Source organism: Nonomuraea sp. NPDC049684 (assembly GCF_044465345.1).
Taxonomy (GTDB): Bacteria; Actinomycetota; Actinomycetes; order Streptosporangiales; family Streptosporangiaceae; genus Nonomuraea.
Genome location: NZ_JBITLO010000022.1, coordinates 1 through 112,457, shown reverse-complemented (window position 1 = coordinate 112,457; position 112,457 = coordinate 1). Strand labels below are relative to the sequence as shown.

107 protein-coding genes and 1 riboswitch (1 of these 108 running past the window's edge) are annotated in these 112,457 nt (G+C 71.3%); of the genes, 55 read left to right on the top strand and 52 right to left on the bottom strand.

Annotation, left to right across the window (positions count from 1 at the left end):
* On the top strand, positions 1–56 hold the end of the coding sequence (locus ACIBST_RS44435; protein WP_397179504.1) for a fatty acid desaturase family protein. The gene continues 961 nt to the left of window position 1, outside the view; the window shows 56 of its 1,017 coding nt (coding positions 962–1,017); the start codon falls outside the window, past its left edge; it ends in the stop codon at positions 54–56.
* Between the two features lie 3 nt (positions 57–59).
* Here ACIBST_RS44435 and ACIBST_RS44430 read toward each other — a convergent pair whose 3' ends face one another.
* On the bottom strand, positions 60–275 hold the full coding sequence (locus ACIBST_RS44430) for a hypothetical protein (RefSeq protein WP_397179503.1): 216 nt from the start codon (positions 273–275) through the stop codon (positions 60–62).
* Between the two features lie 47 nt (positions 276–322).
* On the opposite strand from ACIBST_RS44430, the gene ACIBST_RS44425 reads away from it, so the two are divergent.
* The 4 genes from ACIBST_RS44425 (at position 323) to ACIBST_RS44410 (ending at position 4,209) form a co-directional block, all read left to right on the top strand.
* Positions 323–1,444 carry a sensor histidine kinase gene (locus ACIBST_RS44425; protein ID WP_397179502.1) on the top strand — a complete coding sequence of 374 codons (1,122 nt, stop codon included), beginning with the start codon at positions 323–325 and terminating at the stop codon, positions 1,442–1,444.
* Positions 1,441–2,109, top strand: coding sequence for a response regulator (locus ACIBST_RS44420; protein ID WP_397179501.1), 669 nt, complete (start codon positions 1,441–1,443; stop codon positions 2,107–2,109). Before ACIBST_RS44425 ends, ACIBST_RS44420 begins: the two co-directional genes overlap by 4 nt.
* A 97-nt stretch (positions 2,110–2,206) precedes the next feature.
* Positions 2,207–3,457, top strand: a complete 1,251-nt coding sequence (locus ACIBST_RS44415; RefSeq protein WP_397179500.1) for a cytochrome ubiquinol oxidase subunit I — start codon at positions 2,207–2,209, stop codon at positions 3,455–3,457.
* Between the two features lie 11 nt (positions 3,458–3,468).
* Positions 3,469–4,209 carry a cytochrome d ubiquinol oxidase subunit II gene (locus ACIBST_RS44410; RefSeq protein ID WP_397179499.1) on the top strand — a complete coding sequence of 247 codons (741 nt, stop codon included), beginning with the start codon at positions 3,469–3,471 and terminating at the stop codon, positions 4,207–4,209.
* Between the two features lie 116 nt (positions 4,210–4,325).
* Here ACIBST_RS44410 and ACIBST_RS44405 read toward each other — a convergent pair whose 3' ends face one another.
* From ACIBST_RS44405 to ACIBST_RS44395, 3 genes are read right to left on the bottom strand one after another with little or no spacing between them, the layout of a single operon-like run.
* On the bottom strand, positions 4,326–6,077 hold the full coding sequence (locus tag ACIBST_RS44405; RefSeq protein WP_397179498.1) for a bifunctional metallophosphatase/5'-nucleotidase: 1,752 nt from the start codon (positions 6,075–6,077) through the stop codon (positions 4,326–4,328).
* Positions 6,078–6,102: 25 nt separating this feature from the next.
* Complete coding sequence (locus tag ACIBST_RS44400) at positions 6,103–6,876, bottom strand: alpha/beta fold hydrolase (RefSeq protein WP_397179497.1); 774 nt, start codon at positions 6,874–6,876, stop codon at positions 6,103–6,105.
* A gap of 9 nt (positions 6,877–6,885) precedes the next feature.
* Positions 6,886–7,608 carry an SDR family NAD(P)-dependent oxidoreductase gene (locus ACIBST_RS44395; protein ID WP_397179496.1) on the bottom strand — a complete coding sequence of 241 codons (723 nt, stop codon included), beginning with the start codon at positions 7,606–7,608 and terminating at the stop codon, positions 6,886–6,888.
* A gap of 67 nt (positions 7,609–7,675) precedes the next feature.
* Here ACIBST_RS44395 and ACIBST_RS44390 point away from each other — a divergent pair, with 67 nt between their 5' ends.
* Positions 7,676–8,269 carry a TetR/AcrR family transcriptional regulator gene (locus tag ACIBST_RS44390; RefSeq protein WP_397179495.1) on the top strand — a complete coding sequence of 198 codons (594 nt, stop codon included), beginning with the start codon at positions 7,676–7,678 and terminating at the stop codon, positions 8,267–8,269.
* A gap of 8 nt (positions 8,270–8,277) precedes the next feature.
* On the opposite strand, the gene ACIBST_RS44385 is transcribed toward ACIBST_RS44390, so the two are convergent.
* A complete protein-coding gene (locus ACIBST_RS44385; protein WP_397179494.1) occupies positions 8,278–9,942 on the bottom strand; it encodes an alpha-amylase family protein in 1,665 nt (554 codons plus the stop codon).
* A gap of 159 nt (positions 9,943–10,101) precedes the next feature.
* Between ACIBST_RS44385 and ACIBST_RS44380 the strand changes: the two genes are divergently transcribed.
* A complete protein-coding gene (locus tag ACIBST_RS44380) occupies positions 10,102–10,563 on the top strand; it encodes a MarR family winged helix-turn-helix transcriptional regulator (RefSeq protein ID WP_397179493.1) in 462 nt (153 codons plus the stop codon).
* A 13-nt stretch (positions 10,564–10,576) separates the two neighbouring features.
* Here ACIBST_RS44380 and ACIBST_RS44375 read toward each other — a convergent pair whose 3' ends face one another.
* Positions 10,577–10,774, bottom strand: coding sequence for a hypothetical protein (locus ACIBST_RS44375; protein WP_397179492.1), 198 nt, complete (start codon positions 10,772–10,774; stop codon positions 10,577–10,579).
* A 423-nt stretch (positions 10,775–11,197) separates the two neighbouring features.
* Here ACIBST_RS44375 and ACIBST_RS44370 point away from each other — a divergent pair, with 423 nt between their 5' ends.
* From ACIBST_RS44370 to ACIBST_RS44360, 3 genes are all read left to right on the top strand, one after another.
* Positions 11,198–11,605: an SgcJ/EcaC family oxidoreductase gene (locus ACIBST_RS44370; protein ID WP_397179491.1), complete on the top strand. Its 408-nt coding sequence runs from the start codon at positions 11,198–11,200 to the stop codon at positions 11,603–11,605.
* 32 nt (positions 11,606–11,637) lie between these two features.
* Positions 11,638–12,615: a sigma-70 family RNA polymerase sigma factor gene (locus ACIBST_RS44365; protein WP_397179490.1), complete on the top strand. Its 978-nt coding sequence runs from the start codon at positions 11,638–11,640 to the stop codon at positions 12,613–12,615.
* Between the two features lie 61 nt (positions 12,616–12,676).
* Positions 12,677–14,098, top strand: a complete 1,422-nt coding sequence (locus tag ACIBST_RS44360) for an MFS transporter (RefSeq protein WP_397179489.1) — start codon at positions 12,677–12,679, stop codon at positions 14,096–14,098.
* Here the strand turns inward: ACIBST_RS44360 and ACIBST_RS44355 are convergent.
* Positions 14,064–15,047, bottom strand: a complete 984-nt coding sequence (locus tag ACIBST_RS44355) for an aldo/keto reductase (protein ID WP_397179488.1) — start codon at positions 15,045–15,047, stop codon at positions 14,064–14,066. The two genes, ACIBST_RS44360 and ACIBST_RS44355, sit on opposite strands and share 35 nt — an antisense overlap.
* 62 nt (positions 15,048–15,109) lie before the next feature.
* Between ACIBST_RS44355 and ACIBST_RS44350 the strand changes: the two genes are divergently transcribed.
* Together ACIBST_RS44350 and ACIBST_RS44345 are read left to right on the top strand one after the other, a co-directional pair.
* Positions 15,110–15,988: a LysR family transcriptional regulator gene (locus ACIBST_RS44350; protein ID WP_397179487.1), complete on the top strand. Its 879-nt coding sequence runs from the start codon at positions 15,110–15,112 to the stop codon at positions 15,986–15,988.
* 112 nt (positions 15,989–16,100) lie between these two features.
* Positions 16,101–16,301: an EF-hand domain-containing protein gene (locus ACIBST_RS44345; protein WP_397179486.1), complete on the top strand. Its 201-nt coding sequence runs from the start codon at positions 16,101–16,103 to the stop codon at positions 16,299–16,301.
* Between the two features lie 256 nt (positions 16,302–16,557).
* On the opposite strand, the gene ACIBST_RS44340 is transcribed toward ACIBST_RS44345, so the two are convergent.
* Positions 16,558–17,844 (bottom strand): hypothetical protein, encoded by a 1,287-nt coding sequence (locus tag ACIBST_RS44340; RefSeq protein WP_397179485.1) that lies wholly within the window; start codon positions 17,842–17,844, stop codon positions 16,558–16,560.
* Positions 17,845–18,111: 267 nt separating this feature from the next.
* On the opposite strand from ACIBST_RS44340, the gene ACIBST_RS44335 reads away from it, so the two are divergent.
* Positions 18,112–19,362 carry an MFS transporter gene (locus ACIBST_RS44335; RefSeq protein ID WP_397179484.1) on the top strand — a complete coding sequence of 417 codons (1,251 nt, stop codon included), beginning with the start codon at positions 18,112–18,114 and terminating at the stop codon, positions 19,360–19,362.
* Here ACIBST_RS44335 and ACIBST_RS44330 read toward each other — a convergent pair.
* From ACIBST_RS44330 to ACIBST_RS44320, 3 genes are read right to left on the bottom strand one after another with little or no spacing between them, the layout of a single operon-like run.
* A complete protein-coding gene (locus ACIBST_RS44330) occupies positions 19,354–19,833 on the bottom strand; it encodes a hypothetical protein (RefSeq protein WP_397179483.1) in 480 nt (159 codons plus the stop codon). The two genes, ACIBST_RS44335 and ACIBST_RS44330, sit on opposite strands and share 9 nt — an antisense overlap.
* A gap of 58 nt (positions 19,834–19,891) precedes the next feature.
* Positions 19,892–21,046: an NAD(P)/FAD-dependent oxidoreductase gene (locus ACIBST_RS44325; RefSeq protein WP_397179482.1), complete on the bottom strand. Its 1,155-nt coding sequence runs from the start codon at positions 21,044–21,046 to the stop codon at positions 19,892–19,894.
* Positions 21,047–21,085: 39 nt separating this feature from the next.
* A complete protein-coding gene (locus ACIBST_RS44320) occupies positions 21,086–21,724 on the bottom strand; it encodes a hypothetical protein (protein WP_397179481.1) in 639 nt (212 codons plus the stop codon).
* An 84-nt stretch (positions 21,725–21,808) separates the two neighbouring features.
* Between ACIBST_RS44320 and ACIBST_RS44315 the strand changes: the two genes are divergently transcribed.
* The 7 genes from ACIBST_RS44315 (at position 21,809) to ACIBST_RS44285 (ending at position 28,382) form a co-directional block, all read left to right on the top strand.
* Positions 21,809–22,438 (top strand): helix-turn-helix domain-containing protein, encoded by a 630-nt coding sequence (locus tag ACIBST_RS44315; protein WP_352361631.1) that lies wholly within the window; start codon positions 21,809–21,811, stop codon positions 22,436–22,438.
* A 77-nt stretch (positions 22,439–22,515) separates the two neighbouring features.
* Entirely contained in the window at positions 22,516–23,685 is a 1,170-nt protein-coding gene (locus tag ACIBST_RS44310) for a homogentisate 1,2-dioxygenase (RefSeq protein ID WP_397179480.1), read from the top strand.
* Positions 23,667–24,440, top strand: a complete 774-nt coding sequence (locus ACIBST_RS44305; RefSeq protein ID WP_397179479.1) for a hypothetical protein — start codon at positions 23,667–23,669, stop codon at positions 24,438–24,440. Before ACIBST_RS44310 ends, ACIBST_RS44305 begins: the two co-directional genes overlap by 19 nt.
* The gene (gene fahA, locus ACIBST_RS44300) at positions 24,437–25,540 is read left to right on the top strand and encodes a fumarylacetoacetase (protein ID WP_397179478.1); all 1,104 of its coding nucleotides are present in this window, start codon (positions 24,437–24,439) and stop codon (positions 25,538–25,540) included. Before ACIBST_RS44305 ends, fahA begins: the two co-directional genes overlap by 4 nt.
* 78 nt (positions 25,541–25,618) lie before the next feature.
* Complete coding sequence (locus ACIBST_RS44295; protein ID WP_397179477.1) at positions 25,619–26,770, top strand: Ig-like domain-containing protein; 1,152 nt, start codon at positions 25,619–25,621, stop codon at positions 26,768–26,770.
* A gap of 90 nt (positions 26,771–26,860) precedes the next feature.
* On the top strand, positions 26,861–27,292 hold the full coding sequence (locus ACIBST_RS44290; RefSeq protein ID WP_352324976.1) for an NfeD family protein: 432 nt from the start codon (positions 26,861–26,863) through the stop codon (positions 27,290–27,292).
* 4 nt (positions 27,293–27,296) lie between these two features.
* On the top strand, positions 27,297–28,382 hold the full coding sequence (locus ACIBST_RS44285; protein WP_397179476.1) for an SPFH domain-containing protein: 1,086 nt from the start codon (positions 27,297–27,299) through the stop codon (positions 28,380–28,382).
* Positions 28,383–28,428: 46 nt separating this feature from the next.
* On the opposite strand, the gene ACIBST_RS44280 is transcribed toward ACIBST_RS44285, so the two are convergent.
* From ACIBST_RS44280 to ACIBST_RS44260, 5 genes are all read right to left on the bottom strand, one after another.
* Positions 28,429–29,598, bottom strand: coding sequence for a Gfo/Idh/MocA family protein (locus ACIBST_RS44280; protein ID WP_397179475.1), 1,170 nt, complete (start codon positions 29,596–29,598; stop codon positions 28,429–28,431).
* A gap of 26 nt (positions 29,599–29,624) precedes the next feature.
* Positions 29,625–31,235 (bottom strand): hypothetical protein, encoded by a 1,611-nt coding sequence (locus tag ACIBST_RS44275; protein ID WP_397179474.1) that lies wholly within the window; start codon positions 31,233–31,235, stop codon positions 29,625–29,627.
* A gap of 28 nt (positions 31,236–31,263) precedes the next feature.
* Positions 31,264–32,145, bottom strand: coding sequence for a carbohydrate ABC transporter permease (locus ACIBST_RS44270; protein ID WP_397179473.1), 882 nt, complete (start codon positions 32,143–32,145; stop codon positions 31,264–31,266).
* Entirely contained in the window at positions 32,142–33,053 is a 912-nt protein-coding gene (locus tag ACIBST_RS44265; RefSeq protein WP_357976243.1) for an ABC transporter permease subunit, read from the bottom strand. Before ACIBST_RS44265 ends, ACIBST_RS44270 begins: the two co-directional genes overlap by 4 nt.
* A gap of 153 nt (positions 33,054–33,206) precedes the next feature.
* Positions 33,207–34,340 (bottom strand): ROK family protein, encoded by a 1,134-nt coding sequence (locus ACIBST_RS44260; protein WP_397179472.1) that lies wholly within the window; start codon positions 34,338–34,340, stop codon positions 33,207–33,209.
* 170 nt (positions 34,341–34,510) lie between these two features.
* Here ACIBST_RS44260 and tdh point away from each other — a divergent pair, with 170 nt between their 5' ends.
* The 3 genes from tdh to ACIBST_RS44245 are packed head-to-tail and all read left to right on the top strand — an operon-like array spanning position 34,511 to position 37,627.
* A complete protein-coding gene (gene tdh / locus ACIBST_RS44255; protein ID WP_397179471.1) occupies positions 34,511–35,539 on the top strand; it encodes an L-threonine 3-dehydrogenase in 1,029 nt (342 codons plus the stop codon).
* Positions 35,539–36,711, top strand: a complete 1,173-nt coding sequence (locus tag ACIBST_RS44250; RefSeq protein ID WP_397179470.1) for a glycine C-acetyltransferase — start codon at positions 35,539–35,541, stop codon at positions 36,709–36,711. Before tdh ends, ACIBST_RS44250 begins: the two co-directional genes overlap by 1 nt.
* 13 nt (positions 36,712–36,724) lie before the next feature.
* The gene (locus ACIBST_RS44245) at positions 36,725–37,627 is read left to right on the top strand and encodes a LysR family transcriptional regulator (RefSeq protein WP_397179469.1); all 903 of its coding nucleotides are present in this window, start codon (positions 36,725–36,727) and stop codon (positions 37,625–37,627) included.
* Positions 37,628–37,662: 35 nt separating this feature from the next.
* On the opposite strand, the gene ACIBST_RS44240 is transcribed toward ACIBST_RS44245, so the two are convergent.
* The 6 genes from ACIBST_RS44240 to lhgO all read right to left on the bottom strand — a co-directional run bounded on the left by ACIBST_RS44240 (position 37,663) and on the right by lhgO (position 45,273).
* Complete coding sequence (locus tag ACIBST_RS44240; protein WP_397179468.1) at positions 37,663–39,270, bottom strand: GTPase family protein; 1,608 nt, start codon at positions 39,268–39,270, stop codon at positions 37,663–37,665.
* On the bottom strand, positions 39,267–41,051 hold the full coding sequence (locus ACIBST_RS44235; RefSeq protein WP_397179467.1) for an ABC transporter: 1,785 nt from the start codon (positions 41,049–41,051) through the stop codon (positions 39,267–39,269). Before ACIBST_RS44235 ends, ACIBST_RS44240 begins: the two co-directional genes overlap by 4 nt.
* Before the next feature lie 109 nt (positions 41,052–41,160).
* On the bottom strand, positions 41,161–41,820 hold the full coding sequence (locus ACIBST_RS44230) for a response regulator transcription factor (RefSeq protein ID WP_352361783.1): 660 nt from the start codon (positions 41,818–41,820) through the stop codon (positions 41,161–41,163).
* Positions 41,821–41,903: 83 nt separating this feature from the next.
* Positions 41,904–43,316, bottom strand: a complete 1,413-nt coding sequence (locus ACIBST_RS44225) for a HAMP domain-containing sensor histidine kinase (RefSeq protein WP_358298788.1) — start codon at positions 43,314–43,316, stop codon at positions 41,904–41,906.
* Positions 43,316–44,008 (bottom strand): response regulator transcription factor, encoded by a 693-nt coding sequence (locus ACIBST_RS44220; RefSeq protein ID WP_397179466.1) that lies wholly within the window; start codon positions 44,006–44,008, stop codon positions 43,316–43,318. The genes ACIBST_RS44225 and ACIBST_RS44220 overlap by 1 nt, the downstream gene beginning before the upstream one ends.
* 17 nt (positions 44,009–44,025) lie before the next feature.
* Entirely contained in the window at positions 44,026–45,273 is a 1,248-nt protein-coding gene (gene lhgO, locus ACIBST_RS44215) for an L-2-hydroxyglutarate oxidase (RefSeq protein ID WP_397179465.1), read from the bottom strand.
* Positions 45,274–45,289: 16 nt separating this feature from the next.
* Here lhgO and ACIBST_RS44210 point away from each other — a divergent pair, with 16 nt between their 5' ends.
* Positions 45,290–45,661, top strand: coding sequence for a hypothetical protein (locus ACIBST_RS44210; RefSeq protein ID WP_397179464.1), 372 nt, complete (start codon positions 45,290–45,292; stop codon positions 45,659–45,661).
* Positions 45,662–45,665: 4 nt separating this feature from the next.
* Here the strand turns inward: ACIBST_RS44210 and ACIBST_RS44205 are convergent, their stop codons facing one another.
* Positions 45,666–46,664: a hypothetical protein gene (locus ACIBST_RS44205; protein ID WP_397179463.1), complete on the bottom strand. Its 999-nt coding sequence runs from the start codon at positions 46,662–46,664 to the stop codon at positions 45,666–45,668.
* Positions 46,665–46,699: 35 nt separating this feature from the next.
* Entirely contained in the window at positions 46,700–47,971 is a 1,272-nt protein-coding gene (locus ACIBST_RS44200) for an MATE family efflux transporter (RefSeq protein ID WP_397179462.1), read from the bottom strand.
* Between the two features lie 70 nt (positions 47,972–48,041).
* On the opposite strand from ACIBST_RS44200, the gene ACIBST_RS44195 reads away from it, so the two are divergent.
* Positions 48,042–49,010, top strand: coding sequence for an aldo/keto reductase (locus ACIBST_RS44195; RefSeq protein ID WP_397179461.1), 969 nt, complete (start codon positions 48,042–48,044; stop codon positions 49,008–49,010).
* A gap of 147 nt (positions 49,011–49,157) precedes the next feature.
* Here ACIBST_RS44195 and thpR read toward each other — a convergent pair whose 3' ends face one another.
* From thpR to ACIBST_RS44175, 4 genes are all read right to left on the bottom strand, one after another.
* Positions 49,158–49,715, bottom strand: a complete 558-nt coding sequence (thpR, locus tag ACIBST_RS44190) for an RNA 2',3'-cyclic phosphodiesterase (protein WP_397179460.1) — start codon at positions 49,713–49,715, stop codon at positions 49,158–49,160.
* Positions 49,716–49,745: 30 nt separating this feature from the next.
* The gene (locus ACIBST_RS44185) at positions 49,746–50,987 is read right to left on the bottom strand and encodes an MFS transporter (protein ID WP_397179459.1); all 1,242 of its coding nucleotides are present in this window, start codon (positions 50,985–50,987) and stop codon (positions 49,746–49,748) included.
* Positions 50,988–51,010: 23 nt separating this feature from the next.
* The gene (locus ACIBST_RS44180) at positions 51,011–51,457 is read right to left on the bottom strand and encodes a MarR family transcriptional regulator (RefSeq protein ID WP_352320922.1); all 447 of its coding nucleotides are present in this window, start codon (positions 51,455–51,457) and stop codon (positions 51,011–51,013) included.
* A 123-nt stretch (positions 51,458–51,580) separates the two neighbouring features.
* Positions 51,581–53,017, bottom strand: coding sequence for an NCS2 family permease (locus ACIBST_RS44175; protein ID WP_397179559.1), 1,437 nt, complete (start codon positions 53,015–53,017; stop codon positions 51,581–51,583).
* Between the two features lie 91 nt (positions 53,018–53,108).
* Between ACIBST_RS44175 and ACIBST_RS44170 the strand changes: the two genes are divergently transcribed.
* The gene (locus ACIBST_RS44170; RefSeq protein WP_357976197.1) at positions 53,109–53,321 is read left to right on the top strand and encodes a DUF2530 domain-containing protein; all 213 of its coding nucleotides are present in this window, start codon (positions 53,109–53,111) and stop codon (positions 53,319–53,321) included.
* 104 nt (positions 53,322–53,425) lie between these two features.
* Positions 53,426–54,874 (top strand): alpha/beta hydrolase, encoded by a 1,449-nt coding sequence (locus tag ACIBST_RS44165; protein WP_397179458.1) that lies wholly within the window; start codon positions 53,426–53,428, stop codon positions 54,872–54,874.
* Positions 54,875–54,959: 85 nt separating this feature from the next.
* Here the strand turns inward: ACIBST_RS44165 and ACIBST_RS44160 are convergent, their stop codons facing one another.
* Entirely contained in the window at positions 54,960–57,992 is a 3,033-nt protein-coding gene (locus tag ACIBST_RS44160; RefSeq protein ID WP_397179457.1) for a sacsin N-terminal ATP-binding-like domain-containing protein, read from the bottom strand.
* Between the two features lie 114 nt (positions 57,993–58,106).
* Positions 58,107–58,907: a DUF3027 domain-containing protein gene (locus ACIBST_RS44155; protein ID WP_397179456.1), complete on the bottom strand. Its 801-nt coding sequence runs from the start codon at positions 58,905–58,907 to the stop codon at positions 58,107–58,109.
* Between the two features lie 125 nt (positions 58,908–59,032).
* Here ACIBST_RS44155 and ACIBST_RS44150 point away from each other — a divergent pair, with 125 nt between their 5' ends.
* Complete coding sequence (locus ACIBST_RS44150) at positions 59,033–60,544, top strand: MFS transporter (RefSeq protein ID WP_397179455.1); 1,512 nt, start codon at positions 59,033–59,035, stop codon at positions 60,542–60,544.
* Here the strand turns inward: ACIBST_RS44150 and ACIBST_RS44145 are convergent.
* The gene (locus tag ACIBST_RS44145; protein WP_352320910.1) at positions 60,541–60,936 is read right to left on the bottom strand and encodes a cold-shock protein; all 396 of its coding nucleotides are present in this window, start codon (positions 60,934–60,936) and stop codon (positions 60,541–60,543) included. The two genes, ACIBST_RS44150 and ACIBST_RS44145, sit on opposite strands and share 4 nt — an antisense overlap.
* A gap of 90 nt (positions 60,937–61,026) precedes the next feature.
* Positions 61,027–61,635 carry an HAD family hydrolase gene (locus tag ACIBST_RS44140; RefSeq protein WP_397161672.1) on the bottom strand — a complete coding sequence of 203 codons (609 nt, stop codon included), beginning with the start codon at positions 61,633–61,635 and terminating at the stop codon, positions 61,027–61,029.
* A 112-nt stretch (positions 61,636–61,747) separates the two neighbouring features.
* Between ACIBST_RS44140 and ACIBST_RS44135 the strand changes: the two genes are divergently transcribed.
* The gene (locus ACIBST_RS44135) at positions 61,748–62,140 is read left to right on the top strand and encodes a hypothetical protein (protein WP_397179454.1); all 393 of its coding nucleotides are present in this window, start codon (positions 61,748–61,750) and stop codon (positions 62,138–62,140) included.
* Between the two features lie 34 nt (positions 62,141–62,174).
* A complete protein-coding gene (locus ACIBST_RS44130) occupies positions 62,175–62,792 on the top strand; it encodes a TetR/AcrR family transcriptional regulator (protein WP_397179453.1) in 618 nt (205 codons plus the stop codon).
* Here the strand turns inward: ACIBST_RS44130 and ACIBST_RS44125 are convergent.
* Positions 62,785–63,516 (bottom strand): hypothetical protein, encoded by a 732-nt coding sequence (locus ACIBST_RS44125; RefSeq protein ID WP_397179452.1) that lies wholly within the window; start codon positions 63,514–63,516, stop codon positions 62,785–62,787. The genes ACIBST_RS44130 and ACIBST_RS44125 overlap by 8 nt on opposite strands.
* A gap of 66 nt (positions 63,517–63,582) precedes the next feature.
* On the opposite strand from ACIBST_RS44125, the gene ACIBST_RS44120 reads away from it, so the two are divergent.
* Positions 63,583–65,913, top strand: coding sequence for a helicase-associated domain-containing protein (locus tag ACIBST_RS44120; RefSeq protein ID WP_397179451.1), 2,331 nt, complete (start codon positions 63,583–63,585; stop codon positions 65,911–65,913).
* Positions 65,914–65,930: 17 nt separating this feature from the next.
* Here the strand turns inward: ACIBST_RS44120 and ACIBST_RS44115 are convergent, their stop codons facing one another.
* A complete protein-coding gene (locus ACIBST_RS44115) occupies positions 65,931–67,283 on the bottom strand; it encodes a hypothetical protein (protein ID WP_397179450.1) in 1,353 nt (450 codons plus the stop codon).
* A gap of 422 nt (positions 67,284–67,705) precedes the next feature.
* Between ACIBST_RS44115 and ACIBST_RS44110 the strand changes: the two genes are divergently transcribed.
* The 3 genes from ACIBST_RS44110 (at position 67,706) to ACIBST_RS44100 (ending at position 71,323) form a co-directional block, all read left to right on the top strand.
* On the top strand, positions 67,706–69,181 hold the full coding sequence (locus ACIBST_RS44110) for an AMP-binding protein (RefSeq protein WP_397179449.1): 1,476 nt from the start codon (positions 67,706–67,708) through the stop codon (positions 69,179–69,181).
* A 68-nt stretch (positions 69,182–69,249) separates the two neighbouring features.
* Positions 69,250–69,603, top strand: a complete 354-nt coding sequence (locus tag ACIBST_RS44105; RefSeq protein ID WP_397179448.1) for a hypothetical protein — start codon at positions 69,250–69,252, stop codon at positions 69,601–69,603.
* Between the two features lie 67 nt (positions 69,604–69,670).
* Positions 69,671–71,323, top strand: a complete 1,653-nt coding sequence (locus ACIBST_RS44100; protein ID WP_397179447.1) for a DNA repair helicase XPB — start codon at positions 69,671–69,673, stop codon at positions 71,321–71,323.
* A gap of 243 nt (positions 71,324–71,566) precedes the next feature.
* Here ACIBST_RS44100 and ACIBST_RS44095 read toward each other — a convergent pair whose 3' ends face one another.
* On the bottom strand, positions 71,567–71,902 hold the full coding sequence (locus ACIBST_RS44095; RefSeq protein WP_397179446.1) for a hypothetical protein: 336 nt from the start codon (positions 71,900–71,902) through the stop codon (positions 71,567–71,569).
* Between the two features lie 121 nt (positions 71,903–72,023).
* Here ACIBST_RS44095 and ACIBST_RS44090 point away from each other — a divergent pair, with 121 nt between their 5' ends.
* Both ACIBST_RS44090 and ACIBST_RS44085 read left to right on the top strand, forming a co-directional pair.
* A complete protein-coding gene (locus tag ACIBST_RS44090) occupies positions 72,024–74,024 on the top strand; it encodes a HelD family protein (protein WP_397179445.1) in 2,001 nt (666 codons plus the stop codon).
* A gap of 62 nt (positions 74,025–74,086) precedes the next feature.
* On the top strand, positions 74,087–74,617 hold the full coding sequence (locus ACIBST_RS44085) for a YbhB/YbcL family Raf kinase inhibitor-like protein (protein WP_397179444.1): 531 nt from the start codon (positions 74,087–74,089) through the stop codon (positions 74,615–74,617).
* Positions 74,618–74,719: 102 nt separating this feature from the next.
* Here ACIBST_RS44085 and ACIBST_RS44080 read toward each other — a convergent pair whose 3' ends face one another.
* The 6 genes from ACIBST_RS44080 to ACIBST_RS44055 form a co-directional block, all read right to left on the bottom strand.
* Entirely contained in the window at positions 74,720–75,277 is a 558-nt protein-coding gene (locus tag ACIBST_RS44080; RefSeq protein WP_397179443.1) for a hypothetical protein, read from the bottom strand.
* Positions 75,278–75,431: 154 nt separating this feature from the next.
* Complete coding sequence (groL, locus tag ACIBST_RS44075) at positions 75,432–77,060, bottom strand: chaperonin GroEL (RefSeq protein ID WP_352320884.1); 1,629 nt, start codon at positions 77,058–77,060, stop codon at positions 75,432–75,434.
* A 344-nt stretch (positions 77,061–77,404) separates the two neighbouring features.
* Complete coding sequence (locus ACIBST_RS44070; RefSeq protein ID WP_106250594.1) at positions 77,405–77,605, bottom strand: cold-shock protein; 201 nt, start codon at positions 77,603–77,605, stop codon at positions 77,405–77,407.
* Positions 77,606–77,848: 243 nt separating this feature from the next.
* Positions 77,849–78,124, bottom strand: coding sequence for a MoaD/ThiS family protein (locus ACIBST_RS44065; protein ID WP_352361720.1), 276 nt, complete (start codon positions 78,122–78,124; stop codon positions 77,849–77,851).
* 25 nt (positions 78,125–78,149) lie between these two features.
* Positions 78,150–79,382 carry a threonine synthase gene (thrC, locus tag ACIBST_RS44060; protein WP_397179442.1) on the bottom strand — a complete coding sequence of 411 codons (1,233 nt, stop codon included), beginning with the start codon at positions 79,380–79,382 and terminating at the stop codon, positions 78,150–78,152.
* Positions 79,383–79,395: 13 nt separating this feature from the next.
* Positions 79,396–79,536: riboswitch (SAM riboswitch) on the bottom strand.
* 80 nt (positions 79,537–79,616) lie between these two features.
* Positions 79,617–80,171, bottom strand: coding sequence for an RNA polymerase sigma factor (locus ACIBST_RS44055; protein WP_189654051.1), 555 nt, complete (start codon positions 80,169–80,171; stop codon positions 79,617–79,619).
* A 31-nt stretch (positions 80,172–80,202) separates the two neighbouring features.
* On the opposite strand from ACIBST_RS44055, the gene ACIBST_RS44050 reads away from it, so the two are divergent.
* Both ACIBST_RS44050 and ACIBST_RS44045 read left to right on the top strand, forming a co-directional pair.
* On the top strand, positions 80,203–81,627 hold the full coding sequence (locus ACIBST_RS44050; RefSeq protein WP_397179441.1) for a trehalose-6-phosphate synthase: 1,425 nt from the start codon (positions 80,203–80,205) through the stop codon (positions 81,625–81,627).
* Between the two features lie 41 nt (positions 81,628–81,668).
* Positions 81,669–82,853: an MFS transporter gene (locus ACIBST_RS44045; protein WP_397179440.1), complete on the top strand. Its 1,185-nt coding sequence runs from the start codon at positions 81,669–81,671 to the stop codon at positions 82,851–82,853.
* Here ACIBST_RS44045 and ACIBST_RS44040 read toward each other — a convergent pair.
* From ACIBST_RS44040 to ACIBST_RS44030, 3 genes are all read right to left on the bottom strand, one after another.
* A complete protein-coding gene (locus ACIBST_RS44040; protein WP_397179439.1) occupies positions 82,831–83,421 on the bottom strand; it encodes a hypothetical protein in 591 nt (196 codons plus the stop codon). The genes ACIBST_RS44045 and ACIBST_RS44040 overlap by 23 nt on opposite strands.
* A 186-nt stretch (positions 83,422–83,607) precedes the next feature.
* Complete coding sequence (gene otsB, locus ACIBST_RS44035; RefSeq protein WP_397179438.1) at positions 83,608–84,378, bottom strand: trehalose-phosphatase; 771 nt, start codon at positions 84,376–84,378, stop codon at positions 83,608–83,610.
* Positions 84,379–84,417: 39 nt separating this feature from the next.
* Complete coding sequence (locus ACIBST_RS44030; RefSeq protein ID WP_364339926.1) at positions 84,418–84,717, bottom strand: DUF3263 domain-containing protein; 300 nt, start codon at positions 84,715–84,717, stop codon at positions 84,418–84,420.
* Between the two features lie 120 nt (positions 84,718–84,837).
* On the opposite strand from ACIBST_RS44030, the gene ACIBST_RS44025 reads away from it, so the two are divergent.
* From ACIBST_RS44025 to ACIBST_RS44005, 5 genes are all read left to right on the top strand, one after another.
* Positions 84,838–85,644, top strand: coding sequence for an S-adenosyl-l-methionine hydroxide adenosyltransferase family protein (locus tag ACIBST_RS44025; protein ID WP_397179437.1), 807 nt, complete (start codon positions 84,838–84,840; stop codon positions 85,642–85,644).
* A 129-nt stretch (positions 85,645–85,773) separates the two neighbouring features.
* Positions 85,774–86,337: a hypothetical protein gene (locus ACIBST_RS44020; protein WP_397179436.1), complete on the top strand. Its 564-nt coding sequence runs from the start codon at positions 85,774–85,776 to the stop codon at positions 86,335–86,337.
* Complete coding sequence (locus ACIBST_RS44015) at positions 86,334–87,518, top strand: S8 family serine peptidase (RefSeq protein WP_397179435.1); 1,185 nt, start codon at positions 86,334–86,336, stop codon at positions 87,516–87,518. Before ACIBST_RS44020 ends, ACIBST_RS44015 begins: the two co-directional genes overlap by 4 nt.
* A gap of 26 nt (positions 87,519–87,544) precedes the next feature.
* Complete coding sequence (locus ACIBST_RS44010; RefSeq protein ID WP_397179434.1) at positions 87,545–87,964, top strand: Zn-ribbon domain-containing OB-fold protein; 420 nt, start codon at positions 87,545–87,547, stop codon at positions 87,962–87,964.
* Between the two features lie 26 nt (positions 87,965–87,990).
* Positions 87,991–89,148, top strand: a complete 1,158-nt coding sequence (locus ACIBST_RS44005) for a lipid-transfer protein (protein ID WP_397179558.1) — start codon at positions 87,991–87,993, stop codon at positions 89,146–89,148.
* A 91-nt stretch (positions 89,149–89,239) separates the two neighbouring features.
* Here ACIBST_RS44005 and ACIBST_RS44000 read toward each other — a convergent pair whose 3' ends face one another.
* The 5 genes from ACIBST_RS44000 to ACIBST_RS43980 all read right to left on the bottom strand — a co-directional run bounded on the left by ACIBST_RS44000 (position 89,240) and on the right by ACIBST_RS43980 (position 94,847).
* Entirely contained in the window at positions 89,240–90,256 is a 1,017-nt protein-coding gene (locus ACIBST_RS44000) for an ABC transporter ATP-binding protein (RefSeq protein WP_397179433.1), read from the bottom strand.
* Positions 90,240–91,277 (bottom strand): ABC transporter ATP-binding protein, encoded by a 1,038-nt coding sequence (locus ACIBST_RS43995; protein ID WP_352361745.1) that lies wholly within the window; start codon positions 91,275–91,277, stop codon positions 90,240–90,242. Before ACIBST_RS43995 ends, ACIBST_RS44000 begins: the two co-directional genes overlap by 17 nt.
* Positions 91,278–91,290: 13 nt before the next feature.
* Positions 91,291–92,271, bottom strand: a complete 981-nt coding sequence (locus ACIBST_RS43990) for an ABC transporter permease (protein ID WP_397179432.1) — start codon at positions 92,269–92,271, stop codon at positions 91,291–91,293.
* Complete coding sequence (locus ACIBST_RS43985; protein ID WP_397179431.1) at positions 92,264–93,208, bottom strand: ABC transporter permease; 945 nt, start codon at positions 93,206–93,208, stop codon at positions 92,264–92,266. The genes ACIBST_RS43990 and ACIBST_RS43985 overlap by 8 nt, the downstream gene beginning before the upstream one ends.
* A gap of 130 nt (positions 93,209–93,338) precedes the next feature.
* The gene (locus ACIBST_RS43980) at positions 93,339–94,847 is read right to left on the bottom strand and encodes an ABC transporter substrate-binding protein (protein ID WP_397179430.1); all 1,509 of its coding nucleotides are present in this window, start codon (positions 94,845–94,847) and stop codon (positions 93,339–93,341) included.
* A 596-nt stretch (positions 94,848–95,443) separates the two neighbouring features.
* On the opposite strand from ACIBST_RS43980, the gene ACIBST_RS43975 reads away from it, so the two are divergent.
* The 3 genes from ACIBST_RS43975 to ACIBST_RS43965 all read left to right on the top strand — a co-directional run bounded on the left by ACIBST_RS43975 (position 95,444) and on the right by ACIBST_RS43965 (position 97,528).
* Entirely contained in the window at positions 95,444–96,379 is a 936-nt protein-coding gene (locus ACIBST_RS43975) for an ABC transporter permease (protein ID WP_352320850.1), read from the top strand.
* Complete coding sequence (locus tag ACIBST_RS43970) at positions 96,372–97,238, top strand: ABC transporter ATP-binding protein (RefSeq protein WP_397179429.1); 867 nt, start codon at positions 96,372–96,374, stop codon at positions 97,236–97,238. The genes ACIBST_RS43975 and ACIBST_RS43970 overlap by 8 nt, the downstream gene beginning before the upstream one ends.
* A 134-nt stretch (positions 97,239–97,372) precedes the next feature.
* Positions 97,373–97,528 carry a hypothetical protein gene (locus ACIBST_RS43965; RefSeq protein WP_185845322.1) on the top strand — a complete coding sequence of 52 codons (156 nt, stop codon included), beginning with the start codon at positions 97,373–97,375 and terminating at the stop codon, positions 97,526–97,528.
* Between the two features lie 510 nt (positions 97,529–98,038).
* On the opposite strand, the gene ACIBST_RS43960 is transcribed toward ACIBST_RS43965, so the two are convergent.
* Positions 98,039–98,953, bottom strand: coding sequence for a hypothetical protein (locus tag ACIBST_RS43960; protein WP_397179428.1), 915 nt, complete (start codon positions 98,951–98,953; stop codon positions 98,039–98,041).
* A gap of 465 nt (positions 98,954–99,418) precedes the next feature.
* Positions 99,419–100,735 carry a KamA family radical SAM protein gene (locus tag ACIBST_RS43955; RefSeq protein WP_397179427.1) on the bottom strand — a complete coding sequence of 439 codons (1,317 nt, stop codon included), beginning with the start codon at positions 100,733–100,735 and terminating at the stop codon, positions 99,419–99,421.
* A 175-nt stretch (positions 100,736–100,910) separates the two neighbouring features.
* On the opposite strand from ACIBST_RS43955, the gene ACIBST_RS43950 reads away from it, so the two are divergent.
* From ACIBST_RS43950 to ACIBST_RS43930, 5 genes are all read left to right on the top strand, one after another.
* Positions 100,911–101,471, top strand: a complete 561-nt coding sequence (locus tag ACIBST_RS43950) for a DUF1707 domain-containing protein (RefSeq protein ID WP_397179426.1) — start codon at positions 100,911–100,913, stop codon at positions 101,469–101,471.
* 155 nt (positions 101,472–101,626) lie between these two features.
* Entirely contained in the window at positions 101,627–102,646 is a 1,020-nt protein-coding gene (gene plsX / locus ACIBST_RS43945) for a phosphate acyltransferase PlsX (RefSeq protein WP_397179425.1), read from the top strand.
* A 41-nt stretch (positions 102,647–102,687) separates the two neighbouring features.
* Complete coding sequence (locus ACIBST_RS43940) at positions 102,688–104,979, top strand: HAD-IC family P-type ATPase (protein WP_397179424.1); 2,292 nt, start codon at positions 102,688–102,690, stop codon at positions 104,977–104,979.
* Complete coding sequence (gene argS / locus ACIBST_RS43935) at positions 104,976–106,703, top strand: arginine--tRNA ligase (RefSeq protein ID WP_358298708.1); 1,728 nt, start codon at positions 104,976–104,978, stop codon at positions 106,701–106,703. The genes ACIBST_RS43940 and argS overlap by 4 nt, the downstream gene beginning before the upstream one ends.
* A gap of 162 nt (positions 106,704–106,865) precedes the next feature.
* A complete protein-coding gene (locus tag ACIBST_RS43930; RefSeq protein WP_397179423.1) occupies positions 106,866–108,158 on the top strand; it encodes a hypothetical protein in 1,293 nt (430 codons plus the stop codon).
* Positions 108,159–108,164: 6 nt separating this feature from the next.
* On the opposite strand, the gene ACIBST_RS43925 is transcribed toward ACIBST_RS43930, so the two are convergent.
* On the bottom strand, positions 108,165–108,548 hold the full coding sequence (locus ACIBST_RS43925; RefSeq protein ID WP_352320833.1) for a cell division protein SepF: 384 nt from the start codon (positions 108,546–108,548) through the stop codon (positions 108,165–108,167).
* Between the two features lie 170 nt (positions 108,549–108,718).
* Here ACIBST_RS43925 and ACIBST_RS43920 point away from each other — a divergent pair, with 170 nt between their 5' ends.
* The 4 genes from ACIBST_RS43920 to ACIBST_RS43905 all read left to right on the top strand — a co-directional run bounded on the left by ACIBST_RS43920 (position 108,719) and on the right by ACIBST_RS43905 (position 111,319).
* Positions 108,719–109,489: a PhzF family phenazine biosynthesis protein gene (locus ACIBST_RS43920; RefSeq protein WP_397179422.1), complete on the top strand. Its 771-nt coding sequence runs from the start codon at positions 108,719–108,721 to the stop codon at positions 109,487–109,489.
* A 98-nt stretch (positions 109,490–109,587) separates the two neighbouring features.
* The gene (locus tag ACIBST_RS43915) at positions 109,588–110,022 is read left to right on the top strand and encodes an Hsp20/alpha crystallin family protein (protein ID WP_397179421.1); all 435 of its coding nucleotides are present in this window, start codon (positions 109,588–109,590) and stop codon (positions 110,020–110,022) included.
* 56 nt (positions 110,023–110,078) lie between these two features.
* Positions 110,079–110,390: a MerR family transcriptional regulator gene (locus tag ACIBST_RS43910; protein ID WP_397179420.1), complete on the top strand. Its 312-nt coding sequence runs from the start codon at positions 110,079–110,081 to the stop codon at positions 110,388–110,390.
* 473 nt (positions 110,391–110,863) lie between these two features.
* Positions 110,864–111,319: a hypothetical protein gene (locus ACIBST_RS43905; protein WP_397179419.1), complete on the top strand. Its 456-nt coding sequence runs from the start codon at positions 110,864–110,866 to the stop codon at positions 111,317–111,319.
* Positions 111,320–112,457: the final 1,138 nt, after the last annotated feature.

Below are 112,457 nucleotides of genomic sequence, written 5' to 3'. Positions count from 1 at the left end.
CCTACGGCCAGGCCCTGCGCCACCTGCACGAGGTGGGCGCTCCGCTGCGCCGCTGAGCCTCAGCCCTCCTCCTGCGCCCGCCTCTCCAGGTCGGCACGGCGTCGTTCGAGGTCGGCGATCAGCTCGGACTGCTCGTCGGCCTGGGCGATCATGGCCGAGGTCTCGATCTGGTCGGTCGCGCCCATGGTGCCCACCTGGTCGCGCAGGTCCTGGTTCTCCGCCTTCAGCCGGGCCAGGTCCTCTTCGACCTGCCGGAGCTCATCCTTGGTACTCATCTCGGTCAACTACCCCGGCACTCGCAAGACCATACAAAATGGAGCACATGCGTAGATTGTCGGCGAGCACCGCGGTGTCCCTCGCGGTGGTCGCCGTCACGCTCGCCGGCACTCTGGTCGCCGGGCTCAGGAGCGAGCAGTCCGCCGGCGTGCTGGACGTGGTGCTGCCGATCGTGTCGTGCGGCGCGCTGCTGCTGCGGCGGCGCCTTCCCGTCACGTCGCTGATCGTGATCGTCGTGGCGGTGTCCGCCTACTATCCGCTCGCCCGGTTCGACGGGCCGCTGGTCGTGCTGCTGTTCGTGGCCCTCTACACCGCCGCCGACCAGGGACGGCTGGCCGCCGCGATCGCCACCGGGGCCGCCGTGCTGCTGGCGATGGGGTTCGGCGAGGCCCACGGGTCCAGGCACGTGGACAACGGCACGTTCGGCGCGATCACCGGCTGGGTGGTGGCCGCGATCGCGTTCGGCGGGGTCACCAGGAACCGCCGGGCGTACCTTCAGGAGGCGCAGCGGCGCGCGCTGGACGCCGAGCACTCCAAGGAGGAGGAGGCCAGGCGGCGCGCGAGCGAGGAACGCCTGCGCATCGCCAGGGAGCTGCACGACGTGCTCGGGCACAACATCTCCATGATCAACGTGCAGGCGTCGGCCGCGCTGCACGGGCTGGCCAGGCGTCCCGAGAAGGCCGAGGCCGCGCTGCGGACCATCAAGGAGACCAGCAAGGACACGCTGCGCCAGCTGCGCACCACGCTGGGGGTGCTGCGCCAGGTGGACGAGGACGCGCCGACCAGGCCCGCCGACAGCCTGGCGCGGCTGCCGGACCTGGTCGCGGCGTCGGGGCTGGAGGTGGCCGTCGAGCCGTCCGGGCCGCTGGACGCCGTGCCGACCGAGGTCGACCTGGCCGCCGCCCGCATCATCAAGGAGTCGCTGACCAACGTCGCCCGCCATTCCGGCACGACGAAGGCCACCCTCTCCGTCAGCAACGCGTCCGGGAACCTCCTGATCCGGGTCGAGGACGACGGCCCGGGCGCCACGTACACCGAAGGCAGCGGCTTCGGCCTGCAGGGCATGCGCGAGCGCGCCGCCGCGCTCGGCGGCGACCTGGAGGCCGGCCCGCGCCCCGAGGGCGGCTTCCGCGTCGTCGCCCGCCTGCCACTGAACGGAGTCCGATGATCCGCGTACTGCTCGCCGACGACCAGACCCTGGTCCGCGCCGGGTTCCGGTCGATTCTCTCCGACGAGGACGACATCGAGGTCGTCGGCGAGGCCGGCACCGGCGCGGCGGCCGTGGCGGGCGCCCACGAGCACCGGCCCGACGTCGTGCTCATGGACATCCGCATGCCCGAGCTCGACGGCCTGGAGGCCACCCGGCGCATCGCGGGCGACCCGCGGCTCGACGGCGTCAAGGTCATCATCCTGACCACCTTCGACCTGGACGACTACGTCTACGGCGCGCTGCGCGCGGGGGCGGGCGGGTTCCTGGTCAAGGACACCGAGCCGGCCGAGCTGATCCACGCGGTCCGGGTCGTGGCCAGGGGCGACGCGCTGATCTCGCCGTCGGTGACGCGGCGGCTGATCGCCGAGTTCGCCGGCCGGGTCAAGCGGCCGGAGCCGGGCCCCGCGCTCAACGCGCTCACCGAGCGCGAGCGCGAGGTGATGGGGCTGGTGGCGGCCGGGCTGTCCAACGACGAGATCGCCGCCCGGCTGGTGCTCAGCCCTGCCACGGCGAAGACGCACGTCAGCCGCATCATGACCAAGCTCGGCGTGCGCGACAGGGCCCAGCTCGTGGTGGTCGCCTACGAGGCCGGGATGATCACGCCGGGCTGGCTTACAACCTGAGTCGTACGTCTGCGGTGATCTTCGGCCCGTGGTTGTACGCCCGATTGCAGACCCGGGCATGACGCGGTGGATCATGCCGTGCCGCCAGGCTCTCGGCATGGACACCGTCGACCTCGCCCGGCTGCAGTTCGCGTTCACCGCGGGCGCGCACTTCCTCTTCGTCGCGCTGACGCTCGGCCTGGCGACGCTGGTGGCCGTCGTCCAGACCCGGGCCACGTTCAGCGGCGACCCCGTCCACCTGCGGATGACGAGGTTCTGGGGGCAGCTCTACATCATCAACTACGCCATGGGCATCGTCACCGGGCTGGTCATGGAGTTCCAGCTCGGCCTGTCGTGGAGCGGGCTGACCGACTACGCGGGCAACGTCTTCGGCGCCTCGCTGGCGATCGAGACGCTGGTGGCCTTCTTCGTCGAGGCCACGTTCCTGGGCCTGTGGATCTTCGGCTGGCACCGGCTGAACCGCTGGGCGCACCTGGCGCTGATCTGGGTCGTCACGCTCACCGCGTACGCGTCGGCGTTCTGGATCATGATCTCCAACGGCTTCCTGCAGAACCCGGTGGGCCACGCCGTCGAGGGCGGCCGGCTGCGGCTCACCGACTTCGGGGCGATGATCGCCAATCCGGCCGCGCAGATCGCGTTCGGGCACGTCATGGGCGGCGCGATGATCGTCGGCGGGTTCTTCATGGCCGGGGTGAGCGCCTACCACCTGCGCAGACGCACCGCCGAGCACGACCTGTTCAGGAAGTCGCTGCGGATCGGCGTCGGCGTCGCGCTGCCGGCCTCGTTCTTCACGGTGACGTTCGGCGGGCTCGGGTTCCAGACCCTCCAGCCGTCCAAGGCGGCGGCCTGGACGGGGAAGGCCGAGCGGCTGGCGGCCGTGCAGGCGGACATGGCGGCCAGGTTCGGGCCGGGCGACTACCTGCCTGCGACCGGCTGGGTGCAGGGGGCCGGCATCACGATGATGATCCTCTGGGTGGTGATGACCGTCGTGGCGGGGCTGAGCCTGCCGCTGACGTTCTTCCGGCCGGTCGTGCGCGGCTTCCGGGCCTGGCACCTGCTGCTGACGCTGATGATCCCCGTGCCGTTCGTCACCATGCTCGCCGGGTGGACCTTCCGCGAGATGGGCCGCCAGCCGTGGGTGGTCTACGGGCTGCTGCGGACGTCCGAGGCCATGTCGCCGGTGACGGCGGGCCAGATGCGGCTGTCGCTGACGGCGTTCGTGTCGGTGTTCACGGTGCTGATCGCGGTCAACTACTGGCTGCTGGCCCGGACGGCCCGGCGCGGGCCCGGCGCGGTCGCGCTCGGCGCCCTTCCGGCCGAGACCCCCGTCCCCGTCCCGGCGTTCTGAGGGAGCCGATCATGGAGATCTTCGTCCTGGCCTTCTTCGCCCTCGGCTACCTCGTGCTGGGCGGGGCCGACATCGGGGTCGGCATGGCGCTGCCGTACCTCGGGCGGTCGGCGGGCGAGCGGCGCGAGGTGATCGCCGCGATCGCGCCGTTCTTCCTCGGCAACGAGGTGTGGCTGGTGGCCTCGGCCGGGGTGCTCGCGGGGCTCTTCCCCGACCTGGAGGGCCACCTGCTGAGCGACAACTACGCGGTGGTCGTCGCGCTGCTCGTCGCGTGGGTGGTCAGGGACATGGGCCTGTGGCTGCGGGGGCGGGTGCCCGGGGCGCGCTGGCAGGCGTTCTGGGACGGCGGGATCGTGGCCGGGAGCTGGGGGCTGGCGCTGAGCTGGGGGCTGCTGCTCGCCGAGGTGCTGCTCGGCATCCAGGGGCCGCTCGTGCTGCTGGCCGCGCTGGTGGTGGCGGCGCTGTTCGCGGTGCACGGGCTGGCGTTCGCGGCGCTGCGGCTGCGCGGATCGCTGCGGGAGCGGGCCGGGGTGTTGTCCGGCGAGGCGGGCGAGGGCCGCACGTACGCGCTGACGGCCGGGGCGCTGCTGGTGGTCGGGGTGCTGGCCGGGCTGCGGCTGCCGCTGGTGGCGGGGTCGTCGGGGGCGCTGCTGACGCCGGTGATCCTCGCCCTGATCCCGCTGCTGGTCGCCTCGCAGGGATGGGTGTGGTGGACGTTCCGGCACCGGGTGAGCGGGCCCTCGTACCTGTGAGCAGCGCGGGTCCGTCCGGCCTGAGCCAGACGGGCCCTCGTACCTGTGAGCAGCGCGGGCCCGTCCGGTCTGGGGCCAGGCGGGTGGCCGGGGTGGGCACCCGCCTGGCGTCGGGGTCAGAACAGCGGGGCGCCGTCGCGGGTCAGCCGCCAGTTGGCGGAGGCGAAGTCGGCGGGGTTGATCGTGCCCTTGGCGGTGGCGTACTCGATCAGCGCCTGGCGGATCTCCACCTGCGCGTTGTACAGCACGGGAGCGGTGGTGACGTGCGGGAAGCCGCCGCCGCCCGACTGGCGGTAGTTGTTGATCGCGACCACGAACTCCTTGCCGGCCGGGATCGGCGCGCCCTCGAAGGTGAGGTTGGCGATGCGCTGCCCGGCGGGCTTGGCCACGTCGATGTCGTAGGAGACGCCCGAGAGCTGGTCGTAGTTGTAGTCCGGGGTGTTGCCGGCGTTGGTCAGCTTGGCGACGTCCACCGGGTCGCCCGGGTTGAGCTGGTTGAAGTACCGGGCCGAGTACTCCAGGTAGTCCTTGATCTGGGCGCCGGTCAGCTTGATCGCCAGCAGCGTGTTGTCGTAGACGTAGAGCCCGGCCACGTCCCTGACCCGCACGTCACCGGCGGGGAAGACGGCGGTGCGGCTGAACGGCGCGGCGATCGACAGCACCGGCAGCGTGTTGCCCGGCAGGGCGGCCTTCACGGTCTCGGTCTGCACCTGCTGGATGTAGTCCAGGATCGGCGTGTCCTTGTACGGCGACTCGGCCGCCGACAGCTCCTCGGCCGACTTGGCGACGACCTTGTTGACGTAGCCGACCGTGGTGTCGTGCTGCGGCTTGAGCAGCGAGACGATCTTCGGGTCCTCCGTCACCGTGTTGGTGTTGAGCGTGGCCGAGCTCTTGCCGGTCACGACCCACTTCCCGCGCTGCTTGGTGAGGGTGAAGTCGAGCCGCGACAGGCGCTGGCCCCACTTGCCCGGCTCGGTGAGCAGCACCTGCTGCCCGGTGGTCCTGTTGGTCACGAAGCGCTGGGCGACCTCGTTGTGGGCGTGCCCGAACAGCACCGCGTCGATGCCCGGCACCTGCTCGGCGACCATCGCCGAGGCGTTCTCCACGGGCAGGTCGGTGCCGTAGGAGGACATGCCGCTGTCGCCGGCGTGCGCGGTCACCACGACCACGTCCGCGCCGAGGCCGCGGATGACCGGCACCCACTTCCTGGCCGACTCGACCAGGTCGGTGAAGCGCAGCTTGCCCTCGACGTTCGCCTTGTCCCAGATGGCCACCCCGGGGTTGGTCAGGCCGAGCACGCCGACCTTGATCGGCTTGTCGCCCTTGACCTTCATGGTCTTGATCACGAACGGCCGGTACGCCGGCAGCCCGCTCCCGGCGTGCACGGCGTTGGCGCCCAGCACCGGCGCCCGCATCTGCCTGATCCAGGTGGCCAGCAGCGGCAGACCGTAGTTGAACTCGTGGTTCCCGAGGGTGACGGCGTCATAGCCGATGGCGTTCATGGCCTTGGCCATCGGGTGGGTCTGCCCGGTCTCGGTGATCGGCTCGACCTTGGCGTAGTAGTAGGCCAGGGGCGTGCCCTGGATCGTGTCACCCGAGTCGAACAGCAGCGTGTGGTCCGCCCCGCGCTCGGCCCTGACCTTGTTGACCAGCGACGACACCTGGGCCAGGCCGATGGTGTTGCCCTGCTTGTCGGCGTAGGCGGCGTCCTTGAAGTAGTCCCAGTTGAGGGCGTTGCTGTGGATGTCCGACGTCCCCATCACGGTGACGGTGACGCTCTTGTCCCCGCTCGCGTGGGCGGGGAGCGCCACCAGGGCCAGCGCGGTCAGCGCGGCGGCCCCTGTGGCGGCGAGCTTCTTGGTCTGCATGTGCCTGGAGGGTAACCAGGACAAATTACTCGTTGGTTACGAAATCGCGGATCAAGGCTGTCACCTCTTCGGGACGTTCGTGTAGCACCACATGCCCGCTGTCCAGCTCGGCGTAACGGCTGCCGGGCAGCGCGGCGTGCAGGGCGCGGGCGTGCCCGACCGGGACGAGGTGGTCCTGCGTGCAGCCGACGACCAGCGTGGGCGCGGTGATGCTCGGGAGCAGGTCCCTGATGTCGGTCCTGAGGTCCAGCTCGATCTGGCGTACCGTGCCGGGGGGCGGGTCGCCGGCCGTCATGGCCTTCAGGCCGTCCTCGCCCAGGCCGCTCACGAAGGCCGGGCTGAAGCCGACCAGCGGGCCGTACGCCGCGAAGCTCTCGGGGTCGGTGGCCGCCAGCCGGGCCCAGGTGCGCAGGCCGAGCCGGAGCCGGGGGTCGCCGGCGTGCGTCCAGCCCGCGATCAGCACCAGCCGCCTGACCAGCTCGGGATGCCGGGCGGCGACCCCCGCCGCCACCACCGCGCCCAGCGAGAAGCCGACCAGGTCGGACGGGCCGCCGTCCGGGAAGGTCGCCGCGACCTGCTCGATCAGCAGGTCGAGGGTGAGGTCGCCGCCGGGGTCGGCGGTCTGGCCGCTGCCCGCGTAGTCGGGGGTGATCACCGTGCGGATGTCGGTGAAGTTCTGGACGAGGTGGCCGTAGTTGGTGGCGGCGTCGCCGCCGGTGCCGTGCACCATGACCAGGCCGGGGCCGCTGCCCGCCCGGTTGAAGTGCACGGGTCCGCCGTCGTGGATGACCGTGGGCATGGGTGTCTCCTAGAGGTTTCCGCCGCCGGTGGCGTCGAGGGTGGTGCCAGTGACGAAGCTCGCCGCGGGCGAGGCGGCGAACGCGACCACGTCCGCGATCTCGCCGGGCTCGCCGATGCGGTTGAGCGCGTGCCTGCTCGCGGCGTACGCGCGGGCCCCGGGGTCGCCCAGCCAGCCCGCGTTGACGTCGGTGTCGACGATGCCGGGCGCGACGTTGTTGACCGTGATGCCGCGCGGCCCCAGCTCCTTGGCCAGAGCCAGCGTGAACACCTGCACCGCGCCCTTGGTCATCGCGTACGCGATGCCCTCGGGGTAGGCGATGCGGGTCACCCCGGAGGTGATGTTCACGATGCGGCCGCCGTCGGGGATCAACGGCAGCACCTGCCGGGTGAGGAAGAACAGGCCCTTGACGTTGACCGCGAACAGCCGGTCGTAGCCCTCCTCCGTCTCCTGCGCGAGGGGCTTGGACAGGCCGATGCCGGCGTTGTTGACCAGCACGTCCAGCACGTCGGTCTCCTCGGCGACCCGGCGGGCGAGCCGCTCGACCTCCTCCGGCACGCCCAGGTCGGCCCGCACGGCCACGGCGTCCGCCCCGATCAGCCGGACGACCTCCTCGGCCGCGGCGGCGTCCCGGGCGTAGTTCACGATCACGCGGAACCCGTGCTTGGCCAGGCGCAGCGCGACGGCCCGGCCGATGCCCCTTCCGGCGCCCGTCACCAGGGCAGTCCTCATCGCTCGAATCCTTTCTTTAGCGATCGATACAGAAACCATAACATAGCGATCGCTATAGAATGAGGGCATGGCGAGGCAACGGGCATTCGACAGGGACGCGGCGCTGGAGAGCGCGCTGCGCGCGTTCTGGGAGCACGGCTACGAGGCGACCTCGATCGCCGCGCTGACCGCCGCCATGGGCATCAGACCGCCCAGCCTGTACGCGGCCTTCGGCGACAAGCGGCGGCTGTTCGAGGAGGCGGTGCGCCGCTACCAGCTCACCCACGGCGCGTTCACCACCCGGGCGCTCGCCGAGGAGCCCACCGGCCGCCGGGCCGTCGAACGCGTGCTGCGCGAGTCGGCCGCCGAGTACACGAACGCCGACCACCCGCCCGGCTGCCTGATCATCACCGCCGCGGTCAACTGCGGGCCGGAGTCCGCCGACGTGGAGGAGTTGCTGCGGGGGTTCAGGCAGGCGGCGAAGGCGGCGATCAGGAAGCGCGTGGACGACGACGTCGCGGCCGGCCGCCTGGCCCCCGGCACCGATACGGAAGCCCTGGCCACCTTCTTCGCGTCGGTGATCCAGGGCATGTCCACGCAGTCCCGCGACGGCGCCTCCTACGCCGGCCTGCTGAGCGTCGCCGAACTCGCCATGACGGCCTACCCGCCTCCACCGTCCTGACGTCCGAACTACTGCGACATGACGCCCGCGTCCTCCGGGGGCAGCTCGGGGGGCGAGGCGCGCAGCCAGCGGCAGCCGTGCGGTCCCAGCGCGAGCTTGGCCGTGCCGTCGGCCGACACCTTGATCGTGCCGTCCACCAGCAGGTCCGTGAGGTCGCAGTTCTCCAGGCCGTCCAGCCGCAGCTCGACGTCCTTGGCCGTGTCGCACAGGTTGTGGGCGACCACGACCGTCGCGCCGTCGGCGTCGCAGCGGTGGGAGAAGATCGCATCGTCGCCGGCGTCCAGCACCGTGTACTGCCCCCACGCCAGCTCAGGGCACTCGCGGTACCGCTCGATGAGGAGCTGGAACCAGCGCAGCAGCGAGTCGGTGTCGCGTTTCTGGTCGGCCACGTTGACCCGGTCGGGCGCGAAGGCGCCCTCGGGGATCTCGCGGACCGTCTCCTCCGTCTGGCTGAAGCCGCCGTCCTCGGACCACTGCATGGGGATGCGGACGGCCATCCGGCCCTCTTCGTCCAGGTTCTCCCCCATGCCGATCTCCTCGCCGTAGAAGATCACGGGGGTGCCGGGAAGGGAGAACAGCAGGCTGTAGGCCATCTTGATGCGCCGCAGGTCGCCGCCGAACATCGTGGGCAGCCGCCGCCGCAGCCCGCGGCCGAAGATCTGCATGTCCTTACGGGGGCCGAACGCCTCGAAGATCTCCTGACGTTCCTCGTCGGTGAGCTTGTCGAGGGTCAGTTCGTCGTGGTTGCGGAGGAACATCGCCCATTGGCAGTCCTTGGGGGCCCGGGGGCGTTCCTGCAGGGCGTCCATCAAGGGGCGGGCGTTGTTGCGGGCGAAGGAGAGCCAGCTGTTCTGCATGCCGATGAAGTCGAAGCACATGGTGATCTGGTCACCGAGCCCTTCACCGAAGTACCGCAGTAATTCCTTGTAGGGCAGGTTGACCTCGCCCAGCAGGATCGAGCCGCCCTTGCGCCTGGTCATGAAGGCCCGCAGGTCGGCCAGGAACTCGTGCGGGTTGGCCAGCTTGGGGTTGACGTTCTCGATGAGGAACGGCACCGCGTCCACCCGGAAGCCCGACAGGCCGAGCTCCATCCAGAAGCCGAGGATGCGGGTGATCTCGTCCCTGACCTCGGGGTTGCCGACGTTCAGGTCCGGCTGGTGACGGTAGAAGCTGTGCAGGTAGTACTGGCCGCTGCCCTTGTCGTACTGCCAGATGGAGTCCTCCTTGTCGGGGAAGACCACCTGTTTCGGGTCGTCGGGCTCGGGGGTGTCGGACCAGACGTACCAGTCGCGCATCGGCGAGTCCTTGCTCTTGCGCGACTCCTTGAACCAGGGGTGCTGGTCAGAGGTGTGGTTGACGACCAGGTCCGCGATCACCCGCAGGCCCCGGTCGTTGGCGGTCCGCATGAACTCCACGAAGTCGCCCAGGGTCCCCAGGCGGGGATCGATGCTGTAGAAGTCGGTGATGTCGTAACCGTCGTCCCGGTTGGGGGTGGGGAAGAACGGCATCAGCCAGAGGCAGGTCACGCCGAGACCCGCGAGGTAGTCGATCTGCTGGGTCAAGCCGCGGAAGTCGCCCACGCCGTCGCCGTTACCGTCCTTGAACGTCTCCACGTCCAGGCAGTACACGACGGCATTTTTCCACCAGACGTCGGAGGTGTACGTCAGTCGCATGGCGGCCCTGCTACCCACCCGGCCAGAAGAAATGTCCTTTTGGTGGTTTGCGTCCGGTTCTAATCCCGTGACCTGGGGCCACCAGGGCATCGCCGAACCCCGAGCGGTGTCCGTGCGCGGTCAATAGTTCGGTAGCCGAACTGATGGTAACCTGATCTCATGGCCAAGCCCGAGGAGCAGCTAGGAGTCGTCTCCGCCCTGGTGCGCTCGACCTTCCTGGTCAACGCCGTCTACGCCGAGTCCGCCCGCGCGTACGGGCTGACCTCCCAGCAGGGCCAGCTCCTGTGCGTGCTGATGGCCCAGCCGTACGGCATGAGCGAGCTGGGCGCGCTGTTGCGCCTGGCCAAGTCGAGCCTCACCGAGCTGGTCGATCGCACCGCGCAGCGCGGCATGGTGCGCCGCGAGCCCGACCCGGCCGACCGGCGCGCCGTCCAGGTCACGCTGACCGAGGAGGGCGCCAAGCTCGCCGACGAGTTCTACACCGAGGCGTGCCGACGCATCGACGAGCTTCCGTCGGGGCTCGACGAGGCCGAGCGCGCCACGCTCGCCGACCTGCTCTCCCGCCTGGTGCGGGACAACAACGCCCCGACCGTCTTCATCGAGCGCGCCGACACTCCCTGACCGCGACCCGGCGTCACACCCCGGCCGGCGCCGGCTCGGCGGCGACCCCGAACAGCTCCGCGAAGCGTCCGGTGAACAGGTCCCTGCCCTTGTAGTCGGCCACCGACTCGGCCGGCAGCACGATCGGCCCCTCGGGCGAGGGCAGCTGGCCGACGCCTCCTTCGGCCCCCAGCGGCAGCAGCACGAACGGCAGCGGCGACGGCCGGTACACCGACGAGGGCGCCTCGCCGTTCGGTCACCCGTACGTGGCCGCGGGGCGTGCGCGCGTCACCGAGGTCACCGCCGAGGTAGCCGGTCTGCACGCGCACGCCGTACGCGCGGAACCAGATGTCGGCCGACAGCTCCCCCGCCGTGGACCCGACCGCGAACGGCCCGCTCCCGGACGATCCGGCCGCGCCGCATCAACCTGTCATAGGGGAAGAACATCCTCCCGGCCCATTCCGGCCGGGCGAGGGCCCGCATGGACGCGGCGTTCTGGACGAAGGCGTCCTTGGGCTCGACGAGCACGACGTCCGCGTGCTCGCGTAACCCGAACCGCAACGGCCCGAAAGTTCTCCGCCCCGGCGCGATGAGTTCCGGCGGCCCCGCCGGTACGTATCCGTGAACCTGTCACCAGCGATGAGGAGAGACAGCCATGACCGAGACCCGAGCGCACGACGTGGCCGCCATCAAGAGCGTCCTTGAGCGCCTCTACCAGGCATGGGCCGACGGCGACGCCGACGCCTTCGTCACCGACTACACCGAGGACGCCACCTCGATCCTGCCCGGCAGCGTGCGCCGGTCGAGGGAGGAGGTCCGCGGGAAGATGGCCGAGGGCTTCGCGTCCTACCTCAAGGGCAGCACGACCGTCGACAAGCTGGAGAACATCCGTTTCCTGGGCGAGAGCGCCGCGATCGCGGTGAGCGAGACCGGCGTCCTCTTCCCCGGCGAGACCGAGGTCCCCGCCGAGCGTATGGTGTACGCGACCTGGGTGCTGGAGAAGCGGGACGGCGCCTGGCTGCTCGCGGCCTACCACAACAGCCCGGCCGTCGTGGCAGGCTGACGTACCCGTAAGGCGGAAGGCAGGGCAGGGGCGTGGACACGGTGACGCCGGTGGAGGAGGGCTTCGATCGCCGGATCGAGCCGTTCCGCAAGGAGCTGCTGGCGTACTGCTACCGGATGCTCGGCTCGCCCCACGACGCCGAGGACCTGGTCCAGGACACGTACCTGCGGGCATGGCGGGCCCGAGAGCAGTACGACGGGACGCGCAGCTCCCTGCGCACCTGGCTCTACCGGATCGCGACCAACGCCTGCCTGACGGCCTTGGAGGTCCGGGGGCGCCGGCCGCTGCCGTCGGGGCTGGTGGCCGCGTCCGACCCGCTGGCGCCGCTCGTCCAGGGGGAGAACCTGGCCTGGCTCCAGCCCCTGCCGGACTCGATGCTGGACGGCGGCGACCCGGCCGGCGCCGTGGTCGAGCGCAGCGGCCTGCGCCTGGCGTTCGCCGCCGCCCTGCAACACCTGTCGGCGCGCCAGCGCGGCGCGCTGATCCTGCGGGACGTGCTGAGCTTCTCCGCGTCGGAGTCGGCGGAGATCCTCGGCACCACCGTCGTGTCGGTGAACAGCTCCCTGCAGCGGGCGCGCGCCCGGGTGAAGGAGGCCGGCGTCCGGCGGGAACCCCTCGGCGAGCCGCCGCTGGCCGAGCAGCGCGCCCGGGTCGACCGCTACATGCGGGCCTTCGAGCGTGCCGACGTCGAGGAGCTCAAACGGCTGCTCACCGAGGACGTCGTCATGGAGATGCCGCCGATGCTCAACTGGTTCGCCGGGCGCGGCAACTACGGCCTGTTCATGGACTGGGTCTTCGAGGCGGCCGGCACCGACTGGCGGCTGGCGGCGGTCACGGCCAACGGCCAGCCCGGGTTCGCCGCCTTCCGGCGCGCCGGCGACCGCTACGAGCCCCACACGCTCCAGATCTTCACCGTCACCGCCGGGGGCATCAGCCGGAACTCGGTGTTCCAGGGGACCGAGATCTTCGCGGCCTTCGGCCTGGCGGCCGGGTTCGACGCGCCCCGATGACCCCGGCGCCCCCGCAAGGATCTTCAAGACCGGACGGATGCGGACGGCCGATGCTGGGCGGGTGATTCCTCCCGTTTCTCCCCCGGTGACCGGCGTGCGCCGTGGCCCGATGCTCGCCGTGCTGCTCACCGGTCAGGTCATGGCCTCCATGGACGGCTCGATCGTGTCGGTCGCCGCGCAGACCATCCGCCAGGACCTGCACGCCGGCGGCACGGCGATCCAGCTCGTCGTGTCGGGCTACCTGCTGACCGTCGGCGTGCTCCTGGTCACCTGCGCGCGAATCGGCGACCTCGTCGGGCAGCGGCGCGCGTTCCTGGTCGGGCTGGGCTGGTTCACCGGCGCCTCGCTGCTGTGCGGGCTGGCCCCCGACGTGGGCGTCCTGGTGCTCGCGCGGGTCGCGCAGGCCGTCGGGGCGGCGCTGCTCACGCCGCAGATCTTCGCGCTCATCCAGACGCACTGGCAGGGCGACGCCCGCCGCCGGGCGATCGGCCTGTACAGCATGGTGCTCGCCCTGGGCGTCGCGCTGGGGCAGGTCGTCGGCGGGCTGGTCGTCAGCGCCGACCTCCTGGGCCTGTCCTGGCGGCCGGTGTTCCTGCTCAACATCCCGATCGGCGTGATCTCACTGGCCGTGGGGCCGCGCCTGCTGCCGCCCTCGCCCGTGGACTCCCGGGCGCGCCTCGACCCGGGCGGCGTGGCGATCCTGACCGCGGCCATGGCCGCGATCACCGTCCCGCTGATCTTCGGCCGCGACCTCGGCCGGCCGCTCTGGACGTGGATCTCGCTGGCCTGCGGCGCGGCGCTGTCGGTGGTGTTCGTCCGGCACGAGACCAGGGCCCGGCACCCCCTGCTGGACCTGGCGTCGGTACGGCCGCGCGGGGTGCGGCCGGGGCTGGCGGCGTGCTGGATCGTCATGGGCTGCTACACCGTCTTCCTGCTCACCCTCACGCTGCACCTCCAGACCGCACTGGGGTTCTCGCCGCTGTGGGCGGGGCTGGCCTTCGTCCCGTACGCGCTGGGGTTCGGCGCGCTCAGCCTGAGCTGGACCCGGTACCCGCGGGGACTCCAGCGGGCTCTGCCGGTCGCTGGCCCGGTCGCCTTCGCGGCCGGGGCGGGCCTGCTGGCCCTGCTGTGCCGGGACGAGTGGCGGCCGGTCGTGGCCGTGCCGCTGCTGCTCCTGGCCGGGGCCGGGCACGCCGCCGGGTACAGCCCGCTGATCGCGCGCGTCACCACGCTGGTCGAGCCGCGGCTGGCGTCGGCGATCTCGGCGCTGAACGCCACCGGGCCGGTGCTGGCCGGGGTGACCGCCGTCGCCGGGCTCGGCAGCGTCTACTTCGCCGCGCCGTCCTCGGCCGACGGGCTCCTGCGGGTCGTCGCCGCGGTCGCCGTCCTGCTCGGGGGCGCGACCCTGTGCGCCGTCCGGGCGACCTGGCGGGGCGACGGCCCGGCGGTCACAGGAGGGTGCCGCCCGACACGTCGAACCTGACCAGCGCCTCGTCGATCCTGTGCAGGGTGTCCGGGTGCAGGGTGAGGTCGGCGGCGGCCAGGTTCTCCTCGATGTGGGCGGGGGTCCGGCTGCCCGGGATCGCCACCACGTGCTCGTCCTGGTGCAGCAGCCAGGACAGGGCGAGCTGGGCCGGGGTGATGCCGAGGCTGGCGGCCAGGGCGCGGATGGGGGCGTACCTGTCGTTGTTGCCGGCCAGGTTCTCCGCCGAGAACCGGGGCGCGTTGTGGCGGAAGTCGCCTTCCTCCAGCCGCTGGACCGTGCCGGTCAGGAAGCCGTTGCCCAGCGGGCTCCAGGCCACCAGGCCGACGCCGAGCTCGCGGGCCGCGGCCAGCAGGTCCGGCTCCACCGGCCGCCACATCGACCACTCGTTCTGCACGGCCGTCACCGGATGGACCGCGTGCGCGGCCCTGAGCTGGGCCGCCGTCACGTTGGACAGGCCGATGTGCCTGATCAGGCCGTCGCGCACCAGGTCCGCCATCGCGCCCACCGTCTCCTCCACCGGGACGCCGGGGTCCGGGTAGTGCAGGTAGTACAGGTCGATCACGTCGGTGCCGAGGTTGCGCAGACTGCGTTCGGCGTAGCGGCGGACCAGGCGCGGGTCGGCGTTCACGCGCAGCTCGTTGAACGCGTACCCGACCGGGTACGGGCGGCTGGGCTCGCCTTCGGGGATCGCCAGGCCGAACTTGGTGGCCACCACGACCTCGTCGCGGGGGCGTCCCTTGAGCGCGCGGCCGACCAGGCGCTCGTTGTGGCCGTCCACCCCGTAGGCGTCGCTGGTGTCGATGTGGGTGGCGCCGCCGTCGAGGGCGGCCTGCAACGCCTTCTCGGCACGGGTGTCGTCGACGTCGCCGTACACACCGGGCGAGAGCACCATCGCGCCGAAGCCGAGCGCGGGGACCTGCAGTGTTCCGAGTTCGCGTGTCTTCATGACGATGATCGTGCCGCCGGGGCTCGCCCGGCGTCCAAGACCCTTTGCTATAACCATCGGTTATGGACGTGCACCTGCGGGAGCTCCGCTACTTCGTCGCGGTGGCCGAGGAGCTGAACGTGACGCGCGCCGCCGAGCGGCTCTTCGTCTCGCAGCCGGCCCTGTCCAAGCAGCTCAGGGTGCTGGAGCGGCAGCTCGGGTTCGCGCTGGTGGAACGCGTGCACGGCGGCGTGACGCTGACCCGGCAGGGCGCGGCGCTGCTGCCGGTGGCCCGCGACCTGCTCGCACGCTGGGCCGCCGGCGTGGAGACGGCCCGCGCCGCCGCCCCCGCCGGGACGCTGGTCATCGGCATGCAGACGGCCGTCGGCCGGGGGTTGCAGCAGGAGGCGCTGCGGCTGTTCCGGCAGGCCCGGCCCGGGTGGGAGGTGTCGCTCCGGCTCGTCGGCTGGGACGACCCGAGCGGCGGCCTCGCCGACGGCTCCTCCGACGTGGCGTTCATCTGGCTGCCGGTGCCGCCGGGGCTGGCGACGTACGTGCTGGTCACCGAGGAGCGGGGGGTGGCGATGCCGGCCGGTCACCGGCTGGCCGGAATGGCCGAGGTCCCGTTCGCCGAGCTGCGGGACGAGCCGTTCATCGCGCTGCCCGCCGCGGCCGGCCCGCTGCGCGACTTCTGGCTCGCCCGCGACGCCCGGGACGACGACCCGGTCGTCGGCGTCACGGCGAACACGCCCGAGGAGGTGTTCGAGGCCGTGATCAGCGGGCTGGGCGTCGTCCTCGTGGCCGAGGGGAACGCCGCGCTCTACAAGCGTCCCGGCATGGTCTACCGCCCGGTGACGGGTCTCCAGCCGGGCCGGCTCGCCATCGCCTGGCGCCGCGAGGACGCCCGTCCCCACGTCACCGCCTTCGTCGAGGCCCTGAAACAAGCCGCCGCCACGGTCTGACTCCAGGAAAGGCTCGCATTTCCGGCGAGCCGCCCGAATTCATCGGTGCGTTTCGGGAAGTCGCCACTAAGGTCTGAACCCGACGCACCGGTAACACAGGAAGGCACCCCCTATGAACGACCACGCCATCACCTTCGACCTCATCGACGTCGACAAGGACGGCCGCATCTCCGCCGTCGAACTCGTCCGCCTGATGGAGATCCTCGGCCAGCCCATCACCCTGGACGCGGCCCAGGCAGGCGTGCGGAAACTGGACAAGGACGGCGACGGCCTGATTGACGTGGACGAGTTCGGCGCATTCCTGCAGAAATGACAGAAACAAGCTCTTGCTAGGCCAACTCTTGTCGCCTGATCCACAATGACGACAGGAGGGACGACGGTCATCAAGAGTGACATCCGGCCGCCCCCTTCGGCCCCGAGCCGTTCCGCATGATCGGCAAGGGCGAGGCGGCCGAGGGCCGCAACCTGGAGCCGCCGCAGACAGCCATGCGGCTCGGCGCCCGCGTCTGCCGGCGGCGGCTGACGGGACCCCCGTGCGGCGGGGACCGGCCGGGACCGGACGGCTCCCGTCAGGCGGTGTGCAGGTAGACCTGGCCGAAGACCTCGGACAGGTTCTTGATGTCGGTGGCGACGTCGGCCTCGGGGGTGCTGTAGTCGTAGACGGTGGCCAGCCTCGGGCGCACGGTGCCGAGCTTCTTGAGCTGGTCCCAGGTGGCGTTGGCCGCCCACTTCTCGCCGTACACGCGGTTGACCTGGCCCTGCGCGTCCTGCCAGCGGCTCCACAGGACGACCGTCTCGGCGGCGTCGGCCTGGAGCGGGGCGGCGATGCGGTCGGTGATGGCCTGGGTGGCCTGCTCGGCGGTGAGCTTGGAGGTGCCGGCGGCGGTGAACCCGGCGTCCTCGGCGGCGATCTGGGCGTAGGCGTCCCAGGCGCGGGCGCGGACCTGGATCCACTGGTTGCGCTGGGCCTCGGCGGCGTCGATCTTCCAGGTGGCGTACTCGGTGGCCAGGTGGCCGGTGTCCAGGGTGAGCTGGTCGATCTGGCCGCCGGAGAGCCAGGCGCCGATGCGGGCGGGGTCGAGCAGCGGGTACTTCTTGGTCATCTCGGCCTTGCAGGCGTCGTTGGCGCCGCAGCCGAACAGCGGGACCACCGTGTGCGCCGCCAGCTTCTTGCCCGGCACGAGGTTGCGCAGCGCGGTCGTGGCCTCGGTGACGAACTTGTCCAGCTCCTCGGCCGTGGCGAAGGTCTGGTTGTAGCCGAGCTGCGAGGTGAACCTGATCCCGGCGACCCCCGGCTGCGCCGCCAGGGCGGCGACCTTCTTGGCGGCCTCGGCCAGCTTGCCCGCCTTGTAGTCGTCGGCCAGCTCGGTCTCGATCCAGGTGCGCAGGCCGGCCCCGACCGCGCTCTTCACGGCCTGGCCCGCCGGGCTCTCGGCGGCGGCCGTCCTGGCGGCGGCCGAGATGCCGTCGGGGTCGACGTGGCATTTCTGGCCGTCCGGGCACTGGTCGGGGGTGCCGCCGTCCTCGGCGCCGTCGACGTCCGGGGAGCCGACGTCGTGCATCTCGCCGTCGCCCTCGGAGTCGGTCGCGCACTCGTTGCCCGCTTCGGTGCAGTCGACCACGATCTCGTGCATCGGGCCGGAGTCGATCATGTTCTTGCCGTCGTTGTCCAGCCAGAACCGGGCGATGTCGGCGGCCTCCTCGGGAGTGGCCAGCCAGCGGCAGACGACGTACGCCGGGGTGTCGGCGGACATCAGGTCGTTGCAGCCCCGTGGATCGTCCTCCGACCAGGCGGGAACTCCGACGCCGAGCAACGACAGGGCCAGTCCGATGACGAAGATCTTCCGCAGTCGCATGGCGCCTTTACTCCCATGGGGGGGCGATCGTGGGCAGATAGCACAATATCGGGACGATCAACAACCTTCAATGAGATCCACGGCAGTCCTCACGCGGCTCTCGACGGACAGTAGGCATCGCAGTCGAGCCCGGTCGAGGCGCCCGGGAAGATCATCCGCCTTCTCCACCCCGTTAGGTCTCCGCCCCCTGGCGAATATTGGGACGACAAGCGCCGCCACGAACGGCAGACTGGGACGGATTTGAACGTTTTCGAGGGGACCGGCCCAGTGCACAGCTACCTCCGCGACCTCGGGCTGCTCCGCGACCGCAAGTTCGCCCTGTTGTTGTCCGCGCGGACCATCTCCATGCTCGGCAGCGCCTTCGCGCCCGTGGCGCTCGCCTTCGGCATCCTGGAACTGCCCGGCGCGACCGCCACGACGTTGTCGGTGGTGCTCACCGCCGAGTCGCTGCCCATGATCGTGTTCATGCTGATCGGCGGGGTGATCGCGGACCGGCTGCCGCGGCAGCGGGTGATGATGGCCGGCGAGCTGCTCATGGCGCTGGGCTACTTCGCGCTGGCGGCGATGATGCTGACCGGCTGGGCGCCGCTGCCCGTGATGAGCGTCGCGGCCGCGGCCTGCGGCGTGGGCACGGCGATCATGTTCCCGGCGCTGACCGGCATCATCCCCGAGATCGTGCCCGCCGAGCGGCTGCAGGCCGGCAACGCGCTGCTCGGCCTCGGCGCGAACGCCTCGCGCGTGGCCGGGGTGGTGCTGAGCGGCGGCACGGTGCTGCTGTTCGGCGGCGGCTGGGCCCTGCTGGTCAGCGGCGCGATGTTCGCGCTGGCCGGCGTGCTGATCGCGCTGCTGCGCCCGACCCCCGCCGAGCGCGTGGCGGCCGAGCGGCACTCGGTGCTGGCCGACCTGCGCCACGGGTGGCGGGAGTTCAGCTCGCGGCAGTGGATCTGGGTGGTGGTGGCCCAGTTCTCGGTGCTGGTGATGGCGATCCAGGCCGGGCACGGCGTGCTCGGGCCGCTGCTGGCCAAGGAGACGCTGGGCGGGCCGGCGGCCTGGTCGGCGTTCCTCGCCGGCGAGGCCGTCGGGACGATCGCCGGGGTGCTGGTGTCGTTGCGGCTGCGCCCGCGCCGGCCGATCCTGCTCGGCACGCTGCTGTGCCTGCCGACCGCGCTGCCGTACGTGCTGCTCGGGCTGGACGCGCCGCTGTGGGCGATCGTGGCGGGGGCGTTCGTGCTGGGCGTGTGCTTCGACGTCTTCGGCGTGCTGTGGCAGACGACGATGCAGCGCGAGATCCCGGCGGAGTCGTTGTCCCGGGTCAGCTCGTACGACGCCCTCGGGTCACTGATGTTCGGGCCGATCGGGCTGATGCTGGCCGCGCCGGCGGCGGTGGCCTTCGGCACCGAGGGGGCGCTGCTCGGCTGCGCCGCCCTCGTCGTGCTGTCCACGCTCGCCGCGCTGGCCGCGCCGGGGGTGCGCAACCTGCGCGCCCCCGAGCCGGAGCCGGAACCGGTCTCACTCTGAGCGGAACCAGGCGTTGGCCCGCGGCTGGAACATCAGCGTGACGGCCCCGAGCACGGCCGTCACGTGCAGCACCCGGCTGATCGTGAAGAGCCAGGTCACCACGTCGGCCCCGGCGGCGGCCCCGGCGATCGAGCCGCCGTGCAGCAGCCACTGGATCGGCCCCACGACCAGCGACAACGTGCCGAACACGCCGAGCCCGACGGCCAGCGTGAGCCGGGCCCAGTTCTGCCCCGCGCGCATCCGCAGCGCCAGGAAGACCGCCGCGGCGAAGACGGCCAGCCGCAGCCCCGCGCCGGGCAGCAGGTCCAGGACGCCCGAGGTGCCCTCGTAGAGCTCCCTGCCGACGGCGAGCACGGTCTCGAACGCCCCCGCCGCGACCGCGGACATCCACAGCAGCGCGGCGGCGTGCACGACGGGCGGCGGCTGGGGGGTGCGAGGCTCGGCGGTCTGCGCGGTGAGGGCGGCGGTCATGGCGGGCTCCCTGTTCGTGTCGGTTACAGGGAAAGTCTGATCCGCGCGCCCGCCCCGATCATGCCCGTCGTCCCCCGAATCCCGGTGAGGCGGGCCCTACCCCGAGGTCTCCGCTCGTGCGCAGGCCGCGGGCGGCCGCGCGCTCGTGGCCGAGCCCGAAGCGCGGCTCGGGGGCGCGCTCGCCGTCCAGGATCGCGGCCACGTACCCGGCCAGGGCCGGGGCGTGCTTGAACCCGTGGCCCGAGTCGCCGCCGAGCAGCCACACGCCGGGCGCGTCCTCGGCGATGATCCACTCGGCGTCGGGGGTGAGCGCGTACTGGCAGACCTGGCCGAACAGCACCGGCGCGGCCGCCAGCGAGGGGAACCTGCGCCGCAGGTAGTCGCGGGCCTGCTCGACCGCGGCCGGGGCCACCGCCCGGCTGCCTCCCTCCGGCTCGTACGGCTCGCCTTCGGCGTCGGAGGTGGCCTTCATGCCGACCCCGTCCACGTCGCCGTGCCCGTAGGCCGAGGAGCCGTAGTCCACCCAGGCGGGCGTCTCGGGGGACGACCACGCGGCGGGCGCGGCGAAGTGCACCGTGTCCTGCCTGGTCACCGTGACCGGCACGGAGAACAGGCGGGGCAGCCAGGCGCCGCACGCCCACACGACGCGGTCGGCCCGCCGCACCTCGCCGTCCACCTCGACCGCGCTCAGCCCCGGCACGGGCGCCGCCCGTCCCCTGACCAGCCGGACGCCGGCCGCCAGGGCCAGCCGGGCGGTCACCTGCGTCGCCCGCCGCGCCCTGAGCACGCCCGCGTGCGGCTCGTGGAGCAGGAAGCTCAGGTCGTCGCCGCGGTAGTCGGGGAAGAAGCGCCGCCCGTCCGCCGGGTCGAGCACCTCAACCGGGATATCCAGATTTTTCAGTACTTGGGCGCTGGCGTGCTCCCACCCGTCCGGCCGGGCCGCGAACCACACCATGCCCGACTCCAGGAACAGCTCCTCGCCGGCCCGCTCGCCCAGCCGCCGCCAGCCCTCGCGCGCCTCCCAGGCCAGGCGCGCGTACCAGTCGTCGGCGCCGTGCGCGCAGCGCAGGAGCCGCGTCTCCCCCGCGCTGGCCTGCCGGACGTGTCCGGGCTTGTGCTGTTCGACCAGGGTCACCTGCCAGCCGGTTTCGGCCAGCCGCAACGCCAGCGACGACCCCCATATACCGGCTCCGACCACAATGACCGATTTCATGGAACCACCGTGACCGCAGGAGCCGCCCCGCGCAAGGGCTCAGACGATGATCAACCGGACCACGACGCCCGCGCAGTTGCCCGCCACGCAGACCCGCACCGGGACCTCGGAGATGCCGGCCGCCCGGGGCACCCCGCCCACGTGCCCGTCGGGGCCGATCGTCACGCCCGCGGGCAGCTTGGCGTGGTCGGTCACGCTGAAGGTGGGGATGACGCCCTGGGGGCCGCCGTTGATGCCGATCTCCCCGGCGAGCGGGACGCCGACCCGGCCCGGGAAGGTCAGCTCGCGCGGCTCCCATGGAACGTTCCCGAGCACGACGAGGGTGAGGAGCTGCTCCTCGCACGAGTGCCCGGCGCAGATCCCGACCGGGGCGATGAACGTGCCCACGCGCGAGGGCGTGCCGGACAGCCGCCCGCTCGCGTCGACGCTGACCCCCACGGCGACGTAGCCGGGGCGGAAGGTCACGCCCTTGGCGACCGGCAGCAGCCACTGGCTCACCGTGATGCCCTGGGTGAGGTAGAAGGTGTTCTCCACCAGCCGGTCGCCCTCCGTCCGCGGCGGCGGGTCGATCAGGGTCTCCCTGGCCATGTACGCGATCGGCGTGGTGAGCGACGGCACGGCAGGCGGCAGGGCGCACAGAGCCAGCCCGGCGACCAGGAACAGCCACCTCTGCCGCATCTCCACCCCCCCGACGCCCCTCGTCCCTACGTACCCCCTCACCGTGCTCTTTCACTGGTCAGCCGCCACTCCATAATCGAAGGCATGGCCGCCGAATCCGCCCAGACGCTCGAACGCGGGCTGCGCCTGCTGCGACTTCTCGCCGACGGGAAGGGCGGGCGCACCCCGACCGAGCTGAGCACCGAGCTGTCGCTGAGCCGGCCGGTGGTCTACCGGCTGCTCACGACGCTGCTGAACGAGGGGTTCGTCCGCCGCGACGCCGAAGGGCGGGTGCATCTCGGGTTCGGGGTGCTGGTGCTGGCCCAGGCCGTGCAGCCGCTGCTGCGGGCGGCGGCGGTGCCGACGCTGCGGCGGCTGGCCGAGCAGGTGGGCGCGACGGCCCACCTGACCGTGGCCGAGGGCGACGACGGGCTGGCGGTGGCGGTGGTGGAGCCGTCCTGGACCGACCTGCACGTGGCCTACCGGGAGGGGTCGCGCCATCCGCTGGCGAAAGGCGCGGCGGGCCGGGCGATCCTGGCCCTGCGCGAGGGGCGCGACGAATACCTCGTGACGGAGGGGCAGTTGCAGGTGGGGGCGCGGGGCATCGCCGCGCCCGTGACCGGGCTGCCGTGGCTGGAGGCTTCGGTGGGGGTGGTGACGTTCGGCCCGCTGGAGGAGGAGACGGGGCCGCGCGTGGTGGCGGCGGCCGCCGAGCTGGCCGCCGCGCTGGGTTGACATCTCCACACCGATGTCGGACGGTAGTCACACATAGAGGACACATGCGTCCGGTAAGCGGACAACATGGAGGGCGGATGCCGTACTACCGCGTCGTTGGGGAAGTGCCGCGCAAACGGCACACGCAGTTCAGGCGGCCGGACGGCGGCCTCTACGCCGAGGAGCTGATGGGCGAGGAGGGCTTCTCGTCCGACTCCTCGCTGCTCTACCACCGCCACCTGCCCACCGCCATCATCAAGGCCGAGGCGGTCACGCCCGCGTCCGCGACGCGGCTGGAGCCCAACCTGCCGCTCTCCCCCCGCCATTTCCGCACCCAGGAGCTGTCCAGCGCGGGCGACCTGGTGAACGGCCGCATCCTGCTCGCCGGCAACGCCGACGTCCGGTTGTCGTACGCCACCAGCGACCGCCCCAGCGAGCTGTACCGCAACTCCATGGGCGACGAGTGCGTCTACGTGCAGCGCGGCTCGGTCCGCTTCGAGTCCACCTACGGCGTCATCGAGGCCGGCGAGGGCGACTACGTCGTCGTCCCGACCGGCACGATCCACCGCTGGGTGCCCGACGGGCAGGTCAACGTGCTGGCCATCGAGGCGTCCGGGCACATCAGGCCGCCCAAGCGCTACCTGTCGCAGTACGGGCAGTTCCTGGAGCACGCGCCGTACTGCGAACGCGACCTGCGCGCCCCCACGCAGACCCTGCTGGCCGAGGGCGAGGAGGTGCCCGTCCTGGTCCGCACGCGGGGCGGCCTGACCCGGCTGGTCTACCGCAACCACCCCTTCGACGTGGTCGGCTGGGACGGCTACCTCTATCCGTACGCCTTCAACATCGACGACTTCGAGCCGATCGTGAAGAAGACGCACGCGCCGCCGCCGGTGCACCAGACGTTCGAGGGGCCCGGGTTCGTGGTCTGCTCGTTCTGCCCGCGGCCGCTCGACTACCACCCCGAGGCCATCCCGATCCCGTACAACCACCACAACGTGGACTCCGACGAGTTCATGTTCTACGTGGGCGGCGACTACACCGCGCGCAAGGGCTCGGGCATCGACGTCGGCTCGGTCTCGCTGCACCCGGCCGGGTTCACGCACGGCCCGCAGCCCGGCGCGGTCGAGGCGGTGATCGACGCGGTCGCCCGCGGCGTCACCACCACGAGCGAGATGGCCGTGATGGTCGACACCTTCCGCCCGCTCGACCTCGGGCCGGGCGCGCTGTCCTGTGAGGATCCCGGCTACGCATGGACCTGGGCACGATGAACCTCTACGCCGAACTGGTCGACGACGCGGGCCTGTTCCCGCCGACGTCGCTGCACATGGACGAGGCGCTGGCCCGCAACCAGCGCGACCTGGAGCGCGGCAACAGCGTGCTCACCCACCGCTTCCTCTGCCCGGCCAGCCGGCTCGACCGGCTGCGCGGGCACGCCTACCGGCCGCGGCGCATCGGGCTGATCGTGGACACGCCCGAGCTGCCCGGCTTCGGCGATCTGCCGGTGGACTTCGTCGAGATCCCGCTCGGGGCCGACGAGTCCGTCGCCGGGCTGGCCCGGCGCCTCGGCCTGCCCGCGCACGTGCGGCTGTTCGTCGAGGTCCCGCCGGACCGGAACGTCGCCGGCGTGCCCGACGGGGTGGGGCTGAAGGTGCGCTGCGGCGGGCTGAAGGCCGAGGCGTTCCCGTCGGTGGAGCACCTCGCGGCGTTCGTCCGGGCCTGCGCCGCGGCCGACGTCCCGTTCAAGGCCACGGCCGGGCTGCACCACGCGGTACGGCACTTCGACCCGAGCCTCGGCGTCGACCGGCACGGCTTCCTCAACCTGCTGCTGTCGGTCTGCGAGGCTGTGGAGGGCCGCGACCCCGCGCCCGTGCTGCGCACCACCGACGTCGGCCACCTCGTGCGGCTGGCCGGGGCCGTGACGGAGGAGACGGCGAAGCGGGCGCGGCGGCTGCTGGTCAGCTACGGCTCGTGCAGCACCGGCACGCCCATCGAAGACCTGCAGACGCTAGGAGTGATTCAGTGAGCTGGGGAGTGGACAACCTGCCCTACGGCGTGTTCTCCCGTCAGGGCGAATCGCCCAGAGTGGGCGTCAGGTACGGCGACAAGGTGCTCGACCTGGCCGCCGCGCTGCACGACGAGGTGTTCGCCGCCCCCTCGCTCAACCCGTTCATGGCGAGGGGCCGCTCGGCCTGGCACGACACCAGGACCCTCATCCAGAACAAGCTGACCGGCGACTCCTCGGTCACCGAGAGCCACCTGATCCCGCTCGACCAGGTGCGGCTGCACATGCCGTTCGAGGTGGCCGACTACGTCGACTTCTACTGCTCGCTCGACCACGCCGGCAACATCGGCCGGATCTTCCGTCCCGACGCCGAGCCGCTGCTGCCCAACTGGCGTCACCTGCCGGTCGGCTACCACGGCAGGTCGGGCACGGTCGTCGTGTCCGGCACGCCGGTCCGGCGTCCGCACGGCCAGCTCAGGGCCGGGGTCTACGGGCCGTGCGCCAAGCTGGACATCGAGGCCGAGCTGGGGTTCGTGGTCGGCGTGCCGTCGGAGCTGGGCTCCCCGGCCGGGGCGTTCGAGGACCACGTGTTCGGGGTGACGCTGGTCAACGACTGGAGCGCGCGCGACATCCAGGCGTGGGAGTACGTGCCGCTCGGGCCGTTCCTCGGCAAGTCGTTCGCGACGTCGGTCTCGCCGTGGGTCACGCCGCTGGAGGCGCTGCCCAGGATCCCGGGTCGCCCGCAGGACCCCGAGCCGCTGGACTACCTGCGCAGGCAGGGCGACTGGGGCCTGGACATCGCCGTCGAGGTCGTGCTCAACGGCGACGTGATCTCGCGCCCGCCGTACCCGAGCATGTACTGGACGCCCGACCAGATGCTCGCCCACATGACCGTGAACGGCGCCTCCCTGCGCACCGGGGACCTGTTCGCCAGCGGCACGATCTCCGGCCCCGAACGCGACGAGCGCGGCTCGCTCATCGAGCTGACCTGGAACGGCGCCGAACCGATCAAGCTGTCCGGCGGCGACACCCGCACCTTCCTCCAGGACGGCGACACGGTGACGATCCGGGCCACCGCGGGCGGCCTGACATTGGGCGAGGTGTCCGGAACCATCGGATAAGTAACTCAAGGTGCTTCGACCGTCACTCACCGCTAACCTGGGAACTCCCCTTCCCTCGGAAAGCCCTCGGAGAGTGACGTGCGGCGTGCCGCGATCCTGTGTGTCGCCTTCCTCCTGGCCTGCTGCGGCTGCGGTCCCGTCGGCGACTCCCCGGCCGCGCCCGCGGTCGTGCGCGTCTCCCCTGCCTTCGACTCCAAGCGGGCCCGTCCCGACAAGGGGCTGGTCATCACGGCGCAGGGCGGCCGGCTGACCCAGGTCCTGGTCTACGAGGGAGGCGAGCACGTCCCGGGCCGGCTCGACGCCTCGCACACCAGGTGGCGATCCGACTGGACGCTCAAGCCCGCGACCGAGTACACCGTGACCGCCACGGCCGCGGGCGAGAACGGCCCGTCCACGGTCTCCATGGGCCGCTTCCGCACCCGGGCCGCCGAGCACACGTTCGGGGTGGCCGCCACCGCGCCGCTGCCCGGCGAGACCGTCGGCGTGGGCATGCCGGTCGTCATCGACTTCGACACCCCGATCCAGGACAAGGCGGCCGTCGAGCGGTCGCTTGAGGTCACCACGAAGTCCCCGGCCGAGGGCGCCTGGCGCTGGACCAGCGACACGCAGGTGGTCTACCGCACCCACCGCTTCTGGGCCTCGGGGCAGCAGGTGATGGTCAGCGCCCACCTGGCCGGGGTGCGCCCGGCCCCGGGCGTCTACGGCACCCTCGACTCCACCTTCGCCTTCACGGTGGGCCGCAGGCAGACCAGCACGGTCGACGCCCGCACCCACCAGATGGTCGTGCGCCGCGACGGCAGGGTGGTGCAGCAGATGGCCATCAGCGCCGGCATGGCCACCACGCGCGAATACACCACCACCAGCGGCATGCACCTGACCATGGACAAGGGCAACCCGGTCCGCATGATCTCCCCCGGCCGCGCCAAGGGCGACCCCGGCTACTACGACCTGCTCATCGAGCACGCCGTGCGCATCTCCAACAGCGGCGAGTACGTGCACGCGAAGGACAACGTCTGGGCCCAGGGAAGGGCAAACGTCAGCCACGGCTGCATCAACGCCCGCCCCGACCAGGCTGCCTGGTTCTATTCCGGTTCGCTGCGCGGCGACCCCGTGCTGATCACGGGCACCGCCCGCCAGCTCGAATGGGACAACGGGTGGGGTTTCTGGCAACTTCCGTGGGAGAAGTGGGTCCTGGGAAGCGCTCTGGCCGCTCCGGCGACCGGCCGGTGACGGGTGCCCTGCGGACGAACGGGGGATTACGGTGGTAAGGGGGAACCAGTCACACACACAGGCCCGTTATAGGTTCAGGAGGGCCGGAGCATGGATGAATGGGTCATCTGGATAATCCTCGCAGTCGTCCTCGGTGTGGCCGAACTGTTCACTCTCACGGCGGCCCTCGGGCTCCTGGGCGTGGCCGCTCTCCTGACCGCCGTGACGGCCGCCGTCGGGCTGCCCGTCCCCTTGCAGATTCTCGTGTTCGCCCTGTCGTCCGCGGCGGGGATGGTGGTCATCCGGCCGCTGGCCGTCCGCCATCTTCAGCAGCCGCCGTTGCAGCGTTTCGGCGTGGAGGCGCTGGTCGGCAAGCCCGCGTACGTGGTCTCCGAGGTCACGGGCCGCGACGGGCGGGTCCGCATCGGGGGTGAGGAGTGGTCCGCACGCGCTTATGACGAGACCCTGGTGATCCCCACCGGGGCAACCGTCGACATCATCGAGATCGAGGGCGCCACGGCCCTCGTGTATCCACGGGAGTGACCACATGGACCCGTTGCTGATAGCCGGACTGCTGATCATCCTTTTCGCCGCGTTCACCGTGCTCAAGGCCGTGCGGATCGTGCCACAGGCGCGGGCCCGCAACGTCGAGCGGCTCGGCCGCTACCACCGCACGCTCAAGCCGGGTCTCAACTTCGTCATTCCCTACGTCGACCGCGTCTATCCGATGATCGACCTGCGCGAGCAGGTGGTGACCTTCCGCCCGCAGCCGGTCATCACCGAGGACAACCTGGTCGTCGAGATCGACAACGTCCTGTACTTCCAGGTCACCGACCCGCGGGCGGCGGCGTACGAGATCGCCAACTACATCACGGCCATAGAGCAGCTCACCGTCACGACCATGCGTAACGTGATCGGCTCGATGGACCTGGAGAAGACGCTCACCTCGCGCGACACCATCAACAGCCAGCTGCGCGGCGTGCTCGACGAGGCCACCGGCAAGTGGGGCATCCGGGTCAACCGGGTCGAGGTCAAGGCCATCGACCCGCCCAAGACCATCAAGGACGCGATGGAGAAGCAGATGCGGGCCGAGCGCGACAAGCGGGCCGCGATCCTCAACGCCGAGGGCCAGCGCCAGTCGCAGATCCTCACGGCCGAGGGTGACAAGCAGAGCCGCATCCTGCGGGCCGAGGGCCAGCGCTCGGCCGCGATCCTGGAGGCCGAGGGCCAGTCGCGCGCCATCGACCAGGTCTTCCAGGCCGTCCACCGCAACGACCCCGACCCCAAGCTGCTGGCCTACCAGTACCTTCAGGTGCTGCCGCAGCTCGCCCAGGGCAGCGGCAACACGTTCTGGGTCATCCCGAGCGAGGTCACCTCGGCGTTGCAGGGCGTCTCGAAGGCGTTCACCGAGGCGCTGCCGAAGTCGGCCGCCACCCGCGAGGAGCAGCCCCGGCCGTCGGAGGAGCTGGACCGGGAGATCGCGGCGGCTTCCGAGGCGGCGGCCGAGGCGGTCGCCGACGCGCAGGAGGCCGAGAGCCCCAAGGGGCCCCGCCAGATCGCCCAGGCCGTCAACGAGCCGTCACCGTTCCCCGACCTGGAGCGCGAGCGCGACCCCAAGGACGCCGGCCGCTGACGTGCGCCGGGGCCGCGCGGGTTCCTCCGCCCGGCCCCGGCGCCGCTCAGCGCTGGCCGTTGTCGAAGTACGCGGCCAGCTCCGGGTCCAGCGGCGGCACGTCGTACGGCATGCCGCCGTCGCGCAGCGACATCGTGGCCATGTACCCGGCGGCGACGCTCATCCTGGCCGCCACGGGTGAGGTGTCGGTCGCCCCGCCCTCCCGGACGAACCGGCAGAACTCGGCCATGATCTGCGGGTCGGCCCCGCCGTGCGAGCCCTGCGCGGCCGGCACCCGGTAGGCGATGTCACAGTCGTCCCGGTAGGAGGTGGGGCCGGTGTTCCACACCTTGACCGTGTCCCCCGGGCCGTCGCCGAAGTTCTCCAGCCGGCCCTCGGTCCCGATGACCGTGTAGTTGCGCACGTAGTCGGGGCTGAAGTGGCACTGCTGGTAGGCGGCGATGACGCCGTTGTCCAGGCGCATGTTCATGACCGACACGTCCTCGACGTCGATCACGTGGTTCAGGTCGCGCCGCTCGGTGGGCGGCCACTCGAACTCCCGCAGCCAGCCCTCCGGCCGGGGCGTCCCGGGCTCTCGGCGCGGCAGGTCGCCGTAGACCATCAGGTCGCCGAGGGCGTTCACGCGGGTGGCGTAGCCGCCGGCCAGCCAGTGGATCACGTCGAGGTCGTGCGCCGCCTTCTGCAGCAGCAGGCCCGTGGTGCGGGTGCGGTCGGCGTGCCAGTCCTTGAAGTAGTAGTCGCCGCCGTAGGACACGAAGTGGCGTACCCACACGGTCTTGGGCTCACCGATCACACCCTTGCGGATGATGTCCCGCATCAGGCGCACCACGCCCATGTGGCGCATGTTGTGCCCCACGTACAGGCGGCTGCCCGTCTCGCGGGCGGCCCGCAGGATGTTGTCGCAGCCCTCGACGGTGATGGCCATCGGCTTCTCCAGGTAGACGGCCTTGCCGGCCTGGAGAGCGTCGATGGCGATGCGCTCGTGCGTGTCGTCGGGGGTGTTGACGACGATCGCGTCGAGATCCGGCCGGTCGAGCAGCTCGCGGTACTCCCCGGTCAGGAACTCCGCCTCGAACCGCTCCGACTGCTTCTTGAGCACTGCCGGGTCGGAGTCGCACAGCGCCGCCACGACCGAGCCCTCGCCCGGCCGGTGGGCGGCCAGGGCGAGACTCGTCCGCAGGCCGAGCCCGATGACTCCGATGCGCAGGTCTTCCACAAGTGTCCTTTCAAACGGTAGAACGATCAGCCCTTGGCGATGGAGGCCTCGTACTCGGCCCGCATCGCCTCGCCACCCCGGCCCAGCCACTTCTTGACGAAGGCCGGCCAGTCCGACATCGACTTACGCCCGGTGACGATGTCGTCGACCATGTCCTTGCCCATGGTGCTCAGCTCGCCGTTCTTCTGGGTGTAGGTGTCGGAGAAGTGGCCGGTGGTGACGCGCTCCTGAAGCATAGGAGCGATCTTGGTCTCGAAGTCGTGGATGAGCTTGGTGCGCTCGGGCTGGCCGGGCAGGAACAGCGCCGACGGCGAGCCGATCACGAACGAGAGCGGCTGCTGCGTGGTGGGCACCTCGGCCGTGCCCTTGTCGGTGAAGGCGAGGTCGCCGTCCTTCTTGGTGAAGTGGGTGCCCTCGACGCCGAAGTTGACGCGCTCGTACTCCTCCGTGCCGAACGGGGCGGCCAGGTAGTTGAGCACGCCGAGCAGTGTCTCGATGCGCTTGGCGTCCACCTTCTTGCTGATCGAGGTGAAGCCCACCGAGCCCAGCCCGGCGTTGTAGACCGGCTTGGACGACGGCGTGGCCGCGAACGGCACGATCGCGCCCAGGTTGTACTTCTGGGTCTTGGCGTCGTTGAGGAAGCCGGGGAAGGACTCGACGTACGCGCCGATCTGGCCGTTGGCGACCTTGTCCTTGATGGTGGCCAGGGCGGGGTCGGGCCAGAACAGGTTGGCCTTGAAGCACTTGACCGCCAGCTCCAGCGCCGCCTGGTACTCGGGCGTCTCGAACTGGTGGATCAGCTTGCCGCCGGTCAGCTTCCAGGTGTTGGGGGCGCCGTACCAGTGGCTGAACATGTGCACGTGGTTGTAGTAGCTCGGTTCGAGCGGGTACTTGTTCTTCTTCACGTCGAGGAGCTGCTTGGCCTTGGCCAGGAAGTCGTCGGCGCTGGTGAAGCCGGTGCCGCCGACCGGCTGCCAGTAGTCCTGGTTGACCAGGAACACCTGGCCGAAGCGGCTGTAGGCGACCGCCACGCCGTACAGCTTCCCGTCGGTGACGGCGGACTTCCAGGTCACGTCGCCCAGGTTGGCCAGGTTCGGGTACTTCTTGATCGCGTCGCCGCTCAGGTACGACGTCAGGTCGTGGAACTTGGCCGCCAGCAGCTCGGGCACCCGCTGCAGGCCCTGGTTCGGCGGGAACCAGACCAGGTCGGGCAGGTCGTCGCTGGCGATGATGGCGTTGAACTTGTCGGGGTAGCCGTCGCCCACGACGATGTTCATGCTCCACTCGGAGCCCAGGGCCTTGCTCAGCTCCTGCAGGTAGGTGTTCTGGCCGGGGGCGGGCGGCGCGACGTCCCACGTCTGGGTGAGCGAAGTGATCTTCTGGCCGTCGCCCGGCGCGGTGGCGACCGACTTGACCAGCTCGGTCGGGTACTTCAGGTACGCGGGGTCCTGGCCGGCGTCGATCGGCAGGTCGGGCGTGGGGATCTTGGCGGCGGTGTACGTCGGCAGCGTCAGCTTCTTGGACAGATCCGCGCCGCCCTTCTTCACGCCTGCGGGGCCGCTCTCGCCTCCGCAGGCCGCGAGCCCGGCGACCGTGGCGCCGGCGAGCGCGAGTCCGAGGAATCCACGACGGGACATGATGGATGACATGGTTGCTCCCGGGTTCTCAGCCCTTGATGGCGCCGGTGAGGACGCCCTTGGTGAAGTACTTCTGGAGGAAGGGGTAGGCGAGCAGGATCGGCACGAGCGCGATGATGAGCACCGCCATCTGCACCGACGAGGCGGGCAGGTCACGCACGATCGCGACGTCTGAGCCCGTGGCCGAGGTGCCGCGGAAGATGAACTGCCGCAGCACGACCTGGATGGGGTGCTTGGTCTGGTCGTTGATGTAGAGGATCGCGGTGAAGAACGTGTTCCAGTACGAGACCGCGTAGAACAGGCCGACGACGGCGATCACCGCCTTGGACAGCGGGATCGCGATCCGCCACATCATCCGGAACTCGCCGCACCCGTCCATGCGGGCCGCCTCGAACAGCTCCTCGGGCAGGTTCTGGAAGAACGACCTGACCACGACCACGTTGAACGCGTTGACCAGCACCGGCACGATGAGCGACTGGTAGGTGTCGATCATGCCGAGTTCCTTGACCATGAGGTAGCTCGGGATCATGCCGGGCGTGAACAGGAACGTGGCCAGCACCATGAGCAGGATCGGCTTGCCGCCGAGCATGCCGCGCCGAGACAGCGCGTAGCCGAGGAAGACCGTGCAGATCAGGCTGAGCGCGGTGCCGGTGAGCGTGATGCCGATGCTGATCAGCACCGACCGGGTGACCGCGCCGCCGGACAGGATGAGCGAGTACGCCTCGAAGGTCGGGTGCGAGGGCCAGAGAACGTAGCTGCCGCCGTTGGCGATGCTCTCGGCGCGGCCCATCAGGCTCGTGCCGACGGCCAGCCCGAACGGGTACAGCACGGCCACGGTGATCGCGGTCAGCACGACGAACTTGAGCGTGCGCCCGGCGATGGTCGGGCGTTCCATCCACGGCGGCCTCATCGATAGATCCCTTGCTCTCCGAAGCGGTGCGCGAGCTTGTTGGCCGCGTAGATGAGCGCCGCGCCGATGAGGCCCTTCATGAGGCCGGCGGCGGTGCTCATGCCCCAGTCGCCGTCACGGATGCCGTGGTAGTAGACGTAGGTGTCGATGACCTCGGCCGCTCCGGCGCCCACGGCCTCCCGTTGCAGGACCATCTGCTCGAAGCCGACGGAGAGGATGTCGCCCAGGCGCAGGATGAGCATCATGAGGATGACCGAGCGGATGCCGGGCAGCGTGACGTGCCACAGGCGGCGCTTCCAGTCGGCGCCGTCGATGGCGGCGGCCTCGTACTGGCTCATGTCGATCGCGGTGATCGCGGCCAGGAAGATGATCGTGCCCCAGCCGCAGTCCTTCCAGATGACCTGGGCCGTCACGAGCAGCTTGAACGTGTCCGCGTTCGACATCAGGTTGCCGATGGTGATGCCGTGCGAGTTCAGGAACGAGCTGACCGTGCCGGCGCCGCCGATGACCTGCTGGAACATCGCCACCACGACCACCCACGACAGGAAGTGCGGCAGGTAGACGACGGTCTGGATGAACCGCTTGACGCGGTGGCCGATCAGGGAGTTCAGCAGGAGCGCGAGCGCGATCGGGGCCGGGAAGTACAGGACGAGCTGGAGCGCCGTGATCTGCAGGGTGTTGCCGACCGCGCTCCAGAACTCCGGCTCCTCCAGCAGCATCACGAAGTTGTCCAGGCCCACCCAGGGGCTGCCCGCGATGCCGAGGAACGGCGCGTAGTCCTTGAAGGCGATGACGTTGCCGAGCAGCGGCACGTAGAAGAAGGCCACGAAGTACAGGACGCCGGGCAGGCACAGGGCCAGCAGCGTCCAGTCGCGCTTCAGCCGCTCAAGCAGGGTGACAGCGGCCACACGCTCACCTCCAGTCGGGTCGGGATGGCTGGAGGCTAGTACCGATTTATGCAAATAACTAGGTTAAACCGAGCAGATCTGAGCATGACGGTGGGATCGATGTCGCACAGCGACATGCTCGTGACAGAACGGTTATCTAATTACCCAAATTGGCTACGTAAAGAGCAGGCGATCTGCCTGATCGAGGGCAAACCGGACAGCGCCCAGCGTGATGCACTCGCTGCCCAGCCCCGACGCCACCACCTCCGGCGGGTAGAGGCAGTACTCCTCGAACAGCTCGCGTACCGGCTCGACCAGCAGGTCTCCGGCCGAGGACAGGCTCCCGCCGATGACCACCATGTCCGGGTCGAGCGGGTTGACCACCGTGACGAGCCCGGCGGCCAGGCCGCGCGCGAACTCCCTGACCGCCTGGCCCGCCCGCTCGTCGCCGGCGCGGGCCCTGGCGATCGCGAACTCGGCGCACTGCCGGCTGGAGCGCAGCTCGCCCGGCTCGACGGCCATCGCGTAGTCGAGGACGTACCGGAAGGCGGTCCAGTTGTTGTGCGGCTGGGCCCCGATCTCGCCGCCCGCCGCGTGCGCCCCCCGGTACGGCCGGCCGCCGATGAGCAGCCCCATGCCGATGCGGTCGCCGGTGAACAGGTAGACGACGTCGTCACGGCCCTGCGCGGCCCCCCGCCAGTGCTCGGCCAGGACGGCCAGGCGCATGTCGTTCTCGACGAGCACCGGCGCGGGGATCCGGGCCGACAGCTCGCCCTGCAGGTCGAGGCCGGTCCAGTCGGACAGGGCGACGCTCTTCACCACCCGCCCTGAACCGTCGACCGTGCCGGTGGTGCCCACGCCGACGACGGTGACGTCCGACAGCGCCAGCCTCGCCTGGGCGGCGGTGTCCGTGGCGAGCCCGACGATCTGGTCGAGCCGCTCGGCGGCGGGCATGTCGCGGTGGTTGGGCGCGCGGCGGGTGACGGTGATCGTGCCGTTCAGGTCGGCCAGCATGGCGCGCAGGCTGGAACCGCCGATGCCGACGCCCAGCACGTGCCCCGCCGAGGCGCGGAACCTGAAGCGTTTGGCCGGACGCCCCCGCTGGCGGTCGCCGGCCTCCTCCTCGCACTCCTCCGCCCAGCCCTCGGCGACCAGGTCCTCGACGATGACCTCGGCCGTCGGCCTGGACACCCGGGCGGACCTGGCCAGCTCCGACAGCGTGGCCACGTCGGCCTCGCGCAGCACGCGCAGGATGGCCGCCGAGTTGAGCTTGCGCAGAAGCGAGGCGTCGCCGCTCTGCTGTCGCACCGATACCTCCGAGTCGCCGGGCAGGTCATCTTCAAGCTTATTTCGTAATTGTGCCTGGTCCCGCTGCCGCGTGAAGCTGAGCTGTGGGGGCACTTAAGAATCCCTCGATGGACAGGTTCCGAGGGGAGCGGGCACAGTGCGTTAGGTTCGGAACAGGGGGAAGTGAAGCGATGAAAGCGCTGGTCAAGCAGAAGGCCGAGCCCGGCCTTTGGCTGGTGGACGTGCCGGAGCCCGAGGTGCGACCGGGCGAGGTGAAGATCCGGGTGCTGCGTACCGGCATCTGTGGCACCGACCTGCACATCCGCAAATATGACGACTGGGCGCGGCACACGCTGAAGCTCCCGCTCGTCGTCGGGCACGAGTTCTGCGGCCACGTGGTCGAGGTCGCGCCCGGCGTGGAGGACATCGCCGTCGGCGACCTGGTGAGCGGCGAGGGCCACATCGTCTGCGGCAAGTGCCGCAACTGCATGGCCGGACGCCGTCACCTGTGCCGCAACACGGTCGGCCTCGGCGTCAACAGGGACGGCGCGTTCGCCGAGTTCGTCACGCTGCCCGCCTCGAACGTCTGGGTGCACCGGGTTCCCGTTCATCCCGACGTGGCGGCCATCTTCGACCCGTTCGGCAACGCCGTGCACACCGCGCTGTCCTTCCCCCTGGTCGGCGAGGACGTGCTGATCACCGGCGCCGGCCCGATCGGGCTGATGGCGGCGGCCGTGGCCACGCACGTCGGCGCGCGCAACGTGATGATCACCGACGTCAGCGACGAGCGTCTCGACCTGGCCGGCAAGCTCGGCGTCTCGCTCGCGCTCAACGTCTCCAGGGCGACGATCGGCGAAGGCATGCGCCAGCTCCACCTGCGGGAGGGCTTCGACGTCGGGCTTGAGATGTCCGGTAACCCTGGGGCCATGCGAGACATGATCGCGAACATGACGCACGGAGGGAAGATCGCGATGCTCGGTCTTCCCGCCGAGGAGTTCGCCGTCGACTGGGCCACCGTGGTGACCTCGATGCTCACCATCAAGGGCGTTTACGGCCGGGAGATGTTCGAGACCTGGTACAACATGTCAGTCCTGCTGGAAAAGGGTCTCGACCTCTCCCCCGTGATCACCGATCGGTTCCCGTACCAAGACTTCGACGCCGCCTTCGACACGGCCGCGAGCGGCCGTACGGGCAAGGTCATCCTCGATTGGAGCGCTTGATGTTCACGAACGTGCGCGAGCAGCTGCGTGCGACGCTCGACGAGATCACCGAGGCCGGGCTGCTCAAGCCCGAGCGGGTGATCACCACCCCGCAGAGCTCCCAGGTCGGGGTGGCCGGGCGCGAGGTGCTGAACTTCTGCGCCAACAACTACCTGGGCCTGGCCGACCACCCCGAGGTGGTCGAGGCGGCCAAGCAGGCGCTCGACCGCTGGGGCTTCGGCATGGCCTCCGTACGGTTCATCTGCGGCACCCAGGAGGTGCATAAGGAGCTCGAATCCCGCCTGTCGGACTTCCTGGGCATGGAGGACACCGTCCTCTACAGCTCGTGCTTCGACGCCAACGGCGGCGTGTTCGAGACCCTGCTCGACGCCCAGGACGCGGTCATCTCCGACGCCCTCAACCACGCCAGCATCATCGACGGCATCCGCCTGTCCAAGGCCCAGCGCTTCCGCTACGCCAACCGCGACATGGCCGAGCTGGAGGCCAGGCTCAAGGAGGCGTCCGACGCCCGGCGGCGGCTGATCGTCACCGACGGCGTCTTCTCCATGGACGGCTACCTCGCCCCGCTGCGCGAGATCTGCGACCTGGCCGACCGCTACGACGCCATGGTCATGGTGGACGACTCCCACGCCGTCGGCTTCGTCGGCCCCACCGGCCGCGGCACGCCCGAGCTGCACGGCGTCACCGACCGGGTCGACATCATCACCGGCACCCTGGGCAAGGCGCTCGGCGGGGCCAGCGGCGGCTACGTCTCGGCCCGCAAGGAGGTCTGCGAGCTGCTGCGCCAGCGGTCGCGGCCGTACCTGTTCTCCAACTCGCTGGCCCCGGTCATCGCCTCGGCCTCGCTGCGCATCCTCGACCTGCTGGAGACGTCCGGCGAGGCGCGCGAGCAGTTGCGCTCGAACACCGCGCGCTTCCGCAGCGAGATGACCAAGGCCGGGTTCGACATCCTGCCGGGCGAGCACCCGATCGTGCCCGTGATGATCGGCGACGCCGCCGAGGCGGGGGCCATGGCCGAACGCCTCCTCGACCTGGGCGTCTACGTGATCGGCTTCTCCTACCCGGTGGTGCCGCACGGCCAGGCCAGGATCCGGGTGCAGCTCTCGGCCGCCCACTCCGCCGAGGACGTCGACCGGGCCGTGGCGGCTTTCGTCCAAGCACGCCAGGGTTGAGTATCCTCGCTGCGTGATTGACACGCGGCGGCTGCGCACACTGCGGGCGGTGGCCGACCACGGCACGGTCACCGCCGCCGCGGCGGCGCTCCACCTGACCCCGTCGGCGGTCTCCCAGCAGCTCGTGGCGCTGGAGCACGAGGTGGGCCACCGGCTGTTCACGCGTGACGGCCGGGGCGTGCACCTCACCGCCGTGGGCAAGATCATGCTGGGGCACGCCAACGAGGTCCTGGCCCAGCTCGAACGCGCCGAGGCCGAGGTGGCCGCGTACACCACGGGCGAGGCCGGCGAGGTGACCGTGGCCTGCTTCGCCACCGCCATCAGCGCCGTGCTCTGCCCCGCCATCGCCGCCCTGCGCGCCACCGCGCCCGCCCTCAAGGTCCGGGTGCTCGACGCCGAGGGCGACCACAGCCTGGCCATGCTGCTCGACGGCGGGGCCGACCTGGCGGTGACGGTCGAGTACCGGGGCGGCCCCGACGCCGCCGACCGCCGGCTGTCGCGCATCCCGCTGTACGCCGAGCCGTTCGACCTGGTCCTGCCCGAGGGGCATCCGGAGGCGGGCTCGGCCACGCTGGTGTCGCTCGCCGCCGACACCTGGATCGGTCCTTATCCGGGCAATCCCGTGCACGACGTCATCACGTTCGCGTGCCAGCAGGTGGGGTTCACGCCCAACGTCGTCCACTGCTCCGACGATTTCCGGGCCGTGGTGGCGCTGGTGGGGGCGGGCGCGGGGGTGGCGCTCGTGCCGCGGCTCGCGCTGCGGGACATGGCGCTGTCCGGGGTCGTGGTGCGCCAGACGCCGGGGCCCGACCGCCGCGTCTTCGCCGCGATCCGCCGCGGGGCCGACGCGCACCCCCTGCTCCGGCCGCTGTTGTCGGCCTTGCGCACGGTCGCCGCCTCCCTCACCTCCGACTGACCGCCCCTGCCGCGCCCGACGGCGGGCGGCGGCGGTCAGGAGCGGGCCGTGGTGACTGCCTCGGCGAAGCGGGCGTAGCGGTCGAGCTCGGCCGTCACGGGCTCCAGCACGTAGTTCCCGGCGACCTCGCCGATGGCGGCGCGCAGGGCGCGTGCCGTACGTCTGGCCCGGCGCCGCCCGCCCGCCCACGCGGCCAGCCTGGACAACAGGGCGACCACCACCCCGGCCAGTGCGCCGCCGGCCAGCAGCACGGTCGGCCACGGCACCGCGCCCACGGTCGGGAGCGGCGGCTGCGGCAGGCGCAGGTAGTCCATCCCGAACAGCACGCCCAGCCACAGGGCGCCCGCCACCATGACGGCGAAGACCAGCCACTGCAGCCCGTTCACCATCCGCCACCACCGCGGCCTGCGGGTCGTGCCGGCGGTGGTGCGGCCCACGGCCCGGTCCACCGCGTCGGCCAGCTCCGGTGAGCGCGAGCGCGCGGCCTGCCGCACCGCCGCCGCCCACGGGCCGGGCAGGTCAGCGGCGGCCGCCTCGCCGACGTCCCTGATCGCCGTCTCGACCTGCGCCCGCTGTACGGCCGACGCAGCCGGCACCGACGTACGCCCCACGATCTCCTTGCCCGGCTTCCCCACCCCGATCCTGAGCCTGCGCAACGGGTCGGGACGGAACCTGCGCAGCCAGCGGGTGACCGGCCAGCCGGTGGCGACCACGGCCCGGTGCCGGTGCCCCTTGGCCACGGCCTCCAGGACCAGCGGCACCCCGGCGGCCTGGGAGAGCGCCCCCGTGAGCCGCCGGTCGAGCCCGGCCGCCCGCCGGTCGCCGGGGTCCGGCCGCGCGCCGTCCGCGGCCAGGTGACCGGCGGCGGCGGTGACGTCGGCGGCCAGGCGGGCGGCCCACGACTCGCGCTCGGCGACCCGGTCGGCGAGCACCGAGCGCAGCTCCGGCAGGCCCGCCCCGGTCGTGGCGGAGACCGGCAGCACCGGCACGCCCGCCAGCCCGTCCTCGGCGAGGAGGCGGCGCAGGTCGGCCACGCAGCGGTCCACAGCCTGTGGAGGCAGGCGGTCCACCTGGTTGAGCACCACCAGCATCACGTCGCGGTGCCCGGCCAGCGGGCGCAGGTAGCGTTCGTGCAGCGCGGCGTCGGCGTACTTCTGCGGGTCCACGACCCAGACCAGCAGGTCCACCAGCGCCACCAGGCGGTCCACCTCCAGACGGTGGGAGAGCCGGATGGAGTCGTGGTCGGGCAGGTCGAGGAGGATGAGACCGGACATCCCGGGCGCCTCGGCGGCGGAGTGGCGGCGCGGGACGTCCAGCCAGTCCAGCAGCGGCCCGGCTCCCTCGCCGTCCCACAGGGCGGCCTGGGCGGTGGACGTCGTCGGCCTGGTGACGCCCACGGCGGCCAGGTCCTCGCCGGCCAGGGCGTTGTAGAGCGAGGACTTGCCGCTGCCGGTCGCGCCGGCGAGCGCGGCCACGGTGTGGTCGACGGAGAGGCTGCGACGGGCGCCGGCCCGTTCGGCGACGGACCGCGCGGCGGACACGTCCTGCTCGGGGAGGCGTCCTTCGGCCAGCTCGGCGGCCTCCAGCAGGGCGGCCAGCCGGGAGTCCAGCGAGGGCCCCTCCTTGCGGCGCAGCAGCTTCACGGCCCCTCCGAGCGGTCGCGAGCGGGCGACTCGGCCGTGGGCGCGGGGAGTTCCGCCGTGGGGGCGGAGGCGGCCGGGAGTTCGGCGCGGTGGTCGTGGACGGCGCGGCCCGCCGCGCGCAGGGCGTCGGCCGTGCCCCTGGGCGGTTCGACGGTCTCCAGCCGGTCGGTGAAGCGGGCGGCCTCCTCCGCCAGCAGCACCTGAACCCGCTCGCGCAGGTCCTCGCGGGCCCGCGTGGTCAGCGAGCGCACGGCCTGGTCGCCGAAGACGGCCTCCAGCAGCTTCTGCGACAGCACGCTCGTGCCGCCCGCGATGCCGACCTCGATCCCGGTGAGCCCGCCGGTCGAGGCGAACACGGCCAGCATGAGCAGCAGCCCGGCCCCGTTGACCCCGAACGAGGCCAGCCGGGCGGTGGTGCGTTTCTCCGCCCCCTCCTCGCGCACCAGGTCGAGGACGAACTCCTGCCAGCCGCGCACCGCCGCCTCGGCCCGTCCGGCCAGGTCGGGAGAGGCCCGGCCGAGCCGCGCGGCCTCCATGGCGCCGAGCCGGTCGAGCAGCCCGCCACCGCCCGGCGCGGCCGACCACCCTTCGAGCGCGCGTTCGGCGGCGCCGTCGGCCGCGCCCCTGATCAGCGACTCGACGCCGCTCTCCAGGGCGTCCTTGAGCTCGACGGCGGGGGCGCGGCCGGTGAAGAAGCCGACGATCCGGTCACGCAGCCACCCCACCCGGCTCTCCAGGGAGCGCATGAGGTCGCCGGTGCCGATGAAGTCCTGCCAGCGGGCCAGCACCTCGCCGCGCAGCAGGGACCCGTCGCGCATGCCCTCGTCGAAGTCGGCCATGCCGCCCGCGTACGCGCCGGTCACGATCGTCCGCAGCCCGTCGAAGGCGGCCTGCTGGCGTTCGACGGCCGTGGCCAGGGCGGGGACGCGGCTGTCGAGGCTGTCCAGGGCGCCCGACAACGTCTGGCGGACGACCCGGGACCGCTCGGCGGCGTCGGCGGCCAGCCCCGTGAGCCAGGAGACGATGGGCCGCACCGACTCCTCCGGCAGCCGCGCCTTCTCGTCGGGCAGCGCGGCCTCGGGCACGGTGAACAGCCGGGTGCCCGGCAGGCCGTTCTCCGCCAGGAGCCGGTCGAGGTCGCGCGATACGGGCTCGACGGCCTCGGGCGCGATCCGGTCGAGGACGACGGCCAGGGCCGTGCTGCGTTCGCGGGCCGAGCGCAGGAAGCTCCAGGGCACCTCGTCGGCGTACCGGGCGGCGGTGGTGACGAACAGCCACAGGTCGGCGGCGGCGAGGAGCTGCGCGGCCAGCTCCCGGTTGGAGGTGACCACGGAGTCGATGTCGGGGGCGTCGAGCAGCGCCAGCCCGGCGCCCAGCGCGTCGGAGGCGACCACGCGCAGCGCGCCCGCGCCGCCGCCGCCGGAGTCGCCGGTGGCGCGGGACAGGCCGGGCAGCACGTTCTGGCCGGTGAACCAGTCGCGGTCGGCCGGGTTGACGACGAGCGTGGGCACCAGCGTGGTGGGCCGCAGCACGCCGGGCTCGGCGACGTCGGCGCCCACCAGCGAGTTGACCAGCGTGGACTTGCCCGCCCCGGTGGACCCGCCGACGACGGCGAGCAGCGGCGCGTCGATCGCCCGCAGCCGCGGCAGCAGGTAGTCGTCGAGCTGCCCGGCCAGCTCGCGCAGGGCACGCCGGTCCGCCGCGGCCTCGCCGATCGCCAGCGGGAACAGCTCGCGATCGAGCGGGCGGCGCAACGACTCCAACGCCCCCAGCAGATCCATAGGTGCCAACCCCGCTTCCCGCGGTACGCCGCTCGACACCTCGCGCCCGCAGGTCCACGCTACGGTGAGCGCCCGGGACGGTCCACCGGCCGGGGCCGCGCGGCGGGGATCAACCGGCGGGCGGCGGCTCCCTGAGCACGTAGCCGACGCTGCGCAGCGTGTGGATCAGGCGGGGCTCGACGTCGTCCACCTTGCGCCGCAGGTAGGAGACGTACGACTCGACGACGCCGGCGTCGCCGCCGAAGTCGTAGTTCCACACGTGGTCGAGGATCTGCGCCTTCGACAACACGCGGCCGGCGTTGACCATGAAGTAGTGCAGCAGCTTGAACTCCGTCGGGGACAGCCGCACCTGGCGGCCGGCCCGCCAGACCTCGCGGGCGTCCTCGTCCAGCTCCAGGTCGGCCACCTTCAGCCGGCTGGCCGGCGCCCCCTCCGTCCTGGTACGGCGCAGCACCGCGCGGATCCTGGCCTGCACCTCCTCCAGGCTGAACGGCTTGGTGACGTAGTCGTCGCCCACCCGCAGGCCGGCGATCTTGTCCTCGGTGGCGTCCCGGGCGGTGAGGAACAGCACGGGCGCGTCGATCCGCCTGGCCACCTCGAACCCGTCCAGGTCGGGCAGCATGACGTCGAGCACCACCAGGTCGGGCGCGGCGCGTTCGGCGACCTCGACGGCCTCCTGCCCGTCAGCCGCGGTCAGCACCTCGAATCCGGAGAAGCGCAGGCTGGCGGAGAGCAGGTCCCTGATGCTGGGCTCGTCGTCCACCACCATGATCAACGCCTCGCGGACCTCGCGGAGCTCGGGTTTTGTCACGATTCCAGGGTGACCCAGGCACCTGAGGGTTAGCTGAAGGCTCACTCCAAGGCGAGTGGGAGTTCGACCCGGAAGGTGGAGCCCTCCTCGGGCGAGCTGGTCAGCGTCACGGTCCCGCCGTGGGCCTGGACGAGCGCCTGCACGATGGCCAGGCCGAGCCCGCTGCCGCGGTCCTCGGAGGAACGGCGGCGGCTGCGCGCGGAGTCGGCGCGGTAGAAGCGTTCGAAGACCCGCTCGACCTGCTCGGGCGGCAGGCCGGGGCCGCTGTCGGCGACCTCGGTGAAGACCGTGTCGTCGGTCGCCCCGGCCCGGACGACGATGGGCGTGCCGGGCTCGGTGTGCACGATGGCGTTGGTCATGAGGTTGCTGATGACCTGCCGCAGCCGCACCTCGTCGCCGGAGACGATGAGCGCCGCGCCGCCGACCACGTCCAGCTTCACCGTACGGTCGGGGGCGAGGATCCTGGCGTCGTGCACGGCGTCGGCGACCAGGGCCAGCATGTCCACCGGGCGCATCTGGAGCGGGCGCTGCTGGTCCACCCTGGCCAGCAGCAGCAGGTCGTCCACCAGCAGGCTCATGCGCCCGGCGGCCTTCTCCACGCGCTGCATCAGCTCGGCGGGGTCGGCGCCGGGGTTCTGGCGGGCGTACTCGGCGAAGCCGCGGATGGAGGTGAGCGGGGTGCGCAGCTCGTGGGAGGCGTCGCCGACGAACTGGCGCATGCGGTCCTCGGAGCGGCGGGCCGCCGCCTCGGACGCCGAGCGCGCGGCGAAGGCGGTCTCGATCTGCGCCAGCATGCCGTTGAGCGACCTGGCCAGGCGGCCCACCTCGGTCCGGGGGTCGGCGTCCGGCACCCGGCGGCCGAGCTCGCCGCCCGCGATGGCCTCGGCCGTGCGCTCGATCTGGCCGAGCGGACGCATGCTGCGGCGCACGATCGTGACGCCCGCGACCGCCAGGATGAGCAGGATGCCGCCGCCGCCGAGCAGCTCGATCAGCACGAGCCGCCGGGTGATGGCGTCCACCTCCTCCAGGTCCACCGCGACGACCAGCGTGCGCCGCTGGATCTCGCTCTGGAGCACCCGCCACTCGCCGTCGCCGCCGGCGGCGGGCGCGGTGTAGGCGTCCACGCCGGGCGACTCGCGCAGCACGGGCTTGGGCTTGGCGTCCACGTCGCGGTCGCGCAGCATCGGGACGAACGCCTCACCCGGCTCCTTGACCAGCGCGATCGCGTCGGACTCGATGAGGATCGGGCGGTCGGGGGTCTCCCTGTCCCGCCGCCAGTCGCTGACGACCTTCTTGTGCATGCGCACGCTGAGCAGGTTGAGCTGGCTGTCCACCCGGTCCATGAGGTAGCCGTGCAGGACCGAGACGCTGACCAGGCCGACGAAGGTCATGCCGCAGCCGAGCAGGGCCAGCATCGCAGCGATCAGCTTGACCCGCAGCGGCAGGGCTCTCATCAGGGGCTCGGCGGCAGGCGCAGCACGTATCCGACGCCCCGCAGGGTGTGGATGAGCCGGGGGCTACGGTTGTCGATCTTCCTGCGCAGGACGGACACGTACGACTCCACGATGCCCACCTCGCCCCTGAAGTCGTAGTCCCAGACGTGGTCGAGGATCTGCGGCTTGGACAGCACGCGCCCGGCGTTGGTCATGAAGTAGCGCAGCAGCTTGAACTCGGTCGGCGAGAGCGAGACGGCGTTGCCGCCGCGCCAGACCTCGTGGCTCTCCTCGTCAAGCTCGATGTCGGCGAAGGTCAGCCTGGGCGGCGCGGCCTGCGCGTCCCCGCTCGTGCGCCGGAGCACCGCGTGGATCCTGGCCACGACCTCCTCCAGGCTGAACGGCTTGGTGACGTAGTCGTCGCCGCCGATCGTGAGCCCGCGGATCTTGTCCTCGGTCTCGTCGCGGGCGGTCAGGAACACCACGGGCGTGTGCAGCCCGCCGCTGCGCATGCGCCGGACGATCTCGAACCCGTCCACGTCGGGCAGCATGACGTCGAGCACGACGAGGTCGGGCCGGTGCCGTTGCACGGCGTTGACGGCGTCGAGGCCGCTCTTGGCCGTGGTCACGTCGAAGCCCGCGAACCTCAGGCTCGCGGCGAGGAGTTCGAGGATGTTGGGGTCGTCCTCGACGATCAGCAGGCGTGATTCCATCACCTTCAAGGATGCCCTCATCGGGAGAGTGCTGGAACAATTCCGGCAATATGCCGGGCAATTGCCAGGCTCGACGTCGCCGCGGGCGAGGGCGCGTTGCGGACCAGGACCACGCTTCCGTGGACGTCCACCACGAAGTCGTCCACCAGCCGGCCGTCCCTGGCGACGGCCTGGGCGCGGACGCCGCCGCCGGTCCTGACGAGGTCGGCGGCGGTGAGCTCGGGCACGTACCGCCGGGCGGCCCGGACGAAGGCGCTCTTGACGAGCGAGCCGTAGACCTCCTTGATCCCGGTACGCCAGTGGGTGCGAGCCATGCGAAGCGTCCCCGGCCAACGCAATATTTGCCCGAAATTTCGTATGTCTCGCCATCTGTAGCCTTCGTAGGCCAGGGCCAGCACCGCGTTCGGCCCCACCAGGACCTCGTCGTCGATGTGCCTGGTCAGATGCACGCCCAGGAACGGGTACCGCGGGTCGGGCACCGGGTAGATCAGCCCGCGCACCAGCTCCCTGGCCGCCCCGGCCAGCGCGTAGTACTCGCCCCGGAACGGCACGATCCGCACGTCCCCCGCCGCCCCGGCCATCCTGGCGAGCGCGTCCGTGCCGAGGCCGCCGCAGACCACCAGCCGGTCGAAGGCGAACCGCCTCCCCCCGGCCAGCACCTCGACGCCCTTCGACGTCTCGCGGATCGCCCGGACGGGGTGCGACAGGCGGACCGAGCCGCCCGTCCTGGCCACGTCGAGGGCGAGCGCGCGGGCGACGGCGGGGAAGTCGGCGATCGCGGTGTGCGGCGAGTGGATCGCGGCGACGCCGACCGCGTGCGGCTCGATCTCGCGCAGGCCGAGGCCGTCCAGCTCGGCGACGCCCGGCACGCCGTTGGCGCGCGCCCGCTCGGCCAGCGCGCGCAGCGGCGCGCGCTCGGCCCGCGTGCTCGCCACGACCAGCTTGCCGACCTCCCGGTAGGGCAGCTTGTGCTCGGCGCAGTACGCCTTGAGCAGCGCCACGCCCTCCCGGCACAGCCTGGCCTTGAGCGACCCCGGCGGGTAGTAGATCCCGGCGTGCACGACGCCGCTGTTGTGCCCGGTCTGGTGGGCGCCGACGCGCGGCTCCTTGTCCAGCACGGTCACCTCGGCGCCGCGCGTGGCGGCCAGCTCGCGGGCCACGGCCAGTCCGACGATCCCGGCGCCGACGACACCGATCTTTTCCGTCACACACCTGATTTTCCTGGTAAAGGCCGCCCTGCCGCCATACCTGGGCGAATCGAACATGAGTACGATGGCCTTCATGTACGTCCCGCCAGAGTGGCCCGCCGAGGTCCGCCCGCCCAGCGTCCCCGACTGGGAGACCTCGGCGGTGGCCTGGCTGCTCGACGCGGTGCCGCCCGACTACCGGGCCTACGAAGTGCTGAGGCGGCACCCGGTGGCCCTGGCCAGCATGGCCAGGCATCACGTCCGGTCGGCGGTCGAGGCCGCCCGCGCGGGCTATCGCGGCGCGGCCGTCGATCTCAAGGGCCACCTGCCGCCGCACGCCGTCGAGGCCGTGCTCGACACCTACCGCCAGGAGGGGCCGCGGCTGGTGCGCCTGTCGCGCTCGATCGAGGTGGTCGAGCGCGCGCTGCGCGGCGACATGTTCACCGCGACCATGCGCCGCCCGTGACGGCTCACCGGGTGCGGCGCGCGATGAAGGTGATCACCCCGGTCGCGCCCGCGGCCGCGGCCAGCCAGATCAGCACGTCCTTGGCGGTCAGGCCGCTCGGCTCGGCGGTGTCGGACGGCCGCGCGCTCTCCTGGACGGCGACGGGCTTCGGCGTGGGGGTGCTCGTGGCCTGGGCGCGCTCGGGCAGCGGCACCCGGTAGACCGGGCTGTTCGGGCCCTCCGAGCCGGTCAGCAGGGCCTTGCCGTCGGCGGTGTAGGCGATCGACTCGGCCTGCCGCAGCTCCGGCATGGGAACCCGGGCCAGCGTCTCCCCCGAGGGCCGGTAGAGGGTCGCCGAGAAGTACGTGCGGATGACGTAGGAGGAGCCGTCGGGGGCGTAGGCGGCGTCCGTGGCCATGATCGGGGCCGCGGCGACCCGGCGCAGGATGTTGACCCTGTCGGTGCGGAGCTTCTTCGGCGCGGCGTAGACGGACCCGGAGAACTCCTTGGACACGACGTAGAGCCGGCCGGTGGGCGGGTTGATCATGATGCCCTCGGCGTTGCGGCCGCCGCCGGCGTAGCGGAAGCGGTAGCGGGTGGCCGGCAGCGTGGCGTCCCGGAGCGTGCGCGGCTCGGCGACCTTGTAGATCGACACGTCGGGCCAGGCGCCGTCGAGGTTGTCGCCGATGTCGGCGAACCAGAGCGTGCCCTGCCCGGTGGCCGGGTCTCTGGTCGCCGCCATGGCCTCCCAGTCCCTGGCCTGGGCGCCGCGCAGGTGGAAGGTGGCCTTCGTACGCCCGTCGGCGCCGACCGCGTAGAACACGGGCGCGGCGGAGCTGTCGTTGTGGGTGTAGAAGACGTTCTCGTGCGTGGGCGAGACGGCCAGGCCGCTCGACTCGGTGATGCCGCGGTCCTTGAACGTGAACAGCTTCTCCGGCCCGTCGTCGTCGGCCCACGCCGGTGCCGCCGACAGCGCGAACGTCGCCGCCGCGGCGGCCAGGACCCGGAACACGACATCCCCCACCTCGCCATCATGCCCCACGACTCCGTCCGGGACGCTCAGGCCACCGCCTCCGCCACGCCCACGCGGGCGCTGTGACGGCGGAACCCGGCCCCCTGAAGCACCAGGAGCAGGCCGTTGGCCGCCGCCATGGCCACCCAGAGCCCGGTGATGCCCCACGTACGCGCCACCGGCACGGCGGCCGCCAGCAGCGGGCCGTAGCCGAGGACGAAGTAGGCCAGGCTCGCGCCCGACCTCTTGAGCGCGGTCAGCCCCATGCCCTGCACGGCCTGCGCGGCGTCGGCCAGCGACGACACCAGCATCAGCGGCAGCAGCGCGAGGGCCCGCTCGCGTACGGCGGCGTCACCGGTGAACAGCCCGAGCGCCCGGTCGCCGAGCAGCAGCAACGCCAGGGCCGCGGCCAGCGTGCCGGCGACGGCGAGCAGCGCGGCGGTGCGGTTGGCCCGCCGCGCCCCGGCCGGGTCTCCGGCGCGGGCCACCTCGGGCACCGACGCCTGCGCGACGGAGAGCGAGACCAGCATGATGAGGCCGGTGAGCGTGGTCAGCACCGCGTGCGCCGCGGTGTCGCGGGCGCCGGTCGCGCCCGCGGCGAACGTGACCACGCCGAGCACCCCGAACTTGATCAGCACGGTCGCCGCCAGCGGCACGCTGACCCGGGCCAACCGGACGATCTCGGCCACCCTGGGCCGCCCCTGCCCGATCGGCCGCCCGAGCGCCCGGCGCAGCAAGAGGCTGGCCACGACCGCGGCCACCACCCCGGCGACCACCCAGGCCACGCCCACGCCGTCGAGGCCGAGCCGCGGCGCCAGCACCGCGGTCAGCCCGCTCAGCAGCAGGCCGAAGGTGAGGCTCGGCCACAACATGTCGCGGCTGCGGCCGAGTGCCACCAGGATCGTGCTCGCGCCGCCGGTCGTGGCGAAGACCAGCAGGTAGGCGGCCAGGAACCAGGGCAGCAGGCCCAGCTCGCCGACCACCTCATCGGGCACCCCGCTCACCCGCGCGAGCGCGGGCACGCAGATGACGGCGAGCGCCCCCAGCGTCCCCGTGGCCAGGCTGAGCCAGCGCGCGTCCCGTACGACGGGCACCGCCGCGCCCGGATCGTCCCGGTACGGCGCCACGAACGGCCCGAGCCCCCGCAGCGCGCCCTGCACGGCGGCGCCGGCGGGGCTGAGCACCGCGGACATCACCGCGAAGGCGGCCAGCGCGACCGTCTCGTGGTTGCCGAGCACGGACGTGACCACCAGCGTCCCCATCATGCCGGTGACCATCGCCAGGAAGACCGGCAGCGCGGCGCGGAGCAGGACGATCACGACGACCCCGCGGAGATCATGAACTCACCCTATGGCCTGGAGCGCACTCCAGGTATTTAGTGTGGACCCCATGGACTATGTCAACCTCGGACGCAGCGGCCTCCAGGTGAGCCCGCTCTGCCTCGGCACGATGAACTTCGGCCCGCTGACCTCGGAGGAAGACTCCTTCGCGATCATGGACAAGGCCCACGACCTGGGCATCAACTTCTTCGACACCGCGAACGTCTACGGCTGGAAGAAGGGCGAGGGCATCACGGAGAACATCCTGGGCCGCTGGTTCGCCCAGGGCGGCGGCCGGCGCGAGCGCACGGTCATCGCGACCAAGCTCTACGGCGACATGGGCGACTGGCCCAACGAGCGCCGCCTGTCGGCGCTGAACATCCGCCGGGCCTGCGACGCCTCGCTGAAGCGCATGCAGACCGACTACATCGACATCTACCAGGCCCACCACGTCGACCGGAACACGCCTTTCGAGGAGTTCTGGGAGGCCATGGAGGTCCTGCGGCAGCAGGGCAAGGTCATCTACGTGGGCTCGTCCAACTTCGCGGGCTGGCACATCGCCAAGGCCCAGGAGACGGCGGCGCGGCGCGGCACGTTCGGGCTGACCAGCGAGCAGAGCCACTACAACCTGCTCACCCGGGCGGTGGAGCTGGAGGTGCTGCCCGCCTGCGAGGACTACGGCATCGGCGTGATCCCGTGGAGCCCGCTGGCCGGCGGCCTGCTCGGCGGCGTGCTGCGCAAGATCGACAAGGGCCGGTCCGCCTCCGACACCATGGTGCGGGAGCTGGACAAGCACCGGGACAAGATCGAGGCGTACGAGAAGCTCTGCGACGAGCTGGGCGAGGACCCGGCGTACGTGGCGCCGGCCTGGCTGCTGCGGCAGCGCGCGGTGACCGCCCCGATCATCGGCCCGCGCACGCTGGAGCAGCTCGAAGGCAGCATGCGCACGCTGGAGATCGAGCTGGACGAGGCCACCCTGGCCCGCCTCGACGAGATCTTCCCGGGCCACCGCACCGCCCCGGAGGACTACGCCTGGTGACGGCGTGACCGGCCGGGCCCGGCACGACCACGGGCCCGGCCGCCCGGGGCGGCTCAGGTCAGCAGGGCGCCGAGAATGACGATCAGGAACAGCAGGCCGAGCACGAGGGGCAGCAGCCAGGGGCGAGGACGGTCCACGCCCTGGAGCCTAGCCCCGCTTCACCGGTGCGAGCGCCCAATCGCCGAGTGACTCGTACCTCACCTGGGGCCCGGTGTGGCTGCGGAACAGGTGCAGCCGCTCGACCCGCCACGGCGACCCGGCGAAGGCGGCCAGCGACTCCACCAGCTCCCTGAGGTCGACGTCCGTCCGGGCCCTGGCCAGGGTGAGGTGGGCGTGGAACCGTTTCTCGTCGGTCTGCACGGCCCCCGCGCGGCGGCCGGCCGCGCGGGCCGAGTCGGCCAGCCTGTTCATGGGGTCGCCCGCGACCCCGGCCCAGAGCACCCTGGCCCGCCGCGCCGAGGAGAAGGCCCCGGCCCCGGCGAGGGCCACGTCGAGCACCGTGTGCCGGTGGGCGGCCCGCTCCAGGCGCACCTGGAGGTCGGGCAGCGCCCGTTCGGGCACCTCGCCGTAGAAGGCCAGCGTGACGTGCCAGGTGGGGCGGCCGGCCCAGCGCAGCCCCGGCACCTGCCCGACGTACGGCGCCACGGCCCGCTCGACCTCGTCGAGCGCCTCCTCAGGCGGGACCACGGCCGCGAAGAGCCTCATGTCATGCGATTGTCCCCGGACGGGGACGGATCACGCCATCGCCAGCGCCGGCCTGGCCACCCGGTTGCCGATCAGCTTGGTCACCATGACCGCGAGCCCGGTGCCCACCAGGACGAGCACGCCCGACAGCAGCACCCCCGTACGCGGACCGCCCAGCTCCGACAGCCACCCGATCAGCGGCGCCCCGATGGGCGCTCCCCCGGTGAAGACCAGCATGTAGATGCCCATGACCCGGCCCCGCATCTCCGGGGACGTGGCGATCTGCACGCTGGCGTTCGCGGCCGTGTTGATGGTGATCAACGCGACGCCGGTCGGGACGAGTAGCAGCAGATAGACCGGGTAGAAGGGGGCCAGCCCGGTCAGCACCTGGAACAGCCCGAACCCGATCGCCCCGGAGAAGAGCACCTTGCGCGAGAGTCTGGCCCGCCGCGCCGCCAGCAGCGCGCCGCCCAGCGCGCCCACCGCGAACATGCTGGAGGCCAGCCCGAACGACGACGCCCCGGCGCCGAACACCTCGCGGGCCATCAGCGCGATCGACATCGAGAACGACTGCGAGAACATCGACACGAAGGCGATCAGCAGGATCGGCATGAGGAGCTCCTCGCGCCGCAGCACGTACCGCAGGCCCTCCCTGAGCTGGCCCTTGGCCCTGGGCACCGGCTCGGACAGGTTGAGCTCGGACTTCCGCATGAAGACCAGGCTGGAGATCACCGCGCCGAAGGTGAGCGCGTTGATCAGGAAGATCGGTCCGGTGCCGCCCAGCAGGGAGATCAGGATGCCGGCCAGCGCGGGGCCCACCACGCGGGCGAGGTTGAAGATGGAGCTGTTCAGGGCGATGGCGTTGGGCAGGTCCTGCCGTCCGACCATCTCGACCACGAACGCCTGCCTGGTCGGCACCTCGACGCAGGAGATCAGGCCGAGCAGGAAGGCCATCACGAACACGTGCCAGACCTGCGCGGCGCCAGTCATGGTCAGCACGCCGATGGTGAGCGCGAGCACCGCCATCATCGACTGGGCGGCGATGAGGATGGGCCGCTTGGGGTACCTGTCGGCGAGCACGCCGCCGAAGAGCCCGAACAGCAACATCGGCAGGAACTGCAGGGCGGTCGCCAGGCCGAGGGCCGCCGCGCTGCCTCCCACGCCGTGCGGGCCCTTGGTCAGGTCGAGCACCAGCCAGTCCTGGGCGGTGCGCTGCAGCCAGGTGCCGACGTTGGAGACGGCGCCACCTGCCGCGAACATGCGATAGTTGCGAATCTTGAGCGACCGGAACATCCCGGTCTTGGGTTGCTCAGGCTCTATATCTTGCTGAGCTTCTCCAGGATCGGCGCCGCCTGCCGCAGGATCGACCGCTCCTCCGGCGAGAGCTCCTTCAGCCGCTGTGTCAGCCACGCCTCCTTGCGGCGGCGTTCCTCCTTCAGCAACGTCTGGGCGGCCTCGGTCACGGTCACGGTCACCTGACGCCGGTCGGTCGGGTGCGGGGTGCGTGCGACCAGGCCGCGTTCCTCTAGCGCGGCGATCACGCGCGTCATCGAGGGCGGTTGCACCTTCTCTAGCTCGGCCAATTCGCCGGGGGTTATCCCGGAATGCCGTTCCACGGCGGCGAGCGTCGCGAACTGGGTGGGCGTCAGCGAGTGCGCCGCCGCCTGACGCCGGAGTCGCCTGGTCAGCCTTGCCATCGACACGCGCAGGGCTGAGGCCAGGCCCGCGTCGCTGCGCAGGTCCATCTTGGGCTGGGTGTTCATTAGCACGTCTCATTACCTTTGCTAACTATATGCGAAGGCAAGATATTTCCTAGGTCAGGTTGTCTCACTCCTTGATACCCCGAAGCCGCCCCACATGCGCGGGGCGGCTCCTGGACGTCGAGGTCAGAGACCGATGGCGGCCCGGATCGGGCCGATCGCGAAGTAGAGGACGAACAGCGCGGTGACGCCCCACATGAGCGGGTGGATCTCGCGCGCCTTGCCCCGCACGACCTTGACCAGCACGTAGCTGATGAAACCGGCGCCGATGCCGTTCGAGATGGAGTAGGTGAACGGCATGACGACGATGGTGAGGAAGGCCGGGATGGCGATCTCGTAGTCGTCCCAGTCGATGTCGCGGATGGCGGTCATCATCAGGAAGCCGACGACGACCAGCGCGGGCGTGGCGGCCTCGTAGGGCACGACGGCGACCAGCGGCGCGAAGAAGATGGCGACCAGGAACAGCACCCCGGTGACCACGCTGGCCAGACCGGTCCGCGCGCCCTCCCCGACGCCGGCGGCCGACTCGATGTAGGTGGTGTTCGACGAGACCGACCCGGCGCCGCCCGCCGCCGCGGCGATCGAGTCGACGAGCAGGATCTCCTTGGTCCGCGGCAGCGTGCCGTCGGCCTGGACGAGGCCCGCCTGCCGGCCGACGCCGACGATCGTGCCCATCGTGTCGAAGAAGTCGGTGATGAGCAGGGTGAACACGAACAGCACGGCCAGCAGCACGGAGATCCGGCTGAAGGCGCCGATCGGGTCGAACTCCGTGAACAGCCTCAGCGGGTTGTGGAAGCCGAAGATCTTGTCAGCGGCGGGGATGGCGGGGACGTTGAGCTGCCAGCCACCGGCGTTCTCGGGCGAGGCCGCCCCCACCTTGGTGACCGCCTGGACGATCATCGCCAGGACGGTCGATCCGACGATGCCGATCAGGATCGCGCCCTTGACCTTGCGCGCCACCATGGCGGCGGTGGCCAGCAGGCCCACGATGAACACGAACACCGGCCAGGAGGTGAGCTGGCCGCCGATGCCCAGCTCCAGCGGCGTGCCCGCGGCCTTGCGCACGAAACCGGCGTCCACGAAGCCGATCAGCGCGATGAACAGGCCGATGCCGACGCTGATGGCGGTCTTGAGCTGGGCCGGGATGGCGTGGAACACCGCCGTCCGCAGGCCGGTCAGCACCAGGATCGCGATGATGACGCCTTCGAGGAAGACCAGGCCCATGGCCTCCTCCCAGGTCATCACCGTGGCGATGTTGAAGGTCACGAAGGCGTTGAGCCCGAGCCCGGCGGCCATCGCGAACGGCACCCGGCCGACCACGCCCATGATGATCGTCAGGATGCCCGCCACGAACGCCGTGCCCGCGGCGACCAGCGCCACCTGCGGGGTCGTGCCATCGCCGATGACCTGGCCGTCGATGTCCTTGCCGTAGGCGAGGATGATCGGGTTCAGCACCACGATGTAGGCCATCGTGAAGAACGTGGCCAGGCCGCCGCGCACCTCACGGGAGATCGTCGAGTCTCGTGCAGAGATTGCGAAGAAACGGTCTATTGCATTACGCATGTCACTCACGGGCCGAAGAGTGACAGTAGTGGTGAGCTGGGAAAAGTGTCCGCAATCGGATCGAGACCCGATTGGAAGCTAGGCTGGACACGTGAAGCAGCAGTGGCACCCCGATCCCGAGCCGATCAAGACCAACGACACGGCCGCCGTCGGTGCCGGCACCGCCCTGTGGGCCGTCGCCCTGATCGTCCTGCTGATCTTCCGCCCGGCCCCCGAGAACACGTGGTGGATCTGGACCTGCGTCACCGGGGTCGGCTTCGGCCTCTTCGGCATGTGGTTCGTCCGCCGTCCGCGCCGGGGTTGACATTCATCATCTTCCGGACATCTCCGAAGTCATCAGGAACCCATGTCTCCCTCCACTACCTGGGCGGACGCCGTTCCCGCAGGCTGGTCAGCATGAAGAAGGCGATGTTGACGATCCTCCTGGGCGCCGCCGTCCTCGCCGGTTGCGGCACCACGGGTGAGCCCGCGAAGCAGGCCGGGCCCGGCAAGGGCACCGTCGCCTGGAGCCCGTGCACCGGGCTGACCGGGCCCGACGGCAAGCCGCTGCCCAAGGACGACGCCGTCCAGTGCGGGTCCGTACAGGTGCCGCTCGACTACGGCGACCCCGGCGGCCAGAAGATCGACCTGGCGCTGATCCGGATCAAGGCCACCGGCGACCCGCTCGGCTCGCTGGTCTTCAACTTCGGCGGGCCCGGCGGGTCGGGCGTCGACACGCTGGCCCAGGCCGCGAAGGCGTTCAGCAGCCTGGGCACCCGCTACGACCTGGTCAGCTTCGACCCCCGCGGCGTCGATCGCAGCGCGGGCGTCAGGTGCGGCGGCGAGCTCGACGCCCTCCTCGCCGCGCCCGCGGGGGCCGACGGCGAGGCCATGTCGAAGAAGTTCGCCGCCGCCTGCGAGAAGGACTCGGGCAAGATCCTGCCCCACGTGGGCACCGTGAACGCCGCCCAGGACCTCGACCGCATCAGGGCCGCGCTCGGCGACCGGCGGCTCAACTACTTCGGCTTCTCCTACGGCACCCATCTCGGCGCCGTCTACGCCACCCGCTTCCCCGCGAACGTCGGCCGTTTCGTCCTCGACGGCGCCTTCGACCCCACGGTCACCTTCGAGCAGCGCGCCGTCACCCAGGCCACCGGCTTCGCCCACGCCTTCGAGGCGTTCGCGAAAGACTGCGTGGCCCGGACCTGCGACCTCGGCCAGGACCCGGCCGCCGTGAAGAGCGCCGTCGAGAAGCTGCTCGACGGGCTCAGGAGCAAGCCGCTCAAGGTCGGCGACCGGCAGCTCACCTACGGCCTGGCCCAGCTCGCCGTCATCACCCCGCTGTACGCCAAGTCCGCCTGGCCGGTGCTGGAGCAGGCCGCCGCGGCCGGGATCAAGGGCGACGGCGCCACCCTGCTCGCCCTGGCCGACGCCTACACCGGACGGCGGCCCGACGGCACCTACTCCACCATGATGACCAGCCTCCAGGCCATCACCTGCGCCGACACGACCGAACGCCCGACCGCCGCCGACATGGCCCGGGTGGACGGCAAGATCAAGAAGATCTTCCCCATCCTGTCGGCGGACGGCACCGCCACCGCCTGCGGCCACTGGCCCACCCCCGGCGACGACGCGGCCAAGCGCATCGACGCCACCGGCTCGGCGCCCATCGTGGTCATCGGCGGCAAGGGCGACCCGGCCACGCCGTACGAGTGGGCCACCGCGCTCAACGCCAAGCTGAAGACCGGCGTGCTCATGACGTACGAGGGCGAGGGCCACGGCGCCTACCTGAGCGGCGCCGGTTGCGTCACGCGCACGGTGGACGCGTACCTGCTGAACGGAAAGGTGCCGGCAGCGGGCACCACCTGCGCGGCCTGACCGGAGACGGGACCGGTGGCGGGCACCGCCTGCGCGGCCTGACCGCGGCGGGCCGCCCCCTCGGACGGGAGGCGGCCCGCCGGTGTCAGGACAGGTCGGCCTCGGCCAGCAGCAGCGGCACCGCCTCCGGGTCGCGCAGCAGCGCGGCCACGGCCAGCCGGTCGTTCCACTGGCCCGTGGCCCAGGCCAGCCCGCGGGCCAGCCCGTCGACGCCGGTGCAGTGGACCGCGCCCTCGAAGAACCGCCACGTGCAGGCGACGCCGTCGACCAGCAGCTTCTCGTGCTCGACGTACGTCTCGGGCGCCGTCGGCAGCAGCGAGCGCACCTGCGGCGGCACCGCGCGCACCTCGCCCTGCGAGGTCACCTCGCCGCTGGCCAGCTCACCGGCCAGCGGCAGGTCGAGCAGCTCCGACAGCGCCTCGGCCAGGTCGTAGGAGGCCAGCACCAGCGGCCGGTCGGTGACGAGCTGCAGCAGGTCGGGGGCCTCGACCACCACGGCGTCCTCGGCAGCGGCCACCACGATGTCGCCGCCGAGCACCGCGCGCACCCGCGCGGGCGGCTCGACCCGGGCCGGATCGACGGCGGCCAGCGCGATCCACAACGCCCGAAGCTGCGCCCGGTCGACCTCGATCGCCGGGTCGGCCATCAGCTCCAGCAGCTCCTCGGGGCCGCCGTGGGCGGCCAGCAGCTCGGCGAGCGTGGTGCGCACGCCGAGCATCGACAGCGCCGCCGCGTCGAGCCCGGCCGGCGCGTCGGCGTAGAGGCCCTGCAGGAGCGGGTCGGCGCCGGGCAGCCGCAGCTCAAGCGGCTTGCGGCCGCCGAGCACCGGATGGTTGGCCAGCCACCACGCGGTGTAGGACGGCACCTCCACGCCCTCGACGCGCAGCGGGTGCAGCGCGGCCCGCAGCGGCGGCCGGGTCAGCAGCGGCAGCGCGGCCTCCCAGTCGGCCACCAGCTCAAGGTCGCGCACCGCCGCGAACTCGGCCACCACCGGCGGCACCGCGAGGTCGGGCAGCAGGTCGAGCACGTGGTCGAGCCAGTCGGCCTCGCCGTCGAGGTCGTGGTCGCAGTCGTCGTGGTCGAGCAGCACGTCGGAGTCGTGGGCGACGGCGAACCCGTCGAGCACGCCCGCCGCCGCCAGCACCCGCGCCCCGTAGGTCTCCTCCAGCTCGGGCGCGGCCACGCCGAGGTGGGTGTCGGCGGCCAGCAGCCCGGCCAGGGCGCCGTCGGCGAGCATCAGCTCACCGGCCGCGTAGAGCTCGCCGTCGGCGCCGCGCAGCGCCAGCTCGGCCAGCCACGGCGCCTCGCCGGGAACCAGCCCGGACGCCGCCACCAGCGACAGCACGGCCCGCGCGACCGGCTCGGGGTCGGCGCTGTCGAGCGACTGCGCGACGGCGGCCTTGGTCAGCGGGTCTTCGAGCACCGTGCGCGGCGTGGCCTCGGCGGCGCCCAGCCGCAGCAGCGCCGGATGGGCCGCCTCCGGATGCACGATGCGCAGCCCGAGCGGCGTGAGGTCGAGGTCGGCGCCGCCGTCGGTGAGGATCAGCGTGCCGCGCGGGCCGCGCACCACCCGGCCGTCGGTCAGCGGCACCGGCAGCGCGCCCAGCGACTCGGGGTCGTCGGCGGGCAGCACCGCGTACAGGGAGCGCCACCAGGACGGCTCACGCGCCTCCACGGCCTCCCCGGACAGCAGGTCGACCACGTCGGCCAGCTCAACCCGGCGCACGCCCAGGGCGACCATGGCCGGATGCCTGGCCGGCCAGCCGGCGGGCAGCAACCCCGGCACGAAGTCGGCCACGGTGTCGAGCAGCTCGGCGGTGGCCCCGGCCACGACGGCCGCCTCCCGGCCCGCTACCACCCAGCCGTCGCCCTCGGGCTCGCGCGCCGGATGCTCGACCCGCCACTCGGCGTCTGGCTCGTAGACCTCGGCCTCGGCGAAGGACGGGGTCTGGACCGCCGGCGCGGGCGCCGACAGCGCGGGCAGCAGCGGCGCGGACGGCAGGCGTTCGAGCACGGCCCGCCGGACGCGCGCGTCGAGCTCGCCCTTGCCCATGAGGGACGGCACCAGGTCGAGCAGCCTGGACGTGCGAGGCAGCTCGCCCAGCAGCCGGACGTAGGCGTCGGCCACCCGCTCGACCAGGAAGTCGGTGAGCGGCCCCTTGGCGACGTGCCGCCGGTCGGTGGCCATCGGGAAGGACGCGATCAGCAGCGCGGGCAGGTCGATGGGCTCGTCGCTCGGCGTCGGGGCGTGCACGACGGGCGGCACGGCGGCGGGCAGCGGGCCTGGCTCGCCGGTGCCGGTGACGGGCACCGCCCAGCGCAGCGACCAGAAGGGCCGCGCCCGCTCCTCGGTGGGCCGGTCGGCGAACAGCCTGGCGACCTCCTCGGGGGTGAACTCGCCGGACTCCGACACGACGTGCCAGCCGTCGGCCACGACCGTGCGGGTGGCGCCGTCGAGGTCGATCTCGATGGCCTCCAGCGCGGGCAGGCCGAGCAGCAGCGCCGGGCTGGTCTCGGCCAGCATGACGCGGACGGCGTCGACCGCCGCGGCGTCGCGCAGCGGCAGCCGGACGAGCGTGTCGAACCCGTCGGGCACCTCCAGCGGCGGCGCGTCGAACGGCAGCCTGAGCAGCGGCACGTGGCCCGCCCGGTCGGCCAGCTCGCCCGCCAGCACGGGGATGCCCGCGACCAGCTCGGACGTGCCGGCCCGCGACCAGCGCACCGAGCCGCCGCCGCGCGAGCCGATGGCCGGCTCGTCGCAGACGGAGACGACGGCCGCGAAGCCCACGCCGAACCTGCCGGCCGCGCCGATCTCGTCGCGCTTGCCCGACACGCGCAACGTGGACAGGCCCTCCACGCCGGTCGCGTCGAGCGGGGCGCCGGTGTTGGCGGCCGTCAGCACGTCGCCGCGCAACGTCAGCCGCAACACCCCTGGCACCCCCGCGCGCAGCGCCGCGTCGGCGGCGTTCTGGGCGAGCTCGACGATCAGCCGGTCGCGGTAGCCGCCGAGCGCGAAGTCCTCCTCGGCGTTGGCGTCCTCGCGGAAGCGGGCGGGCGAGGCCGTCCAGGCGGAGAGGACGGCGGCTCGCATCCGGTCAGTGCCAAAGGTGTCGGTCATCGATCACGATCCTGGTCGAGTGAAGAGGGGCCAGGGTAGGTTAGCCCCCCTGACCGACGAAACCGCCGTGCCGTGCTCGCGTCATGCCCGTGCCCGTGCCGTGCGCGTGCGCGGTCAGGAGTGGCCGAGCTCCTCGGTGGCGGATCCGTCCACCGAGCCCTCTTCCTCCTCGATCAGGTCGTAACCCAGGTCGTCGAGGATCGGGATGGCCTGCTCGACCGGCGGGGGCAGCACGGCCGCCTCCGAGTGGGCGCCGCAGCCGTGGTCGGCGGCGACGACCTTGCCGTCGTCGGGGGCGTACTCGTTGGCGCAGACGCCGAACGACAGCCGCAGCTCACCGGAGAGCAGCCAGTAGAACCCGCAGGTGGAACACTGCGCGGGCGCGGCGTGTGCGATCGGAGTGTGCGGCCCGTGCTCGCCCGCGTGCCAGCGTCTGGCAGCCCGGTCTCTGCCGATGGCCGAGAGCACACGGGCTCGGCCCAGGCCGTACTCGAAAACCATCTGGCGGTCGGCATCTTCGTCGAGCTCGGTGAAACCGGGCGCCAGCCTGTCGTCGTCGTCGGGGGTCGGCAGCAGGTCGCCGACGCCCAGGTCGCCCGGCCGCAGCCGCTCGCTCCACGGCAGCCACTCGGGGGCGAGCAGCGCCCCGGAGCCGGGCAGCAGCACGGCCTCGCTGACCGTGACCTTCTTCGCGCGCGAGGCGCGGGTGACCGTGACGGCCCACCGCCAGCCGCGATAGGCCCGGTCGAGGCAGGCGAAGTAGTGGGTGACGATCCGGTCGCCCTCGCTCTCGAAGCCGAGGTGCTCGCCGGGCTCGCCCGGGTGCGCCAGCTCCTGCGCCGCGGCGCGCGCCAGATCGACTGCGGCGACGCAGGCCTGGTCGGGAGCGGGGACGCGGGCACGGGTGCGGCTCATCGGGCCGCCTCCGCCTGAAGGTGCTGTTCGCTCACACTTCATTCTCACCCATAGGCGGACCTGGCAGACCCACAACCGCCGATCCGAAGCTGAGAACAGGGGTGAATCGGGTAAGACTGGTAGGCGTGGGGGGTGGCTGGGAGCAGGCTCGGGACATCTCGCGGCGGATCGGCCATGCCATCGGCGGCGCGGGACGCGCCGGCGTGCGCGCGGGCCGGGCCACCGCGAGCGGCACCGTCCGGGCCGGCCGGGCCACGGCCAGGGGCGCGCGCAGGGCGGGCAGGGCGACCAGGAAGCTGACGTACGCGGGCGGCGCGGGCCGTACCGGGCTCGGCCGGCTGATCGAGCTGTCGGCCGGCAACAGCGCCGCCGACGCGCTGGTCACGGTGGCCCTGGCCAGCACGGTGTTCTTCGGCGTGCCGGTCGGCGAGGCGCGCGGGTCGGTCGCTCTCTACCTGGTCATCACGATGCTGCCGTTCGGGCTGCTCGCGCCGTTCGTGGGGCCGATCCTCGACCGGTTCAGGTCGGGGCGCCGCTACGTGATGGCCGGCACGCTGTTCGGCCGGGGGCTGCTCTGCTTCGCCATGGCCGCCGCCGTGGGGGCGGGTGACCTGCCGACGCTGTTCATCGGCGCGCTGGGCGTGCTGGTGTTGTCGAAGGCGTACAACGTGTCCAGGGCGGCGATCATGCCGAGCGTGCTGCCCGCCGACATCACCCTGGTCTCGGCCAACGCGCGGGTGGCGCTGTTCACGCTGGTGGCGGCCGGGGTGGCGGTGCCCGTGGGGGCGGGCCTGACCGCGTGGCTGGGCAGCGCCGTGGTGCTGCGCGTGGCCATGCCGGCCTTCCTGCTGCTCGGCGTCGCCGCCGTACGCCTGCCGCGGCACGTCGACTCGCCCGACCAGGAGGAGGAGGGCGTGGCGCCGCGCTGGCGCACCCTGCTCAAGGTGGGCCCGGCCGTGGCCGAGGCGGTCTGGGCGAACGTGGCGCTGCGGATCTTCTCCGGTTTCCTGGTGTTCTTCCTGCTCTTCCTGGTCCAGGACAAGGCGGTGCCGTGGCTGGCCGCGCCGGCGGCGGCCGCCTCGTTCTTCGACGTCCCGAGGACGATCGCGCTGCTCGCCCTGGCCGCCGGGCTGGGCGGCCTGGCCGGGGCCGCGGTCGCCAACTGGACGCGCAACCACGCCCCCCAGGTGATCGTGCTGGTCACGCTGGCGGTGACGGCCGCGACCACGATCGTCACGGCCGTCCTGTTCGGCCTGTGGACCGCGCTGGCGGTCTCGCTGGTCACCGCGTTCGCCCAGGAGCTGGGCAAGCTGGCGCTCGACGCGATCGTCCAGCGGGAGATCGGCGAGGAGGTGCGCTCGTCCACGTTCGGGGTGGTGGAGGCGGTGCTGCAGTTCGCCTGGGTGTTCGGCGGCCTGCTCGGGCTGGTGCTGTCGCTGACCCGCAGCTCCGTGGCCGGCTTCGTCGCGCCGGCGGTCGCGCTGACCGGCGCGCTCGGCTGGCTCCTGGTCACCAGGCGGGGGCGGGTGCGAAAGGCCGAGGCCAAGCTGGCCGGGCAGCGGGCCGAGGGCCCCGATCCGCAACGGACCGAGACCCTCGACCGCACCAAACCCCTGACGAACCCGGGCGGCGGTTAGGCGTCGAGGTCGTCCGCGACGGCCCTGAGCACCTGGGCGATCTTCTTGGCGTGCGCCGCCTCGGGGTGCTTGCCCCGCTGGTAGGAGGTGGAGACGCCGTCGAGCAGCTTGATCAGGTCTTCGACGATGACGACCATCTCGTCGGGCGTCTTCCGCTTGCCCTTGGGCTTCGTCTTGGCCAGGGTCGGCGGCTGGTCCAGGATCCGGACCGACAGCGCCTGCTGGCCCCGGCGTCCCTCGGCCACGCCGAACTCCACCTTCTGGCCTGGCTTGAGCGGGCCGGCGTTTGTGGGAAGCGCGGAGGAATGCACGAAGACCTCACCGCCGTCGTCACGGGTGAGGAAGCCGAAACCCTTGTCGGCGTCGTACCACTTGACCTTGCCACTCGGCACAGGAGGACCTCGTTCAAACAGTCGAAAAGGATGAATGGATGTAGGTTATGCCCCGAAGCGCGCGGAGGCGACCGGGAAAATGCCGGGCAATTACCGTAGTTCGTCGCGCGCACGCCATCCGGCGAACCAGTCGGCGAATTCGGTCAGGTCGGCGAGGGCCACGTCGGCTCCGTGCTCACGCAGCTCTCCCACCGTGTAAGGGCCCGTCGCGACGGTCACGCTCATGGCGCCGCCCGCGCGCGCCGCCTCGATGTCGGCGACATGGTCACCAACATAAGCCGCCGCGCCGAAGCGCGCGAGTGCCGTTCCCTTTGCGGCTCCGAACACCGATCCGACCACTTCGTCCACGGCCAGCCCGAGCAGTTCGACGGTGCCGGCCGCGTCGCGCGGGTTCTTGCCCGTCACCACGATCACCCGGCCGCCGCGGGCCCGTACGGCGGCGATGGCCTCGTACGCGCCCGCCATCGCGGTGTGCACCGGAACGCCCACCGCGGGATAGATCTCCCGGAACAGCTCGGCGGCCGCGGGAATGGCCTCCGCCGGCATCCAGTTGGCCAGCTCGTACTCCAGCGGCGGCCCCAGCCGGGTGACGATCTCACCGCTGTCGATGTGCACGCCCAAACGGCTTGACAGCTCGTCGTAAACGGCCGCGATGCCTGATCGCGTGTCGGCCAATGTCATGTCCAGGTCGAAACCCACTGAGGTAGTCACCCGTGCAGGATGCCAAACGCCGCATCCACGTCGGTAACGACCCTTGTTGTGGGACTCTGGGAATGGGCAGAAAGGAATTACTTATCGGAGAGGAGTGACCGTGTCAGAGACCCCCCGCACGCCCGGCACGGGAGACCGGCTCGCCGCCGCCGCCGCTCCCCGTCCCCATCGGCCCGCCCGGCCGCGCGGCACGCCGGTGACGGCCTGGCGGCGGGTCGCGGCGTTCGCGGCGTACGCGGTGCGGCTGGCGTCCAGGCTGGCGGCGCTCTCGTTGGCGCTGCACGCCGTCTTCACGGTGTTCCGGGCCAACCCGGCCAACGGCTGGTACCAGCTCGTCGAGTCGCTGGCCTCAGGGCTCTCGCTCGGCCTGGCGGACCTCTTCCAGCTCGCCGACCCGCGCTGGACCACGCTCGTCAACGACGGGCTGGCCGCGCTGGCATGGCTCGTCGCCGGTTCGGCACTGGCGGGCCTGGTCAGGCGCGCTGCGGCCTAACGACTACTCTCGTTACGGAGGTATCTGCACAGACATGACCAGATCGACCCGTGAGCGGATCATCGACGAGGCCCTGCGGCTGTTCGCCGAGCGTGGCTACGCCGCCACCTCCGTGGCCGAGATCGAGGCCGCCTCAGGGCTCTCCCCCGGCGCGGGCGGGCTCTACAGGCACTTCAAGTCCAAGTACGAGGTGCTCGCGGCCGCGATCAACGAGCATGCCGCCCGCACCAGGAGCCAGGTCGCCGAGAGCCTGGCCGAGCTGAGCACCATGGAGGCCGCCGCCGGCCTGGAGGACCGCCTGTCGCTGCTGTGCCGGGCGGGCCTGGCCAAGGTGCGGGAGGAGTCGGAGCTCACCCGGGTGTTCTTCCGGGACCTGAGCCAGTTCCCCGAGCTGGTCGCGGTGGTCCGCGAGGGCCTGCTCCAGCCCATGTTCGACGCGATCACCACCTGGTTCCGCGCCCAGCCCGAGTACGCCGCCGCCAAGGTCGACTGGGCGGGCATCGCCGCGGTGCTCGGCGGGTCGGTGGTCCACTACCGGCTGTTCCAGGAGACCGTGGGCGAGATGCCGGGCCACGCGGAGAAGGACCAGTTCGTCGCCGCCTGGGTACGTCTGGCCGTCGGCCTGCTTCCCAGCCCGGCGCCGGTCAGCTGAGGTCGAGCAGCCGGTAGGCCAGCCAGGCGATGCCAAGGGCCGTACCGATCATGAACATGACCCCGCTGACCTCGAAGAACCGGGCGACGAACGCCGCGAGCCCCGGCCCGGCCGCCTGGAGCCCCCCGACGAGCACGCCCCCGACCGTGTAGCCGAACAGCGGCGCCCCGGCCCCGGCCAGCTTGTCGCCCGCCGTCCACGTGTCGCTGAACAGCACGACCGCCGCCCCGGCCGCCCACACCAGCACCGGCACCTGGAAGATCGCCACGGCCGGCAGCCCCACCGGCACCAGCAGCGCCGCCAGCGCCAGCACCACGAGGGCGGCGATGTCGCGCGGCTGCCCCCTGACCACGCTCCCGGCCCTCCTGCGACCGGCCGCGGGTGGGGTGGCGGACAGGTCGGCGGTGGGGGGCGCGGGTGAGGTGACGGGCAGGTCGGCGGTGCGGGGCGCGGGTGGAGCTGCGGGCGGGGCGGCGGGCAGGGTGGCGGGCAGGGCGGCGGTGGGGGGCGCGGGTGGGGTGGCCAGGCGGCGGGCCTCGCGTTGGACCAGGGCCACCGGGTCGCCGAAGCGCGTCAGCACCTTCGCGACGTCCCGGGCGTCCTGGCTGCCCCGCCGCTCCGCCTCGATCCTGGCCCGCAGCCGCCGCGCGAAGTCGAGCCGCTGGTCGGGCCTGAGCACGCCGTGCGCCGCGTCGGCCGCCCTGCTGACGTAGTTCAGGACCATTTGGTCCGCGTGCTCTATCACGTCTGGCAATGCTGCCCCGATCAGGGGGGACATACCATGGCAACGATGGAGTTCACGGAGTGGATCAGGGGGCGCACCGACGAACAGCTTCGGGCGCTCGTCTCCGCGCGGCCTGAGTTGATCACTCCGGTGCCCGCGCATCTGGAAGGGCTGGCCGCGCGCGCCGCCAGCCCTTCGGCGATCGGCAGGGTGCTCGACCGGCTCGACCGGTTCACGCTGGCCGTCGTCGAGACGCTGGCCGTACAGGACGGGCCGGTGACGAAGGCGGCGCTGCGCGGCCTGGTCGGACGGGCGCTGGCGGCGGGCAGGCCCGAGCCCGCGCTGACCGCGGCCCTCGACCGGCTGCGTGACCTCGCGCTGGTCTTCGGCCCCGACAACGCGCTCGACCTCGGGCCGGGCGTGCGCAAGGTCCTGGAGGAGCCCGCCGGGCTCGGCCCCAAGGTCGTCGACGTGTTCCGGCACCACCCGCCCGAGCAGCTCGACGAGATGGCCGACGACGTCGCCCCCGGCACCGACGGGCCCGGCAAGGAGCGGCTGGCCGCCGCGCTGTCCGCCCCCGAGGCCCTGGTCGCGGCCGTCTCGCCCGAGGCCAGGGGCGCGCTCGACCAGCTCGTGTGGGGGCCGCCGACCGGGCGGGTGCCCAACGCCAGGCGCGAGGTGCGCGTGGCCTCGGCCCGTTCGCCCATCGAGGAGCTGCTGGCCCGCGGGCTGCTCGCGGCCACCGGCGAGGAGAGCGTGACGCTGCCTCGCGAGGTGGGCCTGCACCTGCGCGGCGGGCGCGTCCACCGCGACCTGCTCGCCGTGCCGCCCGCGCTCGGCGGGGCCGCGCGCGACCGCGAGCTGGCCGACCGTACGGCGGCGGGCCAGGCGTTCTCGTTCGTCAGGTCCGTGGAGGAGCTGTGCGAGCGGTGGAGCATCGATCCGCCGGGGGTGCTGCGCACCGGCGGGCTCGGCGTACGCGACATGAAGCGCACCGCGACCGACCTCGACCTGCCCGAATGGGCGGCGGCGCTGGTCGTCGAGGTGGCGCACGCGGCGGGGCTGGTCGCCGCGGGCGGCGGCGTCGACGGCGAGTGGCTGCCGACCTCCGGCTACGACCTGTGGCGGGTCAGGGCCACCGCCGACCGCTGGGTGACGCTCGCCGCGACCTGGCTGCACATGGACCGCGTGCCCGGCCTGGTCGGCGAGCGCGACGACCGCGACCGGCCGCTCAACGCCCTGCACACCGACCTGCGCCGGGCCTCCGCGCCGGGGGTGCGCACGGCGACCCTCGGCGTGCTGGCCGCCGCGCCGGGCCTGGCGCCCGACCGCGACTCGGTGCTCGAACGCCTGGCCTGGGAGCAGCCGCGCCGGCGCGGGCCGCTGCGCGAGCAGCTCACCGAGTTCGCGCTGCGCGAGGCCGAGCAGATCGGCGTGACCGGGCTCGGCGCGCTGTCCGGCCACGGGCGGGCGCTGCTCGACGGCGGCGACGCGGCCGGCCTGCTCGCGCCGCTGCTGCCCGAGCCGGTCGACCACGTGCTGTTGCAGGCCGACCTCACCGCCGTCGCCCCCGGGCCGCTGACCAGCGAGCTCAACCGCTGGATGACGCTCACCGCCGACGTCGAGTCCAAGGGCGGGGCGACCGTCTACCGGTTCGGCGAGGGCTCGATCCGGCGGGCGCTCGACGCCGGGCACGGCGGCGAGGAGCTGCTGGCGATGCTGGCCCGCCATTCGGCCACGCCGGTGCCGCAGGCCCTGTCGTACCTGGTGACGGACGTGGCCCGGCGGCACGGGCGGATCCGGGTGGGCACGGCGAGCGCCTACGTCCGGTGCGACGATCCGGCGCTGCTCGACCAGATCACCGCCGACCGCCGCGCCGCCGCGCTGCGCCTGCGCCGGCTGGCCCCCACGGTGATCGCCTCGCGCTCGTCCAGGGCGGCGCTGGTGGACTCGCTGCGGGCCATGGGGTACGCGCCGGTCGCCGAGTCGCTCGACGGCGACGTGATCATCTCGCAGCTCGACAGCCGGCGTACCGAGGGGGTGGCGCCCGTCCGCGCCGTGGCCTCGGTCAGCGGGCTCGACCCCGAGGTGGCCTCGGCGGCCGTACGCGCGCTGCGCGCGGGCGACGCGGCTCACCTGGCGCGGCGCGAGCCGGTCGACGCCCCGGGCGGCGCCGTGCCCCGGGGGCCCGCCACCGCCACGATCTCGGCCCTCCAGGACGCCATCAAGCAGGGCGTACGGGTGTGGATCGGTTACCTCGACTCGCAGGGCAACGCCACCTCGCGCATCCTGGAGCCGGCCCGGATGGAGGGCGGCTACCTGACGGCGTACGACGAGACCAGGGCCGCCGTCCACCGCTTCGCCCTCCACCGCATCACCGGCGTCGCCGGTCTCTGACCCGCCTTCCCCCCGTCTCAGGGGTGGTGGGTGAGCGCGTGGGCCGCGAGCCGGGCCGCGGGGCCGTCCCCGGCGGCCAGGCGGCGCAGGTGGGCCGCCGCGTCGGCCGGGTAGCGCAGGGACAGACCGCCGCACAGCCCGGCGACCGCCGCGACCGCCCGCGGGTCGGCCGGGTCGCGGGCCCAGGCGAGCGCCAGGCGCAGGGCCTCGGGGGCGAGGGCGTCGTCGGCGCACATGTACGACAGCGCACCGCCCGCCGCCAGCCGTTCGCCCGCCCGTCCCCGCGCCCACACCTCCAGGAACTCCTGCCGCGCCTCCCTGAACGACCAGGAGGCCAGCAACGCCACGCCCTCGGCCGCCCGCGCGCGCACGTCGTCCCCCTGGAGGGCCAGCGAGCGCGCCCACTCGCGCAGCGGCTGCCACAGCCAGTAGCCGTACCGGGCGGCCAGTTCGCCGAGCACCTGGGCGCGGTGGTGCGGGACGCGGAAGACGACGAGACCGTCGCGCACGGCGATCAGCGGGTGCGGCGCGCCGGCCGGCCCCGGCCCCGCCTCGTGGGCCTCCCGGCTCCGCTCGAACGCGGCCAGCCGGCGGGCGAACTCCGGCTCGGGCAGCCCGTGCGCGAACGCGAGCGCGGCCACCGCCCGTACTTCGTGCATCGGCGGCTTGGTGTCGAACCAGGCGGCCACCTCCTCGCCCGCGGGCTCGTCGTCCCGCACCAGGCGGGTGGCCAGGCGGACGACCTCGGCCGGCGTGCGCAGCGCCAGCGCGCGGACCCGGGCGGTGGCCGCCCCCTCCGGGGCGCTCCGGCCGCCGAACGCGCTCAGGTACAGGTCGAACAGCTCGCCCGGATCGGGCGCGCCCCACGGCTGCTCCACCTCGACCGCCTGCGACGGGACGCCGTTCCGGGTGATCACCAGGTACGACCCCAGCTCGGCGAGCTTGCGGGCCAGGTCGAGCAGCTCGCCGCGGTCGGCGCTCCCGGCGATCCAGTCGTGCAGCAGGTACGCCCGCCCCGGCCCGTACTCGGTCCCGGCGAGCAGGTCGGCGGCGCTGCCGGCCGGCGACAGCACGGTGATCCTGCTCTCGGCCAGCGACATGCGCGACAGCAGGGCGATGGCGCCGAGCCGCTTGCCCATGTCCGCCTCCCCCACCAGGACGAGCAGATGCCGCATGGACAGCCGGCGAACCGCGTCGGCGAAGCCGGCGGGCTCCAGGTACGAGCGCAGCAGGGTGTCGGCCGCGCGCCGGTCGAGGTCGCGGGCCACCGGGACGACCAGAGGCCGGAGCTGCTCGTTGATGGCGATGACGCGCTCGGTGAGCGTTTTGTCGTCGAGGTCGCTCTCGCCTGCTTCAGGCGTGTCGATCACGAAGTCACCTCGGGCCTGAGGGGAACGTTGTCAATGGAAAATGTCTTTCGCGAACGCTTTTGTCCGGCGACTTGTTTCCCCGGCTTATGGATTGACCGTGCGCCGCCCGGCGACCACCGTTCCGACCAGGCGTTTCTCGCGAAGCTCGCGGCCACGGCCGCCGGCGCGCGCATGTCGATCATGTCCTCCATTGCTCTGGGCGACGGGCCGGTGACAAGAACCGCGACTGGCCATCTGGTAGCACGGAACCCTAGTTATCCCACCAATACACGATCTAGCGCCACCCGAAAACTCGAATGACCTTCTAGGCCGATATTGGACATTTACAGGGCATGAGAGCATCGTCCACAATCGTCAGTCAAGGGCGGACGTGAGAACGTTCAGGGTTGACTGCGCGCGGCGCCTCCGATCAGGTTGTGCATGTGACCGAGCAAACGCTGGGCCAGCTGGCCGAGGAGTCATGGAACCGCTTCGACGACCACGACTCGGTGTTCTACGAAGGGGTCTGGCACCGCAGCCACGAGCTGGCCGGACGCGCCCGCCGGATGTGCGGCGGGTTCGTCGAGGCCGGGATCCGGCCGGGCGACCGGGTGGTCGTGATGATGGCGACCTCCCCCGAGGTCCCGATCGTCTACCAGGCATTGTGGGCGGCGGGCGCGGTGGTCACGCCCGTGGTCTTCCTGGTGGGGGCCGAGGAGCTGCGGCACATCCTGCTCGACAGCGGCGCGTCGGCCGTCGTCACCTCGCCCGAGCTCGTGGAGACCGTGCGGGCCGCCGCGGTGGACGTCCCGATCCATGTGGACACGGCCGAGCTGGAGAGCGCCACCGAGCACGGACGGGTGCGCCGGGACCCCGGCGACCTGGCCGCGCTCATGTACACCGGCGGCACCACGGGCGTCGCCAAGGGGGTCATGCTGAGCCATCGCGGGCTCTGGCAGGTGGCCAAGGACGCGTACGAAATATCCCACCAAGAGGGGAAAAATCGTGCGATCGTGCCGGTGCCGCTCTCGCACGCGTACGGGTTGATCATCACCGTGGCCGGCCTGCACGCGACCGAGCCGCAGCAGGCCGTGCTCATGCGCTGGTTCGAGCCGGAGGCGTTCCTGCGGCTGGCCGCCGAGCAGCACGTCCAGTACGGCACCGTGGTGCCCGCCATGATCCACATGCTCCTGGCCCAGCCGCTGGAGTCGCACCCGCTCCCCGACCTGGCCTACCTCACCTGCGGGGCGGCGCCGCTGGGCCGGGCTGCGCTCCAGGAGTTCGAACGCCGGATGCCGGGCACGCAGATCCTGGAGGGCTACGGCCTGACCGAGACCAGCGCCGTCACCACCTTCAACCCGCCGGGCAGGCGCCGCCCCGGCAGCGTCGGCCTGCCGCTGGCCGGCTACACGATCACCATCCGCGACTCCGCGGGCGAGGCGGTGGAGTGCGGCGACGTCGGCGAGATCTGCGTCAGCGGCGACTCGCTGATGCTCGGCTACTGGGGCGAGCACGAACCCGACCCCGAGGGCACCGCGCTGGTCGGCGGCGAGCTGCGCACCGGCGACGTCGGCTGCGTGGACGACGACGGCTACCTCTACATCGTCGACCGCAAGAAGGACCTGATCATCCGCGGCGGCTTCAACGTCTTCCCGCGCGACGTCGAGGACGCGCTCAACCAGCACCCCGACGTGGTCATGTCGGGCGTCGTCGGCCGTCCCGACCCGCGGCTGGGCGAGGAGGTCGTGGCGTTCGTGCAGCTCAGGCCGGGGGCTGAGGAGAGCGCCGAGGAGCTGATCGACTGGGCGCGCGACCGGGTCGGACGGGTGAAGTACCCGCGCGAGGTGCGCTTCGTCGAGTCGATCCCGGTCACCAGCGTGCTCAAGCTGGACAGGAAGGCCCTGCGCGGCCGGTTGTGACCGTCCGCGCGCACCGGGTCGGGCGCGTCGGTATTCCGTGATAAACGTTGACCTGTCTGGAGGTGAACGTGAGTCAAGAAGACCCGTCCGGCTACCCGCACCTGCCCTACGGGGCGCCCTACGGCGAGCAGCCGCCTCCGCAGTACGGCTACGGCTACGGCGTGCCGCCGCGGCGCGACGAGGGCCCGCAGGCCGCCGCGATCGTCGCCGTCGTGCTCAACTTCCTGTCCCTCGCCTCCTGCCTCAACGTGCTCGGGCTGCCCGGCGGCATCCTGGCCGCCGTGGCGCTGACGCGGGCCCGCGAGCAGCCGGGAAGCGCCCGTTCGCTGCTGGTCTGGAGCTGGGTGCTGTTCGGCGCCGGTTTGGTGCTGAACATCGGGCTGTTCCTCTTCCTGGGCCTCACCGGCCGCCTGGACGACTGATCGATTACCCGTTCCGGGACTGTTCCTGCCGTCGCGCGTGTTGGATAAGGGTCAACCGTAGGAAGGGATGTCCGTGAACGACGGCCCGCTCATCGTCCAGTCGGACAAAACGCTGCTGCTCGAGGTCGACCACGAGAAGGCCGACGCGTGCCGCAAGGCGATCGCGCCGTTCGCCGAGCTCGAACGAGCGCCTGAACACGTCCACACCTACCGCGTCACGCCGCTCGCCCTGTGGAACGCGCGTGCCGCCGGCCACGACGCCGAGCAGGTCGTCGACGCGCTGATCGGCTTCAGCCGCTACCCGGTGCCGCACGCGCTGCTCGTCGACATCGCCGAGACCATGGCCCGCTACGGCCGCCTGCGCCTGGAGAAGGACCCGGTCAACGGCCTGGTCCTGACCTCGACCGACCGCGCGGTGCTCGAAGAGGTGCTGCGCTCGAAGAAGATCCAGCCGATGCTGGGCGAGCGCCTCGGCGCCGACTCGGTCATCGTGCACCCGAGCGACCGCGGCAACGTCAAGCAGGCGCTGCTCAAGCTGGGCTGGCCCGCCGAAGACCTGGCCGGCTACGTCGACGGCGAGCACCACCCCATCAAGCTGCTCCAGGACGGCTGGGAGCTGCGCAACTACCAGCGCGAGGCGGCCGACGCCTTCTGGCACGGCGGCTCCGGCGTGGTCGTGCTGCCCTGCGGCGCGGGCAAGACCATCGTGGGCGCGGCGGCCATGGCCCACGCCCAGGCCACCACGCTGATCATGGTGACCAACACGGTCAGCGCCCACCAGTGGAAGACCGAGCTGCTCAAGCGCACCTCGCTGACCGAGGACGAGATCGGCGAGTACTCCGGCAACAAGAAGGAGATCCGCCCGGTCACCATCGCCACGTACCAGGTGATGACGACCCGGCGGAAGGGCGTCTACAGTCACCTGGAGCTGTTCGACGCGCGCGACTGGGGCCTGATCGTCTACGACGAGGTCCACCTGCTGCCCGCGCCCATCTTCCGGATGACCGCCGACCTCCAGGCCCGCCGGCGGGTGGGCCTGACCGCGACGCTCGTGCGCGAGGACGGCCGCGAGGGCGACGTGTTCTCCCTCATCGGCCCCAAGCGCTACGACGCGCCGTGGAAGGAGATGGAAAACCAGGGCTGGATCGCGCCGGCCGACTGCGTCGAGGTGCGGGTCACGCTGACCGACGAGGAGCGGCTGGCGTACGCGATGGCCGAGGCCGAGGAGCGTTACCGGTTCTGCGCCACCACGCCGTCCAAGACGTACGTGACCGAGGCGCTGGTCCGGCGGCATCTGGGCGAGCAGGTGCTGGTCATCGGCCAGTACATCGACCAGCTCGACGAGCTCGGCGAGCACCTCAACGCCCCGGTCATCAAGGGCGAGACCAGGGTCAAGGAGCGCGAGCGGCTCTACCAGGCGTTCCGCGACAAGGAGATCCAGGTCCTGGTGGTGTCGAAGGTGGCGAACTTCTCCATCGACCTGCCCGAGGCGGCCATCGCGATCCAGGTGTCGGGCACGTTCGGGTCGCGGCAGGAGGAGGCCCAGCGGCTCGGACGGGTGCTGCGGCCCAAGGCCGACGGCGGTGGCGCCCGGTTCTACACGGTGGTCAGCAGGGACACCGTCGACCAGGAGTTCGCCGCCCACCGGCAGCGCTTCCTGGCCGAGCAGGGATACGCCTACCAGATCATCGACGCCGACGACGTGCACGGCGAGGTGTGACCGGTTGAATGCCCGGCCGCTCGTTGCCTGAGCGGCCAGGCACGGCGTTTACGTCACGTCCACGAGACTCCACGGGTCGTCGACATCGAACCACCCCCCTCACCTGCGTACTATCACGCCGCCTGCGACATACCCCCATGATCCGACAAACGCACCTGAAATGCCCGACTTTTTCGGTATTCCCACGTTCACTCAGAGATACGGTCTTTGCCGGGTTCGTTCAGGGGTTCGCCGGGGGGTTCGCTACCTGGCCAGCAGGCCGCCGAGGAACAGCACCGCGCCGGCGACGAGCCACGCGGCGACCCCCGTCCCCATGAAGCGGCCGAACGTGCGCGGGTCCTGCCGGGACGCCGGGACCAGCCACGCGGCCAGCGTGGCGCAGGCGGCCAGCGCGGCGAACAGCCCCGACGCCGTGGAGACCGCGCCGAGACGCCGGGAGCACGCCGCCGCGGACTCGCCGCCCGCGCAGAACGCCTCCAGCCCCCACCCGGCGAAGACCGACATCCCCCAGAGCGCCGCCAGCAGGAAGCTCGCGACCGTGGGGATCATTGGCGAGAGGACCAGGCGAAGGCGCGCCACCTTCCCTCCTTACCCCGCCGCGCGCCGGTAAATGCCTTGGAGGCACCGGACGGCCGCCGTTAAACTAGCCGATTCGCTGCCTTGACCACCTCCGTTTTTCGATCCTGGGAGGCGCTTTCGCATGCCCACACACCAACTGGCTCCCGACATACCCTCCGACGTGCTCGCCGCCGAGCAGGCCCACCTGGCCGAGTCCAGGGCCGCGCTCAAGGCGATGCGGGCCCACGCCCAGTCGTTGTCGGCCGACGCGGCCGGCGACTGGGTCTCGCAGCAGATCCTCCAGTCGCTGCTGGACCAGCGCGTGGCCGCCCTCGCCGACCATCCGGACACCCCGCTGTTCTTCGGCCGCCTCGACCGCGAGGGCGGCGACGACCTGCCGGGCACCATCTACGTCGGCCGCCGCCACGTGCACGACGGCACCAGCCGGCCGCTGGTCATCGACTGGCGCGCGCCGGTGTCCCGCGCGTTCTACCAGGCCAGCCCGGCCGACCCCATGGGCGTCGTCCGCCGCCGCCGCTTCGGCTACCACGGCGGCGCGCTGACCGCGTTCGAGGACGAGCCGCTCGGCGAGGGCGGCGAGGTCGGCCCCTCGAAGATCCTCACCGAGGAGATCGAACGCCCGCGCACCGGCCCGATGCGCGACATCGTGGCCACCATCCAGCCCGACCAGGACGAGATCGTCCGCGCGACGCTGGCCCAGACCGTGTGCGTCCAGGGCGCACCCGGCACCGGGAAGACCGCCGTGGGCCTCCACCGGGCCGCGTACCTGCTGTTCACCCACCGCGAGCGGCTGGCCAGGTCGGGCGTGATGATCGTGGGCCCGAACCGGGCGTTTTTGTCCTACATCTCCTCCGTCCTGCCCGCGCTGGGCGAGGTCAAGGTCGACCAGACCACCGTGGCCGGGCTGCTCGGCGAGCACGCCGCCGAGGAGGACCCGATGGTCTCCGCGGTCAAGGGCGACGCCAGGATGGCCGCGGTGCTCGAACGGGCGCTGTGGATGCACATCGTCAAGCCCGAGGACGGCCTGGTGTTCACCAAGGGCGCCTACCGCTACCGGGTCGCCGACCACGAGGTGCGCGAGATGGTGGCCTCCCTGCGCGGCACCACCCGCTACTCGCCGGGACGGGCCGCGCTGGCCCAGCGCCTGGCCCACCAGGTGCTCGTGCGGATGGAGCAGCGCGGCGAGTCGCCCGACGACCGGGTCCAGGACGCGGTGGCCAGGTCGAGGCCGGTCAAGCAGCTCGTCGACGCGGTGTGGCCGAAACTGACGCCGGAACAGGTCCTGCACCGCCTGCTGTCCGACCCAGAATTCCTCACAAAAGCCGCCAAAACCGATTTGTCGCCTGACGAGCAGGAAATGCTGCTTTGGCGGAAGCCTTATCGGAGCTGGAAGTCCGCCAAATGGTCGGCCGCCGACGCCGCGCTCCTCGACGAGCTGCGCGACCTCATGGAACGCACCCCGTCCCTCGGCCACCTCGTCGTGGACGAGGCCCAAGACCTGTCCGAGATGCAGCTGCGGGCGCTCGGCCGGCGCTGCCGCAACGGCTCGGCCACCGTGCTCGGCGACCTGGCCCAGGGCACCACGCCGTGGTCCACCAGCTCGTGGGAGACCGTGCTGAAGCACCTCGGCCAGGACGAGGGCGAGGTGACCGAGCTGACCCTCGGCTTCCGCGTCCCGCGCGAGGTGCTCGACTACGCGGCCCGCCTGCTGCCCTCGATCGCCCCCGCGCTGGCCGCCCCGCGGTCGCTGCGTCCGGGCGCGGGCTCGCTCACGGTCCGGCCGGGCGGCGCGGTCGCCGAGGCCGCCCGGGAGGTCCTGGCCAGGGAGGGCTCGATCGGGGTCATCGTCCCCGACGCGATGGTGGCGGCGGTCTCCGAGTCGCTGTCCGGCCTGCCGCACGCGGTGCTCGACCCCGACGCGACGCAGGACCACCGCCTGCTGATCGTGCCCGCCACCCTCGCCAAGGGCCTGGAGTACGACCACGTGATCGTCGTGGAGCCGGCCGACATCGTCGAGGCCGAGCCCCGCGGCCTGGCCCGCCTGTACGTGGTCCTGACCCGCGCGGTCACCTCGCTCACGGTGCTGCACGACAGGCCGCTCCCGGCGCAGCTCGGAACCTGACGGAGGGCGGGCACGGCCGCTTCTAGGATGGCCTGAAGGAGCTGTCAACCTAGGAGGATGCCGTGCCCGCACCCCTTCCGCATGAACACCTGCCCCCGGTCCCCGCGCTCGTGGTGGAGAGCGACGACATCCGCGACGGCGAGCGGCTGAACGACCTCCACGTCTTCGACGACTGGGGGATGACCGGCGGGAACGTCTCGCCCCAGCTGCGCTGGTCGGGCGCGCCCGAGGGCACCCGCGGCTACGCCGTCACCTGCCACGACCCCGACGCCCCCACCGGCAGCGGCTTCTGGCACTGGGTGCTGTTCGACCTGCCCGGCGACACCACGGAGCTGCCCAGGGGCGCGGGCACCGGCCCCGACTTCAAGGGCCTGCCCGCCGGCGCGGTCCACGCCCGCAACGACTACGGCACCAAAGACTACGGCGGCGCCGCTCCCCCGCCCGGCGCCCCCCACCGCTACGTCTTCACGGTGCACGCGCTCGGGGTCGACGAGCTGGGCGTCGGCAGCGACGCGAGCCCGGCCGTCGTCGGCTTCAACATCACCGCCAACACGCTGGCCCGCGGTCACGTCGTCGCGCACTTCGGCGTCTGAGACCGGCACAACACCGCGGCGAAGGCGCCCCGTTCGCGTTCGGGGCGCCTTCGCCGTGGTGCCGCGTCGGGTTCGGTACGCCCGGCGCCACCAGACGGGGGTTCAGTCGCCCTGCACCAGCTCGTCGGCGAACGTGAAGTCCCCGGGGGCGTTGGACGACAGGTCCTCGTTCTCGACGGCCGACCGGCCCTCGAAGGCGTCCGAGACGTCCTCGCGCTCGCCCGACATCTCCTGGCCCTCGTCAGAGACGTCCTCGCGCTCGCCGGACATGTCCGCGCCCTCGTCCGACATGTCCGCGCCCTCGTCCGAGTTCTCGTCGCGCTCGCCCGACATGTCCTGGCCCTCGTCGGAGGCGTCCCCGTGCTCGCCGGACCTCTCGTCGGCCTCCTCGGACGACCTGTCCTCGCCTTCCTCGGAGGACCCGTCCTCGCCCTCCTCCGACATCTCCCCGCGCTCGTCCTGCGACGTCCACCTCGACGGCGAGGCGCAGTAGTCGCGGTCGTACAGCTCCAGGTAGCCCGCGCAGTAGGGCACGTCGACGTACTCCAGGGACTCGTCCAGGTAGCCGTGGTCGTCTGCCTGGGCGGGCATCGTCATGGCGGCCGCGGCGGCCATCATGACGGCCCCGAGCCCGAGAACGCGCGCGGTGCGGGAATTCATGTAACTACTCCTTTGTGCGGTGAATCGTCACTTCGTGTATCGTTACTTTCCGTAGTCAATAACTACTAAACGTGACGGGATCGGACACAACAAAAGGCGGCCGGATCCTTGGAGATCCGAACCGCCTTCTGATGTGTCAGCGACCAGGCGAGGCCTAGAAGTCCATGTCGCCGCCGCCGGGCATGCCGGCCGGAGCAGCAGGGGTCTTCTCGGGCTTCTCGGCGATGACGGCCTCGGTGGTGAGGAAGAGCGCCGCGATGGAGGCGGCGTTCTGCAGCGCGGAGCGCGTCACCTTGGCCGGGTCGATGATCCCGGAGTCGAACATGTTGACGTACTCGCCGGAAGCGGCGTTGAGGCCCTCGCCCGGGGTCAGGTTGCGCACCTTCTCCACGACGACGCCGCCCTCGAGGCCCGCGTTGACCGCGATCTGCTTGAGGGGCTCCTCAAGAGCCTTCTTCACGATCGCCGCGCCGGTGGCCTCGTCGCCGTTGAGCTCGAGCTTGTCGAACGCCTTGGCGCCGGCCTGCAGCAGCGCCACGCCACCGCCGGGGACGATGCCCTCCTCGACGGCCGCCTTGGCGTTGCGGACGGCGTCCTCGATGCGGTGCTTGCGCTCCTTGAGCTCGACCTCGGTCGCCGCGCCGGCCTTGATGACCGCCACGCCACCGGCCAGCTTGGCCAGGCGCTCCTGCAGCTTCTCGCGGTCGTAGTCGGAGTCGGTGCGCTCGATCTCGGCGCGGATCTCGTTGACCCGGCCGGAGATCGCCTCGGCGTCACCGGCGCCGTCGACGATGGTGGTCTCGTCCTTGGTCACCACGACCTTGCGGGCGCGGCCGAGCAGGTCGAGGGTGGCGGTCTCGAGCTTGAGGCCGACCTCCTCGGCGATGACCTGACCGCCGGTCAGGATCGCGATGTCGCCCAGCATGGCCTTGCGGCGGTCGCCGAAGCCCGGGGCCTTGACGGCCACGGAGCGGAACAGGCCACGGATCTTGTTGACCACCAGGGTCGCCAGGGCCTCGCCCTCGACGTCCTCGGCGATGATCAGCAGCGGCTTGCCGGACTGCACGACCTTGTCGAGCAGCGGCAGCAGGTCCTTGTTGGCCGAGACCTTGCTGTTGACGATCAGGATGTACGGGTCTTCGAGAACGGCCTCCATGCGGTCGGAGTCGGTCACGAAGTACATCGACGTCATGCCCTTGTCGAAGCGCATGCCCTCGGTGAGCTCGAGCTCCAGGCCGAAGGTGTTGCTCTCCTCGACGGTGATGACGCCTTCCTTGCCGACCTTGTCCATCGCCTCGGCGATGAGCGAGCCGATCTCGGGGTCGGCGGCGGAGATGGAGGCGGTGGAGGCGATCTGCTCCTTGGTCTCCACGTCCTTGGCCAGCTTGGAGAGCTCCTCGCTGACCCGCTCGACGGCGGCCTCGATGCCCTTCTTCAGGGCCATCGGGTTGGCGCCGGCGGCCACGTTGCGCAGACCTTCGCGCACCAGAGCCTGGGCGAGCACGGTGGCCGTGGTGGTGCCGTCGCCGGCGACGTCGTCAGTCTTCTTGGCGACTTCCTTGACCAGCTCGGCGCCGATCTTCTCCCACGGGTCCTCGAGCTCGATCTCCTTGGCGATGGAGACGCCGTCGTTGGTGATCGTGGGAGCGCCCCACTTCTTCTCCAGCACGACGTTGCGCCCCTTGGGGCCCAAGGTCACCTTGACGGCGTCGGCGAGCTGGTTCATACCGCGCTCGAGACCGCGCCGGGCGTCCTCGTCAAACGCGATCATCTTGGCTGCCATAAGGCTAGACCTCCCAGATGCAGGGTGGCGTGTCCTGGACCGAGCCGACGCCCGCGACGGCATAGGCCTGCATCTCCGTTCGGCAGACCCCATCGTCTCGATCCGAGTTGTTGGCACTCTGCCACACAGAGTGCCAACGAACTGTTTAGCACTCTACCCTGCCGAGTGCAAGCCACGGGCACCCCACCCCAGCTCATCGGGCAGGTCATCGGGTGCGCCGGTTCGTACGGCGAGCCGCCCCCTGAGGCGCGGCCCGCCGTGCGAAGCCGACGGAGGAAACAGTGGCGAGCCCGTACGGACTGCGCTGCCGCACGTCCCGCCTGGTGCATACCAGCGAGGGTGAATCAGACCGTGCGGACGGACTCCGCCTGCGGCCCCTTCTGGCCCTGCGTGATCTCGAACTCGACGCGCTGTCCCTGTTCGAGAGAGCGGTACCCGTCCATCATGATCGCTGAGTAATGGACGAATACATCCTTACCACCGTCTACCGCGATGAAGCCGTAGCCCTTGTCCGCGTTGAACCACTTGACGGTGCCCTGCGCCACTTCCGACTCCTCTTACTGGGCTCGCAGATCTCGCCCATTCCTTCGCGAGACCCGTAATCGCATGACTTTTGGGAAAATCAGCCAGACGATCGCCCTCGACCATACCTGTGGCACGGGGTTTGGCAACAGAGTCAACCGACAAAACGCTAATTTCATCGAAGGCTGAGTCGTTCGAGGTTGAATTTGGTTCTAAAACAAGAAGGCGCCCACAAGGGGCGCCTTCAAGAGTCGGTGGTCCGGCGGTCAGCCGCCCGCGACGGCGGGGATGATGGAGATCTGAGTGCCTTCCGGGGCGGGAGTGTCCAGGCCCTCGGCGAAACGGACATCCTCATCACCAACGTAAACGTTGACAAAACGACGAATCTTGCCCGATTCATCCAGAATTCTCGCGCCGATCCCCGGGTAGTCGGAGTCGAGCTTGGCGAGAACGTCACGAAGAGTCGCCCCTTCGCCACTCACTTCGGCGTTACCCCCGGTGTAAGTGCGCAGAATGGTGGGAATCCGCACAGAAACGCTCATGGTTTTTGTTGCCTTTCCTGGATAGTCAGACAGTCGCGCGGAACGCGTCGAGAGAGGGCCGGATCACGGCGGTGGGCCGCGCGTCGTCGCTGATCGCGTCGAGCGTCTTCAGGCCGTCGCCGGTGTTCAGGACCACCGTCTCGGCCTCGGGGTCGAGCCTGCCCGACTCGACGAGCTTCTTCAGCACGCCCACCGTGACGCCGCCCGCGGTCTCGGCGAAGATGCCCTCGGTGGAGGCCAGGAGCTTGATGGCGGCGACGATCTCGGTGTCCGTGACGTCCTCGACGCCCCCGCCCGTGCGCCGGGCGATGTCCAGCACGTACGGCCCGTCGGCGGGGTTGCCGATGGCCAGCGACTTGGCGATCGTGTCCGGCTTGACCGGCTGGACGACGTCGTGCCCCGCCTTGTACGCCGCCGAGACCGGCGAGCACCCGGCCGCCTGCGCCCCGAACACCTTGTACGGCGTGTCCTCGACCAGCCCGAGCGCGATCAGCTCCTTGAACCCCTTGTCGATCTTCGTGAGCTGGGAGCCGGAGGCGATGGGGATGACGATCTGCTCCGGCAGCCGCCAGCCGAGCTGCTCGGCGATCTCGTACGCGAGCGTCTTCGACCCCTCGGCGTAGTAGGGCCGCAGGTTGACGTTGACGAACCCCCACCGCTCGCCCAGCGGGTCGCCGATCAGCTCCGAGCAGAACCGGTTGACCTCGTCGTACGTGCCGTCGATGCCGATCAGCCGGCCGCCGAACACCCGGGCCATGGCGATCTTGGCCGCTTCGAGGTCGGCCGGGATGAACACGCACGCGTCGAGGCCGGCCCGCGCGGCGGCGGCGGTGACCGCGCCGGCGAGGTTGCCCGTGGAGGAGCAGGAGAGCGTGTGGAACCCGAAGTTCCTGGCCGCCTCGACGGCGATGGCGACCACCCGGTCCTTGAAGGAGTGGGTGGGGTTGCCCGAGTCGTCCTTGACGTGCAGGGACCGGATGCCGAGCGCCTTGCCGAGGTTGCCGGCCTTGACCAGCTTCGTCCAGCCCGGGTTCATGTTGGGCTTGCTCGCCACGTCGGCGGGGACCGGGAGCAGGGAGCGGTAGCGCCAGATGTTGGCGGGGCCGGACTCGATGTCCGCGCGGGTCACCTGGCCGAAGGAGTAGGCCGCTTCGAGCGGCCCGAAACACTCCAGGCAGGCGAAGCTGGGGCCCAGGGGGTAGCGCGTGCCGCACTCGCGGCAGGACAGAGCGACGGCAGGACCAAAGTCGAGCGACATGAAGCGAGGCCTTCCCTCATCTTCGCCCGCGGCCACCTTGACCGCGAACCGGAATTGGCACCTTGTCCCGGTCGGCCTCGCCAGGTCGCGAGCACAAGCCGGGAGGGTTGCCGGGGCTTCGCAGGGCCGGTCCCTCCACCCCTCTGGATGAGCAATATTCAGTTGTTCGAAAAGGACTCTACCTTCTCAAGTGGTGGAAACAACCACCCGTCTCAGCATGCGAGAGGACACGTCTCACCGATAGTCCTCCCCGAGGACTCCCTGCACGTACTTGCGGGCCTGGTGGATGCGGGACTTGGCGGTGCCGAGCGGGATGTTGAGCTGCTCGGCCACCTCGTTGTAGTCGAGCTGGACGATGTCGCGCAGCACCAGCGCCTGGGCCAGGTCGGGCTTGTCGGCCTCCAGCGCCTCCATCGCGTCGAGCAGGTCAAGCCGCGAGCCGGCGATCACGCTGACCCGCCGCGCGTCCGGCTTCTGCATCGGCAGCTCCTCCGACGTCTGCTCGGCGGCCCTGCGCTTCAGCGAGCGGTAGGTGGTGCGCGCGCAGTTGGCGGTCACGATGTGCAGCCAGGTGCTGAACCTGGCCCGCCCCTCGAACCGGCCGATGTTGCGCGCCACGGCCAGCAGAGTGTCCTGCGAGGCTTCTTCCGCGTCCTGGTGATAGGGCAGGATCCGGGCGCAGTGGCGCATCACGTCAGGCTCGATCCTGGCCAGGAGCTCGCCGAGCGCGCGATGGTCTCCGGCCGCGGCCGAGCGGGCGAGTTCCTCGGTTAGCTCATCTAGCGCCATAGCTGGGATCCTATGGGCGAAGGGAGCCCAAATGAACAGCGTTCTCGTGGCGTCCAACCGCGGGCCGGTCTCCTTCACCGTCGACGACGACGGTGAGCTGACCATGAAACGCGGTGGTGGCGGCCTCGTGTCGGGCCTGTCGGGGGTGGCCAAGGAGCACGGCGTGCTGTGGGTGTGCGCCGCGCTGTCCGACGGCGACCGCAGCGCCGTGCGCCTGGCCCCTGGGGGCCGGCTCGACCGCGGCGGCTACGACACGGGCGCCCTGCGGATGCTCGACATCCCCGCGGCCACCTTCCACCGCGCCTACAACGCCGTGGCCAACTCGACCCTGTGGTTCGTCAACCACCTGCTGTACGACATCCCCAACTCCCCCAGTTTCGGCACCAAGTTCCGGCGCGAATGGGAGTCCTACCGCGACTACAACGGCGCGTTCGCGCTGGCGCTGGCCGAGGAGGCCGGGCACGGCGCGCGCGTGATGGTCCAGGACTACCACCTGACGCTCACCCCGGCGATGCTCCGCGCCGAGCGGCCCGACCTGCGCATCGCCCACTTCAGCCACACGCCGTGGGCGCCTCCCGAGTACTTCTCCCTGCTGCCCGACGCGGTCACCAGGGAGGTGCTCGACGGCATCCTTGGGGCCGACCACGCGGGCTTCCTCACCGCCCGGTGGGCGGCGGCGTTCATGGACTGCTGCGAGGCGCTGCTGGGCGCGCGGGTGGACCGCGCGGCCGGCACGGTCGCCCACGAGGGCAGGACGACCCGCGTCGGCGTGCACAGCCTGGGCGTGGACGGCGCGGCGCTGTGGGCGCGGGCCTGCGAGCCCGACGTCGAGTCGCACATGGCAGCGCTGGCCGAACAGGTGGCCGGACGCCGGCTGATCGTCCGCATCGACCGCACCGAGCTGTCCAAGAACATCGTGCGCGGCCTGCTGGCCTACCGGGAGTTCCTGGCCGCCCATCCGGAGTGGCACGGCAAGGTGGTCCACCTGGCCTTCGCCTATCCCAGCCGGCACGACCTGCCCGAATACCGCGAGTACACCGCGTCGGTGCAGCGCTGCGCGCGCGAGATCGAGGACGAGTACGCCACCGAGGACTGGGACCCGGTCATCCTCAACGTCAACGACGACTACCCGCGCTCGCTGGCCGCCTACCGGCTGGCGGACGTGCTGCTGGTCAACCCCATCCGTGACGGCATGAACCTGGTCGCCAAGGAGGGGCCGGTCCTGTCGCCGCGCTGCGCCCTGGTGCTCTCGCGCGAGGCGGGGGCGGCGGCCGAGCTGGGGCCGTACGCGCTGGTGGTCAACCCCTACGACGTGAGCGGCACGGCGGACGCGCTGCACCAGGCCCTGGTGATGCCCGAGGACGAACGCCGGCGGCGCCGCGACCGGCTGCACGAGGCGGCCACCGCGCTGCCGCCGCACAAGTGGCTGGAGTCCCAACTCGACGCCCTGCTTTAACATGAGAAGTCGGGTTCACTGCCAATGACGGAGGCGGCCGGGTGTCGACGGTCTCAGTGCCCATCAGACTCGTCCGGGACCGTCCTACCTGGCTCATCTACTTCCTGCTCGGCACGTTCGCCACGTTCGTGTACGGCCTGAGCGCCGCCCTCCCGCTCCTGCGCGCCGACCAGCGCACCACGGCCACCGTCGCCGGGCTGCACGGCACCGCCATGGCGGTCGGGACGATCGCCGCCGGGCTCGCGCTCCCCCTGCTCACCAGGCTGCTCGGCCGGCGCTCGACGTGCTGGCTCGGCCTGGCCGGGATGAACGCCGGCGTGCTGCTGGTCATGGCCACCTCCGCGCTGCCCCTGACGCTGCTCGGCTACGGCGTGGCCGGCGGCTTCGGCTCGGTCATGCTCTACGCGGCGATGGCCGAGCTCAGCGACCATCACGGGGCCGCCGGGCCGGCCGCGCTCAGCGAGGCCAACGCCGTGGGCGTGCTGGTGGGGATGGTGGCGACGTTCGTGCTCAGCCAGGTGGCGCAGAGCGCGCTCGGCTGGCGGGCCGCCCTGCTGGTCACCCCGGCCGTCAGCGTCCTGCTGGCGCTGTCGCTGGGCCGCTCCTGGCCCGCGCCCCGGCGGGCCGCCGGCGGACAGGGCGGCGTGCTCGCCGGGGAGGCCGTCCCGGTGCGGGCGGGCGGCGGGTGGCGCTTCCATCTGGCCGGGGGCGTGCTGTTCTGCTGCGTGGCGCTGGAGTTCTCGTTCAACCTGTGGGCCGCCGACCTGTTCGCCCTCAGGACGGGCGTGCCGGCGGCCGTCGCGGCGACCGGGCTGACGGCGTTCGTCAGCGGCATGGCGGCGGGCAGGTTCGCCGGCGCGCAGCTCGCGCTGCGGCTGCCGGCCACGCCGCTGCTAGCCGGCGCGCTGGGGCTGATGGCCTTCGGCTGGGCGCTGTTCTGGGCGAGCACCGCGCCGATCCTGTCGTACGTGGGGCTGGCGCTGAGCGGGCTGGGCGCGTCGCTGCAGTTCCCGCTCGCGCTGAGCACGCTGATCGCCGCCTCCGGCGACCGGGCGGACCGGGCGGCGGCCGCCTCGCCCGTGTGGGCGGGCGCCGCCATGGCGATCGGCCCGCTGCTGCTCGGCGCGGTGGCCGACGGCTACGGCACCGGGAACGCGTTCCTGCTGGTGCCCGTGGTCATCGGCCTGGCGGTCGCCGGGGTGCTCATCTCCAGTCGGCGTACTTGAGCGTGTCGGCCAGGCCGGGGGTGTCCCACTGGTCGACGACGAGGATCCGGCTCTTCGGCAGGTACCACTCGCGCTGGGTGAAACGGGCCTTGACGCCGCCGCCCGAGTAGCTGACGCAGGTGGCCTGCCAGGCGTTGTAGGCGGCCTTGTGCCCCGCCCCCACCTGCCGGTAGCCCCTGGTGACCTTGGGGCCGACGACCTCGCCCCACTTGCGGTTGATCGGGCAGGGCTGCACGTCGCTGGCCGGATAGTACGGGTTCTTGCCCGTGTAGGGCCCGAACCCCTCGGCGCCCCGCTTGATCGCGCCGGGGCCGAGGACGTAGAACGCGTCGCACTCGGGCGAGCCCCAGCCCTGCGGCTTGGCGCACCGGCCGGTGACCACCTGGACGACGTCGCCGCCCGTGCGGTGGACCACCCACTCGATCGGGATGTAGAGCGTCAGGCCGCCACGCAGCTTGAGCTGCTGCGCGGGAGCGGCGGAGGCGGCGCCGGGGACGGCGAGCGCGGCCGCCAGGGTCGCCAGGGTCGCGGCCGAGGCGGCGGCGAGAGCGAGAGATCGTCGTGACATGCGCACCAACGTAGGACCCGCCACTTGCAGCCCAATCACGAACGGCTGAAAGCCGCGAACCACCCCCACCACGAACGGCTGAAAGCCGCGAACCACCCCGAAGCTGGCCCGATCACGAACGGCGGAAAGCCGCGAGCCGGCCCGAACGGCGCAGGGCCGCGAGCCGGCTCACGAACGGCTGGGGCGTCAGGGGCGGGTGAAGGCCGTCGTCAGCTCCCGCAGCAGCGCCACCACGCCGTCGGGCCCGTCGACCACGATGTCGGCCCGCTCGGCCAGCGCGGTCACCTCGGCCGAGCCGCTGCACACGGTCACGCCGGGCAGCCCGGAGGCGCGTACGGCGTCGAAGGCGGCCAGGTCGCCGAGGTCGTCGCCGACGAACATGACGGACCTGGCGTCCCGCTCGGCCAGGAACAGCCCGAGCGCGTGGCCCTTGTCCATGCCGGGCGGGCGCAGCTCCAGGACCATGCGTCCCGGCTCGATCACCAGGCCGTGCTTCCCGGCCAGCTCGGCCAGCGGCTCGCGCAGCACGGCGAGCGCGCCCTCGGGGTCGGGGGCGCGCCTGGTGTGCACGGCCACCGCCCGGCCCTTGTCCTCGATCACCACGCCGTGCAGGCCGAGCGCGTCGAGCAGCAGGGGCAGCTCGGCCCGTACGCGCGGCACGCCGGGCGGCGGCGGCGGCGCCGAGACGCGTCCGTGCTCCCACCGTTCGAAGCCGTAGTGGCCGAGCACCACGAGGCCGGGCACGTCGGCCAGGCCGGGCCCGAGTTCGAGCGCGGTGGCCGCCGGCCTGCCGGTCACGATGGCCACGGCCCCGACGTGGGCGCCGAGTTCGGCGAGCACGGCGGGGGCCTCGGGGTGGATCTTGGCGGAGGCGGGATCGGGCACGATCGGCGACAGGGTTCCGTCGAAGTCGAGCCCGATCACGGCGCCGGACGGATCTTTAAGGATCGCTTCCATACCAGGGATGTTCCTCACGCGGCTGCCGTACCCAGCCGGTCAGGGGCGCATGCCGAGCCGTCTCGCCGCACGGTCGCGCTGACGGGTGGAGCGCAACCTTCGCAGCCGTTTGACCAGCATCGGGTCCTGCTCCAGCGCCTCCGGTCTGTCGATCAACTCGCCGAGCAACTGGTAGTAGCGGGTGGCCGAGAACCCGAAGGTCTCCTTGATGGCCTGCTCCTTGGCGCCCGCGTGCCGCCACCATTGGCGTTCGAAGGCGAGGAGTTCGAGATCACGGTCGTTGAGGGATGTCTGGGACGGTTCCTGGGCAGCACTGTCACCGCTGAGCGGTGCTCCCATGATGTCCTCCTCGGGAAGGGGCGTGCGACGATCACATCGCACGCTTCGCGGCCCGTGGCCAATCGTAATGTGCGATCTGCGGCTGTTCACGGCAGATTGCCGGACGTACAGTCACGAAATGTGACCCCAGTCATCACGCTCCTCACGGACTACGGGCTCGAAGACGGCTATGTGGCCGCCTGCCACGGAGTGATCGCCGGGATCGCGCCCGAGGCGCGGGTGATCGACGTGTGCCACCTCGTCCCGTCCGGCGACGTACGGCGGGGCGCGGCGATCCTCGCCCAGACCATCCCCTACCTCCCGGAAGGCGTCCACATCGGCGCGGTCGATCCCGGCGTGGGCGGCGCGCGGCGGTCGGTGGCGGTCGAGGCGGGCGGCCGGATGTTCGTCGGCCCGGACAACGGGCTGCTGTCCTGGGCGGTGCGCGCCAGCGGCGGCGCGCGGGCCGCGTACGCGCTGAGCAACGAGGAGCACTTCCTGCGGCCGGTGTCGCCGACCTTCCACGGCCGGGACGTCTTCTCGCCGGTCGCCGGGCGGCTGGCCGGCGGCCTGGACCCGGCCGAGCTGGGCCCCCCGGTGCCGGTCGAGCGGCTGGTCACGCTGCCCGCGCCGACCTCGCTGCTGCGGGAGGGCTCGGTCGAGGGCGAGGTCGTCTCGGTCGACCGCTACGGCAACACGCAGTTGTCGATCGCGGCCGGCGACCTTCAGGCGCTGGGCGTCCAGGTGGGCGACACGCTGGGGGTGTGGCTGGGGCGGCGGCAGCTCGCGATGCCCTTCCGGGCGACGTTCGCGGCGGTGCCGCCGGGCGAGCTGGTGGCGTTCACGGACTCGGCGGGGCTGATCGCCATCGCGGTCAACTACGGCGACGCGGCGCAGCGGCTGGGGCTCCCACCTGGGGCGCATGTCCGACTTTCGCCTACACGCTAGGGCGAATAGCCGCATAACATCAATTACTCCGCGTATCGGGCTGTTTACCGAAGCGTCGGAACGAATCATCGGCCGCGTGCCAGAATGCACGGCAGATCGGGCGTCCCTCCCCTCCCGTTCGAGGTTGACGTGTACCAACTGTCCGTCGTGCTGCTCTCCATCCTGTCCATGTTCTGCCCGCAGGCCGACGCGCCCGTGCCGGAGCGCTGGCACGCCTGGCCGGTGACGCGGATCTTCCCCCTGGTCGTGCCGGGCCTCAGCCCGTCGGGGGCCAGGGTGACGTACGTGCTGGCGGGCGTGGCTCCGGAGGCGCCGTGCCGGGTGGCGTTCCAGGCCGCCGCGGTGCGGCCCGGCTGCCTCACCGCCCTGCGGGCCACGTACGCCGACAGCACCCAGACGTACGTGGCGACCGTCGGCATCGCCGTGCTCGGCGTGCCGGGCCCCGGGACGTACCGGGGGGCGCGCCCGGCCACCGTGCGTCCTGTGGCCTTCCCCGGCGGGCCCGCCGAGCGGTTCGGCCGGCGGCAGTACGTCACCGGGGCGCTGGCCGGGTCGGGCGACCCCTACCTCGTGGCGACGGCCGCGGGGTACGCCGACGGGCGGGCGTACCGGCCGGGCGACCGGGCCGCGCCGCGGCTGCGCGGGGTCGCCCGGCAGCTCGCCGAGACGTTGTACCGGGCGCTGACCCGATGAGGGCGCTCGCGTCCCTGCTGCCGGCTCTGATCCTGGCGGCCGGGGTCGCGGGCGTGGCGTCCAGCGCCACCGACGACGTGCGGACGGCGGCCTCGCCGAGCGTCCCCGGCGGCGTGGGCGCCGCCGCGCGGGCCCGGCAGTGGCAGCTCGCGGCGCTGCGCGCGCCCAAGGCGTGGCGGGAGAGCCGGGGCGCGGGCGTGCTGGTGGCCGTCCTGGACACCGGCGTGAACGGCCGCCACCCCGACCTGCGGGGGGCCGTCGTCCAGGGCCCCGACCTGACCGGCGCGCCGCCGCGGCTGTGGGGGCACCACGGCACCGCCATGGCCGGCCTGATCGCCGGCCGCGGGCACGGCGAGAGGCGCGCGGAGGGCGTGGTCGGCGTGGCCCCCGCGGCGCGGGTGTTGTCGATCAGGGTCACGCTGGAGAACACCGACCCGCTGCGCGCCGAGCAGCGCGCCGGCCGCCGCGACGCCCTGGCCGCCGGCATCAGGTACGCGGCCGACCACGGCGCGGACGTGATCAGCATGTCCCTCGGCGGCGGCAGCGGCGCGTGGGAGGGCTCGGCGGCCGAGGAGGAGGCCGTGCAGTACGCGCTCGCCCGCGGCGCGGTCCTGGTGGCCTCGGCGGGCAACGACGGCGACACGGCCAACAGGAAGAACTTCCCCGCCGCCTACCCGGGCGTGATCGCCGTGGGCGCGGTGGACCGGCGGCTCAGGGTGGCCCCCTTCTCCAACCGCCAGGACTACCTGTCGGTGGTCGCGCCGGGCACGGACGTCGTCACGGCCGACGGCGGCGACGGGTACGTGGCCGGCGACGGCACCAGCTCGGCGGCGGCCATGGTCGCGGGCGTGGCCGCCCTGGTGCGGTCGGCCCATCCGGACCTGTCGCCGTACCAGGTGCGCACGGCCATCGAGCGCGGCACCAGGAGGCGGCCCGCGCGCGGCCACAGCCCCGCCTACGGGCACGGGGTGGCCGACGCGACGCTCGCCCTGCGGGAGGCCCGGCGGCTGGCCCACGGAAGGGCCTCACCGGCCGCCCGGCCCGGCCCGTACTTCGGGCGGGGGCCGGCCCGGCCGCCCGCCTCCAGGGCGCCGGTCGTGGCCGGGATGGTGGCGCTGGCGGCGGCCATGTCGGCGCGGGTGGTCGCGACCCGGCGGAGGCGGCGCGGGGATTCACCCTAGCAAGCGCTTGTGTGATACTCCTGGCTATGACCTTAGCGATCGACGGCTGGTTCGCCATCGACGAGGACGGCGCCACCCACCTCCTCGGCACCACCTGCCTGACCTGCGGGACCGTCGCCTTCCCGCCGCAGCCCGGCCTGTGCCGCAACCCGCGCTGCGCGGGCGAGGAGACGGGCGAGGAGACGGCCGAGGTCCGGCTGCCGCGGCGCGGGCGGGTCTGGTCCTACACCGAAGCCGGCTACCCGCCGCCGGAGCCGTTCGTGGCGGCGCGGCCGTACCGGCCGGTCACGCTGGCCGCCGTCGAGCTCGACGACGCCGGGCTGGTGGTGCTCGGCCAGGTCAAGGACCTCACGGCCGCCGATCTGGAGGTGGGCATGGAGCTGGAGCTCGTGCACGGGCCGCTGGCCGACGGGCCGCTGGTGTGGATGTGGGGGCGGGTCTCGTGAGCGCGGTGGTGGTGCTCGGCGCGGGCATGCACCCGTGGGGCAAGTGGGGACGTCCCTTCGCCGAGTACGGCGTCGCCGCCGCCCGCGCCGCCCTCCGCGACGCCGGCGTGGCCTGGACGGACGTCCAGTACGTGGTGGGCGCCGACACGATCAGGAACGGCTACCCCGGCTTCGTCGCCGGCGCCACCTACGCCCAGGCCCTGGGCTGGACGGGCGCCAGGATCGCCTCCTGCTACGCCGCCTGCGCGTCGGGGGCCCAGGCCGTGGACATCGCGCGGACCAGGATCCTGGCCGGGCTCTGCGACGTCGCGCTCGTGGTGGGCGCGGACTCCACCCCCAAGGGCTTCTTCAAGCCGGTCGGCGGCGACCGGCCCGACGACCCCGACTGGCTGCGCTTCCGCCTGCTCGGCGCGACCAACCCCGCCTATTTCGGCCTGTACGCCCGCCGGCGCATGGCCCTGTACGGCTCCACCGGCGACGACTTCGCCGCCGTCAAGGTCAAGAACGCGCGCGCCGGCTCGCTCAACCCCATGGCCCGCTACCGCCGCGCGGTCACGGCGGAGGAGGTGCTCGCCTCGCCCATGGTGGCCGACCCGCTGCGCCTGATGGACATCTGCGCCACCTCCGACGGCGGGGCCGCGGTCGTGCTGGCCTCGCAGGCGTACGCCAGGCGGCTCGGCGCGACGGCCCCGGTGCGCCTGGCCGCCGTCTCCACGGTGACCCCGACCTTCCCCAACACGATCCTGGAGCTGCCGAACTTCGCCACCGAGTCCTGCGCCGCCGTTCCCGCACCCGAGAGGCCCTTCAGGGCCGCGATCGCGCACACGGCCTACGAGGAGGCCGGCCTCGGCCCCGAGGACGTCTCCTTCGCCGAGGTGTACGACCTGTCCACCGCTCTGGAGCTGGACTGGGTCGAGGACGTCGGCCTGTGCCCGCCGGGCGAGGCGGACAAGCTGCTGCGGGCGGGCGAGACCGCGCTCGGCGGCCGGGTGCCGGTCAACCCGTCGGGCGGCCTGGCCTCCTTCGGCGAGGCGATCCCGGCCCAGGCGATCGCGCAGCTGTGCGAGCTGACGTACCAGCTGCGCGGCGCGGCGGGCGGGCGGCAGGTGCCGGGCGCGCGCGTCGGCCTGGCGGTCAACCAGGGGCTCTTCGGCCACGGCTCGGCGATCGTGGCCACCACGTGACTGTTCGGCCAGGGCTCGGCGATCGTGGCCACCACGTGACAAGGCCCTCCGGGAAGGAAGTGCTCCCGGAGGGCCTCACGGTCCAGCGCGGTCAGCCCGCGTGCACCACGTCGTGCGTCTCGGCGAAGTGACAGGCGCTCTCGTGCCCGGTCCCCGTCCGGATCTGCAGCAACGGCTCCTCCTCCGCGCAGATCTCCTGCGCCTTCCAGCAGCGGGTGCGGAAGCGGCAGCCCGACGGCGGGTTGGCGGGCGAGGGCGGGTCGCCCTGCAGGATGATCCGCTCGCGCTGCTCCCGGCCCTCGGGGTCGGGAACCGGCACCGCCGACAGCAGCGCCTGCGTGTACGGATGAGCCGGCTTGTCGTAGATCTCGACGTCCTTGCCGAGCTCCACGAACTTGCCCAGGTACATCACGCCGACCCGGTCGGAGATGTGGCGGACCACCGACAGGTCGTGGGCGATGAAGATGTAGGCCAGGTTGAACTCGTTCTGCAGCCGCTCCAGCAAGTTGATCACCTGGGCCTGGATCGACACGTCCAGCGCCGAGACGGGCTCGTCGCAGACGATGATCTCCGGCTGCAACGCCAGGCCGCGGGCGATGCCGATGCGCTGCCGCTGGCCGCCGGAGAACTGGTGCGGGTAGCGGTTGATGTGGTCGGGGTTGAGCCCGACGACCTCCAGCAGCTCCTGCACCTTGCGGCGGCGGTCGCCCTTGGGCGCCACCTCCGTGTGGATCTCGTACGGCTCGCCGATGATGTCGCCGACGGTCATCCGGGGGTTCAGCGAGGTGTACGGGTCCTGCATCACCATCTGGATGTTGCGGCGCATGCGCTTGAGGTCGCCGCCCCTGGCCTTGGCGATGTCCTTGCCGTTGATCTTCACCGAGCCCGAGGTCGGCCGTTCCAGCGCCATCAGCACCTTGGCCAGCGTGGACTTGCCACAGCCCGACTCGCCCACGATGCCCAGCGTCTCGCCCCTGTTCAGGTCGAACGAGACGCCGTCCACGGCCTTGATCGCGCCGATCTGCTTCTTGAAGACGATGCCCTGGGTCAGGGGGAAGTGCTTGACCAGGTCGCGAACCTCAAGGATGCGCTCACTGCCGTTCGCCATCGAGGACCTCCCTCCAGTAGTGGCAGGCGCTGCCACGCGTGCCGCTGATCTCGTAGAGCTGGGGGGCGGCGGTCACGCAGTTGTCCTGCCGGTACGGGCACCGGGGATTGAACGCGCACCCGCTCGGCAGGTCGAGCAGGTTGGGCGGCAGACCCTTGATCGCGTACAGCTCCTGGCCCTTGAGGTCCACCCGGGGGATGGACTCCAGCAGGCCCTTCGTGTACGGGTGCGCCGGCGCCCGGTAGATGTCGTGAACTGGGGCGTTCTCCACGATCCGGCCGGCGTACATGACCGAGATCTTGTCGGCCACGTCCGCCACGACGCCCAGGTCGTGGGTGATCAGGATCATGCCCATCTGGCTCTCGCGCTGCAGCTCGGCCAGCAGTTCCATGATCTGCGCCTGGACGGTCACGTCCAGGGCGGTGGTCGGCTCGTCGGCGATCAGCACCTCGGGGTCGAGCGCGATCGACATCGCGATCATGATGCGCTGCCGCATGCCGCCCGAGAACTGGTGCGGATAGTCGTTGACGCGCTGGCGGGCGGCCGGGATGCGGACCTTGTCCATCAGCTCGACGGCCTTGTTCATGCCGTCGCGCTTGGACATGCCGCGGTGGACCCGGAACATCTCGCTGATCTGCCAGCCCACGGTGAACACCGGGTTGAGCGCCGAGAGGGCGTCCTGGAAGACCATCGCGATGCGCTGGCCGCGCACCTGGGTGCGCGCGTCCTCCGAGAGCTTGAGCAGGTCGGTGCCCTTGAAGCGGATCTCGCCCTTGGGGATGACGGCCGGCGGCATGTCCAGGATGCCCATGATCGCCTGAGCGGTCACGGACTTGCCCGAACCCGACTCGCCGAGCACCGCCAGCGTCTCACCGGGGTTGACCGTGTAGCTCACGCCGTTCACCGCGCGCACGACGCCCTGACGCGTACGGAACTCCACGTGCAGATCGTCCACCGCGAGCAGCGGTTCGTCGCCCAGCCCTCCCTCGGCGGGCAACACGTCTGTCGACGTCTTCTTCACTTGATCCCCCCTTCTACCTGAGCTTCGGATCGAGAGCGTCACGCACGGCGTCGCCCAGCATGATGAACGCGAGCACCGTGATGCTCAGGAACAGGGCCGGGAAGAACAGCGGCAGCGACGCGTCGAGGAACCGCGGCCGGGCGTCGGCGATCATGAGGCCCCACGAGATGTCCGGCGACTGCACGCCGACCCCGAGGAACGACAGCGCCGCCTCCGCCGCGATGTAACCGCCGAGGTTGATCGTGCTGACCACGATCACCGGCGCCAGCGAGTTCGGCAGCAGGTGCTTGAACATGATGCGCCACTGGCCCGCGCCCACCGCGCGCGCGGCGACCACGAAGTCCTGGCTCTTGGCCGTGATCACCGAGGCCCGCATGATGCGGAACACCATCGGCCAGCCGAGCACCGCCAGAGCCGCGATGACCAGCATGATGCTGTTGATGCCGCTGTCGCGGAAGGTGGCGGCGATGAGCAGCGCGCCCAGGATCGGCGGGATCGCGAAGAAGATCTCGGTGACCCGGGAGGAGACCGAGTCGATCAGGCCGCTGCGGAAACCGGCGAACAGCCCCAGCAGGCCGCCCACGATCATGGTGATGATCGTGGTGGTCACGCCGATCACGATCGAGTTGCGGGCGCCGTAGATCGTCCTGGCGAACACGTCACAGCCCTGGCTGTCCTTGCCGAACGGGTGCCCCACGCTGGGGAGCTGCCGGGCGGTGGACAGGTCGCAGGTCTGGGCGTTGGTCGGGTCGATCGAGGTGAACAACGACGGCCAGAACGCCATGACCAGCAGGATCGCGATCAGCACCGCGGAGACGATGAACATCGGCCGGCGGCGCAGGTCGTACCAGGCGTCGGTCCACAGGCTGGCGGGCTTCTCCTGCTTCTGCTTGCCGCGCCTGCCCTGCTTGTCGGGGGACGGTGGCGCCGGGGCCTCCGTGACCAGCGACTTCGCTTCCGGCAGCATGGGCCCGACGTTTGCTTCGTTACTCATAGCGGATCCTCGGGTCGAGCACTGCGTACAACATGTCGACGACCAGGTTGGCCAGGATGTAGATCAGCACCAGCACCGTCACGATGCCCACGACGACCGGTTGTTCTCGCAGCAGGATCGATTGGAACAGCTGGTTGCCGATGCCCGGCAGGTTGAAGATCGTCTCCGTGATGACCGCGCCGCCCATCAGGTTCCCGAGGTCGGCGCCGAGGTAAGTGACCAGCGGGATCAGGGCGTTGCGTAGCCCGTGCCTGCCGATGACGCGGCGTTTGGCCAGGCCCTTGGCGGTGGCCGTGCGGATGTAGTCCGCGCGCAGCGTCTCCACCAGGCTGGTGCGCGTCAACCTGGTGAGATAGGCGATCGACGTGCCGGCGAGCACAAAACCGGGCAGCAGGTAGCTGCGGAACCCGGCCGAGATGCCGGCCACGGGGAAGATGTCGCTTCCCGTCCACAGCTTGAGCTTGACTCCGAGCACGAGCTGCAGCACGAAGCCCGTCACCAGCGTGGGGACGGAGATCAGCAGCAGCGTCGAGGCGAGGATGGCGGTGTCGGAGGCCTTGCCGCGGCGCAGCGCCGCCCACAGGCCGAGGCCGACGCCGATGATGGCCTCCATGACGAGCGCGGTCAGCGCGAGGTTCAGCGTGACCTGGAACTTGCCGGCCATGAGCTGCGAGACCGGGATCCTGGAGAAGGTGGTCCCGAAGTCGCCGTGGAACAGCACGCCGCTGAGGTAGTACCAGTACTGCAGCAGCAGCGGATCATTCAGGTGGTACTGGTCGCGCAGGACCTCGGCCACAGCCGGGTCCAGGCGCTTCTCGCCCGCCAGTGCCTGGATGGGGTCGCCGGGCAGGGCGAAGACGATCGCGAAGATGAGTAGCGTGGCGCCGAGCAGGACGGGTATCGCCTGCAGCAGTCGCCTGATGACATAACGGCCCATTCAAGCCCTCCGGTACATGCGTGGAGGCAGTCACCCTCGTAGCCGCGGTTTGCCCGGCCCCAAAGTGACTGCCTCCAAGCTCAGTCCTCCGATGGGCGGACGGCAAGAGCCGTCCGCCCGGCGAATGACGTCAGGCCTTCTCGATGTCGGCCCACTGAACCTGGTTGAGCAGGTTCAGCTTGACGCCCTTGACCTTGGCGGAGTGTCCGAAGTTGCTCCGGTAGAAGTAGACCGGGATGTACGGCATGTCCTTGATCAGGATGTCGTCGGCCTGCTGGTAGAGCTTGAGGCCCTCGGCGGCGTCGGCGGCCTGGTCGCCCTTGGCGACGATGTCGTCGAACTCCTTGTTCTCGTAACCGCCGTAGTTCGAGCCGGTCGAGATGGCCTGGGTGCCGAAGATCGGCGTCAGGTAGTTCTCGGCCGACGGGTAGTCGATCGACCAGCCCATGCGGAACAGGCCCTTGTACTTCTTGGCGTCCAGGTCGTCCAGGATGGCCTTGAAGTTCTCGAACGGCTTCGGCGTGACCTCGATGCCCAGGTTGGCGCGGAGGTTGTTGGCGACGGCCTCGATCCACTCCTTGTGGCCGCCGTCGCCGTTGTAGCCGAGCTCCAGCTTGGTCGGGCCCTTGGCGTCGGCGTAGAGCTTCTTCGCCTCGGCCGGGTTGTACGTGCAGGCCGTGCAGGCGCCCTGACGGTAACCGGGGATGGCCGGGTTGATGAAGTCGTCGGCCGGGGCGCGGGTGCCCGCGAAGACCGTCTCGGTGATGGTCTTGCGGTCGATGGCCATGGAGATGGCCTTGCGCACGTCCGGGTTCTTGAACTCGGGGTTGTACTTCAGCGGGACGCCGATGTAACCGACAGAGGCGTCGGGCTCGTCGAAGTAACGGTCGCCGAGGACGGACTTGGCGGTCGCGATCGCCGAGGCGGGCAGCGAGTCGTCCACGTCCAGGTTCTCGGCCTGGAGGTCCTGGAAGGCGGTCTCGGCCGAGCTGTAGATCTTGAACTGCAGCTTGGTCCAGTTCTTCGGCTTGGGGCCGGGGAACTTGTCGTAGACCGTCATGTCGATGGTCTGCGCGCCGCCCTTCTTGTAGGGCTTGTCGACCTTGAACAGGCCCTGGCCGATCGGCTGCTCGCCGTAGGCCTGGGTCACCTTGCCGTCGGCGCCGAGCGCGGAGGCCGGCAGCGGGTAGAAGGCGGTGTACCCGAGCATCGTCTTGAACTGCGAGAACGGTGCGGACAGCGTCACCTCAAGGGTGCTGTCGTCGACAGCCTTGAGGCCCTTCATCTCCTTGGCCGTCGGCGTCTTGCCCTCGCCCGGGTGGACGTCGGCGAAGCCGTCGATGCGGGAGAAGAAGGCGGAGGAGCTCATGGCGTTGTCCTGGTTGGCGCCATAGTTCCAGGCCCGCGCGTAGTCGGCTGCGGTGACCGGCTTGCCGTCGTGCCAGGTGTAACCGGCCTTGAGCTTGATCGTCCAGACCTTGCTGTCCTGGGTGGTGATCGACTCGGCGGCCTCTTCAACCGGCTGCTTGTTCTCGTCGTACTTGACGAGCGGCGAGAACACCGCGGCGAGGACTTCGGAGCCCTCGGTCTCGGTGGTGTTCAGCGGGTTGAGGAGCTCCTGAGGCTCACCGATCTCCATGCGGACCGGCGTTTCGCCGCCGCCCGCGGCAGTGCCGCCGTCCGAGGCACCGCCGCCACACGCGGCAACCGCGAGGGCGAGCAGCGCGGTACCGGCGACGATCTGTGCGCCCTTAGTAACACGCATGGTGAAAAAAATCCTCCCTCTACAGGTGGGCGACAGCGCTGAGCTGCGGTGATGGTAAGCAGCCTGACGGGGGGTTCCTGGTATCCCCCGGATTTGGCTGACATGGTCAAACCAGCCGACGCCCTGCCAGTCGATCGCGACTATCCCTTACTACTTGCCACCAGCGAGTCTCTGGCGCGTTGCAGTTCGGTCACACGTGCGCCAATCCAGCGTCACAGACATTCTTCCTGCAATAGTACAAACACCCCAAGGATGCTCAAACAGGTCAAGCTTCGACGTGAACGGCGGATGAAAATTACCCCCTACAGGACCGTGGTCGCGCCCTTCCCGCCATGGCCCGCCTCGCTGGGCTACGGTTGAGCGAGTCTTGACGGCACCTTGGAACCTGGCGCCCCAAGACTCCGTCCAAGCATCTGCCGCGTCCCTCGCGGCAGGCACCCCACCGACCTGGATCCAATAGAGTCCTAGCCATGAGCCAGCCGGAATCCGCTGTCGCGGACGCCCAGGCGGGCGGCCGAAGCGGGCAGGAGCCGCTGGCCAAGCTCGCCGAGAGATACGGACTTCGCCGTGCCATCGCGCGGCCGAGGTTCCCTGTCTATCTGCGCCAGCTCTGGGAGCGGCGACACTTCATCCTGACGTACGCGACGTCCCGCAACGTCTCGAAGTACTCCAGCTCGGCCCTGGGCCAGCTGTGGCAGGTGCTGACCCCCCTCCTCAACGCCGGCATCTACTACGTGATGTTCGGCGTCATCCTGGGCGGCCGGGGCGGCATCGAGAACTACCCGGCCTTCCTGCTGACCGGGATGTTCGTCTTCACCTACACCCAGCGCGTGGTGACGGCGGGCGCCAAGTCGATCTCCGGCAACCTGTCGATGATCCGCGCCCTGCACTTCCCGCGCGCGTCGCTGCCGCTGGCGTACACGATCCAGGAGTTGCAGCAGCTCGCCATCTCCATGGGCGTGCTCCTCGTCATCGTGACGGCCACCGGCGAGTGGCCCACCTGGTTCTGGCTCATGATCCCGGTGGTGCTGGCGCTCCAGACGATGTTCAACATCGGGGCCAGCCTGGTGATCGCGCGGATGGGCGCCCAGATGCGCGACCTCAACCAGTTGCTGCCGTTCATCACCCGCACCTGGCTCTACGCCTCGGGCGTCTTCTTCTCGATCCAGGACAAGGTGGTCGGGTCCGCGAAGCTCCCGCAGTGGGTCGCCGACGTGATGTACCTGAACCCGACGGCCTCCTACATCGAGTGGATGCGCGACATCCTCATCAAGAGTTACCACCCGCAAAACGGACACTACCCCCCGACCATGGTGTGGGTGTCTTGCGTATTCTGGGCAGTGTTCTCACTCGGCTTCGGCTTCTGGTACTTCTGGCGGTCCGAGGAGAGGTACGGGCGTGGCTGAACTGACCGAGGAGCTGTCACAGGTGAAGGGCGAGGAGCCCGCCGTCCGCGGCAAGGACGTGAGGGTGCACCCCAACCCGGAGCCCCGGGGCAAGAGTCCGCTCGACGTACCCACGGGCACCCCGACCGTCATCGTCGACGACCTGCACATCGTCTACCGCGTCTACGGCACGGCCTCCGACAACGAGAAGGGCAACGCGGTCAACGCCCTCACGCGCCTGCTGAAGCGCCAGGGCCGTCCGCAGATGAAGGAGGTCCACGCGGTCAAGGGCGTGACCTTCGTGGCCTACCACGGCGACGCCATCGGCATCGTGGGCCGCAACGGGTCGGGCAAGTCCACGTTGCTGCGCGCCATCGCCGGCCTCCTCCCGCCGCACGAGGGCGCCGTCTACACCGACGGCCAGCCGTCGCTGCTCGGCGTCAACGCCGCGCTCATGCGCGAGCTGACCGGTGAGCGCAACATCGTCCTCGGCTGTTACGCCATGGGCATGACGCCGGCGGAGGTCAAGGAGAAGTACCAGGAGATCGTCGACTTCTCCGGCATCGACGAGTTCGTCCAGCTGCCCATGTCCACGTACTCGTCGGGCATGGGCGCGCGGCTGCGCTTCGCCATCTCCTCGGCCAAGACCCACGACGTCCTGCTCATCGACGAGGCCCTGGCCACGGGCGACCGCGAGTTCCGCAAGAAGAGCGAGGCCCGCATCCGGCAGATCCGCGAGTCCGCCGGCACGGTCTTCCTGGTCGCCCACGACCTCAAGGTCATCGAGGAGACCTGCAACCGGGTCATCTGGCTGCACAAGGGCAAGATCCGGATGGACGGCGACCCGAAGGAAGTCATCGCCGCCTACAACAAGGGCTGAGCCCGCCCGCTTTTCGATCACCTGCGCGAAACGTGGGTGACTCGCGCGCCGAAACACTGACACCGTGACTGCCGTTCCGATAGTATTCGAACGCGGATTCGATCCAAGGAACGCTGATGGAGTGGGGGCGCGCGATGGGAGAGCTTTCGGCCGCGATCGACCACCTGGCCATCGAAGACGTGGCCGAGATCCCCAGGATGCAGCTCGCCGAGCAGCTGCTGGAGCTTCACTGGCAGATGGCCCGGTTGCAGGCCCAGATAGCCCGGCGCACCGGCGTCCGGCTGCCCTAGCGGGCCGCGCCGCGCAAGGGGGGACATGAGAAGGCCGCCGACCCCGTGGCGGGGCCGGCGGCGGGCTCGGCGCGGCGCCGCTGCCCTGCAGTCAGCGGCGGCACGCGGGTGCGAACCCCCGGGCCGGAGCGCATCCGCCCAGACCCGTGGCGGGCCCGTCCGCCCGAGCGGCGGACCCGCGACCGACGCGCGGCAGTGCCGCCGGGGCGCTCGGCACCTTGTGAGCGCACACCATCGGCCTGTCCTGTCGGTGCGACGACGCCCCCGTCGTTCCGCGGGCGTCCACCGACGCCGGGGAGAGCGGGAACCCGCCGTCGCGGGAACAACCTGGCACCTGAACGCGGGCCACCTCACGGCCGTCACGGCCGGTTCGCGAGCGTCGGCACCTTGGACGCCGGCGAACCGCCGCACGGCCCTCGGCGGGGCCGCGTGCGCGCGTCGTCACGTCATGTCCGGGACGCGCCCGCGCGGGTCACGTCCGCGACACGTTCGGGACGCGCCGCGCTCGCCTCAGTCGCGAACCCAGGAGCCCCGCACCGAGCTCGTCAGCGCGTCGCTGCTCCAGCCGAGGGCGGAGACCATGTCGCTGTAGGAGCCGGCGGCCTTGGAGCCGTTGGCCGAGACGAGGCCCGCGGTGTCCTGCATGAGCGGGGTGATCTCGTCGACGGACGCGGTCCGGGTGGTGCCCGGCAGCGCCTCGACGACCGGCGCGGCCTCGACGGGGGCGACCTGCCCGACCATCGGGGCCAGCTCGCCGCCGGACGCGTGCGGCAGGGCCATCCGGGCGGCGCGGGTGAGCCCGCCCATCCCGGACTCCATGGACAGGTCGCGCAGGCCCTTGGTGGCGCCCGTCATGGTCGTGGTGGCGGTGCCGGCCGTGCCGGAGCCCGTGCCGGGCAGCAGCGCGCCGCCGCCCACCTTGCCCATCGCGCCGCCGACCGAGGCCCCGGCCAGGGCGGTCATCGTGTCCATCGCGCCGCGCAGCGGGGCGCTCGTGCCGGCGTTGCTCTGGGGCGCGCCCTTGACCAGCGGCTGCGCCATGCGCGCGCCGCCGAGCAGTGGCAGCGACTTGGCCAGGCCCCGGCCGCCGCCGCCGATCGCGCCGCTGCTGAGGATGGGCGACAGCTCGGGCAGCGGGCCGCTCTGGCGGGTGACGTCCTCGGCCGCGTTCGGCGTCATCGCCAGGCTGGCGCGCCGGTTCTCGTCGGCGATGTCGCGCGCCCTGGCCTCGCCTGCGGCGTCGGCCGACTTGGACTTGCCGGCCCCGGTCAGGCCGCCGAGGCCGCCGCCCAGGCTGCTGAGCAGCCCGCCGCCGAGCAGCCCGCCGAGCAGGTCGAGCGGGCCTCCGCTGGTGCCCCCGCCCAGGCCGTCCAGCGGGACGATCTTGGCGGTGTGAGTGAATTGAACTTCTGCTTGAGCTGGCACGGCCAAAGCCGCCGCCAAGCCGAATGCTGTGACGGCAACGGCCGCCTTGACTACTCGATTCATGATTGCCTTCCCGGCTCGTGATCGATCGCTCTCGAATGCGGTGGAAATGCGAATCGATAACCCCCGAATGCCGTGGCGCACACGCTATGGGCACCACACGAAGCGTGCTGTCACGGCTGAGCTACGGAAGCAGTTGTATCACTGACGGTGATCGCCCGCAGGCGGCCGGAAAGCCCATGTAGCAGGGTTTGCAGCCCGGTTACCGAGTAAAGGGGGAGCGTTGAGCGGAGAGACAAAACGGGAAATACCCCGGTTTTGATTTCGATTCCGCGCGGACCCGATCGCCATCGGGACCGCGACGCCGACGTGCGCCCGCACGGCCCGCGAACAAGTGGTCGCATTAACAAATGTCACGGGCCGGGGGCGCACAATTCAGTGACGGTGGCGCGAGAACGCGACCACTCAGATGGGCAGCAAGGCGTCGGCCGGCTCGAACGGAAAACGCTCGGCGAACGCCGGGCGCAGATCCGTCAGCCAGACCGCGGACGGGTCGTACCTGGCGAAGAACGGCCGCCCGACCAGCTCCGGGTCGCGGGCCTGGATGAGGTGGAGCACGAAGACGCGCTCGCCGGCGATCTCGGTCACCCCGTCCACGCACACCTTGCCCGGCGTGGCCGACATGGACGGCCCCCGGACCGTACGGCAGAGCCCGGAGACGGTCGAGTAGGCGTCCCTGAAGATCTCGTACGCGCGGGCCAGCGGGACCGCGAAGTAGTCCTGCGGCCCGGTGTCGCGCTCGACGAACATGTAATAGGGAATCAGCCCCATCCTCAGCTGCCGCCGCCACATCGACGACCACACCTCGGGATCGTCGTTGATCGACCTGATCAGCGGCGCCTGGGTCCTGATCGTGGCCCCGCTGCCGAGGATGCGTTCGACCGCCGACTCCACCAGCGGCGAATCCAGCTCCCGCGGATGCGAGAAGTGGGCCATGAACGCCAGGTTCTTGCCGGCCTTCACCACCTCCTGGAACAGGCCGAGCGTGGCGTCGGCGTCGGGGTCGGTGGTGAAGCGCTGCGGCCAGTAGGCCAGCGCCTTGGTGCCGATGCGGATGGATTCGAGCTGGTCGAGGCCGAGCAGCGGCTCGATGTAGCGCCGGATCACCGGCTCGCCCATGATCATGGCGTCGCCGCCGGTGATCAGGACGCTGGTGACCTCGGGGTGGTGGCGGATGTAGGACACCATCCGGTCGATGTCGTCGGAGGCGAACTTCAGGTCCGCGTCCCCGATGAACTGCGCCCACCGGAAGCAGTAGGTGCAGTAGGCATGGCAGGTCTGCCCCTGTTTAGGGAAGATGAGCACTGTCTCTGGATATTTGTGCTGCATGCCGGGCACCGGTTCGTCGCCCATCCTCGGGACGTTGAGCTCCTTCTGCCCGGCCGGATGCGGATTGAGCTGCGCGCGGACGCGGTTGGCCTCGGCCTGGACCTCGCCGTTGGGCGCCTCGGCCTTGAGCAGGTCGGCCAGCCTGGCCACGTCCGCGGCGGGAAGCATGTCCTCCTGCGGGAAGACGAGGCGGTAGATGGGATCGTCGGGCGCCGCCGACCAATCTATGAGTTCATCCACGACATAGGCGTTCGTCCGGAAGGGCAGCACCGTGGCCACGGCGCGGACCCTCAGCCGCTCCTCGTCGTCCAGCCCCGCCCGTCGCAGGAGCTCGTCGAGGTGCTTGGACGTGTACGCCTTGAAGCGTCGGGTACCTGCCTGGTTCAAGATCACTAGGCCTTTCCCATCTTTTTTGTTCGATCGCGTGTAAACCTCACGACCCAGTCGCGCGTCTACGGTTCTTAATATCCGGACGCGACGCGCCGCGTCCCCGGTTCCACTGGGCTCCAAGTTTCCTTGCAGGTTTGACACTCGCGACATATCGCGAATCGACATACACTGATTCATCGTGACCGAGGATCTCGACCTGCGCGCCTCCGACGCCGACCGCGACCGCGTCGCGGCCCTGCTCGGCGACGCGCTCGCCACCGGAAGACTCACCAGCGTCGAGCACGCCGACCGTCTGGAGATCGCCTACACGGCGAAGACGATCGGCGAGCTCGTCCCCCTCACCCGGGACCTGCCCGAGGTGTCCCGCCCGTCCGCCCTGCCCGAGGCCATCGAGCACCAGGTGATCAGCTCGAAGTTCAGCAAGATCGTGCGCAAGGGGCGCTGGGTCGCCTCCCGGCGCACCAAGCTGTCGGCCCGCTTCGGCGCCCTCGTCATCGACCTGTCCGACGCCGTGCTGCCCGGCCGGGAGATCACCATCGAGACCGACGCGAAGTTCAGCAAGCTGATCGTCCGGGTGCCGGAGAACGCCCACGTCATCGACGAGGGCAGCTCGATCTTCGGCAAGCGCAACGTCAGCGGCGGCTCGGCGGGCGACGGCCCGCTGATCCGGGTCACCGGCTCGTCGAAGTTCTCCAAGGTCATCGTGACCCGCGGCCTCGACGACTGGAACCTCCACTGACGGGCCCCCGCGACTGGAACCGCCGCGCCGGGGAAGCAGGGAGGTCCACCCGCCGGTCGACCTGACATCCGGCCTGCCTACGATGCGGAGATACACGAGCCCGCGTACCGGCCCGGCCGGGCGACGGCGGGCTCGTCTGTCCCACGAGGTGACCATTGTCCGACAGCAGGCCCGTCGCGCTCGACGCCATGGGCGGCGACCACGCTCCCCACGAGATCGTGGCCGGCGCGGTCCACGCCGTACGGGAGCGCAAGCTGCCCATCGTGCTCGTCGGCTCACCCCGCATCCTGTACGAGGCCCTGGCCGACCACGACGCCACCAAAGAGGTCCCCATCGTCAGGGCGGAAGAGGCCCTGGCCATGGACGAAGGCGCCCTGGCCAGCCTGCGCCGCCCGCGCTCCAGCATCGCCATCGCCTGTCACCTCGTCCGCCGCGGCGACGCCTCGGCCGTGGTGTCGGCCGGCTCGACCGCGGGCATCGTCGCCACCGGCCGCCTCCGGCTCAAGGCCCAGCAGGGCGTCCTGCGACCGGCCATCGCCGTGGCGCTCCCGACGCTCCCCACCCCCACCCTCCTGGTGGACGCCGGCGCCAACGCCGAGGTCAAACCGGAGATGCTGCTGCAGTTCGCCCACCTCGGCGCGGCCTACGCCGAGCTGGCCTACGACATCCCCGAGCCCCGGGTCGGCCTGCTCACCATCGGCAGCGAGCCGGAGAAGGGCACCAAGCTCGTCAAACGCGCCCACGAACTGCTGCAGTCCTCCCCCGGCATCCGCTTCACCGGCAACGTCGAGGGCCACGACCTCCTCACCGGCAAGGTCGACGTCATCACCACGGACGGCTTCACCGGCAACGTCGCGCTCAAGACCATGGAAGGGGCGGTCCGGTACGCCTTCGGCGAGCTGGCCGAGACCATCGGCGAGAGCCGGATCGCCAAGTTCGGCGCGCTCATGCAACGCGGCCGCCTGCGCGAGCTGCGCCGGCGCCTCGACGCCGAGGCCCACGGCGGCGCCGTCCTGCTCGGGCTGAACGGGACGGTGGTGATCGCCCACGGCTCCTCCAGGGCGCCCGCGATCAGCGCCGCCTGCCAGGTCGCCGCCGACCTCTCCGCGGGCGGCATCGTCGCCAGGATCGGCGACCGGATCGCCGCCACGCATCGCTCACACAGACTCTGGTGACGCCGTAGTGTGTGAGACCGATCCACAGGAACGGGGGAAATGTGGACGGCCTCACCTCAGCACAGGTCGCAGGGGCGAAGACCAACGAGGTGCCGCGGCGGTCGAGCAGATCGCTCAGCGCGATCATCAGGGCGAACGTGTTCACCCTGTTCAACCTGGTCATCGGCGTGCTCTGGGCGCTGATCCTGATCTTCGGCGAGTGGCAGGACGGCCTGTTCGGCCTGGTGATCGTGGCCAACGCGCTGATCGGCATCGTCCAGGAGCTGCGCGCCAAGCGCACCCTCGACAAGCTCGCCGTGATCAACGAGGCTCCGGTCCGCGTCCGCCGCGACGGCCGTGAGCAGCAGGTCGAGCCGCACCGGGTCGTCCTCGGCGACCTGGTCCTGCTCGGCTCCGGCGACCGCCTGCTGGTCGACGGCGAGGTCGTCGGCTCCGACGGCCTGGAGGTCGACGAGTCGCTGCTGACCGGCGAGGCCGACCCGGTGCACAAGAAGCCCGGCGACCAGGTGTTGTCGGGCAGCTTCGCGGTCGCCGGCGCCGGCGCGTACGTCGCCACCCGCGTCGGCACCGACGCCTACGCCGTGCGGCTGGCGGAGGAGGCCAGCAAGTTCCACCTCGCCCACTCCGAGCTGCGCGAGGGCGTGGCGAACTTCATCAAGTACATCACCTGGCTGGTCGTGCCGATCGGCGCCCTGCTGATCTACAGCCAGCTGCACAACTCCGCCGACTTCTCCACCGCCATCACCGGCGCGGTCGCCGGCATCGTCACCATGATCCCCGAGGGCCTGGTGCTGATGACCTCGATCGCGTTCGCCGTCGGCGTCATCCGCCTCGGCCGGCGCAAGTGCCTGGTCCAGGAGCTGCCCGCGATCGAAGGGCTGGCCAGGGTCGACGTGCTCTGCCTGGACAAGACCGGCACCCTCACCGCCGCCGGCATGGACCTCGACCAGGTGCTCCCGCTGCGTGACGGCCAGCCGGTCGAGACCGCGCTGGCCGCCCTGGCCCACCTCGACGCCCGTCCCAACGCCACCGCCCAGGCCATCAGGGCCCGCTACCCCGCCCCCGCCGACGGCTGGTCGGCGGCCTCGTCCGTGCCCTTCTCCTCGGCCCGCAAGTGGAGCGGCGCCGACTTCGGCGGGCACGGCGCCTGGCTGCTGGGCGCCCCCGACGTGCTGCTGCACGACGGCGAAGGCTACGACAAGGCCGCCGAGCTGGCCGCCACCGGCACCCGCGTGCTCGTCCTGTGCCGCACGCCCGACCTGCGGGCCGCCCAGGACGGCGGGCCCGTCGAGCCCGTCGCGCTGGTCACCCTCAGGCAGCGGATCAGGCCCGACGCGCTCAAGACCCTCGGCTACTTCGCCAAGCAGGGCGTCACGGTCAAGGTGATCTCCGGCGACAACCCGGAGGCGGTCTCCGCCATCGCCATGAGCCTGAAGATCCCCGGCGGCGACCGTTCCATCGACGCCAGGACGCTCCCCCACGACGACCCCGCCAAGCTCGGCGAGCTGCTCGACTCCTACACCGTGTTCGGCCGGGTCAGCCCGCAGCAGAAGCGCCAGTTCGTCGGCGCGCTCCAGGCCCGCGGGCACACCGTGGCCATGACCGGCGACGGCGTCAACGACGTCCTCGCCCTCAAGGACGCCGACCTCGGCATCGCCATGGGCGCGGGCAGCCCGGCCACCAAGGCGGTGGCCCAGGTGGTGCTGCTGGACGACAAGTTCGCCACGCTGCCGCACGTCGTCGGCGAGGGCCGCCGGGTGCTGGCCAACATCGAACGCGTCTCCAACCTCTTCCTCACCAAGACCTTCTACGCGATCGTGCTGTCGCTGGCCGTCGGCGTGGCCGGGGTGATGTTCCCGTTCGCGCCCCGCCACTCCACCCTCACCAACGCGCTGACCATCGGCATCCCGGCGTTCTTCCTGGCGCTCGCGCCCACGGTCGAACGGGCGCGGCCGGGGTTCGTCCGGCGGGTGCTGCGCTTCGCCGTGCCGGCGGGGGTGCTGTGCGCGGGCGCGGTGCTGCTGTCGTTCTGGGCCGCGCACAGCGGCACCTCCACCCTGACCGAGGACCAGACGTCCGCGGTGATCACGCTCTTCCTCACCACGTGGTGGGTGCTCGTGCTGATCACCAGGCCGCTCAACTGGTGGCGGATCACGCTGCTGGCGTCCATGGCGGGGCTCTTCGCGCTCGCCCTGTCGCTGCCGCCCGTCCGGCGCTTCTTCGCCCTCGCGCCCGGCGACCTCAGCAACGACCTGACGGCCGTCGGCATCTCCCTGGTGGCCGCTGTTGCGATCAGCATCGCGGTCAAGGTCGCCGGTACCCTTAGAACATGACCGACCCGCAGATAGTGCTCACCGAGCGCGTCCAGCAGGCGCTGGCGAACGCGTTCGGCGCCGAGCACGCCGACGCAGACCCGCTGATCCGGCCCTCCCAGTTCGCCGACTTCCAGGCGAACGTCGCGATGAGCCTGGCCAAGCGCCTGCGACGGTCCCCGCGGGAGGTCGCCGAGGCGATCAAGGCCGAGCTGTCCGACTTCCCCGGCACGGTCGAGGTCAGCGGCCCCGGCTTCCTCAACATCACGCTCGCCGACTCCTGGATCGAGTCCCAGGCCGCGGGCATGCGCGACGACCAGCGCCTCGGCGTCGGCACGAGCACGCCCGCGCAGACCATCGTGATCGACTACTCCGCGCCCAACGCGGCCAAGGAGATGCACGTCGGCCACCTGCGCACCACCATCGTCGGCGACTCCCTGGCCCGCCTGCACGAACACCTCGGCAACAAGGTGATCAGGCAGAACCACCTGGGCGACTGGGGCACCCCGTTCGGCATGCTCATCGAGCACCTGCTCGACATCGGCGAGCCGGCCGCGGTCGCCCAGCTCGAAGCGGGCATGGGCACCGAGTTCTACCAGGCGGCGCGGGCCAAGTTCGACGCCGACGAGGGCTTCAAGCAGCGCGCCCGGGTCCGGGTCACCACCCTCCAGTCGGGCGACCCGGCCACCATGCGCCTGTGGCACGTCTTCATGGACGCCACCGTCCGGTACTTCAACAAGGTCTACTCCCTGCTCGGCGTCACGCTGACCGACGCCGACCTCGCCGGCGAGAGCATGTACAACCCCATGCTGGAGAAGACCTGCGCCGACCTGGAGTCGTCGGGCGTCGCCGTCCACAGCGAGGGCGCGCTCTGCCTGTTCCCGCCCGGCTTCACCGGCTCCGACGACAAGCCGCTGCCGCTCATCATCAGGAAGAGCGACGGCGGCTACGGCTACGCCTCCACCGACATGGCGGCGATCCGCTACCGCGTCCACGACCTGAAGGCCGACCGCATCCTCTACGTGGTGGGCGCCGACCAGGCGCTGCACTTCCGCATGGTGTTCGCCTCCGCGCAGATGGCCGGCTGGCTGCCCGACACCGTCTCGGCCGAGCACGTCCAGATCGGCATGATGCTCGGCAAGGACGGCCGCCGCTTCAAGACCAGGTCGGGCGAGTCCATCAAGCTGATGGACCTGCTCCAGGAGGGCGTCGAGCGGGCCTCGGCGGCCATCGCCGAACGCGGCTACGACGAGGCCACCCGCAACGAGATCGCCCTCGCCGTCGGCATGGGCGCGGTGAAGTACGCCGACCTGTCGGTCAGCCACGACAGCGAATACGTCTTCGACTACGACCGCATGCTGGGCTTCACCGGCAACACCGGCCCGTACATGCAGTACGCCACCGCCCGTATCCGGTCCATCTTCCGCAAGGCGGACATGGAGCCGGCGGCCGCCACGTCCCCGATCCTCCTGGCCGAGCCCGCCGAGCGCGCCCTGGCCCTCCACCTGCTCGGCTTCGGCACGCTCATCGAAGAGGTCACCGCCCGCTCCGAGCCCCACCGGCTGTGCAACTTCCTCTTCGAGACGTCGAGCCTGTTCAGCACGTTCTACGAGCAGTGCCCGGTGCTGCGGTCCGACGTCGAGCCCGAGACCCGCGCCTCGCGGCTGGCCCTGTGCGCGCTGACCCTGCGCGTGCTCGAAACCGGCCTCGACCTTCTGGGCGTCCCCGTCCCCGACCGCATGTAACAGGCAGTTGGCTCAAAGTCTCCCGTTCCGTCATGGGCGCGCCTCCACCGGGTTGGCGCGCCCTAACGGCTAGGCTTTACGCGGTCATGAACTGAGGCCGAAATGGGGGAGTTCTCTGCCTTGAGCACGGACCTGACTGCGAGCCCCCAAGCAGCGACGGAGTTGCAACGCTACGCCGAGGCGCTGCTTGCGCACCTCGCCGCCAATGGCACCGCTCCTCCCGCCGCTCCGGGCTTTCGCGACATACCCGGCCACTGGCTGCCCCCTGCCGTAGAAGCGCTGGTCGCCATCCTCGCCGGCGACGACCCGCTCGAACCGCTGAGCAGGGCCGCCGGCCGTGACCAGCAGCAGACCGCGCTCTTCCTGTGCCTGGCCCTGGCGGTGTCCGGCCAGGGCAGCCGCATCCACGCCTCCTGGCTCGGCACGGCCTTCGGCGAGCTGTCGCTCGACCGTCCCGTCACCCACGGCCAGCGCTCGCTCTGGCTGGCCGCCGCCCGCGGCGCCTACGGCCCGGCCGGCAAGATCTTCGTGCTGCGCAAGCTCGACGCGCTGGCCGTGCAGGAGCACGCCGACGTCGAGGAGTGGGTGCAGGCGCTGGTGCCCGGCGAGCCCGCGGTCGTCGTGCCGCCGTCGCTGGCCGACTTCCCGGAGATGGCCGAAATCCCCGACCTGGCCCGTCCGGCGGTCGCGGCCGCCCGCCTGGCCAGGCTGCGCGGCCGCTGCGCCGAGATCACCTCGGCCCGGCAGTCCGACCACGACTCCGCCGTCCCGCTCAGCAACAGCTCGGCCAGCCCGGCCGCGTCCTGGGCCGAGGACGAGCCGCTGGCGGTCCTGCGCGCCCAGATCGGGCAGGGCGGCCCGGCCGGCCCGATGGCCTCGCTGATCTCCCACCTGCTCGACGACCTGCGTCCCGGCGCCGACCCGCACCTGGCCGCCATCGCCCTGCACGTCGCCGCGCCCATCCTGCGGGGCCTGGCCGAGGAGCTCGAAGCCGACAGCCGGCTGACGCCGCCGGCCACGCTGACCGTCCCGCTGCTCGGCCACCGCATCCACCTGCGCCCCGAAGGCCCCGACGAGACCTCGATCGCCACGGCGGAGCACGCCATCCTCACCGAGGGCGTCGTGCCGCGCGGCCGGCCGTGGGCGGCGTTCGTGCTGATCGTGGCGGGCGTCGCGTGCCTGGCCGGAGCGGCGTTCAGCGCCTCGCTCCTGCTGGCCGCCGCCGGGGTGGCCATGCTCGGGCTGGGCGGCTGGCAGCTCTGGCAGCGCCACAAGACGATCGTCGCCGACGCCCGTTACGTGGCCGCCCAGGTCAACGAGCTGAAGGAGCTGGCCGAGGGCGCCGTCTGGGCCCTGCACGCCTACGCCAGAGAAGCGGACGCACGCGCGAAACAGGCCGCTGACGATGCAACCGAGCTCACCCGGCTGATTCGTCGCGGCCCGCGCGCTGCTTAGACCCGATCAGGTCGTCTCGATCTCCACGTGCGCCGGCGCGAGCAGGAACACGCGATCGGCGATGCGCTCGATCCGACCCTCGCAACCGAACGCGAGCCCGGCGGCGAAGTCGACCATCCTCGTCGCCTCGGGCATCGCCATGCCCGTGACGTCCATGATCACCGTCTGCCCGTCACGGAAGTGCTGACCGATCAACGGTGCGTCGTTGTACTTGAGCGGCTGGACCATGACGATTCGCGACGCGTCGACGTTCGCGCGCCACCGCCGGGCGGCCCGCTCCGTCGCCGGAACGTACTCGTCCTCGTAGTGCTCGTCGTCGTCATAGCCGTCGTCGTAGTGATCGACCCCGCTCAGGCCAAGGTAGTTCACCACCTTGCGCACTGCCCCCATCGGCTTGTCCTTTCCTCAGGAACTCACCGTAATCGGCACGTCCCTACACATTGGACGGTAACCGACGATTCCGCATTCGCCACGCGACACGCCCAGCCCTAATTCCATTTTGTACGGCTTGCAACCCGCTTGCATCTGGATATCCGTCCCCCCCGTATAGCATCGGCCACATGCGCCTGTTCACTGTAGACGCCTTCACCGACACAGCTTTCAAGGGTAATCCCGCAGGTGTCTGCCTGCTGGACTCTCCGGTTACTGATGGGTGGATGCAGAGCGTAGCCGCCGAGATGAACCTCTCCGAGACCGCCTTCCTGCTCGGCGATTCCCTACGGTGGTTCACCCCTGTGGTCGAGGTCACTCTCTGCGGTCATGCCACGCTGGCGACCGCTCACGTTCTGTATTCGACCGGCGCCGCGACCGGCCCCGTCGAATTCCGCACGGCGAGCGGAACGCTAACCGTGAATCGCGCCGCCGGAGACCTCATCACGATGGATTTCCCGGCCAAGGAGGTGACGCCCGTCACGGTTCCCGAGGGCCTGGAGAAAGCGCTCGGAGCCACCCCGGTGCGGGTCGGGAAAAGCGACCTGGACCTGCTGGTCGAGGTCGATTCAGAGGAGACGGTACGCGCCCTGCGCCCCGACATCACGGCCCTGTCGGCAGTGGAGGCGCGCGGCGTCATCGTCACCGCCCGCGGCACCGGCACGGATTTCGTCTCACGATTCTTCGCTCCCAACGTGGGCGTCGACGAGGATCCGGTGACGGGCTCGGCCCACTGCGCCCTGTCGCCGTACTGGTCCGCGCGGCTCGGCCGTACGGCTCTGACCGGTGCGCAGCTCTCCGCCAGAGGCGGCCTGGTCCACACCCGCCTCGACGGTGACCGCGTCCACCTCGCCGGCCATGCCGTGACCATCCTCACCGGCACACTCCTCACGCCCGGGTAAAAACTTCCTTACCTTCCTTGCTTCCCCCTGCTCAGCTCTCTAACCTACAAATCGAGTTGGAGGTTACCTACCACGACAGAAGCAGGAGGTTCGGAACCATGCTGCTGACTTCGATCGACCCGTTCTTCCAGGAGTTCGAGCGCCAGTTCAACCGGCTGGCCCGCCAGACCTTCGACAACGGCGGCGCCGCCACGATGCCGCTGGACGGCCTGCGCCGCGACGACGACGTGGTCCTGCGCTTCGACCTGCCCGGCATCGACCCGGACTCCATCGAGGTGACCGTCGACCGGGGTGTCCTCACCGTCAGCGCCCGCCGCGAGGAAGAGATCGCCGAGAACGAGCGCCTGTTCGTCCGCGAGCGCCCGATGGGCACGTTCACCAGGCGCGTCTACCTGTCGGAGCACCTTGACAGCGACCGCATCGACGCCGGCTACGCCAACGGCGTGCTCACCGTGCGCATCCCCGTCCTCGAACGCGCCAAGCCGCGCAAGGTGGAGATCCGGCGCAACGACACGAAGGCCATCCGGGCCTGACCCGGCACCGGGGGCGGGGCATCCCGGCCCCGCCCCCGATTCCCGAGGAGGCCACGATGCCCGAGCTGCCCTTCGATGACGAGCACGCCCCGCTCTACTCCCTGGGCCAGGTCGCCGACATGCTCCAGGTCCGCCAGGCCTACCTCCGCCGCCTGGACGATCACGACGTCATCAGCCCGAGCCGCTCATCCGGCGGCCAACGCCGCTACTCCCGCAGCGACATCCTGATCGTCCAGCACGTGACCGACCTCGCCGACCAGGGCATGACCTTGATCGCCATCCGCCGCATCCTGGAACTCGAACGCGAACTCGCCGACGTCCGCCGGCAACTCAAAGAAGCCCGCACCCGCCTCGGCGACCCCACCTAACCCAGACGCGCGGACTCCCCGCCCCCTCAACATTCGCCCAGACCACCGACGACGAGACGCTCCCCCACCATCCCCAACCGCTCGCACCACATCACCGCAAGGCCCCCCGGACATCAATCCCCCGCCCACCGCCAGCCGCCCACCGCCAGCCGCCCACCGCCGGCAGCCACCGACCACCAGCCACCGACCTCCGGATCCCGGCCCCCCGCCCCCAGCACCCGGCTCCCGGCTCCCGGCTCCCGGCTCCCGGCTCAAGAATCGCCCCCAGATCCCCGCCACCAGCCGACTCCGGCACAAACACCGCCCGGTCCTGTCGGGCGTAGGATGCGCCCTTGCCGCACCACCGCCCAGCCCCGACAGGACTCGCCACCATGAACCCCCATCACGAACACCTCCGCGCCCGCTTCCGAACCGCTCCGCTCCAACCCCCGCCCCCACCCTGGCGCCCCCTGCCCCCAGTAGCAGTCGGAGGCTTGACCGGCGTCGGCTTCGCCGAACACCCCGACTCGGGCGAAGACCTCATCCTCGCGACCTCCCACCAGGGACGCGGCATTCTCGACTGCGTCACCGGCCACCGCATAGCACGCGACCCCGACCCAGACCCAGCCTGGCCGGACGACTACACCCTCACCTGCCAAGGCATAGGACCTCTTGCAGCTACCACCATTAAGATCTCCGGCCTCCTGGGCGGCGGACTGCACACGACCACCACGACTGGATGGTCCATCGACATCGTCACACCCGACTGGCCCATCAAAAGCGTCCTACTGTCCAGCGGCGGAGACCCCTACCGCGACGAAGCCGGCTCAACCTGGTGGCACATCCACCGCGAAGAGGCCTGCGAACTCCGCGCAGCCGGCTTCTCCCCCACAGGCCGCACCCTCGCCATCGCCTCGAGCTCCACCCTAACCCTCTTCACCCACCCCTGACATGAAGCGAACCATCGGCCAAGCCACCCCACCGGCCAATCCGCAGATCCTCACCGAACTCACGATGCCCCCAGCCAGAGCCCCCAGCCAGAGCCCCCTGCCCCACAAGCTTCCGGCTCCTGCAGTACTACACAGTCACGCCACCAGCCCCGACGGTCAGAAGCAGGCTCGCCACCGCACCGGCATCCGTAGCGACAGTGACAAAGCACCAGGCATGAGCCAGCTCTTGGCTAGAAGCATCCAGGTCCGGCCCCCGCGAAAGTCCTGGTCATCGCCAAGGAGGGTCTGCTTCTTTGGCACGCCTCCCACAACCGGCTGCTGGGTACCACGGGCTGCCAGAGCCCACTCTTCGGGCCGCCAGCACACTGACAGCGCCCCTACCGCCCCCAGTGACGGCACTCCTGCGCCGACAGTGACGCCATCTGCCGCTGCCCACGCAGTGCCTGCACCCTCCACCGCGCCGCGGCCACCGAACACCGCGCTCACGAAAGCGCCCGGCGCCTCCAACGCCGCAAAGCGCAGCCGCCCTCCATCACGCCATACCTCGGGCACGCCACTACACCCCAAGGTCACCCCACCAGCCAAGCCCGATACCCGAACCCGCATTCGCGGCAGCGGCAGCGGCAGCGGCAGCGGCAGCCTACCCACGGGCATGCCCTTGCGCCTCACACCCCAACTCCCTGCGACAACACCCCGGAAAGACCAGGCCCTTCTACCTGACGATGCAGGTCAGTAGCAGTAGGTACGGGCGCAGGGCAGGTCCGGAAAGACGCTTCCCGTCCCCTGCCTCATCACTCCGCATCTCACCCGGGTCAGAATCCAAGCGCCACGTACCCGGAGCCACCGATGAAGCCCCGCGCATCAGCCCTCTCCCTGGGCCTACCCATCCCGCACTGTCGCCGGCTTCGGTTCGCACGGTGGGCGGCCCTCTGTGTGCCGCCAGGGACCTCTTGAGATACCAGCCGAGATCGACGAACTCGGCATGTGGGCGATGGCACGGTAATACAGCAGGGGAATCGAGAAACCAACGCTTTCTCCTCATGTGTCGACGACGCGTGAATACTGACCCCCAGGCGACAGCCGAAATCTGACCCCCTTGCAGTTCACTCTGGAGGGTGATCAAGGTGGAGGACTGGGC

Excerpts from the sequence above, each read along its gene's own strand:
- ACIBST_RS44430 (WP_397179503.1), bottom strand. The coding sequence starts at position 275 with ATGAGTACCAAGGATGAGCTCCGGCAGGTCGAAGAGGACCTGGCCCGG.
- ACIBST_RS44425 (WP_397179502.1), top strand. The coding sequence starts at position 323 with ATGCGTAGATTGTCGGCGAGCACCGCGGTGTCCCTCGCGGTGGTCGCC.
- ACIBST_RS44420 (WP_397179501.1), top strand. The coding sequence starts at position 1,441 with ATGATCCGCGTACTGCTCGCCGACGACCAGACCCTGGTCCGCGCCGGG.
- ACIBST_RS44415 (WP_397179500.1), top strand. The coding sequence starts at position 2,207 with ATGGACACCGTCGACCTCGCCCGGCTGCAGTTCGCGTTCACCGCGGGC.
- ACIBST_RS44410 (WP_397179499.1), top strand. The coding sequence starts at position 3,469 with ATGGAGATCTTCGTCCTGGCCTTCTTCGCCCTCGGCTACCTCGTGCTG.
- ACIBST_RS44405 (WP_397179498.1), bottom strand. The coding sequence starts at position 6,077 with ATGCAGACCAAGAAGCTCGCCGCCACAGGGGCCGCCGCGCTGACCGCG.
- ACIBST_RS44400 (WP_397179497.1), bottom strand. The coding sequence starts at position 6,876 with ATGCCCACGGTCATCCACGACGGCGGACCCGTGCACTTCAACCGGGCG.
- ACIBST_RS44395 (WP_397179496.1), bottom strand. The coding sequence starts at position 7,608 with ATGAGGACTGCCCTGGTGACGGGCGCCGGAAGGGGCATCGGCCGGGCC.
- ACIBST_RS44390 (WP_397179495.1), top strand. The coding sequence starts at position 7,676 with ATGGCGAGGCAACGGGCATTCGACAGGGACGCGGCGCTGGAGAGCGCG.
- ACIBST_RS44385 (WP_397179494.1), bottom strand. The coding sequence starts at position 9,942 with ATGCGACTGACGTACACCTCCGACGTCTGGTGGAAAAATGCCGTCGTG.
- ACIBST_RS44380 (WP_397179493.1), top strand. The coding sequence starts at position 10,102 with ATGGCCAAGCCCGAGGAGCAGCTAGGAGTCGTCTCCGCCCTGGTGCGC.
- ACIBST_RS44370 (WP_397179491.1), top strand. The coding sequence starts at position 11,198 with ATGACCGAGACCCGAGCGCACGACGTGGCCGCCATCAAGAGCGTCCTT.
- ACIBST_RS44355 (WP_397179488.1), bottom strand. The coding sequence starts at position 15,047 with ATGAAGACACGCGAACTCGGAACACTGCAGGTCCCCGCGCTCGGCTTC.
- ACIBST_RS44350 (WP_397179487.1), top strand. The coding sequence starts at position 15,110 with ATGGACGTGCACCTGCGGGAGCTCCGCTACTTCGTCGCGGTGGCCGAG.
- ACIBST_RS44345 (WP_397179486.1), top strand. The coding sequence starts at position 16,101 with ATGAACGACCACGCCATCACCTTCGACCTCATCGACGTCGACAAGGAC.
- ACIBST_RS44340 (WP_397179485.1), bottom strand. The coding sequence starts at position 17,844 with ATGCGACTGCGGAAGATCTTCGTCATCGGACTGGCCCTGTCGTTGCTC.
- ACIBST_RS44330 (WP_397179483.1), bottom strand. The coding sequence starts at position 19,833 with ATGACCGCCGCCCTCACCGCGCAGACCGCCGAGCCTCGCACCCCCCAG.
- ACIBST_RS44325 (WP_397179482.1), bottom strand. The coding sequence starts at position 21,046 with ATGAAATCGGTCATTGTGGTCGGAGCCGGTATATGGGGGTCGTCGCTG.
- ACIBST_RS44320 (WP_397179481.1), bottom strand. The coding sequence starts at position 21,724 with ATGCGGCAGAGGTGGCTGTTCCTGGTCGCCGGGCTGGCTCTGTGCGCC.
- ACIBST_RS44315 (WP_352361631.1), top strand. The coding sequence starts at position 21,809 with ATGGCCGCCGAATCCGCCCAGACGCTCGAACGCGGGCTGCGCCTGCTG.
- ACIBST_RS44310 (WP_397179480.1), top strand. The coding sequence starts at position 22,516 with ATGCCGTACTACCGCGTCGTTGGGGAAGTGCCGCGCAAACGGCACACG.
- ACIBST_RS44305 (WP_397179479.1), top strand. The coding sequence starts at position 23,667 with ATGGACCTGGGCACGATGAACCTCTACGCCGAACTGGTCGACGACGCG.
- ACIBST_RS44290 (WP_352324976.1), top strand. The coding sequence starts at position 26,861 with ATGGATGAATGGGTCATCTGGATAATCCTCGCAGTCGTCCTCGGTGTG.
- ACIBST_RS44285 (WP_397179476.1), top strand. The coding sequence starts at position 27,297 with ATGGACCCGTTGCTGATAGCCGGACTGCTGATCATCCTTTTCGCCGCG.
- ACIBST_RS44275 (WP_397179474.1), bottom strand. The coding sequence starts at position 31,235 with ATGTCCCGTCGTGGATTCCTCGGACTCGCGCTCGCCGGCGCCACGGTC.
- ACIBST_RS44270 (WP_397179473.1), bottom strand. The coding sequence starts at position 32,145 with ATGAGGCCGCCGTGGATGGAACGCCCGACCATCGCCGGGCGCACGCTC.
- tdh (WP_397179471.1), top strand. The coding sequence starts at position 34,511 with ATGAAAGCGCTGGTCAAGCAGAAGGCCGAGCCCGGCCTTTGGCTGGTG.
- ACIBST_RS44250 (WP_397179470.1), top strand. The coding sequence starts at position 35,539 with ATGTTCACGAACGTGCGCGAGCAGCTGCGTGCGACGCTCGACGAGATC.
- ACIBST_RS44235 (WP_397179467.1), bottom strand. The coding sequence starts at position 41,051 with ATGGATCTGCTGGGGGCGTTGGAGTCGTTGCGCCGCCCGCTCGATCGC.
- ACIBST_RS44230 (WP_352361783.1), bottom strand. The coding sequence starts at position 41,820 with ATGGTGGTGGACGACGAGCCCAGCATCAGGGACCTGCTCTCCGCCAGC.
- ACIBST_RS44225 (WP_358298788.1), bottom strand. The coding sequence starts at position 43,316 with ATGAGAGCCCTGCCGCTGCGGGTCAAGCTGATCGCTGCGATGCTGGCC.
- ACIBST_RS44220 (WP_397179466.1), bottom strand. The coding sequence starts at position 44,008 with ATGGAATCACGCCTGCTGATCGTCGAGGACGACCCCAACATCCTCGAA.
- lhgO (WP_397179465.1), bottom strand. The coding sequence starts at position 45,273 with ATGTTCGATTCGCCCAGGTATGGCGGCAGGGCGGCCTTTACCAGGAAA.
- ACIBST_RS44210 (WP_397179464.1), top strand. The coding sequence starts at position 45,290 with ATGTACGTCCCGCCAGAGTGGCCCGCCGAGGTCCGCCCGCCCAGCGTC.
- ACIBST_RS44195 (WP_397179461.1), top strand. The coding sequence starts at position 48,042 with ATGGACTATGTCAACCTCGGACGCAGCGGCCTCCAGGTGAGCCCGCTC.
- thpR (WP_397179460.1), bottom strand. The coding sequence starts at position 49,715 with ATGAGGCTCTTCGCGGCCGTGGTCCCGCCTGAGGAGGCGCTCGACGAG.
- ACIBST_RS44185 (WP_397179459.1), bottom strand. The coding sequence starts at position 50,987 with ATGTTCCGGTCGCTCAAGATTCGCAACTATCGCATGTTCGCGGCAGGT.
- ACIBST_RS44180 (WP_352320922.1), bottom strand. The coding sequence starts at position 51,457 with ATGAACACCCAGCCCAAGATGGACCTGCGCAGCGACGCGGGCCTGGCC.
- ACIBST_RS44175 (WP_397179559.1), bottom strand. The coding sequence starts at position 53,017 with ATGCGTAATGCAATAGACCGTTTCTTCGCAATCTCTGCACGAGACTCG.
- ACIBST_RS44165 (WP_397179458.1), top strand. The coding sequence starts at position 53,426 with ATGTTGACGATCCTCCTGGGCGCCGCCGTCCTCGCCGGTTGCGGCACC.
- ACIBST_RS44160 (WP_397179457.1), bottom strand. The coding sequence starts at position 57,992 with ATGACCGACACCTTTGGCACTGACCGGATGCGAGCCGCCGTCCTCTCC.
- ACIBST_RS44155 (WP_397179456.1), bottom strand. The coding sequence starts at position 58,907 with ATGAGCCGCACCCGTGCCCGCGTCCCCGCTCCCGACCAGGCCTGCGTC.
- ACIBST_RS44130 (WP_397179453.1), top strand. The coding sequence starts at position 62,175 with ATGACCAGATCGACCCGTGAGCGGATCATCGACGAGGCCCTGCGGCTG.
- ACIBST_RS44125 (WP_397179452.1), bottom strand. The coding sequence starts at position 63,516 with ATGGTCCTGAACTACGTCAGCAGGGCGGCCGACGCGGCGCACGGCGTG.
- ACIBST_RS44120 (WP_397179451.1), top strand. The coding sequence starts at position 63,583 with ATGGAGTTCACGGAGTGGATCAGGGGGCGCACCGACGAACAGCTTCGG.
- ACIBST_RS44100 (WP_397179447.1), top strand. The coding sequence starts at position 69,671 with ATGTCCGTGAACGACGGCCCGCTCATCGTCCAGTCGGACAAAACGCTG.
- ACIBST_RS44090 (WP_397179445.1), top strand. The coding sequence starts at position 72,024 with ATGCCCACACACCAACTGGCTCCCGACATACCCTCCGACGTGCTCGCC.
- ACIBST_RS44080 (WP_397179443.1), bottom strand. The coding sequence starts at position 75,277 with ATGAATTCCCGCACCGCGCGCGTTCTCGGGCTCGGGGCCGTCATGATG.
- groL (WP_352320884.1), bottom strand. The coding sequence starts at position 77,060 with ATGGCAGCCAAGATGATCGCGTTTGACGAGGACGCCCGGCGCGGTCTC.
- ACIBST_RS44065 (WP_352361720.1), bottom strand. The coding sequence starts at position 78,124 with ATGAGCGTTTCTGTGCGGATTCCCACCATTCTGCGCACTTACACCGGG.
- thrC (WP_397179442.1), bottom strand. The coding sequence starts at position 79,382 with ATGTCGCTCGACTTTGGTCCTGCCGTCGCTCTGTCCTGCCGCGAGTGC.
- ACIBST_RS44055 (WP_189654051.1), bottom strand. The coding sequence starts at position 80,171 with ATGGCGCTAGATGAGCTAACCGAGGAACTCGCCCGCTCGGCCGCGGCC.
- ACIBST_RS44050 (WP_397179441.1), top strand. The coding sequence starts at position 80,203 with ATGAACAGCGTTCTCGTGGCGTCCAACCGCGGGCCGGTCTCCTTCACC.
- ACIBST_RS44040 (WP_397179439.1), bottom strand. The coding sequence starts at position 83,421 with ATGTCACGACGATCTCTCGCTCTCGCCGCCGCCTCGGCCGCGACCCTG.
- otsB (WP_397179438.1), bottom strand. The coding sequence starts at position 84,378 with ATGGAAGCGATCCTTAAAGATCCGTCCGGCGCCGTGATCGGGCTCGAC.
- ACIBST_RS44030 (WP_364339926.1), bottom strand. The coding sequence starts at position 84,717 with ATGGGAGCACCGCTCAGCGGTGACAGTGCTGCCCAGGAACCGTCCCAG.
- ACIBST_RS44015 (WP_397179435.1), top strand. The coding sequence starts at position 86,334 with ATGAGGGCGCTCGCGTCCCTGCTGCCGGCTCTGATCCTGGCGGCCGGG.
- ACIBST_RS44010 (WP_397179434.1), top strand. The coding sequence starts at position 87,545 with ATGACCTTAGCGATCGACGGCTGGTTCGCCATCGACGAGGACGGCGCC.
- ACIBST_RS44005 (WP_397179558.1), top strand. The coding sequence starts at position 87,991 with ATGCACCCGTGGGGCAAGTGGGGACGTCCCTTCGCCGAGTACGGCGTC.
- ACIBST_RS44000 (WP_397179433.1), bottom strand. The coding sequence starts at position 90,256 with ATGGCGAACGGCAGTGAGCGCATCCTTGAGGTTCGCGACCTGGTCAAG.
- ACIBST_RS43990 (WP_397179432.1), bottom strand. The coding sequence starts at position 92,271 with ATGAGTAACGAAGCAAACGTCGGGCCCATGCTGCCGGAAGCGAAGTCG.
- ACIBST_RS43985 (WP_397179431.1), bottom strand. The coding sequence starts at position 93,208 with ATGGGCCGTTATGTCATCAGGCGACTGCTGCAGGCGATACCCGTCCTG.
- ACIBST_RS43980 (WP_397179430.1), bottom strand. The coding sequence starts at position 94,847 with ATGGAGATCGGTGAGCCTCAGGAGCTCCTCAACCCGCTGAACACCACC.
- ACIBST_RS43975 (WP_352320850.1), top strand. The coding sequence starts at position 95,444 with ATGAGCCAGCCGGAATCCGCTGTCGCGGACGCCCAGGCGGGCGGCCGA.
- ACIBST_RS43965 (WP_185845322.1), top strand. The coding sequence starts at position 97,373 with ATGGGAGAGCTTTCGGCCGCGATCGACCACCTGGCCATCGAAGACGTG.
- argS (WP_358298708.1), top strand. The coding sequence starts at position 104,976 with ATGACCGACCCGCAGATAGTGCTCACCGAGCGCGTCCAGCAGGCGCTG.
- ACIBST_RS43925 (WP_352320833.1), bottom strand. The coding sequence starts at position 108,548 with ATGGGGGCAGTGCGCAAGGTGGTGAACTACCTTGGCCTGAGCGGGGTC.
- ACIBST_RS43920 (WP_397179422.1), top strand. The coding sequence starts at position 108,719 with ATGCGCCTGTTCACTGTAGACGCCTTCACCGACACAGCTTTCAAGGGT.
- ACIBST_RS43915 (WP_397179421.1), top strand. The coding sequence starts at position 109,588 with ATGCTGCTGACTTCGATCGACCCGTTCTTCCAGGAGTTCGAGCGCCAG.
- ACIBST_RS43910 (WP_397179420.1), top strand. The coding sequence starts at position 110,079 with ATGCCCGAGCTGCCCTTCGATGACGAGCACGCCCCGCTCTACTCCCTG.